The 115,343-nt window shown below is 43.4% G+C and carries 114 protein-coding genes, 2 other RNA genes, 1 pseudogene and 1 other annotated feature (2 of these 118 cut by a window edge); of the genes and pseudogenes, 37 read left to right on the top strand and 80 right to left on the bottom strand.

Features of this window, described 5'->3' with window-relative positions:
- The 9 genes from ACTHRG_RS03090 to ACTHRG_RS03050 all read right to left on the bottom strand — a co-directional run.
- Positions 1-635: the 5' portion of a GntR family transcriptional regulator gene (locus tag ACTHRG_RS03090; protein WP_440230568.1), read on the bottom strand. The gene continues 19 nt to the left of window position 1, outside the view; the window shows 635 of its 654 coding nt (coding positions 1-635); it begins with the start codon at positions 633-635; its stop codon lies beyond the left edge, outside the window.
- A 265-nt stretch (positions 636-900) separates the two neighbouring features.
- Positions 901-1,896, bottom strand: coding sequence for a tripartite tricarboxylate transporter substrate binding protein (locus ACTHRG_RS03085; RefSeq protein ID WP_440230567.1), 996 nt, complete (start codon positions 1,894-1,896; stop codon positions 901-903).
- A gap of 355 nt (positions 1,897-2,251) precedes the next feature.
- A complete protein-coding gene (locus ACTHRG_RS03080; RefSeq protein ID WP_440230566.1) occupies positions 2,252-3,586 on the bottom strand; it encodes a (Fe-S)-binding protein in 1,335 nt (444 codons plus the stop codon).
- Positions 3,587-3,604: 18 nt separating this feature from the next.
- Complete coding sequence (locus tag ACTHRG_RS03075; protein WP_440230565.1) at positions 3,605-5,041, bottom strand: FAD-binding oxidoreductase; 1,437 nt, start codon at positions 5,039-5,041, stop codon at positions 3,605-3,607.
- Between the two features lie 12 nt (positions 5,042-5,053).
- Positions 5,054-6,952 (bottom strand): sigma 54-interacting transcriptional regulator, encoded by a 1,899-nt coding sequence (locus ACTHRG_RS03070; RefSeq protein ID WP_440230564.1) that lies wholly within the window; start codon positions 6,950-6,952, stop codon positions 5,054-5,056.
- Between the two features lie 121 nt (positions 6,953-7,073).
- Positions 7,074-7,772, bottom strand: a complete 699-nt coding sequence (locus ACTHRG_RS03065) for a hypothetical protein (RefSeq protein ID WP_440230563.1) — start codon at positions 7,770-7,772, stop codon at positions 7,074-7,076.
- A gap of 29 nt (positions 7,773-7,801) precedes the next feature.
- Positions 7,802-8,968, bottom strand: coding sequence for a pyridoxal-phosphate-dependent aminotransferase family protein (locus tag ACTHRG_RS03060; protein WP_440230562.1), 1,167 nt, complete (start codon positions 8,966-8,968; stop codon positions 7,802-7,804).
- 338 nt (positions 8,969-9,306) lie between these two features.
- On the bottom strand, positions 9,307-9,498 hold the full coding sequence (locus tag ACTHRG_RS03055) for an IDEAL domain-containing protein (RefSeq protein ID WP_048011255.1): 192 nt from the start codon (positions 9,496-9,498) through the stop codon (positions 9,307-9,309).
- A gap of 138 nt (positions 9,499-9,636) precedes the next feature.
- Positions 9,637-10,677: a DmpA family aminopeptidase gene (locus ACTHRG_RS03050; RefSeq protein WP_440230561.1), complete on the bottom strand. Its 1,041-nt coding sequence runs from the start codon at positions 10,675-10,677 to the stop codon at positions 9,637-9,639.
- A 98-nt stretch (positions 10,678-10,775) separates the two neighbouring features.
- Between ACTHRG_RS03050 and ACTHRG_RS03045 the strand changes: the two genes are divergently transcribed.
- Positions 10,776-11,960 (top strand): MFS transporter, encoded by a 1,185-nt coding sequence (locus ACTHRG_RS03045; protein ID WP_440230560.1) that lies wholly within the window; start codon positions 10,776-10,778, stop codon positions 11,958-11,960.
- A gap of 413 nt (positions 11,961-12,373) precedes the next feature.
- On the opposite strand, the gene ACTHRG_RS03040 is transcribed toward ACTHRG_RS03045, so the two are convergent.
- From ACTHRG_RS03040 to ACTHRG_RS02990, 11 genes are all read right to left on the bottom strand, one after another.
- Entirely contained in the window at positions 12,374-13,159 is a 786-nt protein-coding gene (locus tag ACTHRG_RS03040) for an SDR family oxidoreductase (protein ID WP_440230559.1), read from the bottom strand.
- 12 nt (positions 13,160-13,171) lie between these two features.
- Positions 13,172-13,945 (bottom strand): class I SAM-dependent methyltransferase, encoded by a 774-nt coding sequence (locus ACTHRG_RS03035; protein ID WP_440230558.1) that lies wholly within the window; start codon positions 13,943-13,945, stop codon positions 13,172-13,174.
- A 117-nt stretch (positions 13,946-14,062) separates the two neighbouring features.
- Entirely contained in the window at positions 14,063-15,040 is a 978-nt protein-coding gene (locus tag ACTHRG_RS03030) for a quinone oxidoreductase family protein (RefSeq protein ID WP_440230557.1), read from the bottom strand.
- 25 nt (positions 15,041-15,065) lie between these two features.
- The gene (locus ACTHRG_RS03025) at positions 15,066-16,841 is read right to left on the bottom strand and encodes an acyl-CoA dehydrogenase family protein (protein ID WP_440230556.1); all 1,776 of its coding nucleotides are present in this window, start codon (positions 16,839-16,841) and stop codon (positions 15,066-15,068) included.
- Positions 16,842-16,874: 33 nt separating this feature from the next.
- Positions 16,875-17,948: a phosphotransferase family protein gene (locus ACTHRG_RS03020; protein WP_440230555.1), complete on the bottom strand. Its 1,074-nt coding sequence runs from the start codon at positions 17,946-17,948 to the stop codon at positions 16,875-16,877.
- 29 nt (positions 17,949-17,977) lie between these two features.
- Positions 17,978-18,379: an acyl-CoA thioesterase gene (locus ACTHRG_RS03015; protein ID WP_440230554.1), complete on the bottom strand. Its 402-nt coding sequence runs from the start codon at positions 18,377-18,379 to the stop codon at positions 17,978-17,980.
- Between the two features lie 11 nt (positions 18,380-18,390).
- Positions 18,391-19,278 (bottom strand): 3-hydroxyacyl-CoA dehydrogenase family protein, encoded by an 888-nt coding sequence (locus tag ACTHRG_RS03010; protein ID WP_440230553.1) that lies wholly within the window; start codon positions 19,276-19,278, stop codon positions 18,391-18,393.
- 65 nt (positions 19,279-19,343) lie between these two features.
- On the bottom strand, positions 19,344-19,907 hold the full coding sequence (locus ACTHRG_RS03005) for a TetR/AcrR family transcriptional regulator (RefSeq protein ID WP_440230552.1): 564 nt from the start codon (positions 19,905-19,907) through the stop codon (positions 19,344-19,346).
- 53 nt (positions 19,908-19,960) lie between these two features.
- Entirely contained in the window at positions 19,961-21,571 is a 1,611-nt protein-coding gene (locus ACTHRG_RS03000; RefSeq protein WP_440230551.1) for a long-chain-fatty-acid--CoA ligase, read from the bottom strand.
- Positions 21,572-21,600: 29 nt separating this feature from the next.
- Positions 21,601-22,374, bottom strand: coding sequence for an SDR family oxidoreductase (locus ACTHRG_RS02995; protein WP_440230550.1), 774 nt, complete (start codon positions 22,372-22,374; stop codon positions 21,601-21,603).
- A 13-nt stretch (positions 22,375-22,387) separates the two neighbouring features.
- Positions 22,388-23,596: an acyl-CoA dehydrogenase gene (locus tag ACTHRG_RS02990; RefSeq protein ID WP_440230549.1), complete on the bottom strand. Its 1,209-nt coding sequence runs from the start codon at positions 23,594-23,596 to the stop codon at positions 22,388-22,390.
- Between the two features lie 343 nt (positions 23,597-23,939).
- On the opposite strand from ACTHRG_RS02990, the gene ACTHRG_RS02985 reads away from it, so the two are divergent.
- Entirely contained in the window at positions 23,940-25,592 is a 1,653-nt protein-coding gene (locus ACTHRG_RS02985; protein ID WP_076257871.1) for a M14 family metallopeptidase, read from the top strand.
- A 37-nt stretch (positions 25,593-25,629) separates the two neighbouring features.
- On the opposite strand, the gene ACTHRG_RS02980 is transcribed toward ACTHRG_RS02985, so the two are convergent.
- The 4 genes from ACTHRG_RS02980 to ssrS (ACTHRG_RS02965) form a co-directional block, all read right to left on the bottom strand.
- On the bottom strand, positions 25,630-26,868 hold the full coding sequence (locus tag ACTHRG_RS02980) for an MFS transporter (protein ID WP_440230548.1): 1,239 nt from the start codon (positions 26,866-26,868) through the stop codon (positions 25,630-25,632).
- A 108-nt stretch (positions 26,869-26,976) separates the two neighbouring features.
- Positions 26,977-27,954 carry a ring-cleaving dioxygenase gene (locus ACTHRG_RS02975; protein ID WP_440230547.1) on the bottom strand — a complete coding sequence of 326 codons (978 nt, stop codon included), beginning with the start codon at positions 27,952-27,954 and terminating at the stop codon, positions 26,977-26,979.
- Positions 27,955-28,059: 105 nt separating this feature from the next.
- The gene (locus tag ACTHRG_RS02970; RefSeq protein ID WP_175609081.1) at positions 28,060-28,200 is read right to left on the bottom strand and encodes a hypothetical protein; all 141 of its coding nucleotides are present in this window, start codon (positions 28,198-28,200) and stop codon (positions 28,060-28,062) included.
- A 104-nt stretch (positions 28,201-28,304) separates the two neighbouring features.
- Positions 28,305-28,501: non-coding RNA, 6S RNA (gene ssrS / locus ACTHRG_RS02965), on the bottom strand.
- A gap of 215 nt (positions 28,502-28,716) precedes the next feature.
- Between ssrS (ACTHRG_RS02965) and fdhF the strand changes: the two genes are divergently transcribed.
- The 4 genes from fdhF to ACTHRG_RS02945 are packed head-to-tail and all read left to right on the top strand — an operon-like array spanning position 28,717 to position 32,551.
- Positions 28,717-31,707, top strand: a complete 2,991-nt coding sequence (gene fdhF / locus ACTHRG_RS02960; protein ID WP_440230546.1) for a formate dehydrogenase subunit alpha — start codon at positions 28,717-28,719, stop codon at positions 31,705-31,707.
- Positions 31,682-32,188 (top strand): DUF1641 domain-containing protein, encoded by a 507-nt coding sequence (locus tag ACTHRG_RS02955; protein WP_076257875.1) that lies wholly within the window; start codon positions 31,682-31,684, stop codon positions 32,186-32,188. The genes fdhF and ACTHRG_RS02955 overlap by 26 nt, the downstream gene beginning before the upstream one ends.
- 6 nt (positions 32,189-32,194) lie before the next feature.
- Complete coding sequence (locus ACTHRG_RS02950; protein ID WP_076257876.1) at positions 32,195-32,410, top strand: heavy-metal-associated domain-containing protein; 216 nt, start codon at positions 32,195-32,197, stop codon at positions 32,408-32,410.
- 12 nt (positions 32,411-32,422) lie between these two features.
- Entirely contained in the window at positions 32,423-32,551 is a 129-nt protein-coding gene (locus ACTHRG_RS02945) for a hypothetical protein (RefSeq protein WP_258750365.1), read from the top strand.
- A 200-nt stretch (positions 32,552-32,751) separates the two neighbouring features.
- On the opposite strand, the gene ACTHRG_RS02940 is transcribed toward ACTHRG_RS02945, so the two are convergent.
- From ACTHRG_RS02940 to ACTHRG_RS02925, 4 genes are all read right to left on the bottom strand, one after another.
- On the bottom strand, positions 32,752-34,017 hold the full coding sequence (locus ACTHRG_RS02940; RefSeq protein ID WP_440230545.1) for an L-lactate MFS transporter: 1,266 nt from the start codon (positions 34,015-34,017) through the stop codon (positions 32,752-32,754).
- A gap of 124 nt (positions 34,018-34,141) precedes the next feature.
- Positions 34,142-34,750 (bottom strand): TetR/AcrR family transcriptional regulator, encoded by a 609-nt coding sequence (locus ACTHRG_RS02935; RefSeq protein ID WP_440230544.1) that lies wholly within the window; start codon positions 34,748-34,750, stop codon positions 34,142-34,144.
- Positions 34,751-34,763: 13 nt separating this feature from the next.
- The gene (locus tag ACTHRG_RS02930) at positions 34,764-35,189 is read right to left on the bottom strand and encodes a DUF5392 family protein (RefSeq protein ID WP_335449551.1); all 426 of its coding nucleotides are present in this window, start codon (positions 35,187-35,189) and stop codon (positions 34,764-34,766) included.
- Between the two features lie 14 nt (positions 35,190-35,203).
- Positions 35,204-35,923: a GTP pyrophosphokinase gene (locus tag ACTHRG_RS02925; RefSeq protein WP_440230543.1), complete on the bottom strand. Its 720-nt coding sequence runs from the start codon at positions 35,921-35,923 to the stop codon at positions 35,204-35,206.
- Between the two features lie 396 nt (positions 35,924-36,319).
- Between ACTHRG_RS02925 and ACTHRG_RS02920 the strand changes: the two genes are divergently transcribed.
- Both ACTHRG_RS02920 and ACTHRG_RS02915 read left to right on the top strand, forming a co-directional pair.
- Positions 36,320-36,715, top strand: coding sequence for a MarR family winged helix-turn-helix transcriptional regulator (locus tag ACTHRG_RS02920; RefSeq protein ID WP_440230542.1), 396 nt, complete (start codon positions 36,320-36,322; stop codon positions 36,713-36,715).
- Position 36,716: 1 nt separating this feature from the next.
- A complete protein-coding gene (locus tag ACTHRG_RS02915) occupies positions 36,717-37,910 on the top strand; it encodes an MFS transporter (protein WP_440230541.1) in 1,194 nt (397 codons plus the stop codon).
- A 65-nt stretch (positions 37,911-37,975) separates the two neighbouring features.
- Here the strand turns inward: ACTHRG_RS02915 and ACTHRG_RS02910 are convergent, their stop codons facing one another.
- The 3 genes from ACTHRG_RS02910 to ACTHRG_RS02900 all read right to left on the bottom strand — a co-directional run bounded on the left by ACTHRG_RS02910 (position 37,976) and on the right by ACTHRG_RS02900 (position 42,984).
- Entirely contained in the window at positions 37,976-41,488 is a 3,513-nt protein-coding gene (locus tag ACTHRG_RS02910; RefSeq protein ID WP_440230540.1) for a S8 family serine peptidase, read from the bottom strand.
- A gap of 279 nt (positions 41,489-41,767) precedes the next feature.
- Positions 41,768-42,235: a hypothetical protein gene (locus ACTHRG_RS02905; protein ID WP_440230539.1), complete on the bottom strand. Its 468-nt coding sequence runs from the start codon at positions 42,233-42,235 to the stop codon at positions 41,768-41,770.
- A 41-nt stretch (positions 42,236-42,276) separates the two neighbouring features.
- Entirely contained in the window at positions 42,277-42,984 is a 708-nt protein-coding gene (locus ACTHRG_RS02900) for a sulfite exporter TauE/SafE family protein (protein WP_440230538.1), read from the bottom strand.
- Between the two features lie 111 nt (positions 42,985-43,095).
- On the opposite strand from ACTHRG_RS02900, the gene ACTHRG_RS02895 reads away from it, so the two are divergent.
- The 4 genes from ACTHRG_RS02895 to ACTHRG_RS02880 all read left to right on the top strand — a co-directional run bounded on the left by ACTHRG_RS02895 (position 43,096) and on the right by ACTHRG_RS02880 (position 47,579).
- Positions 43,096-43,791 (top strand): response regulator, encoded by a 696-nt coding sequence (locus tag ACTHRG_RS02895; RefSeq protein WP_440230537.1) that lies wholly within the window; start codon positions 43,096-43,098, stop codon positions 43,789-43,791.
- Complete coding sequence (locus tag ACTHRG_RS02890) at positions 43,784-44,788, top strand: sensor histidine kinase (protein WP_440230536.1); 1,005 nt, start codon at positions 43,784-43,786, stop codon at positions 44,786-44,788. Before ACTHRG_RS02895 ends, ACTHRG_RS02890 begins: the two co-directional genes overlap by 8 nt.
- A 99-nt stretch (positions 44,789-44,887) precedes the next feature.
- Complete coding sequence (locus ACTHRG_RS02885) at positions 44,888-45,649, top strand: ABC transporter ATP-binding protein (RefSeq protein WP_440230535.1); 762 nt, start codon at positions 44,888-44,890, stop codon at positions 45,647-45,649.
- Positions 45,639-47,579, top strand: coding sequence for an FtsX-like permease family protein (locus tag ACTHRG_RS02880; protein ID WP_440230534.1), 1,941 nt, complete (start codon positions 45,639-45,641; stop codon positions 47,577-47,579). The genes ACTHRG_RS02885 and ACTHRG_RS02880 overlap by 11 nt, the downstream gene beginning before the upstream one ends.
- A 285-nt stretch (positions 47,580-47,864) precedes the next feature.
- Here the strand turns inward: ACTHRG_RS02880 and ACTHRG_RS02875 are convergent, their stop codons facing one another.
- The 3 genes from ACTHRG_RS02875 to nagB are packed head-to-tail and all read right to left on the bottom strand — an operon-like array spanning position 47,865 to position 49,541.
- Positions 47,865-48,047, bottom strand: coding sequence for a Spo0E family sporulation regulatory protein-aspartic acid phosphatase (locus ACTHRG_RS02875; protein ID WP_440230533.1), 183 nt, complete (start codon positions 48,045-48,047; stop codon positions 47,865-47,867).
- 4 nt (positions 48,048-48,051) lie between these two features.
- Positions 48,052-48,789, bottom strand: coding sequence for an SIS domain-containing protein (locus ACTHRG_RS02870; RefSeq protein ID WP_335449529.1), 738 nt, complete (start codon positions 48,787-48,789; stop codon positions 48,052-48,054).
- Positions 48,790-48,803: 14 nt separating this feature from the next.
- Positions 48,804-49,541, bottom strand: coding sequence for a glucosamine-6-phosphate deaminase (gene nagB / locus ACTHRG_RS02865; RefSeq protein ID WP_440230532.1), 738 nt, complete (start codon positions 49,539-49,541; stop codon positions 48,804-48,806).
- A 275-nt stretch (positions 49,542-49,816) separates the two neighbouring features.
- Between nagB and nagE the strand changes: the two genes are divergently transcribed.
- Positions 49,817-51,193 carry an N-acetylglucosamine-specific PTS transporter subunit IIBC gene (gene nagE, locus ACTHRG_RS02860; RefSeq protein WP_440230531.1) on the top strand — a complete coding sequence of 459 codons (1,377 nt, stop codon included), beginning with the start codon at positions 49,817-49,819 and terminating at the stop codon, positions 51,191-51,193.
- A gap of 42 nt (positions 51,194-51,235) precedes the next feature.
- Here the strand turns inward: nagE and chbG are convergent, their stop codons facing one another.
- The 5 genes from chbG to ACTHRG_RS02835 form a co-directional block, all read right to left on the bottom strand.
- The gene (chbG, locus tag ACTHRG_RS02855) at positions 51,236-51,934 is read right to left on the bottom strand and encodes a chitin disaccharide deacetylase (protein ID WP_440230530.1); all 699 of its coding nucleotides are present in this window, start codon (positions 51,932-51,934) and stop codon (positions 51,236-51,238) included.
- A gap of 63 nt (positions 51,935-51,997) precedes the next feature.
- A complete protein-coding gene (locus tag ACTHRG_RS02850; protein WP_440230529.1) occupies positions 51,998-53,320 on the bottom strand; it encodes a 6-phospho-beta-glucosidase in 1,323 nt (440 codons plus the stop codon).
- 13 nt (positions 53,321-53,333) lie between these two features.
- On the bottom strand, positions 53,334-53,648 hold the full coding sequence (locus ACTHRG_RS02845; protein ID WP_440230528.1) for a PTS lactose/cellobiose transporter subunit IIA: 315 nt from the start codon (positions 53,646-53,648) through the stop codon (positions 53,334-53,336).
- Positions 53,649-53,659: 11 nt separating this feature from the next.
- Positions 53,660-54,994, bottom strand: a complete 1,335-nt coding sequence (locus ACTHRG_RS02840; RefSeq protein ID WP_440230527.1) for a PTS sugar transporter subunit IIC — start codon at positions 54,992-54,994, stop codon at positions 53,660-53,662.
- 2 nt (positions 54,995-54,996) lie between these two features.
- A complete protein-coding gene (locus ACTHRG_RS02835; protein WP_076257893.1) occupies positions 54,997-55,302 on the bottom strand; it encodes a PTS sugar transporter subunit IIB in 306 nt (101 codons plus the stop codon).
- A gap of 284 nt (positions 55,303-55,586) precedes the next feature.
- On the opposite strand from ACTHRG_RS02835, the gene ACTHRG_RS02830 reads away from it, so the two are divergent.
- Positions 55,587-56,318 (top strand): GntR family transcriptional regulator, encoded by a 732-nt coding sequence (locus ACTHRG_RS02830; protein WP_440230526.1) that lies wholly within the window; start codon positions 55,587-55,589, stop codon positions 56,316-56,318.
- A 434-nt stretch (positions 56,319-56,752) separates the two neighbouring features.
- Here the strand turns inward: ACTHRG_RS02830 and ACTHRG_RS02825 are convergent, their stop codons facing one another.
- Entirely contained in the window at positions 56,753-57,280 is a 528-nt protein-coding gene (locus tag ACTHRG_RS02825) for a GrpB family protein (protein ID WP_440230525.1), read from the bottom strand.
- Between the two features lie 15 nt (positions 57,281-57,295).
- Entirely contained in the window at positions 57,296-57,994 is a 699-nt protein-coding gene (locus tag ACTHRG_RS02820; RefSeq protein ID WP_440230524.1) for a methyltransferase domain-containing protein, read from the bottom strand.
- Between the two features lie 345 nt (positions 57,995-58,339).
- On the opposite strand from ACTHRG_RS02820, the gene ACTHRG_RS02815 reads away from it, so the two are divergent.
- Positions 58,340-58,615, top strand: coding sequence for a YqhV family protein (locus ACTHRG_RS02815; protein ID WP_197206774.1), 276 nt, complete (start codon positions 58,340-58,342; stop codon positions 58,613-58,615).
- Positions 58,616-58,631: 16 nt separating this feature from the next.
- Here the strand turns inward: ACTHRG_RS02815 and ACTHRG_RS02810 are convergent, their stop codons facing one another.
- The 4 genes from ACTHRG_RS02810 to ACTHRG_RS02795 form a co-directional block, all read right to left on the bottom strand.
- The gene (locus ACTHRG_RS02810; protein ID WP_440230523.1) at positions 58,632-59,342 is read right to left on the bottom strand and encodes a polysaccharide deacetylase family protein; all 711 of its coding nucleotides are present in this window, start codon (positions 59,340-59,342) and stop codon (positions 58,632-58,634) included.
- A gap of 91 nt (positions 59,343-59,433) precedes the next feature.
- Positions 59,434-59,629, bottom strand: a non-coding RNA gene (gene ssrS, locus ACTHRG_RS02805) — 6S RNA.
- Positions 59,630-59,689: 60 nt separating this feature from the next.
- A complete protein-coding gene (locus tag ACTHRG_RS02800) occupies positions 59,690-59,992 on the bottom strand; it encodes a spore coat protein (protein ID WP_440230522.1) in 303 nt (100 codons plus the stop codon).
- Positions 59,985-60,194: a hypothetical protein gene (locus ACTHRG_RS02795; protein ID WP_420485077.1), complete on the bottom strand. Its 210-nt coding sequence runs from the start codon at positions 60,192-60,194 to the stop codon at positions 59,985-59,987. Before ACTHRG_RS02795 ends, ACTHRG_RS02800 begins: the two co-directional genes overlap by 8 nt.
- A 147-nt stretch (positions 60,195-60,341) precedes the next feature.
- On the opposite strand from ACTHRG_RS02795, the gene ACTHRG_RS02790 reads away from it, so the two are divergent.
- Genes ACTHRG_RS02790 through ACTHRG_RS02775 form a run of 4 tightly spaced genes read left to right on the top strand, consistent with a single transcriptional unit; the run spans position 60,342 to position 62,614 of the window.
- The gene (locus tag ACTHRG_RS02790; RefSeq protein ID WP_197215568.1) at positions 60,342-60,551 is read left to right on the top strand and encodes a spore coat protein; all 210 of its coding nucleotides are present in this window, start codon (positions 60,342-60,344) and stop codon (positions 60,549-60,551) included.
- 14 nt (positions 60,552-60,565) lie between these two features.
- A complete protein-coding gene (locus tag ACTHRG_RS02785; protein WP_440230521.1) occupies positions 60,566-60,928 on the top strand; it encodes a spore coat protein in 363 nt (120 codons plus the stop codon).
- A gap of 19 nt (positions 60,929-60,947) precedes the next feature.
- Positions 60,948-62,084: a zinc-dependent alcohol dehydrogenase gene (locus tag ACTHRG_RS02780; protein ID WP_076257904.1), complete on the top strand. Its 1,137-nt coding sequence runs from the start codon at positions 60,948-60,950 to the stop codon at positions 62,082-62,084.
- Between the two features lie 32 nt (positions 62,085-62,116).
- Positions 62,117-62,614, top strand: a complete 498-nt coding sequence (locus tag ACTHRG_RS02775) for a CBO0543 family protein (protein ID WP_440230520.1) — start codon at positions 62,117-62,119, stop codon at positions 62,612-62,614.
- Between the two features lie 45 nt (positions 62,615-62,659).
- Here the strand turns inward: ACTHRG_RS02775 and ACTHRG_RS02770 are convergent, their stop codons facing one another.
- The 4 genes from ACTHRG_RS02770 to ACTHRG_RS02755 form a co-directional block, all read right to left on the bottom strand.
- Positions 62,660-63,538, bottom strand: coding sequence for a LysM peptidoglycan-binding domain-containing protein (locus tag ACTHRG_RS02770; protein ID WP_440230519.1), 879 nt, complete (start codon positions 63,536-63,538; stop codon positions 62,660-62,662).
- 150 nt (positions 63,539-63,688) lie between these two features.
- Positions 63,689-66,049, bottom strand: a complete 2,361-nt coding sequence (locus ACTHRG_RS02765; RefSeq protein WP_440230518.1) for an FdhF/YdeP family oxidoreductase — start codon at positions 66,047-66,049, stop codon at positions 63,689-63,691.
- A gap of 253 nt (positions 66,050-66,302) precedes the next feature.
- Positions 66,303-67,565 (bottom strand): L-lactate MFS transporter, encoded by a 1,263-nt coding sequence (locus ACTHRG_RS02760; RefSeq protein ID WP_076257908.1) that lies wholly within the window; start codon positions 67,563-67,565, stop codon positions 66,303-66,305.
- Positions 67,566-67,926: 361 nt separating this feature from the next.
- A complete protein-coding gene (locus ACTHRG_RS02755) occupies positions 67,927-68,778 on the bottom strand; it encodes a glycerophosphodiester phosphodiesterase (RefSeq protein ID WP_440230517.1) in 852 nt (283 codons plus the stop codon).
- Between the two features lie 253 nt (positions 68,779-69,031).
- Between ACTHRG_RS02755 and ACTHRG_RS02750 the strand changes: the two genes are divergently transcribed.
- The 3 genes from ACTHRG_RS02750 to ACTHRG_RS02740 all read left to right on the top strand — a co-directional run bounded on the left by ACTHRG_RS02750 (position 69,032) and on the right by ACTHRG_RS02740 (position 69,846).
- The gene (locus ACTHRG_RS02750; protein WP_076257910.1) at positions 69,032-69,205 is read left to right on the top strand and encodes an aspartyl-phosphate phosphatase Spo0E family protein; all 174 of its coding nucleotides are present in this window, start codon (positions 69,032-69,034) and stop codon (positions 69,203-69,205) included.
- A gap of 146 nt (positions 69,206-69,351) precedes the next feature.
- Entirely contained in the window at positions 69,352-69,510 is a 159-nt protein-coding gene (locus tag ACTHRG_RS02745; RefSeq protein ID WP_440230516.1) for a hypothetical protein, read from the top strand.
- A gap of 18 nt (positions 69,511-69,528) precedes the next feature.
- Positions 69,529-69,846, top strand: coding sequence for a redoxin domain-containing protein (locus tag ACTHRG_RS02740; RefSeq protein ID WP_335449755.1), 318 nt, complete (start codon positions 69,529-69,531; stop codon positions 69,844-69,846).
- A 23-nt stretch (positions 69,847-69,869) separates the two neighbouring features.
- Here the strand turns inward: ACTHRG_RS02740 and ACTHRG_RS02735 are convergent, their stop codons facing one another.
- The 5 genes from ACTHRG_RS02735 to proB form a co-directional block, all read right to left on the bottom strand.
- A complete protein-coding gene (locus ACTHRG_RS02735; RefSeq protein WP_226618119.1) occupies positions 69,870-69,962 on the bottom strand; it encodes a putative holin-like toxin in 93 nt (30 codons plus the stop codon).
- Positions 69,963-70,192: 230 nt separating this feature from the next.
- Entirely contained in the window at positions 70,193-71,263 is a 1,071-nt protein-coding gene (locus tag ACTHRG_RS02730) for a hypothetical protein (RefSeq protein ID WP_440230515.1), read from the bottom strand.
- A gap of 107 nt (positions 71,264-71,370) precedes the next feature.
- Positions 71,371-72,624: an ATP-binding protein gene (locus ACTHRG_RS02725; protein ID WP_440230514.1), complete on the bottom strand. Its 1,254-nt coding sequence runs from the start codon at positions 72,622-72,624 to the stop codon at positions 71,371-71,373.
- 125 nt (positions 72,625-72,749) lie between these two features.
- Positions 72,750-73,982, bottom strand: coding sequence for a glutamate-5-semialdehyde dehydrogenase (locus tag ACTHRG_RS02720; protein WP_440230513.1), 1,233 nt, complete (start codon positions 73,980-73,982; stop codon positions 72,750-72,752).
- Entirely contained in the window at positions 73,973-75,103 is a 1,131-nt protein-coding gene (gene proB, locus ACTHRG_RS02715) for a glutamate 5-kinase (protein WP_440230512.1), read from the bottom strand. Before proB ends, ACTHRG_RS02720 begins: the two co-directional genes overlap by 10 nt.
- A 77-nt stretch (positions 75,104-75,180) precedes the next feature.
- Positions 75,181-75,404 (bottom strand) — a binding site (T-box leader).
- Positions 75,405-75,572: 168 nt separating this feature from the next.
- Between proB and ACTHRG_RS02710 the strand changes: the two genes are divergently transcribed.
- Complete coding sequence (locus ACTHRG_RS02710) at positions 75,573-77,246, top strand: ribonuclease J (RefSeq protein WP_440230511.1); 1,674 nt, start codon at positions 75,573-75,575, stop codon at positions 77,244-77,246.
- Positions 77,247-77,352: 106 nt separating this feature from the next.
- On the opposite strand, the gene ACTHRG_RS02705 is transcribed toward ACTHRG_RS02710, so the two are convergent.
- From ACTHRG_RS02705 to ACTHRG_RS02685, 5 genes are all read right to left on the bottom strand, one after another.
- Positions 77,353-77,811: a S1 domain-containing RNA-binding protein gene (locus tag ACTHRG_RS02705; RefSeq protein ID WP_076257917.1), complete on the bottom strand. Its 459-nt coding sequence runs from the start codon at positions 77,809-77,811 to the stop codon at positions 77,353-77,355.
- 155 nt (positions 77,812-77,966) lie between these two features.
- Positions 77,967-79,589, bottom strand: coding sequence for an AarF/UbiB family protein (locus ACTHRG_RS02700; RefSeq protein ID WP_175609083.1), 1,623 nt, complete (start codon positions 79,587-79,589; stop codon positions 77,967-77,969).
- Positions 79,590-79,705: 116 nt separating this feature from the next.
- Complete coding sequence (locus tag ACTHRG_RS02695; RefSeq protein WP_440230510.1) at positions 79,706-80,470, bottom strand: alpha/beta hydrolase; 765 nt, start codon at positions 80,468-80,470, stop codon at positions 79,706-79,708.
- Between the two features lie 108 nt (positions 80,471-80,578).
- Positions 80,579-81,136, bottom strand: coding sequence for a hypothetical protein (locus tag ACTHRG_RS02690; protein ID WP_440230509.1), 558 nt, complete (start codon positions 81,134-81,136; stop codon positions 80,579-80,581).
- Between the two features lie 2 nt (positions 81,137-81,138).
- On the bottom strand, positions 81,139-81,450 hold the full coding sequence (locus ACTHRG_RS02685; protein WP_440230508.1) for a hypothetical protein: 312 nt from the start codon (positions 81,448-81,450) through the stop codon (positions 81,139-81,141).
- A 360-nt stretch (positions 81,451-81,810) separates the two neighbouring features.
- On the opposite strand from ACTHRG_RS02685, the gene ACTHRG_RS02680 reads away from it, so the two are divergent.
- The 4 genes from ACTHRG_RS02680 (at position 81,811) to ACTHRG_RS02665 (ending at position 85,323) form a co-directional block, all read left to right on the top strand.
- Positions 81,811-81,966: a hypothetical protein gene (locus tag ACTHRG_RS02680; protein WP_440230507.1), complete on the top strand. Its 156-nt coding sequence runs from the start codon at positions 81,811-81,813 to the stop codon at positions 81,964-81,966.
- A gap of 221 nt (positions 81,967-82,187) precedes the next feature.
- On the top strand, positions 82,188-82,751 hold the full coding sequence (locus ACTHRG_RS02675) for a biotin transporter BioY (RefSeq protein ID WP_076257922.1): 564 nt from the start codon (positions 82,188-82,190) through the stop codon (positions 82,749-82,751).
- A 33-nt stretch (positions 82,752-82,784) separates the two neighbouring features.
- A complete protein-coding gene (locus ACTHRG_RS02670; protein ID WP_076257923.1) occupies positions 82,785-84,236 on the top strand; it encodes an AMP-binding protein in 1,452 nt (483 codons plus the stop codon).
- Positions 84,232-85,323, top strand: a complete 1,092-nt coding sequence (locus tag ACTHRG_RS02665; RefSeq protein WP_076257924.1) for an acetyl-CoA C-acyltransferase — start codon at positions 84,232-84,234, stop codon at positions 85,321-85,323. Before ACTHRG_RS02670 ends, ACTHRG_RS02665 begins: the two co-directional genes overlap by 5 nt.
- A gap of 180 nt (positions 85,324-85,503) precedes the next feature.
- Here ACTHRG_RS02665 and ACTHRG_RS02660 read toward each other — a convergent pair whose 3' ends face one another.
- The 4 genes from ACTHRG_RS02660 to ACTHRG_RS02645 all read right to left on the bottom strand — a co-directional run bounded on the left by ACTHRG_RS02660 (position 85,504) and on the right by ACTHRG_RS02645 (position 87,991).
- Positions 85,504-86,079, bottom strand: coding sequence for a DUF6944 family repetitive protein (locus ACTHRG_RS02660; protein WP_076257925.1), 576 nt, complete (start codon positions 86,077-86,079; stop codon positions 85,504-85,506).
- A gap of 12 nt (positions 86,080-86,091) precedes the next feature.
- Positions 86,092-86,736: a DUF6944 family repetitive protein gene (locus tag ACTHRG_RS02655; protein WP_076257926.1), complete on the bottom strand. Its 645-nt coding sequence runs from the start codon at positions 86,734-86,736 to the stop codon at positions 86,092-86,094.
- A gap of 162 nt (positions 86,737-86,898) precedes the next feature.
- On the bottom strand, positions 86,899-87,489 hold the full coding sequence (locus ACTHRG_RS02650) for a GNAT family N-acetyltransferase (protein WP_076257927.1): 591 nt from the start codon (positions 87,487-87,489) through the stop codon (positions 86,899-86,901).
- Between the two features lie 76 nt (positions 87,490-87,565).
- Complete coding sequence (locus ACTHRG_RS02645; protein WP_076257928.1) at positions 87,566-87,991, bottom strand: VOC family protein; 426 nt, start codon at positions 87,989-87,991, stop codon at positions 87,566-87,568.
- Between the two features lie 183 nt (positions 87,992-88,174).
- Between ACTHRG_RS02645 and ACTHRG_RS02640 the strand changes: the two genes are divergently transcribed.
- A complete protein-coding gene (locus tag ACTHRG_RS02640) occupies positions 88,175-88,396 on the top strand; it encodes a hypothetical protein (protein ID WP_076257929.1) in 222 nt (73 codons plus the stop codon).
- A gap of 31 nt (positions 88,397-88,427) precedes the next feature.
- Here the strand turns inward: ACTHRG_RS02640 and ACTHRG_RS02635 are convergent, their stop codons facing one another.
- The gene (locus ACTHRG_RS02635) at positions 88,428-89,309 is read right to left on the bottom strand and encodes a LysM peptidoglycan-binding domain-containing protein (protein WP_440230605.1); all 882 of its coding nucleotides are present in this window, start codon (positions 89,307-89,309) and stop codon (positions 88,428-88,430) included.
- A 258-nt stretch (positions 89,310-89,567) separates the two neighbouring features.
- Between ACTHRG_RS02635 and ACTHRG_RS02630 the strand changes: the two genes are divergently transcribed.
- Positions 89,568-90,293, top strand: a complete 726-nt coding sequence (locus ACTHRG_RS02630) for a hypothetical protein (protein WP_175609084.1) — start codon at positions 89,568-89,570, stop codon at positions 90,291-90,293.
- A gap of 454 nt (positions 90,294-90,747) precedes the next feature.
- Here the strand turns inward: ACTHRG_RS02630 and ACTHRG_RS02625 are convergent, their stop codons facing one another.
- Both ACTHRG_RS02625 and ACTHRG_RS02620 read right to left on the bottom strand, forming a co-directional pair.
- Positions 90,748-91,749: an LLM class flavin-dependent oxidoreductase gene (locus ACTHRG_RS02625; RefSeq protein WP_076257930.1), complete on the bottom strand. Its 1,002-nt coding sequence runs from the start codon at positions 91,747-91,749 to the stop codon at positions 90,748-90,750.
- Between the two features lie 124 nt (positions 91,750-91,873).
- On the bottom strand, positions 91,874-92,827 hold the full coding sequence (locus tag ACTHRG_RS02620; RefSeq protein WP_076257931.1) for an EamA family transporter: 954 nt from the start codon (positions 92,825-92,827) through the stop codon (positions 91,874-91,876).
- A gap of 105 nt (positions 92,828-92,932) precedes the next feature.
- On the opposite strand from ACTHRG_RS02620, the gene ACTHRG_RS02615 reads away from it, so the two are divergent.
- On the top strand, positions 92,933-93,811 hold the full coding sequence (locus ACTHRG_RS02615) for an AraC family transcriptional regulator (protein ID WP_076257932.1): 879 nt from the start codon (positions 92,933-92,935) through the stop codon (positions 93,809-93,811).
- A 9-nt stretch (positions 93,812-93,820) separates the two neighbouring features.
- Here ACTHRG_RS02615 and ACTHRG_RS02610 read toward each other — a convergent pair whose 3' ends face one another.
- A complete protein-coding gene (locus tag ACTHRG_RS02610; RefSeq protein ID WP_440230506.1) occupies positions 93,821-94,027 on the bottom strand; it encodes a hypothetical protein in 207 nt (68 codons plus the stop codon).
- An 8-nt stretch (positions 94,028-94,035) separates the two neighbouring features.
- Positions 94,036-94,428 carry a hypothetical protein gene (locus ACTHRG_RS02605; protein WP_440230505.1) on the bottom strand — a complete coding sequence of 131 codons (393 nt, stop codon included), beginning with the start codon at positions 94,426-94,428 and terminating at the stop codon, positions 94,036-94,038.
- 216 nt (positions 94,429-94,644) lie between these two features.
- Between ACTHRG_RS02605 and ACTHRG_RS02600 the strand changes: the two genes are divergently transcribed.
- Positions 94,645-95,121, top strand: a complete 477-nt coding sequence (locus tag ACTHRG_RS02600; RefSeq protein ID WP_440230504.1) for a DinB family protein — start codon at positions 94,645-94,647, stop codon at positions 95,119-95,121.
- Positions 95,122-95,618: 497 nt separating this feature from the next.
- Positions 95,619-96,785, top strand: coding sequence for an IS256 family transposase (locus ACTHRG_RS02595; protein WP_440230503.1), 1,167 nt, complete (start codon positions 95,619-95,621; stop codon positions 96,783-96,785).
- A gap of 534 nt (positions 96,786-97,319) precedes the next feature.
- Here the strand turns inward: ACTHRG_RS02595 and ACTHRG_RS02590 are convergent.
- The 4 genes from ACTHRG_RS02590 to ACTHRG_RS02575 are packed head-to-tail and all read right to left on the bottom strand — an operon-like array spanning position 97,320 to position 101,648.
- A complete protein-coding gene (locus tag ACTHRG_RS02590) occupies positions 97,320-97,625 on the bottom strand; it encodes a hypothetical protein (protein WP_394578272.1) in 306 nt (101 codons plus the stop codon).
- Between the two features lie 17 nt (positions 97,626-97,642).
- Complete coding sequence (locus ACTHRG_RS02585) at positions 97,643-99,472, bottom strand: LTA synthase family protein (protein WP_440230502.1); 1,830 nt, start codon at positions 99,470-99,472, stop codon at positions 97,643-97,645.
- Entirely contained in the window at positions 99,459-101,069 is a 1,611-nt protein-coding gene (locus tag ACTHRG_RS02580) for an aminotransferase class V-fold PLP-dependent enzyme (RefSeq protein ID WP_440230501.1), read from the bottom strand. Before ACTHRG_RS02580 ends, ACTHRG_RS02585 begins: the two co-directional genes overlap by 14 nt.
- A gap of 3 nt (positions 101,070-101,072) precedes the next feature.
- Positions 101,073-101,648: a glycerol-3-phosphate acyltransferase gene (locus ACTHRG_RS02575; protein WP_440230500.1), complete on the bottom strand. Its 576-nt coding sequence runs from the start codon at positions 101,646-101,648 to the stop codon at positions 101,073-101,075.
- 331 nt (positions 101,649-101,979) lie between these two features.
- Here ACTHRG_RS02575 and ACTHRG_RS02570 point away from each other — a divergent pair, with 331 nt between their 5' ends.
- The 4 genes from ACTHRG_RS02570 to ACTHRG_RS02555 are packed head-to-tail and all read left to right on the top strand — an operon-like array spanning position 101,980 to position 104,945.
- Positions 101,980-102,726, top strand: coding sequence for a metal ABC transporter ATP-binding protein (locus ACTHRG_RS02570; RefSeq protein WP_076257941.1), 747 nt, complete (start codon positions 101,980-101,982; stop codon positions 102,724-102,726).
- Positions 102,726-103,583, top strand: coding sequence for a metal ABC transporter permease (locus ACTHRG_RS02565; protein ID WP_076257942.1), 858 nt, complete (start codon positions 102,726-102,728; stop codon positions 103,581-103,583). Before ACTHRG_RS02570 ends, ACTHRG_RS02565 begins: the two co-directional genes overlap by 1 nt.
- Positions 103,584-103,609: 26 nt before the next feature.
- Positions 103,610-104,548, top strand: coding sequence for a metal ABC transporter substrate-binding protein (locus ACTHRG_RS02560; protein ID WP_440230499.1), 939 nt, complete (start codon positions 103,610-103,612; stop codon positions 104,546-104,548).
- Positions 104,549-104,570: 22 nt separating this feature from the next.
- Positions 104,571-104,945, top strand: a complete 375-nt coding sequence (locus ACTHRG_RS02555) for a metal-dependent transcriptional regulator (RefSeq protein WP_440230498.1) — start codon at positions 104,571-104,573, stop codon at positions 104,943-104,945.
- Positions 104,946-105,010: 65 nt separating this feature from the next.
- Here the strand turns inward: ACTHRG_RS02555 and xylE are convergent, their stop codons facing one another.
- The 4 genes from xylE to xylA form a co-directional block, all read right to left on the bottom strand.
- Positions 105,011-106,411: a D-xylose transporter XylE gene (gene xylE, locus ACTHRG_RS02550; RefSeq protein WP_440230497.1), complete on the bottom strand. Its 1,401-nt coding sequence runs from the start codon at positions 106,409-106,411 to the stop codon at positions 105,011-105,013.
- An 87-nt stretch (positions 106,412-106,498) separates the two neighbouring features.
- Positions 106,499-107,533: an aldose epimerase family protein gene (locus ACTHRG_RS02545; protein WP_440230496.1), complete on the bottom strand. Its 1,035-nt coding sequence runs from the start codon at positions 107,531-107,533 to the stop codon at positions 106,499-106,501.
- A gap of 21 nt (positions 107,534-107,554) precedes the next feature.
- Positions 107,555-109,057, bottom strand: coding sequence for a xylulokinase (gene xylB, locus ACTHRG_RS02540; RefSeq protein WP_076257947.1), 1,503 nt, complete (start codon positions 109,055-109,057; stop codon positions 107,555-107,557).
- A gap of 98 nt (positions 109,058-109,155) precedes the next feature.
- Positions 109,156-110,487, bottom strand: a complete 1,332-nt coding sequence (gene xylA, locus ACTHRG_RS02535; protein WP_440230495.1) for a xylose isomerase — start codon at positions 110,485-110,487, stop codon at positions 109,156-109,158.
- A 179-nt stretch (positions 110,488-110,666) separates the two neighbouring features.
- Here xylA and ACTHRG_RS02530 point away from each other — a divergent pair, with 179 nt between their 5' ends.
- Positions 110,667-111,842 carry an ROK family transcriptional regulator gene (locus ACTHRG_RS02530; RefSeq protein ID WP_440230494.1) on the top strand — a complete coding sequence of 392 codons (1,176 nt, stop codon included), beginning with the start codon at positions 110,667-110,669 and terminating at the stop codon, positions 111,840-111,842.
- 69 nt (positions 111,843-111,911) lie between these two features.
- Here the strand turns inward: ACTHRG_RS02530 and ACTHRG_RS02525 are convergent, their stop codons facing one another.
- From ACTHRG_RS02525 to ACTHRG_RS02510, 4 genes and pseudogenes are all read right to left on the bottom strand, one after another.
- Entirely contained in the window at positions 111,912-112,313 is a 402-nt protein-coding gene (locus tag ACTHRG_RS02525) for a hypothetical protein (RefSeq protein WP_076257950.1), read from the bottom strand.
- Between the two features lie 101 nt (positions 112,314-112,414).
- A complete protein-coding gene (locus ACTHRG_RS02520) occupies positions 112,415-114,655 on the bottom strand; it encodes an ATP-binding cassette domain-containing protein (RefSeq protein WP_076257951.1) in 2,241 nt (746 codons plus the stop codon).
- A 144-nt stretch (positions 114,656-114,799) separates the two neighbouring features.
- A pseudogene (locus ACTHRG_RS02515) lies at positions 114,800-115,063 on the bottom strand (GNAT family N-acetyltransferase); the annotation flags it as partial.
- Between the two features lie 78 nt (positions 115,064-115,141).
- Positions 115,142-115,343 carry the 3' end of a Clp protease N-terminal domain-containing protein gene (locus ACTHRG_RS02510; protein WP_175609085.1) on the bottom strand. The gene runs 449 nt beyond the window's last position, so the window shows 202 of its 651 coding nt (coding positions 450-651); its start codon lies off the right edge, out of view — the gene reads right to left on this strand; its stop codon occupies positions 115,142-115,144.

The following is a 115,343-nucleotide window of genomic DNA, read 5'->3' as shown; positions in this document are numbered from 1 at the left end:
GTCCCTCGCTCCAGATCATTGCGCAGATGGTTTTCTGCAGATTGATAGACAGCTATGTCGTCCCGGGCTTTAAGAGCATGAAGGATTTGGCGATGTTCCTTTAGAATTTCTCTATTATGCTCGTTGTTTTTTAATATATTGGCCCGGTAAAGCAATAGAAATGAACGTACCTGCTGCAGCAAGTGTACTGCCCGCTTGTTTGGGCTTGCTTCCAAGAGCCGATCATGAAACTTTGCATTCAATTCAAGTAAATGAAGATGGTTTCCTACCGTAAAGGCATCTTCTGCTCTTTCAAGGATTTTTTCGATGACATCAAGCTTCTCATCTGTAATCGTTTTTAAAATAAGTCCCATTATTTGAGGCTCAAGCATGATGCGAGTTTCGTATAGATCTTTAAAATCGGCTTCATCCAGTCTTACAATAGTCAGCCCCAGCTGATTCTGAACCAGCAATCCTTCTATTTGCAGCTGGCGGAGAGCCTCCCGCAACGGGGTACGGCTGATATTGTATTTTTTCGCCAGGTGAGAAACATTGATTTTCTCACCCGGCATCAATTCACCAGACAAAATGGAACTTTTTATAATGTCATAGATTTGCTGATAAAGCGGCTGCGTAAATTTAAGTGCCTGCACCATTTTCGCCTATCCTCCTTCTTCATTTTTCAGAAGAGATGAATGTTCTCCTGTTGTACACTGTGTGCTGTATATTGGATACAGCTTATATGGCGATCATATCTGCCATTAAGAATGGCAGTCAATAACCTGTACAAAGGTTCTCATGTTTAGATAAAACCAGTTTTCCTTCGACAAAATCTTCAGCAGCCTATCGAGCAAATCTATTAAAATCCATCAATTAACCGGCAGAGAGGCAAAAGGCAGATATCCTGCCTTTTGGCTTATGTTATTTCATATCGGTTAATAGAGAACCGTAGGTGTCGATAAGCTTCTCAAATTCTGCATTATACTCTTTTGAGTTCAGCCACCCATCCCTAAGGTGCAGGTAATTGGCTTTTTCATACTCTTTATAGTCCGGACGATCCTTCGCTTCTTCAAGGGCTTTTTCAAGCGCTGAAATGATTTCCGGCGGTGTATCTGCGTGGACCATAAAGCCTCTGCCCTGGCCGTCTGTTACATCTATCCCCATTTCAGTTGAAATTGGCACGTCCTCGAAGCCTTCCATTTTCTCTTCAGTAAAAGCAATCAGCATTTTAATATCTCCGCTTTCCAGCTGGGCAATCGATGGGCCAGGCTCCTCTGCAATGACATCAATATGTCCCCCGAGCAGTGCTGCTGTCATCTCTCCGGAACCTTCAAATGAGATATAATTAAACTTTGTTCCTGTGGCTTTTTCAAACTGTTTGACTACCAGTTCATCAAACCCCGCTGAACCTGTACCGCCAATGGTGATCTCGCCGGGTTTTTCCTTAGCCTGTGCGATAAGATCATCAATATCTTTGAACTTGCCGTCGCTTTTTACTTGAAGGGTCATGGTATCATTTTGGACTCTTCCGACAGAGGTTAATTTGCTCAAATCATTTTTTTCCACACCTGCTGCAATATTTACGGGATGATTGGATGTTGCAGACCAGATAGTATAGCCGTCAGCTGGCTGCCTGGCCACATGGTCAGCGGAATTGATTCCCGCAGCACCAGGCATATTCACAACATTAATGTTTACACCAAGAATATCTTTCATTTCTTTTGCAATGGCCCTTGCAAAATTGTCACTTCCCCCGCCCGCACCAAAGCCGACAATAATTTCAATCTGCCGCTCGGGATAATTTCCGCTGCTTTTCTTTTCCTCTGAGCTTGCACCCTGAGGTGAAGAACTGCATGCCTGCAAAAAGAATACCAACGCAATGGCAAGAGATAAGAACGAAATCCTTTTAAATTTCATATTCATTTTCCCCCATATAAAGAAAATTTTTAAATTTCTGTAAATTAGATGCGTAATTATTCCCTTGAAAACAAATTAAATTACTTTCTCTGGTAAGAACTTATTCCTCGGTCAGTTTATTCACCTCCATGTTTATGTATTGCTTCATTAAACTTCAGTGCAATTTTTGTGCCAAAAGCAAAAATTTTGATTCATTTTTTTTGCAGTGAACCAAAATAGTAAGCGGTTTCAAATCTAATGGGACATTCGGACTTTTTCTGTATTTCATTTCTGAGTTCCTTCCAATACGACTTATTCATCATGCTCGTTCTCTTTTGAAACAAATTGCCCGCCATTCCGTTTCGATTTGAAACCTTTATTGTTTTCCGGCAGATTCTGCCCTTTCAATTGACTCCATAAGATAGTCGGCAACATGCTTTGTTTCTATCTGATCTTCCATTCCTTCACGATAAACCCCCAGTTTCATTTGGAGGAAGCATCCCGGATTGGCTGTAATCAGAACAGCAGATTCCGTTTCTTTAACCCGTGACATTTTCTTATCCAATATTTCATTCGCAAGCTTCGGCTGCAGCAAATTATAAATTCCTGCAGACCCGCAGCAATATTTCTTCTCAGGAAGATCCACATACTCTGAGTTTGGAATTTCCTTCACCAATTTAGCTGGAGCATCTTTCACTTTCATCACATATTGCAGGTGGCATGAAGGCTGATAGGTAACCCGTTCACCCCGGCCGGCAGCTGCAGGCATTTCGCCTTTCTCATAAATGATTTCACTGATATCCCTGATTTTGGCAGAGAATGCTTTTGCCCGTTCCAGCCAAAGGGGATCATCACGGAACAAGTCCGCATACTCCGCGAGTGCCGCACCGCACCCTCCTGCATTGGTAATGATATAATCCACATTTGCTTCTTCAAAAGCCTGTATATTCGCTTTGGCCAATTCAATGGCCTTGTCTTTTTTCCCGCTGTGGTGGTGCAGTGCTCCGCAGCATACCTGTGCTTTCGGTGTGACTACATCAAAGCCGGTTTTAGAGAGAAGTTTAATAGAATTATCATTTGTTTCTCTGAACATGACATCCATAATACACCCGTGGAAAAAGGCTGCCCTGCCCCTTGGTTCCTTTTCTTCATAAGCACTGGGTGTATACACAGGATGTTGTTTCCGCCTTGAAGGCGGCAAAATGGAAGGCGTAATTCTTTCCATCTGCCTCATCTGCTCCGGAAAGAATTTCAGGATGCCCAGTCCTCTGGTTACAGACTGAAGGCCGCTTTTTTGATAAAACCATAGAAGATTGCCAACAGTATTAAGTCTTTTTTGATTGGCAAGAACATGATCAAAAAAGTAGTCTTTAAATGTACGTGCCGGATAGGCAGGTTTTTTTATATCCGTTTGAACCGGAGCTTCAGCCGCTGCTGCAATTCTCTCCTTGGCGAGCATAACGATATCAGGAACCTGCACATCGATTGGGCAGGCATCCACACAGGCTGAGCACAGAAGGCACCGGTCGAGCTGATCTTTGATTTCCTGATTTACAGGAATATTGCCCTCAATCAGACTCCTGGCCATCAATACTCTGCCTCTGGGACCATCAGCTTCCCTGCCTGTAATGTTCAGAGTTGGGCATACATTGCGGCATGCACCGCAGCGTACACAGGTTTTCATAGATTCTTCTGCCGTCAGCAATTTCAATCCTCATTCACCTCCATCCTAATTAGGCAGTGCCATTTTGCCCGGATTTAAAATGTTATTCGGATCAAGAGTCTTCTTAATAGCCCGCATGACTTCCATGGCTGCTCCATGCTCCACATCCATATATTTGGCACGGACAATTCCCACTCCATGTTCAGCAGTAGTGGTTCCTTCCATCCTGATTGCGAGCTCATGAATATCATCGATCATTTTCTGCACATTTTCCATTTCAAGCTGATTGTTCATATTCACCACTGGACCTGTGTGCATATTCCCATCGCCAACATGGCCGTATATCCCGCAGATGATGCCATATCGGTCTGCGATATTATGAATCTCCCGCAGTGTTTCAGGAAGTTTTGAAATTGGCACGCAGATGTCTTCTCCGCCATACACCCGGAATCCGCCCGGCTTCAATAGTCCAACAGCTGCACCAACAAGCTTCCTGGCCTGCCAGAGCTTTTCACACTCTTCCGGCTCATCGCTGAATTTTATATAATTCGTAAATTTTTCAACCACAGCTTTGAGCCGGTTCACTTGCGAAGTAACTTCCTCCCTGGCTCCATCCACTTCAAAAACCAATATTGCTTCATTGTTCAGCGGAAGATTCAGCTCAGGCTTCATCATATTTACAGCCTTTGTACAATTGAAATCCATGATTTCGATGGCCGATGGCTGCAGGCCTGAAGAAAATACAGCGTTAACAGCCTCGCCTGCTTCTTCCAATCTCTCAAAAGAGCATAGGACGATTCCTCTTGTGACGGGGAGCGGCAATAGTTTGAGGCGCAGACGCGTCACAATTCCAAGCGTACCTTCCGAACCAATCATTAAGTGGGCAAGATCATACCCGGAGACTGATTTAAGTGCCTTCGATTTAGCGCCGCCTGTCACGATAATGTCACCAGTGGGCAGCACGACTTCCATTCCCAGCACATAATGGCGGGTGACACCATATTTAACTGCCCTCAGTCCGCTGGAATTGTTGGAAACCATGCCCCCCACTGTGCACATATTGGCGCTTCCCGGGTCTGGAGGAAACCTTAGCCCATAAGGCTTTAATGCCTCATTTAAATCGTTTTGGATGACTCCCGGTTCAATTACTGTCTGCATATTCCGGTGATCGATTTCCAGTATCCTGTTCATTTTCGATAAGTCCAGCATAATGCCGCCTTTAACCGGCACGGCTCCGCCTGTTTGCCCTGTGGCTGCGCCCCTCGGGTACACAGGAATGTTATATTCGTTGGCCAGTTTAACACATTCACTGACTTCTTCCGTTGAAAGCGCAATAACGGCCGCCTGGGGATTTTTTGGACGGAGCTGTGTTTCAAAGGATGCATCATAGGAGTAAGTCATCATGTCAGTGCTATTGGTTAAAAGCCGGTCTTCGCCGAAAATATTTCTTAATCTGGATATGACATTTTCATTCAGCGGAGGCGGTGCCATGGTTTCATTCATTTTTTCTCCTCCTCACAAACTATTTATTTTTCGCCAGAGGGTCGTCCTGCCGATTCCAAGAATCTTCGCTGCTTCTGTTTTATTCCCGTTTACCTGCTTCAGCACGTTCAGAATATACTCTTTCTCAAAGCTCTGAAGCTTCGTCTCTGAATCAAATTCTTCACTATTGCTATGTTGTTTCAGCTCATGCAATTTGGTAAAGTCTTTCCCGCCTGCTGCTAAAACTGTTTCTGCATCTATCATACTTTCAGGAGAAAGAATCATCGACCGTTCAACAATATTCCTTAGCTGGCGTATATTCCCCGGCCAATCATAGCTTTGCAGAATTCTCATAGCATCAGCAGTGAAACCCTTACTATTTCTCCGGATTCCCGGTTCCAATTCTTTCAAGAAGAAATCGCATAGTAAAGGAATATCAGGAATCCGTTCACGCAATGAAGGAATCGGGATATCAAGGATATTAAGGCGATAATACAAATCAGCCCTAAAGCTCCCTTCTTCTACCATTTTTTCAAAGTTCCGGTTCGAAGCAGCGACCACCCGAATATTAATGGGAATGACCCTTTCATCTCCCAGCCGCATCACTTCCCCTTCCTGCAGAACCCTGAGCAGCTGGGCCTGAAGGGATTCAGCAAGTTCGCCAATCTCATCAAGGAAAATGGTCCCCTGATGGGCCAATTCAAATAATCCTGTTTTTCCGCCTTTTTTTGCACCCGTAAAGGCTCCTTCGACATAGCCGAACAACTCGCTTTCGAGGAGGTTTTCGGGAATAGCCGCACAGTTCACTGCTACAAATGGCCCTTCCGACCGCTTGCTGAAGCTATGGATCAGATGGGCGAACACTTCTTTTCCCACGCCTGTTTCACCCGTCAGGAGAATAGTAGAATCCACCTGTGAATATTTCTTCACCTTTTGAATCGCTTTTTGATACATCTCACTTTCCCCGACTATATTATGAAGACTGTATTTCGTGACATGGCCGCGGTGAAGGAGCTTTTTGCGGATTTCCTGCTCCTGCTGCTGAAGCTTGTGGACCGCCTGAAACGTACAAACTGCCCCAAACACCTTTTGCTCGTGTTTAATGGGTATTCGATTGGCAACCACTTTCACACCATTGGCATCCTGGATGCGGTTCAGCTCTTCCTTCCCGCTCGAAAGAACCTTTTGCATTTGTGAATTTACAAGAATATCATCTATCTGCATACCGATAACCGATTCATAGGGAAGGTTCAAGATGCTGTAGACAGAAGGATTGCATACTGTAATAATCCCTTGTTCATCCACAGCAATAACACCATCCGCAATAAAATCAAGAATTGCCTGGAGTTCTTTGGTGCGTTTCAGTTCGGTGCGCCTCACATCTATCAGGCTTCTTGCTTCATGAATCGCCTGGATGACCGATTCCACTCCAGACGTTAATATCACCGTTTTAATCGAATCTTTTTTGACTTTGTTCGTAAAAATACTTTTGCCGATCAGTACATCTATTTCTTTTTTGCTGAGAGCCTCCACCGCTGCCTCGGCTTCTTCAGGTGCAGCAACGCTATGCTTTTCAATCGAAATGCCCAGCACAGATTCGATTGTTTCAATGCCCTGCAGAACATCCCGGGTGTCAGCTATTCCAATCCTCTGTCCCAATTTTTGTGCATCTTTGATCGTACGGAGCAGATCGTATCCGGTTATGGGGATCTGCACCACAGGTATGCTAAGGTCGGACTCAATGAGCTTTAATCCCATTGTTCCTCTGCTGATAATGACTTCTGTGCCGGATTTTTCAAATTCTTTGGCAGCTGCAATAGCATTTCGGAAGCTCACTTTTCTTACAGCGACATCTTCTCCGGTCTTTTTCGCAGCTTCCCTTGAGACTTGTATCAGTGCATCAAGCGGGGTCAGAATGGCAATTTCAGTCATGACTTCACCTCATTCTCCTTTTCTCTTGGACAAGATTTATTATTATATTAAATTAATCTTACCAGATGCCAAGGAAAATATCGGTAAGTTTTCTTAATAGTCAGTCTGTTATTTAGGCAGCTTACACCTTAATAGTGTCTGACTTTATTTTTATCACGCTTTCAACCTGTCCAAAGGGGCCTCCTGGTGAACAAATCCCTATTGCCGTGCCGGAAAGCTGAAAAAAATAGGACAGCTCCTTAAGATCGCCTGCTTTCAGCTGTTCTAGAACCTTTCCACCCAAAATCACTGCACTTCCTATTAAACTGTCATCAAAAATATCCACCAGATATTTGCAAAGCTTTTTACCATTTACTTTTCCGCTTAATGCTCCGCTTATCTCAATATAAACTGATTCAGGTATGAACATAGTTAATGACCCGGTTGCCAGGCAAGCCGCCATTGAATCCGGCGAGATGACGACGGGAATGGCCCCTCTTACACCCAAACATTTCATGTCCTCTTCTATCCCTGCAAAGACCATTCCATTCAGCGTCTTATTTTCTGCCCGAAAATGCTGAGGCAAATCACAATCTATTACTCTTATTCCTTTTTCTTTACAGAATTGACGGATTTCCTCATCTTCTGCCTTCCCATGAGAAAAGAGAATTCTGGCTGCATTTTTTACATTTTTGAAGCCCAGCCTGTTAAATGCTTTTATGACATTACGTGAACTTTGACCGCTGACGAATACACAATCTGGTGTCAAATGGATCTGATCCCCAGGAGTAACTGAAGGCAGGTTTGCCAGGTCGGCGAGTCGTTTTTCAAGGATGTTCACCGGGATCACATCTCCTTAGGATCAGGAATTTAACAATATGGATTTTCAAGCCAATGCCGCTGAGCTGCGGAAACTCCTGCACCCAACTCCACTTCGTGTCCGCTTTTCTTTAAAGCAAGCTCCATCGCAGCAAACATTTTCAGCATATCAGCAGCATCTGTGTAACCCATATGGCCCAGGCGCAGAATCTGATTCTTCACCTTACCAAGACCGCCTCCCAATGCGATATGAAATTCTTCCCGCATCATCCTTCTGAATTCATCGGCATTTTTTAATTTTACAGCTGTCAGGGTTGGGCTTGCTGCCGAATCATCCACCAGCAATTCAAGACCTAATGCCCGGACACCCGCTCTGGTCATATCCCGAAGTGCAGCATGCCTTTTGTATTCAGCTTCTATTCCTCCGCTTTTTTCTATCATATTGCAGGCTTCAAGAAGCCCGCATACAAGTGATATATTCGGCGTATATGGTGTGCCGGACCCTGATTCCAATCCTTTTTTATAGAGCTTGAGGTCAAAGTAAAAGGATGGGCACTGGTGCTTATTCACAGTGTTCCAGGCTTTTTCACTCAACGTGATTAATGCAAGGCCAGGCGGCAGCATTAACGCTTTCTGTCCTCCAGTTGCTACAATATCGATCCCCCACTCGTCCATATATAGAGGTGTGCCGACGATCGAACTGACTGCATCCACGAGGAAAATGGCATCCGTTTCTTTTACAACGGCCGCTATCTCTTTAATATTGTTTATGGCAGAAGTGGATGTTTCACAGTGCGTTGCAAAAACCGCCTTCGCTTCAGGGTTTTCCTTTAATGCTTTTCTCACATCATCGGGATCAACAATATTCCCCCATTCCGCATCAACACGGACGGTTTTGCAGCCAATATGGTCGGTAATCCCCTGTAGATATTCGCCAAAATAGCCGACTACGCAAAGGATGATCGTATCATTAGGGCCAACCGTGTTAATAATGGCTGTTTCAAGAGCGGAAGCTCCGCTCGAGGTAAGCGGGATCACCAGGTTTTCAGTCTGGAATATCATTTTAGACTTTTCAGTGGTTTCAAGGAGCACATCCTGGAAGGCCGGATTCCGGTAATCCATCATGGGATGATCGAAACTTCTCAGCATGGCACGCTGTATTTCTTTCGGAACCTGTACGGGCCCAGGCAATCTTAAATCTAATTTCTCTTCAAACATAGCTTCCTCCCCTTTGCGCTTCTTCTTTCATTTTTGCTTAGTGATTTATGGTGCAATTATTGTGCCAATGTGGAATGCCCTTTGTACCAGGGCTTGATGTGTTTGGGGATTGTTTCAGTGTTTCGTTTTGGAACGATATGGAACAGTTTGGTGAAACAGGAGGGGGTTGGGAACAGCGGCAGGATGGTTTTGTTTGTATAAAAAATAGTGCAGGTATGACGACCTTTTTCCTCGGTTGCTCCGGTTTTGAGATCATATTTTTAGGCTTTAAAACAACAAAAGACAGCCCCGTTCTTTCGAACAGGCTGCCTTTTTAACATTAGTATTATTTGCTTTGCTTAAGAGATTTTCTTTAATTCATCCGTAAGGCGCATAAATTCTTTTTGGTTTCGGCTAGTGAGAGCTTCATCAATTTTTTCGCGAAGCTTTTCTATTCGGTATTCCTTAAGAGCTTGATTTAGGACTTGTTCTGCTAACAATGACACGTTTTCCTCAGACTGTTGCGGCGAGTTAAGTAGACGTTTTTCCATTTGCAATCAACCCCTTGACCTTTTTTCTATTGTAACAGAAGTTTTCAGATTATTCAAATCATTATTTGCTGGAAAGTTTGTTAGCAGCTGCTAAGCTTGTTAAATACAATGTACCCGATTAAGAGATAATTTAAACAACTAATGGGAAAACATCCCCTCCACCACTCTTCTATTCCGCCCTTTTGCGGTCTTTGCCTGTGACAGCGAATTAAGAATCGCTTCCTCCGCAGCCTCTGCCGCACCTTGAAAAAGCTGATTCATGATGGGGTGATCATCTCTGATAAAATGGGCAGTTTCGATCATATTGCTGCTTCCATGAAGGGTTTTGTTAGCGGTGGAAAAAGCGATAACGATGTCGCCGCTGCCGTTGCTGAAATGGCTTCCTGCCCGTCCGAGGCCTATGCCGCATCTCTTCGCGAGCCTTTTCAGCTGTCTGTCGCTGACAGGTGCGTCTGTCGCCAGGATGATCATGATTGAGCCATCAGGCGTGTCCTTTGTTTTCGGCGGAATTTCTGACAGTCCGTATTTAATGAACGGAAATTCGCTGCTATTGCCGAAGTTCGTGACCACCAGACATCCGATTTTGTATTCATTTGTGCTTTGTTCCACGGTGATTACCCGTGAAGAAGCACCCACGCCCCCTTTATACCCAAAACACACCATGCCTGTACCAGCTCCGACCGCACCTTCTTCCACTTTTCCCGGCTTGGCATTTTGAATGGCTGCTATTGCATGTTCCGGTTTTACAGGGAGTGTTCGGATGGAATTCAAATATCCGTCATTGCATTCTCCTGTGATGATATTAACGGTTCCGGTTGTGTCTCCAATTTCCGGTGTGGTTTTTAGCAGGTATTCCAGCGTTCCCTGTGTGACTGACGGCACTCCGAATGTATTGGTCAGCATAATCGGAGATTCAATTACACCCAGTTCTTCCACCTGCACCAGCCCCGTCGTTTTACCAAAGCCATTGATGACATAGGAGGCTGCCGGGACTTTTTCACGAAAAAGATTTCCTCCATGCGGCAAAACGGCAGTTACGCCCGTACAGACATATTGTTCATCATCCAGAGGATAGTCCAGAGTGATGTGGCCTGCCATGACTCCATCTATATCTGTAATGCAATTCTTTTTTCCAGGTCTCAGTGTTCCAATTGTTACTCCTCTTTCTCTAATCTTCATCTGGCCGCTCCTTAAAATAGAATTTCCATTTGTTTTCCTTTATAATAGAAAAATATTTAGATTACCTAATCATTTTACAGCATTGTGGGAGGAATTATATGGCTGATACTTTATCAGGAGAAGCAAAAAAACAGATTGCAGGTTCCGAAAAGATATGGTCAAGGGATTTTGTTCTGATCTTGATGTCCAACTTTTTTATTTTTCTCGGATTTCAAATGACATTGCCCACTATCCCTCTTTTTGTGGAAAAATTGGGCGGGAATGACCAGCTGATCGGGATAGTGGTCGGTATCTTTACATTTTCGGCTCTGCTATTGCGTCCTTATGCAGGGCATACGCTGGAGACCAAAGGCAGGCGCTTTGTCTATTTAACAGGCCTGGCAATTTTCGTGCTCTCGGTTGGGTCATTTGGTTTCATTAATAGTTTAATCTTCTTATTTGTTTTAAGGATTATCCAGGGATTTGGCTGGGGTTTCTCCACTACAGCCTCGGGAACCATTGCCACGGATTTAATTCCTGCAAAGCGTCGGGGAGAAGGAATGGGATACTTCGGGCTTTCCGGGAACATTGCCCTGGCATTTGGCCCCACCCTGGGACTGGCGCTCGCCGGAGTCATCTCTTTCAAACTCTTATTCTTAATTTGTGCTCTGCTGGGTTTAGCCGCACTGGTGTTGTCATCGAGGATCAACTACAAGCAGGCTGAAAAACAAAGTGTGCCCCAGAAGCGCTGGGACATTTATGAAAAGAGTGCTTTAAGGCCTTCATTTCTTTTATTTTTCATCACCGTCACCTTCGGGGGCATCGCATCATTTCTTCCTATATACTCAGCCCAAAAAGGGATAGGCGGCATCCACTGGTACTTCCTGCTGTTTGCCATAGCCTTAATGATTTCCCGGACTTTTGCCGGCAGATTATATGATCAAAGAGGTCACCAGGCTGTATTCTTACCAGGAGCGGTGCTGATTTTGGCAGCCATGTTCCTGCTGGCATGGCTTCCGAGCAGCATGATTATGTATATAGCTGCGATTCTTTATGGTCTCGGATTTGGATCTGTCCAGCCCGCCCTTCAAGCCTGGTCTGTAAAAGAAGCGCCTGCCAATCGGCGCGGGATGGCCAATGCTACGTTCTTTTCCTTCTTCGACCTTGGAGTAGGGATTGGCGCCATCGTGTTTGGGCAGATCGCTTATTTGTTTGGGTACAGCACGATTTATTTGACAGCAGCCGGCTCGGTTGTGATTTCAATTCTTTTGTATATCTGGATTCTGATAACAAAAAGGGGTTAATGGGAAAGACGATTTTCCCAGGGCGATGGGGAAAATCGTCTTTTTATTTTGGGTGAGTTTTCAGGTGGTGCGGTGTGTTCGGACTTTGAGCTTGTGATTTTTGCACTCTGTGTCTGAAGTTGGATCGGGTTCTGACTCTGGCGCACCTTTTTCTGCTTTCTGTGTCTGAAGTTGAACCGGGTTCTGACTCTGGCGCGCCTCTTTCTGCTTTCTGTGTCTGAAGTTGGCCCGGGTTCTGACTCTGGCAGGCTTCTTTCTGCTTTTTGTGTCCGAAGTTGAACCAGGTTCTGACTCTGGCGCGCCTCTTTCTGCTTTCTGTGTCTGAAGTTGAACCGGGTTCTGACTCTGGCACGCTTCTTTCTGCTTGCAGTGTCCGAAGTTGGCCCAGGGTTCAGACTCTGACTTTCCCCGTTCTATAGAGCTTTCACCATTCCTCCATCGACTAAAATGGAGCTGCCAGTCACGTAGCTGCTGGCATCAGATGCAAGGAAGGTGACCATGTTCGCAAATTCTTCCGGGGTTCCGTATCTGCCCAGCGGAATTTTGCTTTTGGCTCTTTCTGCAACCTCTTCTTTGGTAATATTCTGACGGTCAGCGTTGTGCTGATCCAGATAATCAACCCGGTCAGTCGCAATTCTTCCCGGAGCTACGGTATTTATTAAGATATTATAATCTGCCAATTCCTCTGAGAGTGTTTTGGTCAGTCCGACAATTCCAAGGCGGAATGTATTGGATAAGAGCAGGCCTGGTATCGGCTGCTTAATGCTTGATGATGCTATATTAATGATCCTGCCGCCATTTTTCTTTAATTCAGGGAGTGCCTCACGGATCAGTCTGACATGGCTTAATAGATTTAGCTGAAACGCTTTTTCCCAGTCTTCATCTGTCAGGTTTTCGAACGTTCCCCCGGGAGGACCTCCGGCATTATTGATTAAAATATCAATTCCCCCAAGTGTTTCAGCTGTATGCTGAATCAAGTTTTTAATATCCTCAGGGTTTGTGACATCTGCACGGTAATACTCAACATCGGCATTGAATTGGTCACGGAATTCCTTTTGAACGCTCTTTAGTTTTGCTTCGTCCCTGCTTGTTATCATTACCCTGGTGCCTTCTTTTGCAAGCTGTGCCGCAATGGCTTTTCCGAGGCCCTGACTTGAAGCCACGACAAGCGCTTTTTTATTTTTCAGGTTTAAATCCATGATCGTTTCCTCCTATTGTTTTATGCAAAGTGCCATCCATTCATCCACTTTAAAGGATTGAACCTTGCCTTCTTGAAGTTCAATTTGAAAATAATCCGCAGCAGCCTGGTCAGCCTGCAGAATATACTCTTCGACTGCCTTAATCTGTTCATCGCTTTCAGCCGTCCGCCTCACCCAGGACGGGAATTCGAAGGTTTTCTTCCTGCTTTTCGTGTTCGTTTCATTTAGTCCTGAAGCAGCAAACAGCTTTCTCCATTCTGCCGTTGACAAACACCGGTAATGGCTGTCATCCCGCATTTTCTCAACATTGTTCATATAATCAGCCAGCTCTTTTTCATCCGGTGAAACATTATCAACTAACAGGAATCTCCCGCCTGGCTTTAAAACTCGGGCAGCTTCGGCAATGAATTTTTCAGGATGGGGAAAATGGTGGGGCGCAATCCGGCACGTGACAGCATCAAAGGTCTCATCCAAAAATGGCAGAGCTTCCGCATCTGCAACGAAATACCAGATATTTTTATAGCTTTCCAGATGGCGTGCCGTATTGGCGAGCATTTCTTTGGTCAAATCAGCTGCGAAGACCTGGGAAACAAAGGGTGCCAGACTCTTGGCCACATGCCCGCCGCCTGTTGCGACATCCAGCACCACCCAATCCTTCTGCGGATTCAGGGTTTGAACGAGCTGATTTAATTCAGCCGCATCTCCATGAATTTTGCTTGTCACATATTTTTCTGCGTTTTTACCGAATGTATTTTGTACCTTTTTCTTTATCTCTTCCTTTTCCATATGTAATCACCACCATTAAAAATTCTCCAATATTATTTATGTTCTATACAAATCCCTATATTCCTGTCAGTTTAATAGAAAAAGAGCCTGCCACTTGGTGAAATGGCAGGCTGCTGATTATCTGGCAGGCACAAGAATTAGCTTCCCTTTTGTTTGCCGCGACTGCATCCGCTCATGCACCTTGGCAGCGTCCTCAAGAGGGTGGACCTCACCTATAGTCAGCTTCAGCTTTCCTTGGGCTGTGTACGTTAATAATTCCTTCATGCTCGGCTGCAGCAGTCCCGGTTTCCTCATAATCTGCGGCAGGAAAAATCCGATGACCGATTGATTCCTCCCCATTAAAGAAGAAGGATAAAACCGGCTCTGCTCCCCGCTTGCCACACCATAAATAACTAGGCGGCCAAAGGTGGCAAGGCATTTCAAGGTTTTATTAAAAATTTCCCCGCCTGCCATTTCCAGTGCCACATTTACACCTTTTCCTCCTGTTGCTTCGAGAACTTCATTTTCCCAGCCGTCATTTGTATAATTGACCAGGACATCGGCCCCCATTTCTTTTGCAAGCTGCAGTTTTTCGTCTGTGCTGGCGGTAGCAATGACAGTCCCGGCCCCGAATAATTTTGCAAGCTGAACGGCAAGTGTTCCCACTCCTCCCGCGGCTGCATGGACAAGGACGCTTTCACCCGCTTCAAGCCGGCCCATTGTTTTCAAAATATGATAGGCACTCAGTCCTTGCAGGGGCAGTGCCGCAGCAAGATTGAAATCCAGTCCTTCCGGCAGCGGAATCAAACCCTTTTCATCGGCTGTTACATACTCCGAATAGCCGCCTGATTCGATTAGCGTCACCACTCTTGAGCCAACCGGAATACTCGCCTCTTCACCTGCGGCTGCGACAACACCTGCCACCTCGGCACCGGGAATGAACGGCAGAGGTGTCGGCACAACATATTGCCCTTCTCTTCTTGCGGTATCGGCATAGTTCACTCCGATCGCATGCACTTCGATTAATACTTCCCGTCCGGTCGGCTGCGGCCGATCCAGTTCGATTACGTTAAGGACTTGTGGTCCCCCATATTCTTTGAATTGAATGGCTTTCATTTTCAAACACTCCTTCTTTATATTTCTAGCAGCTATATTCGCCTTTTTCATAAACAAGCTCAGCTATTCTCCGGTTCCTCGCACTTTCTTTCCCAAAGGAGCTGAACCTGCTGCATTCCCGGATGACTAAACCGAACAGCGCATCCTTTTTCTCATCTGAAGCCAATTCGGACACTAATTGGCGGGATAGCCTTTCAGCTTCCCATATTGCACCTTCCAGAAAAGTCCTGGTCAGCTGAATCTTCAATTCTTCTTTTTCTTCCCCATTTTTCTGAATGGCTTTGTATGTCCGATAAATTGCTGATTCTGCTGCATACAGGGCAATGGCGAGATCTGCAAGCTTCATTAGGGCTTCTTGTTCATGAACAAGGGTATCGCCAAATGCTTCATATGAAAGTCCTGCATTCAGCAGGAATAGGTTTCTTATTGTATCAACCGCTGCTCTTTCTTTCTCAAAATTCGCCTGCCCGATTGGATCCGGTTTGCTCAAACGAACAATCGCTTCCTCCACTCTGGCGGCTAAATCGATTTCACCCTTCTGCGCTTTACGGAAAAGGTGTGTAGGAATTAGCAGTCTATTAATCTCATTTGTTCCCTCAAAAATACGGTTTATTCGGGAATCCCGATACATTTGTTCCACACCGTATTCCTTGATGAATCCCGCTCCTCCATGAAGCTGAAGTGCTTCATCTGCCGTATGATCCAGTGTTTCCGAGCCAAACACCTTGCAGATCGCACATTCCGTGGCATATTCGCTCATTCTTTTTCCAATAAGTTTTAAATCAGTTGATTCATATAAGTCTCCCATTGCTTCCTCCAGCAGGCTTGCGGTGCGGTATTGCAGTGATTCAGCGGCGTAAATTCTGGCTGCCATCTTCGCCGTTTTTTCCTTGGTAGCCGGAAAATCAGCGAGCGATTTCCCAAACTGCTTTCTTTCCCCTGTAAATTGGAGTGTTTTCTTCAAGCCGGTTTTTGCTGCCCCCATGCAGGCTGAACCTAAATTGAAACGGCCTAAATTCAAGACGTTCAAAGCAATGATATGGCCTTTGCCCACTTCCCCAAGCAGATTTTCTGCTGGCACAGGACATTCCTCAAAAATGACCGATCTGGTTGAAGATCCTTTGATGCCCATCTTATTTTCTTCCGGGCCAAGGAATAGCCCCGGTGTGTTCCGTTCAACGATAAATGCGGTAAAGTGCCGGCCGTCCACTTTGGCATAAACAATGAATGTATCGGAAAAGACAGCGTTCGTAATATAAATTTTGGTTCCATTTAAAATGTAATGGGTCCCACCCTCATTCAAAACGGCTGTAGTCTGAGAGGAAAGCGCATCAGATCCTGCGTTCGGCTCTGTCAGGCAGTAAGCGCCTATGTACTCCCCTGATGCGAGTTTCGGTAAATACTTTTCTTTTTGCTCATGAGTTCCGAAGTAGGTAATTGGCAGGGTTGCAATGCAGGTATGGTTCGAGTGGGCTACCCCGTAACCGCCTGATGAGGCAATGTTTTCTCCGACGATCCCCTTGCTGATTTTATCCAGGCCAAGACCGCCGTATTTTTCGGGGATGCTATGGGCAAGCAGGCCAAGTTCGCCCGCCTTCCTCAGTAAATCCGTTACCAGCTCGAATTCCTGGTTTTCGATCCGGTCCTTTTCAGGGTGAACCATTTTTTCAGTAAATTGTTTAGCGGTTCTTCCAATTAAGGTATGCTCATCTGTAAATTCCTCAGGTGTGAAAAGTGTTTCAGGATCAAGCTTTGTGAACAAAAAGCTTGCACCAGTATGGGCTGTATTTACTTTTTCCATTAACGGATTCACTCTCCTCAGCATCTCTTCATCTTAAATTTTTTCATCTGCCGCCTGTACAGCATGTTTCAGAAGTACTTTAACGAATCTATTGAATTGTGAAAAACGCGGATCTGCTGTTTGGCCTTTCTTGTAGCGGTAATAGATTTGCTGGCAAATGACGGCCAGTTTGAAGTAAGCAAATGTTAAATAAAAATTCATGCTGCCGAGATCACGTCCGGTCTTTTTGGCATAGGCCTCCATAAATTCTCTGCGGGAGTAAAAACCGCTAAGAACGGTTACCGGGGGTTTTCCTAAGCCAAACTTGAGCAGATCGGGATCGTCTCCCTGAATCCAATAGCTCATCGCGGCCCCAAGGTCTGCAAGCGGATCGCCTGCCGTGGCCATCTCCCAGTCGAAAAGGCCAGTCATTTCTGTTAAATCCTCATTGAACATTGCATTGTTCAGCTTGTAATCATAATGGATGACGGACGGCTCAGGACTTATCGGGATATGATGGGTCAGCCATTTTTTCAGCATATCCGCTTCAGAAACTTCATCTGTTTTTGCCCGATCATACCGGCCAATCCAGCCATGCACCTGCCTTTCCATAAATCCATCTGGATTGCTGATTTCTGTTAGACCTGTCCTTTTATAGTCAATGGAATGAAGCTCTGCCAGCTTATCAACCATAATTTCTGACAGTCTGCTGCAAACTCCCTCGTCCGGTTCCATTCCTTCAGGGAAGGAAGTATCTAAAACAATTCCATGCCGCCGTTCCATAATGAAAAATGGTGCTCCTGTGATTTCATTATTATTCGTAAACAGGAGCGGCTTCGGGGCTTCTTTGAAAAAGGGATGTATCTCAGAAATCACCCTGAATTCCCTCTCCATGTCATGAGCTTTCGGTGCGACAGGTCCAAGCGGAGGCCGGCGCAGCACGGCTTCCCACTCTCCCATTTTCAGCTGATAGGTAAGATTGGAGTGCCCAGCATGGAATTGAAGAATTTCAAGCGGTTGATTTGGAAGATTAGCAATCTCGCTCCGCAGGAATTTTTCCAATGGAGCGGTGTTCAATTGCTCTCCTTTTCTAACGGGAATGGTATCCTGGCTCATTTGCTTCGGCATGTGATCCTCCTTTTTATAGGAAAATTAATTTATGCTTCTCTTACATTTTGATTTAGACCTTCCCGAAGAAGATCAGGTATAACAGCACTTTCCTGTTTGGCGAAATCAAAATAGACGATTACGGCGTTCCCTCTCGCAATAGGAGTGCCTGTCTGGCTGCAGACAATTTCATGATCGAGCTGAAAGCTTTTGCTGCCAATCCTGGATACCCAGGTCTTTACGGTAAGGATTTGGTTAAAATATCCCTGGCTTAGAAAGTCGCATTTAGTGGAGGCAAGGATAAAACTCCATTTTTTCACATCCATGCTGTAGCCAAGTGTCTCGAAATATTTCACCCGTGCTTCTTCAAGGTAAATAAAATAACTTGTATTGTTGATATGGCCAAGAGCATCAGTCTCGCAAAACCTTACTGTTACCTGCATTTCATGCATGATGACACCCCTTAACTCTTCACCTTATTGGAAGAAGAATACTCATACCAGCCCTTGCCCGTCTTTCTCCCCAATTCTCCCTTTGACACTTTTTCGGCAACACAGTCAAATGGCTTATCTGCAGGATCTCCTGTCTCCCGATAGCGCTGATCCATTACATAATAGGCCACATCCAGTCCGGATAAATCCATGAGTTCAAATGGGCCGATAGGGTGATTCAAGGCTTTCCGGCAAATGATATCGATATCTTTATAGTCGGCTATCCCCTGTTCATACAGAGCCACTGCCTCTTTTTGGAGCGCACCAAGAATCCGGTTTGCGACGAATCCGGAAATTTCTTTTTTCAAAAGGACGGCTGTTCTATTAATCTTTTCACAGACTTCCATCGCTATTTGTGCGGTTTCTTCAGACGTCTGTTCACTCATGACTACTTCCACACAGTCCATCACAAGAGGCGGAAAGAAGAAATGCATATTTACGACTTTTTCAGGCCGTTCAGTTTCACCGGCTATTAAACTATTAACGATTGTAGAGCTATTGGTTGCAAAAATGGCATGAGGAGGGGCGTACTCTTCCAGTTTTCTGAATACCTCTTTTTTCACATCAAGCTTTTCCGTTACGGCTTCAATGATTAAGTCGGAGCTTTGGACACTTTGCTGAACGCTGCTGGAGAAACGAAGCCTCCCGAAAGCAGCGGCTTTCGCATCTTCAGCAAGCTTTCCCTTGGCAACCCATTTAGACATAATTATCTGCAGCTTAGTCTCGGCATCCTGCAATGCGGCTTCACTCAGATCCTGAATAATCGTCTCATAGCCTCCCAGTGCACAGAGCATCCCAATCTGGTGGCCCATTTGTCCGGCACCGATAACAGTAATTTGCTTAACATCATTTGCATTCATCTTTTATCCTCCTTATACTGACCAGTTGGTATGTTACTGGCTAGAGAGGGGCTTCCTCTCTTATTTTACATCTCTATCCCCTTTAATATCATTTCCGTAAAGATCTCTGCCACTTCCCGGTCGGATACGCTTCCCTCCGGATTGAACCACTGGTAGCTCCAGTTGGTGACGCCTAAGATGCCAAAGGCGATAATCGGAGAGTTGAGGTTTGCACGGAACTCTCCGTTCTGCTTGCCTTCTTCTATTAATTTTTCGATATTCAGCCTGAAATGATCCCTTTTTGGAATGATTTCCGATAAGCTTTCTTCACTAAGGTTGCGCATTTCCCTGAAAAAGACTTTTGCGCTGGCTCCCTGGGTTTTGATATTGCCCAGCAGCATTTGGACAATCGAAAGGAGTTTGTCTTTACAGGATTTTGACTCTTCCCCGAGGATTTCCTGCTGATTGGCCAGCATATCATCTATATAGCGAAGATGGATGTCCATCAGCAGTTGTTCTTTGCTCGAGAAATAGTAATAAAACGTGCCTTTCGTGACACCGAGGCTGTCGACGATATCCTGAATCGATGTCTCGCTGAAACCTTTCTGATCAAATAGCCGGATGCTCTTTTCAGTAATTTTTTCTTTCAATGTCAGTCCCCGCTTCTGTTAGAAAATATCGACAGCATTATATCACAAAAAGATTAACTCCGGACTTCATCCCTCAGAGCTCTTCGAAGAATTTTTCCGACATTGGTTTTTGGAAGCTCCTCTCGGAATTCTACGGCCGATGGAATTTTATAGGCAGCCAAGTTCTGCCTGCAGTATGAAATGATTTCTTCTTCAGTCGCCGTTTTACCGGCTTTCAGCACGACGAAAGCTTTAACTGTTTCACCCCGGTAAGGATCCGGGACACCAATGACGACAGCCTCCTGAACTGCAGGATGCTCATAAAGCACTTCCTCAATATCGCGCGGATAAATATTATATCCGCTGGCAATGATCAGATCTTTTTTGCGATCTACAATGTATAGAAAGCCATCTTCGTCCATTCTCGCAATATCACCGGTGTAGAGCCACCCATCCCTTAATGTAACGGCCGTCTCCTCAGGCATATTCCAATAGCCTTTCATAATCTGAGGGCCCTTGATAATGACCTCACCCAGTTCTCCATTCGGGACCTCTTCAGTACCTGCGGCCAGATCGACTACTTTATAATCAGTTGAAGGAAAGCCGATCCCAACGCTTCCAGGCTTTCTTTCTGAAAAAGGCGGATTGCAGTGTGTTACCGGGGAAGCTTCTGATAAACCATAGCCTTCGAGAATTTGTGCCCCCGTCTTTTTTTCAAAATCGCGCAGAAGTTCAACAGGCATTGGCGCGCTGCCGCTATTACAGGTTTCAATGCTGTCAATGCCAAATTCCTCTGCATGCGGATGATTGGTGATGGCCACATACATGGTTGGAACACCAGGAAATACAGATGGCTGTTCATTTTTAATTGTATTTAACACTTCCTCCACATCAAAGCGAGGCAATAAAATCGATTCATTGGCCGTATAAATGGCAAAGTTCATGCAGGCAGTCATGCCAAAAACATGGAAAAGCGGAATGACGGTTAGGAATTTTTCCCCGCCTATTTCCGTTCTTTCTTTAAAAAATTCATAGGACTGTACCACATTTGCGAGAACATTGGAATGTGTTAGCATGGCACCTTTTGACCGTCCTGTTGTTCCGCCCGTATATTGAAGAACGGCAATATCCTGCTGGGGATCAATGTTGACCGGGGTGTATTGTCCACTGCCTTCCTGTATAAAACCTTCGAATGTTTTGTCAGGTGAAAAATCTGCTTCTGTTGGCTGCAGACTGACAATGACTATATTTCTAACCTTCGTTCTGTCTTGAACACCCTTAACCCGGGGATACAGGGCATCAAACACGACAAGAGTTTCAGAACCAGAGTCATTCATGATATGCTCTATCTCGCGCTCAACCAGCATCGGGTTTACTTGAGTAACAATCGCGCCTGCTGCAAGTATTCCATAATAAGCAATCACATATTGCGGGCAATTTGGAAGCATAATGGCAACACGGTCGCCTTTTTGAACACCATTTTTCTGCAGAGATGCGGCAAATCCATAGACGGCTTTTTGAAGTTCCGCGTAATTCATCTTTTGTCCATAAAAAGATAGTGCCATATTCTGCGGATACATCGCTGTCACTTCCTGAAGCATCTCAGGCATCGACTTACTTGGAATGGTTACTTCAGCTGCAATGGATTCTGGATAGTGTGCATGCCAGGTTTTTTTATCGCTCATTTGAAATCCCTCCAACATAATTTGCCGTTTTACATTGCATGTGTGCCGCCATCGACGATTAAGACGTCTCCGGTCACATAATTTGAAGCATTAGAAGCAAGAAACAATGCGGCGCCTTTCAAATCATCATCAGAGCCGAAGCGCCTGAGCGGTGTTGCATCCAGAATGGGGTTACGTCCCTGCTCCATAATCGCCGATGACATTTTTGTAGGGAAAAAACCTGGAGCAATGGCATTCACATTGATGCCATACCTGCCCCATTTTACAGCCAGATCCTTTGTCATCGTGATGACAGCCCCTTTGCTGGTGTTATAGCCGATTGTATCCATCACCCTGGGGTCCGTGCCTCCAAGGCCGGCAACAGAGGCAATATTAATGATTCTTCCGGATCCCTGTCCGATCATGACCTTGCCTGCAGCCTGACTCATTAAAAACGTCCCTGTCACATTTACATTGATGACTTTTTGCCATGCTTCAAGCGGCATCTCCTCAGCGGGAGCTCCCCAGGTAGCACCGCTGTTGTTGACAAGAATATCGATAGTTCCAAATTCCTGAACAGTTTCTTCAACCACTTTCCGAACATCCTCCTGTTTGCTGATGTCACAGACAAGGGCTAATGTTTTCACACCAAGTGCTGCAAGGCGGTCAGCGGTTTCCTGACATGCCTCCACCTTTCTTGAACAAAGCACGACATTTGCACCTGCCTCGGCTAATCCTTCGGCAATCTGGGCACCCAGCCCTCGCCCTCCGCCGGTTATGAGTGCAGTCTTTCCGGTTAGGTCAAATAGCTCCATTACCTTCATGATTTTTCAGCTCCTATTGGTATTTTTTCAATTCAAGCTTAGCAATCTGTGCCCGGTGGACTTCATCAGGACCGTCTGCCAATCTCAGCGTTCTGGCATTTGCCCACAATGCGGCAAGCGGAACATCCTCACTCACTCCTGCTGCTCCAAACGCCTGGATTGCCCGATCAATCACCTTAAGGGCCATGGATGGCGCCACAACCTTGATCATAGCAATCTCGGTTTTTGCCACTTTGTTGCCGGCTGTATCCATCATATGTGCCGCTTTTAGCGTTAATAGTCTTGCCTGCTCAATTTCAATCCGGGAATCGGCTATCCATTCGCGGATGACTCCCTGGCTTGCGAGCGGTTTGCCAAAGGCAACGCGGTTTTGTACACGCTTACATAATTCTTCAAGAGCTCGCTCTGCAGCCCCGATCAGCCTCATGCAATGATGGATGCGCCCCGGACCAAGCCTTCCCTGTGCAATGGCAAACCCTTTCCCTTCACCCCAAATGATATTTTCAGCGGGAACTCTGACATTCTCGTATGTAATTTCAGCATGACCATGGGGAGCGTGATCATAGCCAAATACCGGCAGCATCCTCTCTATTTTTACTCCAGGGGTATCCATAGGAACGAGAATCATCGATTGCTGTTCATGACGGCTGGCGTCCGGATCGGTTTTCCCCATAACGATCGCTATCCGGCACCTCGGATCTCCTGCACCGGAAGACCACCACTTCCGTCCATTGATGACATACTTCGCACCCTGCTTTTCTATTCGTGCTTCAATATTAGTTGCATCAGAAGAGGCGACATCCGGCTCTGTCATCGAAAAGCAGGATCGCATTTCCCCTTCTAAAAGCGGCTTTAGCCACTCATTCTTCTGCTGAGCGGTGCCGTATCTTGCGAGCACTTCCATGTTGCCGGAATCAGGTGCATTGCAATTAAAGATTTCCGGTGCGATCATTGAACGCCCCATAATTTCGCAAAGCGGCGCATACTCAACGTTTGTAAGGCCTGCACCATAGTCGCTATCCGGTAAAAATAGATTCCACAATCCAGCTTCTTTTGCTTTGTTTTTCAGCTCTTCCATTATCGGCGGAATAGCACTCCATCGGTTTTCATGTTCATTCAATTGCTGTTCATATAAAGCTTCGTTCGGATAAACGTTTTCTTCCATAAACACATTTAATTTCCCTATGAGCTCCTGCACTTTTGGTGAGTATGAGAAATCCAAATTCATGTCCCTCCTCCATTAACTGACCGGTCGGTATGTTACAAGTTTAGTATAAACAATATCGAAAAATAATCAACTTGTTTTCAGAAAATTTATTTTTTTGCTATTCCATTGCCACATCCTAAGCACTGTTTTTATAGAGAAAGAAAATAGGGAATTTTTGCTAGTTACCTATTATTCTATTTCGCTCCCCGAATCATCTTAGAACTATGCACCTATAATTAATTCTTTTTAAAGAAATTCAACTTTAAACTCCTCAATTTTTACTATTCTAAATTTTTTGACACCTAAAACACTCTTACTCTATTATTGATTTGAAATTAGAAGAGGAGGAACTTAGCCTATGAAAAAATCAATAAAGAAACGAACCATTCCGGTGATTCTGTCTGTAGCCATGCTGGCTGCACCCGCCGTACAGGCTGAAACCCCCTACTACGGGAAATCATACAGCCAGCCTGAACAAATCAGACACCTTTTTCCAGCCATTGAGGTAAAGGACAATACTCCTGCCTTTTCAAGGGAAGGTGAAGCAGCATTTACTTCTCAAGAAGAAATGATGTCTTACATAAAACAGCTCGAAGCCAAAAGTCCTTACCTCACTGTGAAAACAATCGGAACTTCTCAGGAAGGCCGTGACATACCAGCCCTTTATTTCACAAAGGACAAGCAGATCAGATCAGGCTATTTATCAAAAAAGCCGATTGTATGGGTTCAGAGCCAGATCCATGGAAACGAACCTGCCAGCGGTGAATCCATCCTGGCCCTGGCTAATAGGCTTACAGGTGATTTAGGCAAAGAGCTGCTGGATGATATCAATATTATCGTGATTCCAAGGGTAAATCCTGATGGCTCCTTTGATTTTAAGCGACAGCTTGCCAACGGCCTTGACGGTAACCGCGATCACATCAAACTTGAATCACCTGAGGTCCAGGCCATTCATAAGGAATTCAATAAGTATTCACCTGAAGTTGTGATTGATGCTCATGAATATTCCGTTTACAGCAGCGCATTTAATCAAGTTGGAGAACAGGGTGCTTTGAAGTACCACGATATTCTGATCCAGTCAGGCCGAAACCTCAATATCCCGGAAAAAATCCGTCAGGCATCTGACAGTTTATTTGTCGGACCAACCATGGAAGAGCTTGAGAATAATGGCATATCCGCGGAAATTTACTATACTGCCGGCCTGGATGACCAGGGTGAAATTGAAATTATCGAGGGCTCCACTGAACCAAGAATTGGCCGGAATGCATTTGGACTTCAGCCTGCATTCTCCTTCCTTGTAGAAAGCAGAGGAATTGGCATTGGACGTGAGGATTTTAAGCGCAGAGTGAATGCCCAAATTGCCACACATGAGAGCATTCTTAAGCAAACAGCCAGTCATGCAAGACAAATTAAAAATCTGGTCGCATTTGAAAGACTAAACCTGATCAAAAAAGGCTTACTGCCAAATGACAACGACCCAATCATCATTGACAGCGAAAACAAAGAACTGGAGAATGAAACTCTTGAAATGGTAGACATCGCAACGGGCACTGTTCAGGATATTCCTGTTAAATACTTAAGTGCTACAGATGCTGAACCAACATTGGTAAGAGACAGACCAACTGCCTATTTGATTAAACCTGGTCATGAGGATGTTGCGGAAAAATTAAAAACTCAAGGTTTAAAAGGCTTTAAGCTTCCGAGAAATGTAAGCCTTCCAGCTGAAGCCTTTACAGTTACCTCTAAGGAAAATTCAGGTAGTTATGAAGGCAGGGACCTTGCAGAAGTTGAAACAGAGCTGACTAAGAAGGACATTACCTTCCCGAAAGGAACTTATGTATTTCTGACCGCTCAGCCTCAATCCAATCTGCTTTCCCTGTCGCTTGAGCCTGAATCTGTAGACAGTTATACCACCTTTGGCTATGTTCCTTCGGAAGTTGGGCAGGAATTGCCGATTTACCGTTTCACCATTGATCCTAAGAAATCAAATATGAAACCGTTTATGAAATAAAGAATAAGGAGGCTGACTCAAGGTGTCAGCCTCCTTATTAATTTGCAGCCCGTGCGCGTACTTTTTCCTTTATTAACCCTGCGCCCATCAATCCCATCAGTGAGAAGATGACCGGTATAATAAATCCGTACTGGTAGCCTGCTTCAAATGTATCCAAAACTTTTCCGAAGATAAATGGCAGAAGAACTGCGCTAAGGAAACCGCCGGTGTTGGCAAATCCTGAAACGACACCTACGTCCCGAATGTCAAATGATTTTCTGACAATCGCGAACGTCAGCGTACTTGCTCCATTTCCATAGCCCATAATCAGGAAAAGGACAATCAGGAGCGGATATGGAGGCTTACCCTGAAATAACAGAAAAGTTGCCCATCCAAGGACGGCGATGGAGTGGGCAAAAAGGTAAGGACGTTTGATGCTGCCCATCCTGCCTGATATAAAACTCATTAACGGAGCACCTATGATGGCACCAAACAATCCGATCATGACAAGCTGGCTGGAATCGGAACGGCTCAGATCATACATATCCATGCCATACGGAACAGCCCACGACCCAATGAAACCGACATAAGTGCCGACCAGGCCAAAATGACAGAAGAACGTGGCCCATGCCTGGCGGTCAGAAAAAATTCTTTTTAATATGCTTGCTGTTTTTTCTTTTGGCTCTTTTTTACCTTTCGTTTTTTTAGGCTCTATGCCCATGCGTGAAGGCTGCCAGATTAAAATGATATACAGCAATACGGCAAGAATGGTCAAAATAATGCCTACGGCCAGAAACGGGATGCGCCAGCCCCATATGGAAATCCAAATGGAAAATGGCACAGTCGCGAGTAAAAATCCAAAGCTTCCGGACATGCCTGCAAATCCAAGCAGCTTCACAAATTCATTTACCTTAAACCATCTGCCTAAAATGATGACAACATTTATCCAGATGGTTGCATCACCTATTCCAACCAGCATCCTTGCTGCGAAAAGAAGGTATTCATTCGCTGCAAAGCTGAATAATAACGTCCCTATCCCATTCAGAAGTGTTCCGGCGATTAAAAATACATTAGGGCCAAAACGGTCGGATAATATTCCAATCGGAACCTGCAGACTGGCATAGGCAAAAAATTGGATGCTTGTCAGAAGCCCAATTGCCGCAGCTGTCACGCCGAATTCCTTCATTAATTGATCTGTAATTAAACCAGGGGCTGTCCTTTGGCTCACTATCAAAAAGTATACAAATAAAACCGCGCCAAAGACGAGCCACCTGTATTTGCTGTTATGTTTCTCCACTGCTCTCTGCTCCTACATTTTTAATGAATACCCTCCATTATACCCTAAAAAAAGGCATCTGTCCTCCACAGCGTTAAAGCAATGGACTGACAGATGCCTTTGGCCTGGTTATTCTTTCACAAGATCCTTCGTGCTTCTTACTGTATCAATCGGACGGACATAGCTTTCGATTTGCTCCCTTTTCGGCTCAAGGAATGGAGGCAGTGACAGCTTTTCCCCAAGTGTTTCATAAGGCTCGTCACCCATGAAACCAGGTCCATCCGTTGCGAATTCAAATAAAATCTGCGGAGCAACACGGGAATATAAAGAACCGAAGAAGAAGCGGTCGACAAAACCTGAAGTCTGGAAACCAAATCCTCTCAAATGCTGATCCCATTCCTCTAAAACCGATTTATCTTCGACGCGGAATGCAGCATGATGAACGGTTCCGTAGCCCTGGCGAGCCTGCGGAAGAGATGGATTATATTCCACAACAACTTGTGCACCATTCCCTCCTTCACCTACTTCGAATAAGTGGAAATCTCCTTCTTGAGCGATTTCCTTAAAGTGAAGCACTTTTTCCATCATTTCTTTGAAGTATTCAAATTGAGCCACCCTTACAAAAAGCGGCCCCAGACCCGTGATCGCGTACTCCAGCGGGATTGGCCCTTTTTGCCATGGTGTTCCTGAAGGTACTCCTTTATTGGCTTCATCAGAGATCAATTGGTATTTTTGATCATCAAAATCTGTGAATGACAGAGTCTTCTTGCCGAACTGCTCCTGGATGCCGGAATGGGGAACCTCTAAGCGGTCAAATCGCTTTACCCAATATTCGAGCGCTTCATCTGCCGGAACCCGGAAGGACGTTTTCGAGATTTCATCTGTTCCGTGAGAGCCCTTCGGAATACCGGGAAAATCAAAAAATGTCATATCCGTTCCTGGACTTCCTGTGTCATCTGCAAAAAATAAGTGATAGGTTTGAATGTCATCCTGATTGACGGTCTTCTTTACTAAACGCATTCCTAATGTATATGTGAAAAACTCATAATTTTTTTCCGCACTGCTGGTGATGGCTGTAACATGGTGAATGCCTTTTAATTGATTCAAGTGTACTTCCTCCCCTTTGTTATCTATCTTAAAATAAAATATCTTTAATTCGAGATAATTTTACTTTATCACGGCATATTGCTGGTGTCAACATTACCCGGGGTCCTAGAAAAAGGATTTAATAATGTCTTCTTCATGATTGCATTCCTTGCAGATGTATTCAATTTCCAGTGCATCTTCCCTGGCGATGTGGACCGTTTCTTTTCCGCAGACTTCGCAATATCTCTTTTCCGTAACTTCCTTCATTATTCCATCTCCTGTTCATGTGTCGTTTATCTTGGTTTAACCATAATTTTAATTTCTAAACGCAAAAAAACCAGCTCCCATTGGGAACTGGTTTGATTACAGTATGTACAGCCGCCATTGCCGTAAATAATGATAAGAAAGTTTTAAACCACCACTCCTCAAAGTGGGTGTTCGCAGAAACCTTCCTGCATGTCCTCCTTGTCATATAGACGGAGGCCTGTCATTCCCGTTTCAATGTAAAACTCCCTGTTACAGCTTAAAGGTTAAAACTTTATTATGATTACGAACAATGCAGCTTGTATTTATATATTAACGGATTCTTGCGGATTTTTCAACGGGCATGCTCAGGCTTTTTTAAAGTACGAAAAATGGTTTACCAAGAAAATAAGCGCTCTTCATTAGCATCCATTTCTCTCCTCAGTTTTCCCCCCTGCCAATTCAGCCCATTTTGTAATACATTTCCCTCTTTTAACAAATACTTTTTAAATAGAACGAATGAATAGGCGGTGGTGTAGTATGGACGGTGGAAAATTCACTTTTTACTTGGATGAAAAAGAAATTCAAGCAAAGCCGGGACAGTCGATTTTTGAGGCGGCGCGGGATCATAACCACTTTCTCCCGGGGATTTGTTCTTCCCAGCCGGATTTAGGGGTTGGCGTCATACAGACGTGCGATACCTGCTACGTGGAGATTGATGGCGAACTGAAAAGGTCCTGTGCGACTAAAGCCGAGCCGGATCTAAAAGTAAGTTCGGTGTCCGTGCTGGCACAGGAAGCACAGCTTGAAGGAATGTCCCGCATATTAAAAAATCATGAGCTATACTGCACGGTTTGCGATAACAATAATGGAAACTGTGTGGTGCATAATACAGCGGAGCATTTTAAGATTGAGCATCAGAAGTATGAATTTAAGCCAAAGCCCTACCCTCAGGATAATTCAAACCCCTTTTACCGTTATGAACCGGATCAGTGTATCCTTTGCGGTCTTTGTGTGGAGGCGTGCCAGGATCTGCAGGTGAGCGAAGTGCTGAGTATCGCCTGGGACCGTGAGCAGCCGCGCGTGATTTGGGATAATGATGTGCCTATTAATGAATCCTCTTGTGTATCCTGCGGGCATTGTGTGACGGTGTGCCCATGCAATGCATTAATGGAGAAATCGATGCTCGGCAAAGCAGGCTATCTTACGAATATTCCAAAGCCGCTTCTTGAGCCGATGATTGATTTAACAAAAGAAGTTGAGCCAGGCTATAAAGAGATTTTTGCGATATCCAATGTAGAGGCGGCGATGCGGGAAGCGCGTATTAAGCGCACTAAAACGGTCTGTACGTATTGCGGAGTCGGCTGCAGCTTCGAGGTTTGGACGAAAGACCGGGAAATTCTCAAAATCCAGCCGTCACCTGAAGCCCCTGTTAATGGGATTTCAACTTGTGTAAAAGGAAAATTCGGCTGGAGCTTTGTAAACAGCAAACAGCGCCTCACCAAGCCCCTAATCAGAAAGGGCGAAAAATTTTATGAAGCGACATGGGATGAGGCCCTCTCTTTGATTGCCGAGAAATTCACTGGCATAAAAGAAGAAAATGGGCCGGATGCCCTCGGCTTTATTGCATCTTCCAAGTGTTCCAACGAAGAAAACTATCTGTTCCAGAAGCTGGCCAGGGCTATTTTTAAAACGAATAATATTGATAATTGTTCCAGATACTGTCAGACACCTGCCTCCATGGGTCTTATCCGCACAGTCGGCATTGGCGGGGACTCCGGTACGATGAAGGATATTGCAAGCTCTGAATTAATCATTGTTGTCGGTGCGAACCCGGCAGAATCACATCCTGTTCTCGCAACCCGAATTAAACGGGCACATAAATTGGCTGACCAGAAGCTGATTGTTGCCGACCTTCGGAAAAATGATCTGGCGGACCGGGCTGATTTGCATATCCATCCGAAACCGGGCACGGATCTTGTATGGCTTTCAGCTGTAACGAAATACTTTTTTGACCAGGGCTGGGAAGACCGTGAATTTCTTAACACGCGTGTGAATCAAGTGGATGAATACAAAAAGTCCCTTGAAAAATTCACGATGGATTATGCGGAAGAAACAACCGGGATCGCAAAAGAAACACTGATCAAAATGGCTGAAATGATTCATGATGCTAAAGGCACATGCATTTTATGGGCCATGGGTGTTACCCAGCACTTAGGCGGCACGGATACAAGCACCGCGATTTGCAACCTGCTTTTAGTTACAGGCAATTTTGGCAAGCCGGGTGCGGGCGCCTATCCTCTGCGCGGCCACAATAACGTGCAGGGTGCGAGTGATTTCGGGACAATGCCTACCTGGCTTCCGGGATATCAGCCAATAGAAAATGACCAAATACGCACCCGCTTTGAACAAGCCTGGGGCACAGAACTCCCTAAAAATCCTGGTCTAAACAATCATCAGATTGTAGAAGCCATCCAGGCTGGCAAAGTAAAGGCAATGTATCTTTTTGGCGAAGAAATGGGCCTTGTGGATTCGAATATCAATTATGTTCACGAAGCCTTTGAAAAACTGGATTTCTTTGTCGTGCAGGATATTTTCTTTTCCAAGACGGCCCAATTTGCGGATGTGATTCTGCCTGCAGCGCCAAGCCTTGAAAAAGACGGCACCTTCACGAATACTGAGCGGCGGATCCAGCGATTTAATAAAGTTTTCGAGCCGCTCGGGGACAGTAAACCGGATTGGCTCATCTTTCAGGAGCTTGCCAACAAGCTTGGGGCAAACTGGCATTATAACGATCCAGGTGAAATTATGGATGAAGCCGCTGAGCTTTCGCCTGTTTTTGCCGGTGTCAGCTACAAGCGGCTTGAAAACTGGGAAAGCCTTGTTTGGCCTGTTGCTCCGGATGGAACGGATACACCTTTACTCTACAAAGATCAATTTCATTTTCCGGATGGTAAAGCCCGCTTAATTACTGTGGATTGGACTCCTCCTTATGAAGCCGGAGAGGAATATGACCTTCATTTGAACAATGGAAGAATCCTGGAGCATTTCCATGAAGGCAATATGACCTATCAATCCGAAGGAATTTCCTATAAGGTGCCGGAGCTTTGGCTGGAGGTTTCTCCTGAACTGGCGGACGAGCGGAACATCAAAACCGGCAGTCTTGTGCGACTCACCTCCCCTTACGGCCATGTCAAAGTAAAAGTCTGGGTGACAGATCAGGTGAAGGGAAAAGAACTGTATTTGCCGATGCATACAACTGAAGGAATGGGAGCAGTCAACAAGCTGACCAGCAGCTATCATGACAAAATTACGCATACACCTAACTACAAGGAAATGCAGGTGAAAATGGAAGTGCTGGAACGGGACGGCGAATCACCGCTTCCTCATCATAACTTCCGGTTTGGCAGCCCGCAGCCGCATATTGGCGTCGAAACAGAGAAAAAGTGGAGCCGGGACGACTTCATCTCCATTCCGGAAATGCTGAAAAAGGAGGGTATCTACGATGGCGAAAGCGATCAAGCAAATTGAACTGGTTCAGCCTTCTGCCGAGGAAGAGCAGGCACAGGATATAGCAGGTCTTTTAACGCAGCTCAGCCAGAATCGTGAGGCCATCGCAAGTGCCATCGATATCATCGGTCAGCTGCAAAAATCTGGGATACTTGATATTATCCAGGGATTTCTGCATTCAAAAGAAAAAGTGGCTGCCATTGCGATTGACCAGGTTAACCAGCCGAACATGCACAATATCATCCGCAACGGTTTTAATACCGTCGATTTTCTGGGCTCCCTCGATCCCCAGCAGATGAATATCATGATGAGTGCTGTCACGAAAGGCCTTGATGAATCAGCAGAAGTGATGAAAAGAAATGAAAAGACCGGTGTGCTCGGGCTTATGAAAGCCCTGCGTGATCCTGACATTAATCTGGCCATGAATTCTATGCTTGGTTTTCTCAAAGGAATGGGCAGGGAAATGGGCAAAGAGCACAGTCATTATAAAACAGGAGAGTGATTTTTCATGATTACTCGAACAGTATCTATTGAAAACATGGATCAGACGGATGAAGAAAAACTAAGCAAAGCTCTGTATGATGTCTGGGGTGTACGGAAGATTAAGCTGAATTCCATGAGTGGTGAAGCAGTTATTTCATTTGATGAAGATGCTGCTTCCTTCATGGATTTTGAACAGGCTATTAAAGACTGCGGATATAGCATCCTGTCAAGTGATGAATAAGGGGGTTTTACTTTGGCAAAGGTCTGTGAAATCTGCGGGCACATAGAGGAAACGGAAGAAGAGGAATACAGTCTTGATATGCTGGTTATCTGCCCAGATTGCTCTAATGACCGCGTTCATCCATTTTCATTCGAAAAATAATAAAAGCGCAAGCGCCTTGCCCACCCCCGACAAGCACAAGACGAGCCTCCCGGAAAGGCGTTCTTTGCCTTTTTGGGAGGATTGGCTTGTGACCTCGAGGGGGTAGGCGCTGGAGCTAGACAGTTATCGAAGTTCAAAAATTATATACTTAGCTTCTAATAAAGAACTCCTGCCAGCTGACCCGGCAGGAGCTTTTCTCTTTATTCAGTCACAAGCTGGCCGCTTGTTCTTTTTTCTTTCTTAGCCGTTCTGATTTTCTTGATGTCGCGCTTCATCAGCAGGGAAACAATGAAACCGATGGCAAGCATGGTGCCAAATACATAGAAGGTAATCGTATAGCTTTGCGTATTTTCATATATGTTGGATACAAGCATAGGTCCGACCACACCGGCGATCGACCACGATGTTAGCAGATAGCCATGAATCGCGCCAAGCTGCTTGGTTCCAAACAGGTCTCCGATAAAGGCCGGAAGCGATGCAAATCCGCCCCCATAGCATGAAACAATGATATAAAGGAAAACAGAAAAGATAAACGAGTTTGTGATGAATGGAAGAATGAAGAATGCTGCCACCTGGATCAGGAAGAAGGTCATATATGTATTTCCTCTTCCAAGATAATCGGATGCAGATGCCCAGCCAATTCTTCCGCCTCCATTAAAGAGACCCATTATGCCAACGATGCTTGCTGCTGTGATGGCGCTGGCTCCAGTGATTTCCTGTGCCATTGGTGCGGCAACGGAGAGAATCATGATACCTGCAGAAATATTGATGAACATCATAATCCAAAGCAGCCAGAAACGCTTCGTCTTAATCGCTTCATTGGCAGTCATCTGTGCCAGGTCCGCTTTTACCGGCCGCTCTTCCCTGTTCTCTTCCATTCCTTCAGGTGCCCATCCTTCTGGCGGCTTAGCGATGTAAAGTGCTCCCAAAATCATCAGTACAAAATAACTGATTCCAAGGATGTAGAAGGTTGTCGGAATCGATGTGGCAATCATTAATCTGCTGGCAATCGGGCTTGTAATGAGAGCCCCTGCACCGAAGCCCATAACTGCCATCCCGGTGGCAAGTCCCCTTCTGTCAGGAAACCATTTTACCAGTGTGGAGACAGGTGCAATATAGCCAAAGCCAAGACCCAGCCCCCCAATGACACCGAAGAAAATCAGGAATAGGATATAGTTCTCCATTTGAATGGCAAAGCCGGATCCAATAATCCCAATTCCAAAGAAGACAGCGGCAATCATGGCTGACACTCTTGGCCCCCGCTTTTCTACAAACCGGCCAAAAAAGGCTGCCGCAATTCCAAGAATAAAAATGGCAATGGTAAATGCCAGTGAGACGTCGGTTTTTTCCCAGCCTAGCGTTTCTTTCAATGGATTTTGATAAACGCTGTATGCATAGACCGAACCAATTGATAAATGAATGGCGACGGCTGAAAGGGCAATCAGCCATCTGTTCTTGTTCGCCATAAATAACCCCCCTTTCCTGAATATTGTTTTATTTATTCCCCTTATAAGGAATATGCTCCATGCTATTTTTTACCTTCCCAAAAAAGCCTGTCTCTAATCCTTTTAGAGACAGGCTTTCTGAAAATCATTCTGATATGAACCCTTTTTTCAGTAAATAGATTTCTTTTTTGTAATTATGGACAGCTTCGTCGAATGGCAGATCCCCTGCAAATTTTTTAACGATATTATGAAACGTGACAGAAGAAATAATCTGCATCATATGGAAAAGCTCCTGCTCGTCCTGAATATTCAGCCGATCCTTTTTAATCAGATTGCTGATTTTCTTAAAATTTTCATTCAGGTCATTTTCCCCGAAGCTTCTTGCCATAACATTTTCGATCCGGTGCGTCATATTAAGAAACAAATTCCTCAAAAACTGCAGATTCTCTTTTTCTTCTGTAATGATGGCTGTATAAAAATCAATCATCGCATCAAAAATATCACCATTATTTTTTTGGAGCGTTTCAAGAAAGTACATTTTATAAGCAGACACATGGCTATTTAATAAGTAGAAAAAAGCATCTTCTTTGTCATCAAAATACTGATAAAAGCTGCCGCGCGGGATTTTGGCATCTTTTATGATATTGGATATGGATGCCTGGTAAAGCGGCACGCGGGCAAATTCCTTTTTGGCCGCATGGACTAAATTTTCCCGTTTGTCTTCAGGCAAATTGAAAAAAGTAATTTTCGGCAAATTTTGTTCCTCCTTATTGCCAGTCTCTTTTTTCCTCCTTTAAGAATTGGATAAAATAAGGGACAGCCTTTCTGGGATTCTCATTGATCAATGCTTGATATCTCGTTTTAATAGGATCAGAAGCAAATCGGCTTTTAGAAATCCGTTCTTTCATGTACTGTAAGCTCAGTTTTTGAATTTCCAGCTGCTGATGCTTCCCTTCTTTAGAAAGTGCGAAACCGAGCGCACCAATAATCGCGTAAATCAGAATGGCTGCCGGCGATGTTTTCTCATCCTGAACGGTGAAAAACAAAGTCATGAGATTGATTAGTGACAGAATAATCAAGGGTGTAGACCAAAAAATATATCTGGAAGCTTTTTTCATGATGGGAGATACTATTTCTTCAAGCTGTTCAAGCTCTCTTTTTACGAAATTCGGCATATCTGTCCACACTTGCATTTATTTCGTCTCCTTTAAGTTTTAATCCCTTTATGGCCCAGCAGAAATTGCAGGCTTTCGGGCGAAAAAGTCATGGCTTCATCATCATCCAGCTGTTTTAAAGCAATCATTTCATCATGGAGATTCTCCATTTTCCGATCGAGGCGTGAAGCTGTGTCAGCTGCCTCTTTCAGTTCTTTCACTATTCTTTGCGGAATTTCTTTATTGTACTTGTAGTAAATCTTGTGCTCGAGGCTCGCCCAGAAGTCCATCGCTATCGTCCGTATTTGAATCTCTACAGGAACCAGCTCTTCCCTGTCAGACATAAAAATGGGGATCTGAACAATCAGATGAAGGCTTTGGTAGCCATTTGGCTTTGGATTCTGAATATAATCCCTGCATTCGAGCACGGTTATATCTTTCTGGCTTTGAAGCATAGCCTGGATTTTATAAATATCGGATACAAAGGAGCATGTAATGCGGACGCCCGCAATATCCCTGATATTTTGCTCAATGGATTCTAAGGAAATCTCCAATTTTTTTCTTTGCAGCTTTTTAAATATACTTTCTGGAGATTTAATTCGTGATTTTACATGCTCAATCGGATTATAGTCATGCACATACTGAAATTCTTCTTTAAGGATATTTAATTTCGTGTTTATTTCTTCCAATGCGAACTTGTAGGACATCATAAAACGCACTAAATCTGTCCTTAGTTCCCTCAGTGAAATTTGCTCAGGCGTATTTGTGGCCATATGGACTCCTTTGAATTTTAGCCTTGTTTTTGGGTGGCTTAAGACTGGATGGCTTTTTGCAGATTGCTGCATTTACCCTCTGTTTTTGCAATTTAGAAATAAGCAAATGAATTTTGAACAATGCTTTCACCTCTATATGACACTGTGTCATTCTTACAATTGAATTGTATATGACATCGTGTCATACGTCAACTTAATATGACACAATGTCACAAATTTGCCTTCTTTTGATTCAATGGATAGCTGTTTTAGAAACACAGCTCTAGCCTATTTACATGTCATCACATTGAACTGTATAATTAATAAATAATTAGTTACTCTTGATAACTATTACTCAAGGTAACCAAATGGGAGGTTATTAAGATCGAAACATTCCAGCGATTTTTTCATCAGCTCGTGCTATTGTATCGCCCATTTGAAAATAGGCTGAATACTGAGTTAAGCAAGCATCAATTATACCGGGCTCAGTGGTCCATCATGTATTACATGTATAATGATGGTTCCGTTACATTGGTAGAGCTTTCCCATTACCTTGGCGTTGAAAAACCAACGGTCACAAGGACGATTGCAAAATTGGAGGAAATGGGCTATTTAGAACCGGTTCCGACTAAAGACAAACGGGAAAAAAGAATGCAGCTGACTGGTGCAGGCAGAAAGGTTTATCAGAAAGTCCGCGCCACAATCGATGAATTCGAACAGGAAATTTTACAAGGAATTTCAGAGGAGGAACAGATGGAAGGAATTCGTCTGATGAGCCTGATCCGCAAAAATTTAATTCAGGGAGAGTTATAAATTGAATTCGAAGCTTTGGACAAAGGATTTTATTATTGTTTCATCGGTTAATTTTTTCTTAACATTGATTTTCTATCTGCTGATGGTGACAATCGCTGTTTTTGCAGTGGATTACTATAGTGCCACAACCAGCCAGGCCGGGCTTGTGACAGGCATTTTTATCATTGGGACGCTCATTGGCAGGCTATATATCGGTCGGGCCATTGATAAAATTGGACGCAAGAAAACACTTTTTATCGGTTTGATCTTTTTTACGCTGACGACTCTCTTGTATTTCGTGAACATTGGCATCGCTTTCCTGCTGCTTACCAGGTTTATACATGGCATTGCTTTAGGGGTGGCAAGCACGGCGACCGGAACCATCGCGGCACAAATTATTCCGGCAGCACGCAAGGGGGAAGGAATTGGCTACTTCAGCATGAGCACAACACTGGCGACAGCTGTTGGGCCATTCATAGGCCTATTAATGATGCAAAAAGTTTCTTTCCAAGTGATTTTTGTCTTCTGTCTGGCCATCGGTATTATTGCCCTGATTACAACCTTCTTTTTATATGTTCCGGCCGTTGAAACCTCAGATGTGAAAAAGCCAGGCTTTCAGCTTTCCAGCTTTATCGAGCCAAATGCGGTTAAGATCGCATTTATTACCCTGGCGATTGCATTTGCTTATTCCGGTGTCCTCTCTTTTATCAACTTTTACGCGATAGAAGTCGATTTAGTAAAGGCTGCGAGCTTTTTCTTTCTCATCTACTCAGCTGCTGTCCTGGTTTCACGTCCATTTACCGGCCGGCTGATGGATTCTAAAGGAGCAAATTATGTTATGTACCCCGCTTTTATCCTATTTGCGGCAGGCATGTTTGTGCTCAGCACAGCAAACAGCAGTTTTACCCTTCTTTTGGCTGGAGCACTGATTGGTCTTGGCTTTGGAAACATGCAGTCCTGCACCCAGGCCGTGGCCGTCAAGCTGACACCGGCACATCGAATGGGATTGGCAACGTCAACGTTTTTCATTTTTCTTGATGCAGGCCTGGGATTTGGGCCCTATTTGCTTGGTTTCATTATTCCGGTTACAGGGTATGGCAAACTCTATGGCATGATGGCCGTGTTTGTATTATTGTCAGCGATTTTATATTATTTCCTTCATGGGAAGAAGGAATCTGCAGCCCTAAAAAAATTGAACACATCTGTTTCAGCTTGAACCTAACGCATTGAAAAAAATATCAAAAGCCATGGACCTCTAAATCGTCCATGGCTTTTGATGTTTCAGTTCTGAAATACAGTAACCGTTTTAGGACTCGTAGTCACTTTAAAGCCCTGTTTGTTTGATACATCCGCACTAATGGTGTAAGTCCCGTTCGGAAGATCTGCGTCTGGAGTCCATTTCAGATGAATTTCATGTTCGTTTTCCACATTGATTGTGTCAACGATTTTTCCTGCTTCATCTTTAATGTTCACTGTCCAGTTAACGCGGTTATTTGCAAATGCATTTATGCCGGCAGGTGTGTTTGCATTCACATTTTTATTAGGATAAACACTGAAGTAGCTCACCAGCATTCCTTCATTAATATAGGAAGGATCCCCCCATACGGCATAGCTTTGGTTAAATGCATGGTCGATGCCCAATACAACAACGCTCTTCGGTTCTTCTTTTACAAGGGCTGACGTTTTTCCAGGTTCCAGCGGCATATATTTCCCGTTATACCAGATGATTGCACCATTATAGCCGCTTCCCCCTTCGTTATCTTCTGACTTGAAGGAAATTTCATATTGCCCGTCTTTTGGCTGTACTTGAATATCCGAGACGATTGGTGCAACAGAATCTACGTGAACCGGAAGCCTTACTTCCTGAGGCTTGGCATCCTTGTAATCAAGTGTTGTTTTGATTACATACTGATAGGTTCCATCCTCAACGAATTGCCCATGTTGATTCTTAACATTCCATAAATATCCGTTAATCATATAGTCACGGAAAGCCATGATATTTTTGCGGAACTTCCAAGGCTTGCCTGTAAATTCACTGAAGTCGCCTAAATAGTTGACCATTTCCCCTTTATCATTCTCCACGTACATTTCTGTCTTTTGTAAATTGCGGAGAGCTGTAAAAGTTGGGAAAACACCTGGCAAAACAGCATTAGGAGAAATCACAATGCGGTTCATATCAAATGTTCCAGTATATGGGTCATATCCCATTGGGAATCGTGCGCCTTCATCGTTCCATAGGACTGTATATCCCAGGAAGGCATCTTTTTCCCATGCAGCCGGGTCGAGGTTTTGCAGCTCGTCCCATTGTCCAAAGTAGCCCATATATGGAATTGTCAGCGGCACAGCTGCATCACTGTTTTTACCTGTTGGCACTAGACGGACATATCCCTCTACAAATGTGCCCTTTTTTAGGCTATCCGGCAATTGAATCTGTACATCCAGACTCTTGTTTTGTCCTGGCTTAATTTTAAGCGTTATTCCTTTTTCATCGGTCACTTTTTCACCATTTACGATGGCAGAGGCACCTGAAATCCGCTTGCTGGTCATTGTTAAATATTCCTTGGCATCCAATTTACCGTCGTTGTCCAGGTCAAACTCTTTTGTTTCAGTTTCGTCTGTTAAAACATCAACGTACACTTCATATTCCAAATCTTTCACATCTGTATCCCGAAGTGCTTCGACATTCAATTTGAAATGTGCTTTCTCATTAATTTCCTTAAGTGCAACTGCTCCTGCCTGTTCCAAAGGAGCGTTTTTATTTGTAACAAGTACAGGTGTCTTGATGGCATTTTGGATTTGCATTAATCCTGACCCCTGAACGCGTGGGGAGTATGAGACTTGATTACTTGAACGCGGATCCTGAATGATTTTTGACGTATTCATTAAGGCGATTTTTGCATTTAATGCCGTTTCTTTGGATTGTGGCAATCCTTTTTCATATAAAGCCTGAAGCACCAAAGCTGATCCGCCTGCAACATGAGGCGCAGCCATGGACGTACCGCTCATGATTTCATATTCATTGCCGGGTACAGTAGAATAGATCCCTCCGCCTGGAGCTGAAAGTTCAGGCTTGAAGTCAAGTGTGTGCGGTGTGCCAAAAGATGAAAAGTCTGACATGTTATCTTTATCAGCATTATCCACCCAAATACCTTTGCTAATCTGCATTTTCACTGTTTGCCCCTTGGACAGCTGCGAAATTAAAGCATTCCCGTTCTCCTTGCTTGTTGTTGCTGCAGGGGTTAAGTACGGACTAAAATACAAGAAAGGATAATCAGCTTCATCATGAGGCGGTACAAGGATAACCGCCTTTGCACCATTCTTTCTGGCTTCAGATTGGACATATGAATATAAACCATATTTTTGATTTGGTTTTGCTACGACTATCTTGCCTGCAATATCTTTACCGGCAAAATCAGCTGTCCTCCCTTCCCCCACATATACCATTTCATAGCTTTCACCTGCTGTTAACACCTTTGAAAGCTTGAAGTTTACATGAGTCTGATCCTGGTATGGAAGCTGAAAACCATTTTCATCACTAAGTGCATTCATATGCAATTTAGTATTTTCATAGGATGCTACTGATAGCGCAAATGGACTGACAGAAGGTTCTCCGACTGTGCCGATATCCGGATTTTCTTCATAAGGCTTGGCAGAGGCCTCCATAATATTATTTTTTGTGCTGTAGGATGAATTGCCTCCAGCTGCTACCACGAGCGTGCCCCGTTCAGTTGCTTCCCGAATTGACTTTTGGATTGGATCATTTTCTTCTCCAACGAAACCGGCATCCGACCCAAGACTCATGTTAATGACATCAGCACCCATAGTGACAGCGTGTTCAATTCCGGCAATAATATCATCTTCATAAGCTCCCCCGCCGTTATCAGAAAAGACTTTTTCTGCCAGGAGCTGAACACCGGGAGCAATCCCCTTGACTCCATCATTTTCCTCATCTCCGTTAGCACCTACAGTACCAGCCACATGCATGCCATGCGGGCTTCCATATTGTCCGCGGGGAATGACATCCGTATCTTCATCGGCCCAGTCATAGCCTGACGGCACTTTGTCACTATACCAGACATCATTTATAGCCGTTTCGGCGAGTTTTCCCTGGATTCCTTCCTCTGACCATTTCTGCTTTTCTTTCCCGTCATCCGTCAATGTCATATCCTGGTGTGTATAATCCAATCCGGAATCAACTACTGCAACAAGCAGCCCTTCTCCTTCATAGCCATGGCGCTCCCAGACCTTTTGCGCCTGCACTAACTCCTTGCTGGCACCCATGGATGGCTGGAATGTTCTCGCAATATGTACGTTAATGACACCAGGAATATCCTGTATTTCTTTTACATTACGAAACTCGGTTTCCAGACTGAACCCATTAAACCCTTCAAAAAAGCGATGCTTCACTTTCTTGAAGGATTTTTTCTTGGAAAGCGCTGATATTACTTCGTCTTGCTTTGCCTTCATTTTACTTTTTTTGCTTTGCTTTGTTTTCTCTGTATCTGCCGGCTGTTCTACCTCAACAATAACACGCAGGATTTCATTTGGCTTATAAGGCTCCGCTAAGCCTTTCTCTTTCAGCTCTTTATAGCCAAGCTTGTCCACTGCCTGGGATCCAGCCTGATTTTGCTGATCCAAAAATATTTTCTGCCCCTGCTTAACAATCTCATCTACACTTGGAGCCTTGATCTGATCATCCTGATCTCCTTCTGCCGATACGGTTCCACCAAATAATAAGGCTGCTGCCAATGCAGAAGCCAGCACCTTATAAGGTACTCCCTTTTTCACTTTCATTTTTCTCCCGCCCTTCCCTAGTGAAAAATCTGTATTTTTTAACTTTTCACATAATTAATTGTAGGGCTGGGGCTGAGAGATGTAAATTGGGGGAATTATAAAGGAATCCTCTGAAAAATTTTATAGCTTTGTAACTAAAACATGGGATATTCTCGTGTACTAATAGTATAAAAGACTCGTTAAAATCTTTGAGACTATTACGCAGTGGTAAAAAGGGCTTTTTTAATTACCCCAAATTGAAAGCCTTATTCCACTGTGCCATAATCTGCTCTTAAAATATTAATATAGTTTTGAGCTCCTCATAGCTGAAAAAATGCCAAAAACCACTGCTATGATTTGCGATAAGAAAAAGGTATAAACATTAAAATAAAGACTATTAGTGTATTGATTAAACCAGCCAAAACGGTAAATTCTTGATTCCGGGTTATCCGGTTTTCCTCCAAGAGCCGAGATCAGTTCACTTGTGTAATGATAAATTCCGATCATCAGCAAAGCCATGACAGCAAGCGAAAACAGCAAAATTCCTATAGCCATTTTGTTATTTTTCAATAGTGTTGCTTTTGCCAGTTTGAAAGTATAAACCCAACTGGAAATAAAGACAGGTGTAAAAAGAAATATGATGAGGATGCCTAAATTTCCATTGCCAGAAGTCACATTGGGCTTTATCGTAAAAACATGTTCTATAAGGTAAAAACCAAAGAAGGAAAACAGGAAGCTTAAGCTCCAATAGACCTGTTTTTTACTCATCGCGTACACCCTTTTCGTGATTTTTAAAGGAATTCTTTCAGTCATTCAATCAGCAGGTAAACTCCAGTGAAAATCAATATAATATATGTAAAAATCTTAAAAAAACGCTGATTGATTTTAACAAATAAAATTTGTCCCAGGTATAGACCCAGCAGCACCAGCGGCAAAGCATACAAGCTTGAAAACCAAATCGTCTTATTGGTCCCAGCAAAGATAATCTGAAAAACAAGACTGGCCGAGTAGATAAACAAGTAAAAAGCCAAAGTGGTTCCCCTAAGCCGCTCTTTATCAGTATCCGTTCCTGAAAAGTACAACAGAAGCGGCGGGCCGGGCATGCCAATGCTGGTTGTCATGATTCCAGATAATCCACCCACTGAATAATCCCTGCCGCTTGTTTCTTTAACACGGAAATTCGCCATTAAAAGGAGCGTTAACAGCAAAATAATGAAACTTACAGCTAGCTTCAGCCGAGAAATGTCCAAAAATAAAAAAATGCCAATACCGACAGGCAGCCCTGCTGAACAGCCAATTGCGAACCTTTTCAGAACTTCAAAGTCTGTATCCTTCTTGATTTTTGAAAATAAGGCAGCAGAAATAATTAAAGATAAAATCAAATTGATTTGAATGGCTTCTCTAGGTTCAAAAAGAAGCAGCAAAAACGGTGTGGCCAGGATTGAGAAGCCAAATCCCGTGCTTGTCTGTAAAGTGGATGCAATTAAAATAATAAGGATAAAAAGAAAGATGTCCATAGTCAAAACCTACTTTTTACCTTATTTTAACACAGCCTGTAAACATTCTGGCAGACCTTGTCCTTTTCCTATACAATAATGGAAGGAAAATGCAAAAGTGTGGTGAGTTGATTGTTTAAAGTGCTTTTAATTGAGGATGATGCCTCCCTGTTTACTGAAATCAAAGACCGCCTCTCCCAATGGTCTTATGAAGTCTATGGAATTCAGGACTTCAGTGGGGTCATGAAGGAGTTTGCCGGCATTCAGCCGGATCTGGTCATTATCGATATCCAGCTTCCGAAGTTCGACGGGTTTCATTGGTGCCGGATGATCCGTTCACATTCGAATGTGCCAATTATTTTTCTGTCATCCCGGGATCACCCAACAGACCAGGTCATGTCCATGCAGCTTGGCGCTGACGATTTCGTCCAAAAGCCCTTCCACTTCGATGTGCTAATTGCAAAAATCCAGGCAATTCTGAGACGTGTCTATAACTATAGTGCCGTTCAGAATAACCTTAAGACCTGGTGCGGTGCGGCGGTTGATTTTGAAAAAAATACGGTTTCAAATGAGAGTGGTTCTATAGAATTAACGAAAAATGAAATCTACATATTAAAGCTTTTGATCGAAAGAAAAAATCAAATAGTCAGCAGGGATGAGATTATAAATAGCCTATGGGATGACAAGCGATTCATTAGTGACAATACTCTGACGGTCAATGTTAACAGACTAAGGAAAAAGCTTGATGAACTTGGGCTTGGCGCCAGGATCGAAACAAAGGTCGGCCAGGGTTATATGGCAATTGAAGAGGAAGCCCCGCATGTTTAGGAAATATATCAGGGAACGGTTAAGCTGGATCCTGCTGTTCGGGTTCCTTCAGGTGCTTGCCGCCTTTGTAGTATATATCGATTCAGCCCTATCCCTTAAACCCTTCCTTTATTACGTCTTTTTGTCTTTGATCATTTTTACTGGATTCTTTTTAATCCGTTATCAAAAAGAAACAAAGTTTTACAGAGAAATAACTGAGCGGGAAGATAATTTAGATCTGTCGAGCATACCAGAGTCTGAAAGTCCTTTTGAAAAAATAATAGAGTCAGGCCTAGTCAGCCAAACCGAGCGGTTTAAACAGGAGTACACCCAGAACTGGACACAGCTCGAGCAGGAAAAAGATGAATTGCTCTCCTGGATTCATGAAGTCAAAACTCCCTTGACTGCCATGCATCTCATGATTGACCGGATCGAGGATCAGAACCTTAAATCCGCCCTTACATACGAATGGCTGCGCATCCACCTTCTTCTGGATCAGCAGCTGCATCAAAAGCGGATTCCTTCTATGGAAAATGACCTGTATATTGAAATAGTTAATCTTGAAGATATCCTATTCAGTGAAATCAAATCTCTGCAGTCGTGGTGCATGCAAAAAGGCATTGGGTTTGAAATGGAATTGGAAGAAACAGAAGCTCTGAGCGACGCGAAATGGCTAAGCTTTATCATTCGCCAGCTTTTAACCAATGCTGTGAAGTATAGTGAGGAATCAGATATTATGATTTCAAGCTCCAGATCTGAGGGTAAAATATCCTTGAGGATTCAGGATTTTGGCAGAGGCATTGATCAGAGGGACTTGCCGCGGATCTTTGAGAAGGGGTTCACTTCCACTGCCAATCATCATGAAAACGCAGCAACAGGCATGGGGTTGTATTTAGCCAAAAAAGCCGCAGACCAGCTAAAAATAAAATTCCTTGTGGAGTCTGTTTTAGGCAAAGGCACCATCATGACCCTTGTCTTCCCTACCAGAAATGATTTCGTCAGCATAACAGGCATGTGACAAAAATGTCACATGCTTTTGCTGTTTGTTCGTTCAATCGAAGGAATTACTTAAACGTAACCTTCTATAATATAGCTATCAAAGAAAGGATGGTTACACATGACAGTACTTGAAGCCAAAAAAATCCATAAAAGCTACGGCAATAAATTTAATAGGCAGGAAGTATTAAAAGGAATTGATTTGAAGATTGAAACGGGTGAATTTGTAAGCATTATGGGCGCTTCCGGTTCAGGGAAGACCACACTTCTCAATGTGCTCTCGTCTATTGACAGTGCAAGCGGCGGAGAAATCAACATTGAAGGAAAGGAAATGACAAGGCTGAAGGAAAAACAGCTCGCTGATTTCCGCAAGAGGCATCTCGGATTTATTTTTCAGGAATATAATCTCCTGGATACATTGACAGTGAAGGAAAATATCCTTCTCCCCCTCTCCATCAGCAAAACACCAAAAAAAGAGGCAGATGAAAAGTTTGCAGCGGTGGCGGCTGAGCTTGGAATCTTAGAGTTAAAGGATAAATATCCGAATGAAATTTCTGGCGGGCAAAAGCAGCGGACTTCTGCAGCTCGTGCGTTTATTCATGAGCCAAGCATTATTTTCGCTGATGAGCCGACAGGTGCGCTGGATTCAAAGTCAGCCTCTGACTTGTTAAATAAGTTGAGTGATTTAAATCAGAAAAGGAAAGCAACGATTATCATGGTCACCCATGATCCTGTAGCAGCAAGCTTCTGCAGCCGGGTTATTTTCATCAAGGATGGCCAGATCTATACGCAACTTAATAAAGGTGATCAATCAAGACAGGCTTTTTTCAAGGATATTATGAAAACACAAGGCGTTTTGGGCGGTGTGCAGCATGAGCATTAATACCATCATCCTCCGCAATCTGAAAAAGAATCTGAAACATTATTATCTCTATGTATTCGCGCTTATTTTCAGTGTTGCCCTCTATTTTGCTTTTGTCACCCTGCAATATGATCCATCCATGTCTGAAGCAAAGGGTTCGATTAAAGGTGCGGCTGCCATTAAAACGGCCTCCATCCTGCTCGTTGCGATTGTTTCTATCTTTCTTCTGTACGCTAACACTATTTTTATTAAAAGGCGAAGCAAGGAAATCGGTCTGTTTCAGCTGATCGGAATGACAAAAAATGAGATTTTCAGATTGCTTAGCCTGGAAAATCTCATGCTGTATTTTGGGTCCTTGATCATTGGGATCTTTATTGGTTTTTCGGTTTCGAAGTTAATACTGATGATCCTTTTTAAATTGACAGGTGTTGAAGGAATTGCTTCCTTGCACTTTTCAAGTGAGGCACTATTGCAGACTATCATTGTCTTTACGGTTATTTATGTTTTCATCATGCTGATGAACTATGTTTTTATCAAGAGGCAAACCATTCTATCTTTATTCAGAGTGGTTTCGATTGCCGAGGGAAAAGTGAAAAAGCTGTCCATTTGGGAAATGATCCTTGGGGTGCTTGGTTTAGCCTTGATCATTGCCGGCTATTACATCTCTTCCCTATTATTTGGCGGGGATTTCACATCCATGAACGAGCTGTTCTTCGCGATGGTCGTCATTCTTGCTTCCGTTATCATTGGAACCTATCTTTTCTACAAAGGATCAGTAAGCTTTATCGCCAGCCTGATTCGCAAAAGGAAAGATGGATACCTGAATGTTAATGAAGTTCTTTCATTATCTTCCATCATGTTCCGAATGAAGTCGAGTGCCCTGCTCTTAACGATTATTACAACAGTGTCCGCCCTTGCGATCGGGCTGCTGTCATTAAGCTATATTTCCTACTACTCAGCGGAAAAATCAGCCGAGGACAGTCTCCCCTCCCACTTTTCGTTCACGGACGCGGAAGATGCAAAGAAGTTTACAGGGCGCCTTTATAAAGAGGGATTGGAGTATAAGGAACAAAGCATTGAGGTATTGCAGGTGAATGCTGATATGGAGGACATTCTGGATGTCAATCTGGAAGAAATGAATTTTGATTCGCCAACCATGCTTTTGCCGGTTGTAAGCGAAAAGTCCATACCTGGCATGGAACTTTCCCCTAAAGAAACCGTGCTTACTGGATATAATGATGCACTCCAGAAGTTCATGACGCTGAAGGACTCAGGAATGCTTGAGTTCAAGGGAAAAACAAATACTATTAAACAAAATTATATAGGGCTAAATAAAGACTTTGTCATCCCGTTTTATTTTACAGCAGGCGGGCTGCCGGTGGCCATTGTGGATAAGAAGGTATATGAAGAGCTGAAAGCTGACCTTAATCCTGAAATCCAGCTGGAGGATTCGCTTTTCATCGGAGTAGATATGAAAAGTGACAGCGATATTGAAAAAGCAAATACACTCTTCAGCGAAATGGAGTTCAGCGGAAGATCCGATTCCCAGCAAGAAATGAGCACAAGGCAAAAAATGAACATGGGACTGATCATGTTTATTGTCGGTTTTCTCGGCTTAACCTTCCTCGTCACTTCAGGCTGCATACTATATTTCAAACAAATGGATCAGAGTGAGGATGAAAAACCAAACTATACAATCCTGCGAAAACTTGGCTTTACACAGGGAGACCTGCTGCGCGGAATTCAATCCAAAATGGCTTTCAACTTTGGAATTCCGCTGGTGGTCGGCCTTCTGCACAGCTACTTTGCCGTAAAATCAGGCTGGTTTTTCTTCGGAAGCGAGCTTTGGATGCCGATGATCCTGGTTATGGTGCTTTACACGGTGCTTTATTCGATTTTCGGAATTCTGTCTGTGATCTATTCGAAAAAAGTGATAAAAGATGCACTTTAGGACGGAAAAACCGCTCAGGTATGATGGCCTGAGCGGTTTTTATATGGCGGAATTTAGCTTCGTTATCTATTTGCAGAGGTTATTTGCGGGTTTTCTGCGTCTATTTGCAAGTTTTCTGAGTTTATTTGCAAATTACAGGATTTAGTTGCAAAATGGTCTATGCTTGTTTTTAGAATTTCTTTTTATTTGCAGTCTTCTCATTCTATTTGCAAGTTTTCCATTTTTATTTGCAGGTTTGTCCAGGCTATTTGCAAATTATCTTTTTTATTTGCAATTTCTTCATATCTATTTGCAAATAACCTCATAAGGGCCCAATTTTTTAGCATCTCGTTTCAATCGCTGTGATTCAACAATTAACTTATCCAGTTCCTGGCTTAATTTCAAGGTATCAATATCTGTTAGTCCCTTAGAATAAATGCTTTGAATCATTGCCTGCCTGGTCTGTTCAATTGCCTTTGTTAAATTCATTCCGTTATCCTTCCAGCAAGGGAATTCGGAATTTATATCTTTTCACCAGCTCTCTGTTATGCTGGTCTGCTCCATCTACATTTCCACTTTTAAAAATAGGCGGTTCGAACCCGTTTTCAATCATCACTTCTACTGCTTCCACCATCAGGCTGTTTACAATCGCAAAGCCAATAATAGATGAGGCGGAGCCGAATCTAGTCCCCATTGCTGAATGCTGCATCAATGCGTCCCCTGGCTCGATATGGTTGTCAATCGCCAGGTCCACTGATGAAAACAGATACTTTCCGTGTTTATGGCGGGAGGACTGAGTTTCAGCATATCGCGGGGAAGTAATTCCTATCACGAATGCTCCACCGGCTTTTGAAATTTCAGCTACATCCACCGGTACTGGATTCCGGCCTGAAGTGGAGGCCACAATCACAACATCACTCGGCTGGATATCAGCATTCTCCATAAATCCACCGGCAAAATTGTTTTCCTTTTCCAAGGAAGAAGAACGGACTGCACCCTTATGCAGCATTAAGTCCTCAACAAATATGGGTTTAATGGGGGCTAGCCCCCCTGCACGGTAAAACAGCTCTTCGGCGAGCATATGTGAATGCCCGCAGCCAAACACATGTATAATTCCGTTGTTTTGGATACACTCAGCCACTGCACGGGCTGCTTTCTTCAATTTTTGTCCCTCTTCTTTTTCCACGAGTGACAATAATTCTTTTACACCATTCAGATATTTCTCCAGCATTCTTCCTACCCCATTTATACCCTGACTTTGGATGCGCTTAGTGCTGCTTTATCTGCAATCACTTTTACATTCGGATGATTTCTTAATACTGATGCAGGAAACTGCTCATTAACTCCATTTCCAAGAAGCTGCCCAATGGCATCAGCTTTTGCTTCACCTGAAGCAAGAAGGAGAATCTCCCTGCTCTGCATGATCGTAGCGATTCCCATAGTAATGGCTTGGGTCGGCACCTCTTCGATCGTATTAAAAAACCTGGCATTGGCTTTAATAGTGGAATCTGCTAAATCGACAATATGAGTTTTAGATAAAAAAGACGTGCCAGGCTCATTAAAGCCAATGTGCCCATTATTGCCGATCCCCAAAATCTGCAGATCAATGCCGCCATGGTTTTTAAGCTTACTCTCATAATTTCGGCATTCTCCTGCCAAATCCTCGGCCGAACCGCTTGGGACAAAAGTATTTTCCTTACGAATATCGAGATGGTTAAATAATTGAGAATCCATAAAATATCGGTAGCTTTGCGGGTTTTCTCCGGAAAGGCCGATATACTCATCCAAATTAAAGGTTGCCACCTTTTTATATGATGTTCCATTTTCCCGATGATCTTCAATTAATCGTTTATATGTTCCCACAGGCGTGCTCCCGGTTGCCAATCCGAATGTCGCTTCAGGGAATTGGCGTACCTTCCGGATGATGTACTCCGCTGCTGTTTTACTCATTTCTTCATAGTTGTTAACTTTAATGATCTCCATCATGAGTTCCTCCCTGCAAAAAGCTGAATAAGTATATATTTGCACTATTGAAGGCAAAATATCGGAAATAAATAAACCCATTTATACTTCCTATCGTACCACCACAAAGTATAGTTGTCTATACCAATTTAAGCACTAAGTAAAACCTTGTTTTAAAATGTAATAACATTTTCTTTTAAAAATGGTATAGACAACTATATTTATATTTTGGTATGATTACGACAGTTTAGTAAAACGCTTTCTTATTCATTATTTTTTATTAAGGAGAGATCAATATGTTAGGATTCTTACAACGAATTGGTAAGGCATTAATGCTTCCGATTGCTGTCCTGCCTGCCGCTGGTCTTTTGCTCCGCTTTGGACAAGATGATTTATTGGGTATTCCGTTCATCGCCAATGCCGGCAATGCCATTTTCGCGAACCTGGCACTTATATTTGCCATTGGGGTTGCGATGGGATTTGCGAAGGATAATAATGGGGCTGCTGCCCTTTCCGGTGCCATCGGTTTTCTGGTGCTGACCGAGGGTGCAATTGCCATCGATGAAAATATCAATATGGGAGTACTCGGCGGTATTATTGCCGGTATTATAGCCGGATTATTGTATAACCGCTTCCATGATATCAAGCTTCCGGATTGGCTTGGATTCTTTAGCGGACGCCGCTTCGTTCCGATTATCACTTCCGTCACCATGATTCTTCTGGCTGCCATCGCCGGTTTTGCCTGGCCGCCAATCCAGGGTGCGATCGATGCACTGGGCAACTGGATAATTGGTCTTGGCGCTTTAGGTTCAGGACTATTCGGCTTTATGAACCGTCTTTTAATACCTTTGGGTCTACACCATGTATTGAACAGTTTATTCTGGTTCCAGTTCGGCGAATTTGAAGGAGTTAATGGAGATATTGCCCGCTTCTTTGCAGGAGATCCCTCAGCAGGAGCTTACATGACTGGATTCTTCCCTGTGATGATGTTCGGTCTGCCGGCTGCAGCTTTTGCGATCATTGCAACTGCCAAGCCTGAAAAAAGAAAAGCGGTATCCGGAATGTTCATCGGCCTTGCGTTGACTTCATTCCTAACTGGTATTACAGAGCCTATCGAGTTCTCCTTTATGTTCATCGCACCTCTTTTATATGGAGTGCATGCCATCTTAACTGGGGTTTCCATGTGGGTAACATCCTTACTGGGCATACGAGATGGTTTCACATTCTCAGCAGGCGCACTCGATTTTGCACTGAACTTTAATATCGCTGAAAAGCCGCTGCTGCTGTTGGGAATTGGCGTCATCTACGCTATTCTGTACTTCGTTATCTTCTATGCACTAATTAAAGCATTAGACCTGAAAACGCCAGGCCGTGAAGAGGACGAAGATATCGTGGAAGATGAAGATGAACCAGTCTCAACGGGCAACAGCAAGTATGAAGTTATGGCAAGCCATTTTATTAAAGATATTGGCGGTGCTGACAACATTACTTCTATTGATAACTGTGCGACACGCCTGCGCTTAAACATTGCGAATATGGAAAAAGTGAAGGAAAGCGCACTGAAGGCACATGGTGCTAAAGGAATCATGAAATTAAGCAAAACGAACCTGCAGATCATTGTTGGAACAGACGTTGAGTTTGTTGCAGATGAGATGAAGAAAATAAAGAAGTAATTGACTAAAAAACAGTGTCCCGAGACGGACACTGTTTTTTTACTATATCAGCTTTATATTAGGCGGAAGTTTTGCAGAGCATAGTATTCTGAGTTCCTGTAAGCGCATTAAATTATAAGAAGACCCCTCCATAAGCAATTGATCTGCAAATGCCGGATGGCACATGACTTCCACTGTTTCCCCGTCTTCAGCCTTTTCTGCCAGCGTGCTGAAATAGTCTTCCTGAATGCCATCTCCGTAAAAATCGAATAAGCACCTGTCCGTATGGCTTTTGACCCCTTCAAGCGCAAAATTGCCATTTACTCTGAAAGGGAGACCGTACTTTTTGGACAGGTATTGTACTACCGGGAGAAACTCATCCCGTGTATGAACATGGTGGTGACTATCCAGGTGGGAAGGGGTAAGACCTGCCCCGATAAACCGGTCAATTTGTGCAGACCACTCCCGCTCCAGTTCTTCAAGCGAGATTCCCGCTAAATCCCCCTGAGATCTGAAGTATCCATCTTTTTTAGTTAAGGTTATGCTATCTGATAATAACGGCTTCCCGCATGTGAGGACTAAATGAACGCCAGTTCGTAACCCCGGGTATTGTTTCGCCATAGCTAGGGCCTGCCCGGTTCCGGCCATGTTCATCATCATGGTGGCGGAATTGACAATTCCATATAAATAGCTGTGCAAAATTCCATAATTCACGCCGGGACTATATCCAAAATCATCTGCATTGACGATGAGGTTTATCATATTTAGAGGCCTCCGGTTAAATAGATGCAAGGCAGCCTGAAAATAATGCTGCCCTGCAAAATTCTATTGAAATTGCGGCAAATAGGAACGATGGGCTTCGAGCATTTCATCAAGTATTTTTTTAGCTATCTTGTCGGAGCTCACCAGCGGATTGATTGTCAGCGCCAGTAGAGCAGTATTGTAATCACCAGTTAAGGCCGCTTCTATGGTCACCCTTTCAAAGGATTTAATAGCTTGAACCAGCCCTCTGACTGCTATTGGAAGTTCCCCGACCGCTATCGGCTTCGGTCCGTCTTTCGTTATAATGCAGCTGACCTCCACGGCTGAATCTGACGGAAGGCCTGCAATAGCACCATTATTCAGGGTGTTAACCGGCTGTATATCCCTTTTATCTGTATATATCGAATGAATGAGTCTGCATGCTGCATCACTGTAATAAGCGCCTCCCCTTTTTTCAAGCTGGGGAGGCTTTTCAGCAAGGTCTGGATTCTGATATAACTGGAATAGCTCTTCCTCCAGCTTTTTAACCACTTCGGCCCGGGTTCCGCCTTCTGATGCGGCCTTGATTTCTTCTTCCACCATTTCGCGCGTCTTATAGTAATAATTATGGTAAGGACATGGAAGCACATTTAATGCCTGCAGAAATTCAGGTTCCCAACCCATCGCATGGATGTTTTTCATCGTTATCGAATGTTTTTCGTCCGTAAGCTTGTTCAGCAGCTCTTCCTTGACAGTCACTCCATCGACATAAACATTAAGCCCGTAGACAAGGTGGTTAAGTCCGGCAAAGTCAATCCTGACTCTGCTGTGGTCCACATTCATTAACTGAGCTGCCCCCATCTCCATTCCAATCGGCACATTGCATAAACCAACCACTTTTTTGATGCTGCTGTATCGCAGGATTGCTTCTGTAATGATTCCTGCCGGATTGGTAAAATTAATAAGCCATGCATTGGGGCATAATTCTTCCATTTCACGGCAGATCTCCATTATGACCGGAATCGTTCTGAGTGCCTTAAAGAATCCTCCCGGGCCATTGGTTTCCTGGCCCAGGACTCCATATTTCAGTGGAATTCTCTCGTCTTTTGCTCTTGCATCCAAAAGCCCGACACGGAATTGAGTTGTAACAAAATCGGCATTCTTAAGCGCTTTTTTCCTATCTAAAGTAAGATGAATCTGTATGGGAACCCCGGCTTTTTCAACCATCCGTTTCGCTAATTGGCCAACTATCTCGAGCTTATTTCTTCCTTCCTCCACATCCACAAGCCAAATTTCCCTGACAGACAATTCCTGATGTCTTTTAATAAAGCCTTCAATTAATTCAGGTGTATAGCTTGAACCTCCGCCGATCACGGCGATTTTAATACGATCTGGTTGCTGTGCCATTCTGTTACCTCTCTTAATCCAGTTTCTTGTATAAGTCGATAAATTCCTGTGCCATGTCTTTGACAGTGAGTGCATTCATCAAATGATCCTGTGCATGGACAAGAATGATGGGCAGATCGAATTGAGCCCCGGAAGCCTCTCCCTGAATTAACTCCGTTTGATGTCTGTGTGCCAGCACAAATTCCTCCTCGGCTTCCCGGATTTTAGCTTCCGCATCTTCGAACTTGCCTGCCTTTGCTTCCCGGATTGATTCCATGGCAAAACTTCTGGCATTCCCGCTGTGCAGAATAAGCTGAAATGAGATTTGATAGAGCTTTTCTTTATCCATTTTTAACCCGCCTAACCTTGAATTGTTGGTGACTGTTCCGGCTGCATCTGCTTCTGCTTCTTTTCATCCATTTTTCCTGTTATATAGACAAATGGAAGATAAATGACAATAGAAATCGTTAAATTCACAAGTGCCAGCACTGCACCGGAGATATGTCCTCCAGTCGCAAGGTAGCCTCCAATTCCTGCCGGTGTTACCCAAGGGATGCTTGCCACTACGACCGGATAAACCAGGCCCCATTTTATGGCCAGATACGCCACAACCGTCATGATGACTGGTGCTGAAATAAACGGAATCAGCCAGATGGGATTTAACACAATTGGAAGCCCGAATAATAATGGTTCATTGATTTGAAAAATTCCAGGCGGCGTTCCCAATGCCAGCAATTGCTTGTGCCTCTTTCGTCCTGCAATAAACATGGCAATGATAAGGCCCAGCGTTGCCCCGGAGCCGCCAAGATATACGAAGGCATCCAGGAAAGGACCTGCCATAATGGCATACTTATCAAGATCTGTCACTCCCTGAGCATATAAATCGGTGTTTTTGGTTCCGAGAGATGTAAATAATGGCGTTGTAACACCCCCAAGAATGTTAGGCCCATGAAGGCCAACCGACCAAAAACCATGGACAAGAAAGACAATAAGGATCGCAAATGGCAGTGAATCGGCAGCATTTGTCAATGGTGCTACAAGTGTTGTATTCAGCCAGTCATTCAAAAATTCCCCATCTGTCATTTTTCTGAACAGAAGACCAGCCACTCCGAATACGAATATCGTCAGCATGCCCGGCACCAATTTGGCAAAAGCCCCTGAAACGGCAGGAGGAACTCCATCCGGAAGTTTGATAATAAAGGCTTTCACCTTTGTAAGACGGATAAATAATTCAGTTGCAAGAAGAGCTACTACAATCCCGGTAAATAGAGCTGTAGCGTTAAAATATCCATAGCCAATGAACCCCCAGACACCTTCTGTTTCCGGCACCTGGCCTACTTGAGGAACTAAGAGGAAGAAACAGGCTGCGGCAACCAGCATTGCCTCAAAACCATCGTCCCCATAGGATTTGGCAAGCCTGTGGGAAATGCCAAACACAGCGAAAATGGTTAAGAAGGCAAAGGTGCCCCACCAGATATCTCCGCCCAGTATTTTCCAGGATTCGCCGAAAATACTTTCCATTAGCCTGCCGTACGGCTTAATGATTTCCCCAAGATTATTAAACAGAACAGCAAACGATCCCACCATTGTGATGGCAATCATCCCGATCAAGGCATCCCGGATAGCAAGCAAATGTCTGTTATTGCCGAATTTCATAGCGTAAGGCATGATATATTTCTCAATAAACGTCATCATCACTATTCACCCTTTATCAATGAGATAGCCTGCTTTAATACTTCCTCTCCATTGCATAAGCCATAATGCATCGGGTTTATGGGTGCTACAGGAATTCTGCCTCCTGCCTCCTTCTTGAGCTGCTCGGTCATAAAGCGAATCTGCGGTCCAAGCAGCAGGACATCTGCCGAATCAATATGATTTCTAACCTCCCCGTTGCCAACAGCCCAAATTTTACAGTCGATCCCCTGGCTTTCAGCACTTGCCTGCATTTTTGTCACTAGAAGACTAGTAGACATTCCAGCCGAACAGCATAACAAAATATTCATGATTGACCCCCTTTTCTCTGTAAGCGATTTCAAATTAATAGAATGATTGCTTATCCTAATAGTACCATCAATAAAACAGATTATTCAGTCAATTTAAATCAAAGATATTCCTTTTTTGAAGTCATCACCTCCTTTCAATACCTTATGCTTGAAATTAATTGTAATTACAAATATTTTATTTTTCAATACATTTTTAAAATTTGTTATTACAAATAATTTTATAATTGATATGACAATATGTTCTATGGAATAATAGATAGAAGAACAGAGTAGGAGGAACGGTTATGAATTACGGTTTCACCGAGGAAAGTGCCCTGCACTTAAAGGTTAAAGATAGCATTCTTGAGCTTATCAGAAACGGAGAATACAAACCGGATACCAAATTGCCGACAGAAGCGGAGTTTTGTGAAAAATACGGAGTCAGCCGGACAACTATTAGAACAGCACTCCAGCAGCTGAGCATAGAAGGCCATATTTACCGCCAGCAAGGCAGAGGCACATTTGTATCAAGCAATAAAGTAAAGCAGCGCCTGACTTCTACAGTCGAAAACTTTTCAACACAAATGGCGATGCAGGGAAAGAACCCGCTCATAAAAGTCATAAACCTGGAAGTCATCCCTGCCGACTCCTTCTTAGCAGATGTCTTTGACCTGTCAGAAGGTGATCCGGTTAATGTTCTCGAACGGATCAGGTATGCTGATGAAGAGCCCCTTCAATACGAAAAAGCCTTTCTGCCATGGAAAAAGACCCCCAGCTTGAACCGGCAGGCCTGTGAAAATTCCTTATACCATTTGCTGCAGACACAATACAACTTAAAAATCAAAAAGACAGTGGAACACTTAGAAATCGGGTTCCCCGAAAAGGAAATTAGTGAACTGCTAAAAATCAAACCTGAAACACCCTGTTTCTCTCTTGAGACTTATGCTTATATCGATGACGGAAGCTTAATCGAGTATTCCAAAACCGTGTTCCGAGGGGATTATGCTCATTTTATTATTGAGCGGAATTATGATTAAAGAATCGCAGATTTATGCGGGTATTTTTCTTGTTGGCAGAGGAAGGCAGAGCTGGCTGTGACACCGTGGACCGCGGTTTGGTTCTTCTGTGATTGGAGGTGAACAAGGTTTGGACTCTATGTGGGCGTTTTCTCACTTCTGTGTCCGAAGTTGCTCCGGGTTCGGACTCTGCGAGCGCGGTTTCCGTTTTCTAAGTCCGAAGCTGTCCCGGGTTTGGACTCTGACAACGACTTTTCTCACTTCTGAGTCCGAAGCTGTCACGGGTTCCGACTCTGCCTCCGCGGTTTCCGCTTTCTGAGTCCGAAGTTGTCCCGGGTTCCGACTCTGCCGACTCGGTTTCCGCTTCCTCTGTCCGAAGTCGCCCCGCCGCCTGACTCTATTAAACTGACTTCCCCAGTTTCAGTCCTAAGACGGCATAAGCGGAATAAAACTGACTAGAATGATTGCCCCTTTTTGTACCACATCATCGCCTTCATCTCAGTTTCCTGCACAAGTGCTTCCTTCCCTTTTATATAAGCATCAATGTCAAAGGGAAACTGTTTCGCTAACTCCATTTTTAAGGTTCCATATTGTTTTGCGTCTTCTCCGTTTTCCCTTAGGTAATCACGAAAAGCAAGATGGCGCGTGATTTCATGACTCCCTTTTTCATAGATATGGACATGATGTGTCCGCTGATTTCCACCTTTTTGAAAATACCGCCGGCCAGGGAGTCCATTTTCTCCACGGGGCTCATAACCCAGTGAAATCATTTCCGTATTAAAGCGGTCAACCCTCTCAATATCTTTTACGACAGGCATTATATCAATGACGGGCTTTGCTGCCAGACCAGGAACCGAAGTGCTCCCAAAATGGTGAATGGCCCAAATTTCTTCTTGAAAGATGGTCTTGATTAACTCTGACTCACTTTGAAATTTAAATTTCCAATCAGGATTATAGCGGGTAACAGTCACTGTCCTTGTCATGTTCTCCTCCTGAATTTATTTTAAGCTCATCAAACACGCCCATAAAAAATCTTCGCCAAATAGATCACTGGGCTGCTGCATTTTTTTCATCGTTCTAAGCTCCAGAAAATGAAAGTCATCTTGAAAGATCTCTTTCAATCGTTCCTCCGTATAGCCGATGCCTCCCTTTAGGCTGCCAATGCGATACACCTCCCAGTCCGGCGTGGGAAGTGCTCCATCCGGATTAAAGCATACCAGACCAAATTTTCCTCCAGGCTTGAGTGCAGCCTTGATTATTTCCAGGTATGTAACCCTTCTATGCGGCGGAAGGTGATGAAACATGCCGCTGTCATAAATAAAATCATAGCTGTGAGGTTCAAAGTGAAAGTCGAATAGAGATACACATTCAAAATTAATTTTCACCTGTGCTTCATTTGCTCTTTCACCTGCCCATTTGATCGCCTTTTCAGAAAAATCAATGGCATCCACTTGTGCCCCATTCTTCGCCAGATAAGTAGCATTCCTTCCTGGTCCGCATCCAATTTCCAGTACCTTCCCCGCCTGCAGTCCATTTTGAACATACTCAGACAGGTTTTCATCCGGCCCTTTTACTTTGAAAAATGGAATCTCTTTTTCCCGGTCTTCGTAGAAGTTTTCCCAGAATAATTTTGGTTCTCTTAACAATCCATCCAGCATTTCCAATAAGTCTTTATGATGTAAAATAGCTTTTGCCATAGCCATCTTCCCCCTTTCTTTTATTTTACTTAATCCCTTATTGGAAAGGATTACAGCTGCGTTAAGAATAGATTATTTAAGTAAAAACGGTCAGCTGATTTTGCATTATTCTTCCATCTAAAAAACCTGCAAGGGGGTATTTTAAAGTTTTATAGTCTGAGAAATACTTAAGTCTTTAAGCTAAGAAAAAATACTTCCTGCCCCATCCTAAGGACTCTAGAAAAACATCCAGTCATCGCTTTTTGTAATATTTGTAACACTTATGAAACAATTTCTTTTGAAAACTTGTCCTTCATTTCGGTCAGCTTTCATATAATGACGACAAGAAGGTTTAGGAGGTACGTGATGTTTCTGTTTCTTGATAAAGCGATTCTCGGTATGGCCATTTTGAGGCTTATTTCCGGGAGCATTGAAATTTTTGTTGCCCTATTAATCTTAAAAATGAATGATATCGAAAAAGCATTGATTGTGAATAGTTCACTGGCCCTTATTGGACCGCCTGTGCTTCTCTTGACGACTGTCATAGGATTGACCGGAATGGCTGATAAAGTTTCATTAAGTAAGATCTTATGGGTGCTTTGCGGGGTTGGCTGCATTCTGTATGGGGTTAAAGGGAGATAGAGCTGTATAGACAGCTCTATTTCTGATGTTTCAGCAATTCTGAAACGGTGGTCATATCGTATCCTTGCTCTTTTAATGACGCAATTATTTTACTAACAGATTTCAGAGACTCTTCCCGGCTTTCATACATGACATGAAGAAGAATGATGGAGCCTGGTTCTATATTCTCCGCCACATACTCCGTGATTTTATCAGCATCTCCTTCTATTTCCGGAAAACTTTCAGGCTCGATATTCCATAAAACGGTCTTTCGCTCCTGTTTGGATAAATAGTAAGGCAGGAGAAATAATTTTTTCCCGTAAGGAGGCCGAAAATAAATTTCTCCCTTATAGCCTGTCTGCCTGATTAAAGCATCTGTTTTCTCAATTTCTTTTTTGATGAAAGAGGGAGATTTTAAGACCATTCGTGAATGGGAATATGAATGATTGCCGATTTCATGCCCTTCTCCCGCAATCTTTTTCGCATGGTCCATATGTTGTTCGATCTCTTTTCCTGTTAAATAGAAAGTAGCTTTAATCTCCTCTTCCCGTAAAATAGTTAAGATTTCATCCGTATTGACACCAGGCCCATCATCAAAAGTCAAGGCGACGACTTTATCCTCAGTTTCAGCTTTATTTACAAGGCCGCCGAAAAACTGAAAGTTCCTGGACTTCGATACTTCAAAGAGCAAAAAGGCTATTCCTAATAGCAAGATGATCCATAAACTGATTTTTAGCAGTATTTTCATAATTCCTCCTAATGCTCTAGTTACAGAGTAATTATAATTTAAATATGTAAAAAAACCAGCCCCCGATTGGGAACTGGTTTGATAACATAAGTATGTAGCCGCTTTTGCCGTAACTGGTATAAGAAAGTTTTAAACCACCACTCCTCAAAGTGGGTGTTCGCAGAAACATTCCTGCCTGTCCTCCTTGTCATATAGACGGAGGCTTGTCATTCCTGTTCCGATGTTAAACTCCCTATTTCAGCTTAAAGGTTAAAACTTTAGTATGATTACGTACAATGCAGCTTGTTTTATTATAATAATATAATTTACTTGGTGTTTCAATAGAAGTTTTTTCCTGTCCGGATCTATTAACTCTTTTCACTGAGCTTTAATGCGGTTTCAGTAATTTTCATATCCGTTTCCAGCTGCTTTTCCAAATCATGCGGATAATAGGCTCCCCTGCTGATCATGTAATTTGTTATTTTTTCATGAGTTTCCACCGCAATTCTTAACTGGTCCCTTAGAAGTTCCCTTACTTCAGGAGAGCCGCTCTCAGTAAGGGCAAATGCAATATTCCGGATGCCCGCTTTCGCGGAGTTTAAAAAATCCGTTGCAATGACCTGATCAGACATTCCGCCCATTCCCATTAAATTCTTCAAAAAATTATTCATGTATTCCGTGCCTCCTTTTCAGAATGCTTTGCATCTCCTGTATGAATTTCACATCCCCCGCCTCACTATCCTGCAATATCGTTTTTAAAGTCGGATCCTGAACAAGCCCGCCCATAGCCACCGATTTTGTGAGACACAGGTTTTTAAAAACCAGAAGCTCGTGAAGCTCCAATGTTTCATGCAATCCCATTTCATTCATCATAAAAAATCCCCCCATTCAGTTATATACTCATTTTGCTCATTTCTCACTTTAGAAACCTATGGTATTTATTTCATCTGCCAGTCGCTGTGAATAACGCATAAAGGTGTTGAAACAAGAAACATTAACAGTTAAAAGGAGGACGTAATTATGGACGAGTTAGGCCTTGGCTACCATGAAACGATGGAAACACATGAAATGCTGAACTTTAAAACAGATTGCCTGCTGAAGTCTAAAATGGTTATGGGCATCTGCTTTGATAACGATTTAAAGAAATTGCTTGAAAAAGATGTGGAACAGTCAATTCAAGCGATTCAGGAACTTAAGGAACTTTACAAGAAAGCGAAAACTCTCTCATAAGGCGGTGAACAGAAATGAATCAGGATTATCTCGATCCGAAGTATGCGGAAGGAATGCCTAAAATGGCTGATAACACCTTTGCATTGGAATTTTTATTGCGAATTAAAACAGGAATTCGCTACTATGCCGTTTCATTGACCGAAACAGCGAGTCCCGAGTTACGGAAAGCTTTTTACAGACAAATGGAACAAGCCATCGATCTGCATGGCGAAGTAACAGAACTGATGTTAAAAAAAGGCTGGATTTATCCGCGTGATATCGGAAAACAAATAGAGCTTGATATAAAATCCGCTGATATGGCCATCGCCATTGGAAATATGGAATTGTTCCCTGCAGATACTGACCGGCTTGGCACCTTTGCCACACCGGATAAATAATGATAGGAGGAAATCCGGCATGAAGGCTGTTACATATCAGGGCATTAAGGATGTGGCCGTTAAAGAAGTTGAGGCCCCCAAGATTGAAAAAGCTGATGATATTATCATAAAGGTAACCACTACGGCGATTTGCGGATCTGACTTACATTTAATCCACGGTATGATCCCGAATACTTATGAAAACTATATTATCGGGCATGAACCAATGGGAATCGTCGAAGAAGCAGGACCTGAAGTGAAGAATCTAAAAAAAGGCGATCGTGTAATTATCCCTTTTAATGTCAGCTGCGGTGAATGCATTTATTGTAAAACAGACTTAACGAGCCAATGTGACAATTCGAATCCGCACGGAGAAATGGGCGGCTTCTTCGGATATTCTGAAACGACTGGCGGATACCCTGGAGGCCAGGCGGAATATATGCGGGTGCCTTATGGAAACTTCACCCCTTTTAAAATCCCTGAAAACTCGGAAGTGGAAGATGAGAAATTAGTGCTGATTGCGGATGTTGTTCCTACAGCCTATTGGTCTGTAGACAATGCCGGGGTTAAAGATGGCGACACCGTTGTGGTCCTTGGCTGCGGCCCTGTTGGCCTTTTGGTGCAGAAATTTGCCTGGATGAAGGGTGCAAAGAGGGTCATTGCTGTTGATTATATAGATTATCGGCTGCAGCATGCAAAACGGACCAATAAAGTGGAAATCATCAATTTTGAACAGACCAAAAATGCGGGTGAATATATTAAAGAAATAACCAAAGGCGGGGCCGATGTTGTAATCGATTGTGTCGGCATGGATGGGAAAATGACTCCGATGGAATTCCTGGCAACAGGATTAAAGCTGCAGGGCGGATCGATGGGCGCAGTCGTCATGGCGACCCAGGCTGTGCGCAAAGGAGGCACCATCCAAATAACAGGCGTGTATGGCATGCGCTACAACGCTTTTCCTTTAGGCGACATTTTTGAGCGCAATGTCAATATACGTTCGGGGCAGGCGCCGGTCATTCCTTATATGCCTTATTTGTATAAGATGATTGCTGAAGGCAAATTCGATCCAAGCGACATCGTCACCCATGTTTTGCCGCTGGATGAGGCGAAGCATGGCTACGAAGCATTTGATACAAAAACCGAGGACTGCATAAAAGTTTTACTAAAGCCTTAATCCGATTCTTTAGTACAAAGGAGAAATTGCAATTGGGAAGAAAGTTTGAATTAAACCTGCTGCGCAGCCTCTTTATTTTGGGAATCGGAGCTTTCTTCCATTTGGTCAGAAAGCCCCCTATAAAAGACTGGCTTATCGTGTTCTTTTTGAAAAGCTATATTGCCACCTTCTTAGACAATCTCTTAGTGCGAAAAGGATATCTCAAGTACCCGGTTAATCTATTTAAAACGTTTGATGTCAGTGTACTATTCAGCTATCTCATTTTTCCGATTACGTGTGTTTATTTTAATCAGCAGACCCGGAATAGCGGCCTAAAGGATATCCTGCTGAAGTCCATGATTTTTAGTGTTCCATCGGCAATTGCCGAACATTTTCTTGAAAAACACACACAGTTAATCAGATATAAGAAATCATGGAATTCCTATTATAGCTTCATATCTATAATGGCGACCTTCCTGGTGACGCGCGGAATAATGAGTGTGATTAGTAAATCTTCAGAAAAGCAAAGAACCCCAGCTCCAAAACACTAATTGGAGCTGAGGGTTTTTCCTTTATTCCTTCTGAAAGCCACCGCGTCACTTAAAACGATAAGTTATTTCCAGAAACTGAACAGTGGTTTTATCCCTGTCAATCCGGACTTTGAGTTCGAAATCATCAAGCTCGTAGGTTAACTCTTCACACTTGGCTGATTCGTAACAAGTTACCGTTTTTATCTTGTTTGCATCTCCATACATTTTAACTGCTTCGGCCTTCGTAAAGGGAAGAGCAGGTAACATACGCGGGCTTAAATATTCCGGATATACAGCAAGGCTGCCAATGGTGCCATCCTTCATATTCAATGCTGCCCTTACACCGGCACCATCACCCTGGTAGTAAAGGCTTTTACTATTGAGCTGGGTCTCAGTCTTTTTTGGCTTTCCCATTCTCGATATGATGTCATCATAGGCATCTCCAAGCTTTAAGCCAAAAATATGAAGCTCGCCTCTGGAAAGAATGAAGGCATCATTAATTCCTGCCTTTTTGACTGCCTCCAGCTGATTCACAGCATTCTTTTTGTCTTTAAAAGCACCTGCCTGCACACGGTAATATGTTATGCCATCAATGACAGCCGTGCTGATTGCGGTACGGATTTCTATTCTCTTCAGCATTGCTGCCCGCTTTTCCGCATTTTCCTTTTTACTGAAAGAACCGGCAATTACCTTATGGTATCCAGCTTCCTCCCCGGATAAAATGAGACGCTCCCCCGGATAGATGGTCGTACCTGTTAGATCATTCAGCTCCTTCATCTGCGTTACACTCAGATGATGCTTCTTAGCCAGGGAATAGAGTGTATCCCCTTTTTTCACCACAGCTATTTCTTTATCTCCAGTGTGGTCTGCTAAAACAGATCCCCCTGAAAAAATAACTGCCAGTGATATGACGCCTGCTGCAATTGCCTGTTTAATTTTCTTCATTATTTTCACCTCACTGAATATGACGAAGGGAAATAATGGATGTTGCAGGAGGACGAGCCTATTTTGAAAATTGGGCAGCAGCAGTTGTTATAGTTTTTTCAAGTCCATTTCCAAACAAAAGAGAGATGGCCAAAAGCCATCTCCCTCCTTTTACGCTGGTGCATCAATTTCATCTTCAGCGATGTGTTTTTCGTTATATTCCACGTCTTTGCGTGCATTGTAGCGGTCCGCTTTTTCGAGGGTAACCGTGATGTTGTAGTCAGGAATACCCGCAAATTTTTCGTAGCGGCCTCTTGGCAATAGGAAGTTTCCTTCAGGGAAGTGGACTTCGACGTTGCCGCGGGCGATATCGACGAATTTAGCTCTTCCCTGGAAGACACCGAACCCGTTGTAAAGGACGATGCCTTCACCTTCTGCAATGCTTAAGTCTTTTCCATCTTCTGCGTTCATTAATACATCGTATCGTCCGGCACCATTCAGCGGGTCCACTTCTTTGTAGACCATGGAATTGAACTGCTTGCCGCGGCGGGATGTGACGATGAACTGGCCTTCTTTTTGGCCAAGGTCAGGTATATCAACGGTAATAAGTGTGCCTTTTCCATCCGGAGTCGGGCAAATGCCGTCCTCGCAAAGCCATGCTCCGCCCCATTGGAAGACATCCCCTGCTTTTTTCAGATGCTGGATGCCATCATAATTAGGATTCGCTACAGCAATTTCATCCCGGATTTCCTGTGCATCTTTAAAATCAACAAGGTGGGCCGTTTCAGGCTTTACGCGTTTCGCCAGATCGATATAAATTTTCCACTCTTCGCGCGCCTCTTCTATTTTATTTTTATTACCTTCAATTTCGGGACTGAAATACACCATTCTCTCCGTTGAAGTGGAGGTACCGCCGCCCTCCTGCTCGTACCTTGTTTTTGCAGGCAGCACAATGACCGCTTCTTTTGCATCAACCAGGGTAGACGTATTTAAAATTATATCCTGGTGAACGCGGATATCCAGTTCAGAAAGAGCTTTCTCAATAAAATCAGGATCCGGCATGGTCTCAAGGAAGTTGCCGCCTGATAGATAGTAAAGCTTGATTTTACGTTCATGGTCTTCAGGAAGCAGGATATTTTCCAGTGTCACCCCGACAATATCTCCCTGCCATTTCTCAAGCTCGAATCCCCAAAGATTTTCTATGCGTGTGAAATTGTCTCCGTAAAAGTCTCCGCCAGGCAATACGAATGGATCGGCACCCATTTCACCGCTTCCCTGTACAGATGAATGGCCGCGGAATGGCATCAAGCCATTGTGCTTACGTCCCAGATGGCCGCGAAGAAGCGCAAGATTTGCTACCTGTGAGATATTATCTGTCGCAAACGAATGCATCGTCAGGCCAAGAGCCCAGGCATAGACAGCGTTTTTGCTGTTCGCAAGCAGTTCAGCAAGCTCGATGATACGCTCTTTCGTTACACCGGAAGATTTAATAATATCTTCCCATGACTGCTCTTTCACTTTCTTTTTCAAATCCTCGTAGCCATTCACATGCTCGTTCACAAAGTTATGATTGATGGCAGAACCGCGCTCCGCTTTCTCCATGTCGAACCAATGCTTCATGATGCCGTGCATAAAGGCAATGTCTCCGCCGATGTTGACCTGATAAAAGTCATCAGCGATTTTTGTGCCGAATAAAGCTGATTCAGGGTTTGATGGAATCCAGTATTTGTCCATCGCCGGCTCTTTATATGGATTAACGACGATAATTTTTGTGCCGTTCTTTTTCGCTTCAAGCATATATTTGGATGATACAGGCGAGCTGTTTGAAGCCACGCTTCCCCAGAATAAAAGGACATCCGTTCCGATCCAGTCAAGGTAGTTGGCTGTGGAAGCACCTACTCCAATGGAACGCTTCAACGCGGTTTTAGAAGGAGAATGGCAAATGCGGCTCGCATTATCGATATGATTCGTTCCCAGGAAGCGGGCAACTTTAGCTGCCACATAATACGATTCATTCGTAATTCCGCGGCTAGTCAGGTAGAACGCATACTGCTTAGGGTCGAGCACCTTCATTTTTTCAGCAATCATGTTCATCGCATCATCCCAAGTGATCCGGGAGAATTTGCGCTCCCCTTTTCTGCGGATCATCGGATATGGGATGCGGCCGAGCTTGCGAAGCTCGGTGCTGTCATATTTGCGCAGCTCATCAATATCAGCATGCAAAATGTCCGGTTTAATCGCACCTGCAGTATTTAATCGAAGAACATTTAATCGTGTTGTACAAACATGCGGTCCTTTAAGCGTCTGGTCATAAAGACCGGAAACGCCAAGAGCACAGCCATCGCAGACACCTTTTGTCAGTATATTTGTGGCATAGCCGATATTATCTTTGTTTTCCCATAGGATTTTTGCTGTATCCCTCATATGCTTTGGCTTGATTTTGCCAAGCCCGAACGGAATCGGACTCACCCAATGCTTTGGATCCGGCATGGCCTTTTTATTCTGAGGTCCTGGATGTTTTGTTTTTCCCATAAGAAACACTCCTTTATCTTTTTCTATTTAATAGAGATCCTGAATCTCTTAATTCTCAATGGTTAAGTTGCATTTATTATTGTATATGGATAAATGGATTAATTTTTCCCTTTTTTCATAAAAAACCGCCGCAAAAAGCCTCTAAATACTAGATGCTGATTTCTGCGGCGGTTAGTCTTTAGCAGGATCGCTGCCAAGTGCCATACCAATAGAAAAGACTGAATGCTTTTCCATGCTGTTTTTTTTATTAAATTTAACTTGCTATACGCTCATTAGCTTCATTTTGCCTGCGCAATTTTTTCATATCAAAACGGATTAGGATTGACACAATGAGTGCCACCACAAAAAGTCCGGCAAAGCTTGTCAGACTTGAAGCATAGCTTCCTGTTGAATCCTTCATCCATGCTGCAAACATCGGGCCTGCAAGACCAGCTGCTGCCCATGCTGTAAGGATGTAGCCGTGAATGGCGCCTAGCTGCTTTGTTCCAAAAACATCGCCGATAAATGCCGGGATGGATGAGAATCCTCCGCCATACATGGTGTACACAACAGCAAGCATAATCTGGAAAAGAATCGCTTCTTTTGTGATCGGAAGCAAAAGGAATAGGGCGATCTGTGATACGAAGAAAATCGTATACGTGTTCGGGCGGCCAATATAGTCGGAAATGGATGCCCATGCCAGACGGCCCAGTCCATTAAAGATGCCAAGCACTCCGACAAGCGTGGCTGCTTCTGCCGTTGTCAGGCCTATGCTTTCCTGTGCCAGCGGCTTTGCAGCTGACAAAATCGCAATTCCGCACGTTACATTAATGAACAGCATGAACCATAAATAATAGAATCGGGTTGTCTTTACTGCTTCATTCGCCGTTAACTGTGCCAAATCCTGTTTAATTTTGATTTTTCCGGCTGCAGCTTTTTCCTTCATGCCTTCAGGTGCCCAGCCTTCAGGCGGTTTTTCCAGATATAAAGATGATAATGTCATAATAATCAAGTAGGCTGCACCTAAAATAAAGAACGTGTTAGCAGTACCAACAGATTTTATCAGTCCATCCATGACAGGACTCGCTACAGCTGCAGCAAAGCCAAATCCCATGATGGCAAGGCCTGTTGCAAATCCGCGGCGGTCAGGGAACCATTTTACCAGTGTGGATACCGGCGCAATATAGCCGACTCCCAAACCAATTCCCCCAAGTACCCCGTAGGTTATGTACAAAAATGGCAATGAACCCATATTTACTGCCAATCCGGCTCCCAGCATGCCAGCCCCGAAGAATCCTGCTGCCAGAAGACCAGCTTTTTTTGGTCCGTGCTTTTCAACAAAGTGGCCAAGAAAGGCTGCTGACAATCCCAGAAATAGAATCGCCAAACTGAAGGTCAGCTGTACTTCCTTAGATGACCAGCCAAACTGCTCAATCAATGGATTGGTAAAGTTGCTCCAGGCGTAAACCGAACCGATGGAGATATGAATCCCTACGGCCGAGGCGGCAATCAGCCACCGATTTTTTGTCTTTTTCACTCTTTTTCCCCCTTATAATGCTCGTACCTTTGTAAAGCGGTTTCAGGATAGTTTCCTGAAACAAAAAAAACCGCCAATCTCTCCCGCATTCCCGAATTTGGGTATGCTGAAGAAGGATTGACGGTTAGTATCAAGCAGGATGCGCTGCTTAAAGGACCAACTGTTAATCTAATAGAATCTGATGGCATTTTAACCGACGACAGGATCGCTATCTCAAATCAAAATGTGACAGATTTTTGAACTATTAAAAATCATATCACTTTAAAAAAGCTTGTTCAAGCCCTTTTTAGCATTTTTTCACTATGGAGGTGTTGGTTTATATACAAAAAAACTCCGAAAATGATTCCCGGAGTTCTTCTATTTATCTCCCTTTTGTCACATCATGAAGCAAATCCGGATGGTTTGTGAACATGCCGGTTACTCCCCAATTAATCAGCTGCTTCATTCTTTCCTTGTCGTTGACAGTATACGGATGCAGTTCAAGACCGCTGTTCACAACCTTTTGAACATATTCCTCATTTAAATACGTATGATTAGGACCAATGCCCATCGCGTACTGCTTTATTTCCATAATTTCTGCATCAGTTATTTCTGCGTTCACTTTATATGAGATTAATTGTACAAGTTTAATAGATGGGTCCAATTCATTCATCACTTTTAGGCTTTGAGGGCTGAATGACTGGACGAGCAGTTTATTTTTATTAATCTTATACTTATCAACCAGACGAAGCAGTTCCTTTTCCATGCCAGGGTAAACATCCGGTGATTTTGTTTCAATGTAATAGCTGCTGTTTTTTCCAAACTTCTTGAAAACCTCTTCAAGTGTCGGCACCTTTAAGCCTTCGTATTCCGCTTTTGAAGCATACGGGTACTTCTCATTAAACCAGCTGCCTGCATCAAGCTGCTTTATTTCGTTTAAAGTATAATCCTTTACGGATCCTGTTCCATCTGTCGTCCGGTCCAGCGTCACATCGTGCATCGCAATGAGATACCCATCCTTTGTCATCTGCAAATCCACTTCAATATAATCCCCATGCATTTTCTCGCCCATGTCATATGCAGCGATTGTATGCTCAGGTGCATACGCAGAAGCCCCGCGATGTGACACATTTACAATGTCCTTATCCATATCTTTTGCCAGTGCTGCACCTCCTCCAAACGCATTTAACCCAATAACTGCCGCACCAATAACCGAAATCATTTTCTTCTTCAATGTCTCCGTCCCCTATCTATAATGGTTTACACATTAAGAATAGTGACGAAATATTAACCCTGTTCTAATATTATGTAAAACCTGGGAGAATAATAGATTACAGGAATATTAATACAAGCCTTTCTGAATGGGTCTCATTCACCATTGTAGAAACTTGTAATCTTTTTATAAGTTTTGTCGAATCTGTTTATTTGCCGGTTAATTTGTCGATAATAGAATATAATATTTCATCCCCGGATTAGGAGCCGAATCAATGACCACACCTTCGACTGCTATAAAAAAACTTCACAACGACATCGATGTCCTGCGCAAAAAGATGATTTCTGTTGGAAAAAACAAGGGATTGTCACACCCTGAAACGCTTATGTACTCAGAGGAGCTCGATAAGCTCATCTATAAAGTGCAGCGAAGCAAGCTCATCCATTAGAACAACCCTCCATAATTCAAAAACGCACACTCTTGTAAAAAGGAGTGTGCTTGTTTTGATTAACCGCTAATCGTGCATTTTTATTGAGAAAAACGAAAAATACCGCCATAATGAAAAAATAATAACTTTAAGGAAATGGAGATCATATGAAGAAAAAGTTGATGTTTCTATTAGCAATCGTTTTTCTTGTTCTGACAGCATGCGGCAAAGATCAAACGATTGCATTAAAGGATCAAAGCGGCAATGAAGTTGCCTTCCCGCAGGACAAGCCATCTGTCTTCTTCTTTATCACAACATACACCTGAGGACTCTGTCAGCAGCAGCTGGTCGAGCTGCATCAAAATATGGATAAATTAGAAGATTTGGATGCCAATATGTACATCGTCAGCAATGATCAGCCTGAGCAGCAGCTTGAGCTTTATCAGGCACTGGAAGAAAAGATGGGACAAAGCCTCCCATTTATTTCTGATCCTGAAATGAAGCTCATTGAACAGGCTGGCATGAAAAATGGCGACACTGCCTACAGGGGCTATGCAATAATGGATACAAAAGGCAAAATTGTGTTAAATAAGGTCAATGACCATTGGGGAGAAGAAATCGATACAACTGCAGAAGACATAAAAAAAGAGCTTTCTAATTAAAAAAAACACGCTCGCGAGCGTGTTCAAGAATTCCTGTCTCTATCTGTGAACTGGAGCATGGCGATAACAAACATACCGAAACTGATCATCAAAGACAACACTTCAAAGGTACCCATTTATACATCGCCTCCTTACCTTCAGCCTTCCCGGAAGCAAACTTGTCCTATACGCAGGATAAGTGCCTTATTAAAAATCCGTTCAAAAGGCCTAAAAAAAGCCAGCACATGTCAAAATTGCATGTGACTGGCTCTTTTTTTATCTTTTCATGAAATTACGGTGAGAAATGCCGCGCTTTTATTCCGGATCAATTTATGTGCGGATGAAGAAATGTATGTGCGTTCATCACTTAGACCGAAGTTTCCTTTCCGAATGCGGCCGGAACCTGGACATGTTTCCTTCTTAATGAATCAGCACTTAAATAAATTTCAATGACCAATAGCAATAAAATGATCCAGACGCCTGAATTCAGGATGAATGCCTGCAAAGGGCTTTCAATAAAAAAGGTAAACGTAAAGAACATCGCAAATGTAAAGATTCGGCTCCACTGTGTCACATCGTAGGTGAAAATGCCCTCTTTTAAGCCAAACATTCGAATGCGCCACACGAGCCTTATAATTTCAATAGCCTCAACGATCATGAAGACCAGGAAAACAGCCAGCCAAAACCACATGGCGATCATACCTGCAGCGATACCCGATTTGAACATGGCAAGCCCGCTGATCGATAAAGCACCGTGAAAAATGCAATTGGTATTATTCCAGTCCTTCGCTAAATTCCATCCGCGAACAGCATAACGCTTCAGGATAAACCAGGCACTGATAAAATAAAAGAGCAATCCAGTAAAAATAAGAGCGGCATTCAAAAAGACAGGCACCTCTTTAAAAACAGTATTAAAAAGGAGCACAAGTGACTGTGTGCTGACAGTGGTCAGCAGCAGAACACCATGTGTCTGCCGGCCAAAAGGTGCAGCTCCAAGCTCCTTGAAACCTCTTATGCTGATCCAAATATAAACTGCCCATAAGCCCGCATTCAGGATCGCGAGCGCCTGGGCTTCCGCACCGGCACCAAATTGCCTGAAGAACATAATGCCGCAAATCGAAGTGCCGGCCACCCAGGTTCCGATGCCAAAGCGATTAATGGGATTAGCGTAATGCAGCCTCTTGAACTCTCCTTTAAAAATGGTCATTCCAATGGATACGAGGAATGCCAGCCATAACGCTAAATCAGCTATACTGAGAATCTTGCCGAAGCTTCCCAAAAAGAAGGTCATCCCGAAGAAATTGAGCAAAACGCCCTGTGTCACAATGCCAAATGCCATCACAGCCGCCATTGCAGCCGTATTAATATTAATTTTTTTAAGTATGATAAATAAAACAGCCCCAATAAAAAGAAAGCCGAGCAAAAGAAAATATAACACTATAATCACCGTAATTTATTTATTTACTATAATTATAACATTCTATGCAAGTGGCACTTTTGCTGCCGATAAAAAAGGCAGTGCATGTTGTATGCACTGCCAGCACTCTAGATCAAAACGGTGTTTCTGTTTTCATTTCCTTCTAAATTAACCCCTTCAAATGGAAGTTCAATCTCCATTTTCGTGCCTTCTCCCACTTTGCTTTCGATGGTTAAGCGGCCATTATGGTTTTCGATAATTTTATAGCAAATCATCAGACCCAGCCCGGTTCCCTTTTCCTTTGTTGTATAAAAGGGTTCCCCAAGGCTTGGAATCCGGTCTTCAGAAATACCAACCCCTTGATCAATGAATTGAACGGAAATGGTATTGCCGGTCTTTTTCATGACTTTAATCGTTAATGGGCCGCCGTCTGGCATTGCTTCAATCGCATTCTTTATGATATTCAGGAATACCTGTTTCAATTGGTTTTTTTCACAATGAACCATAGGGGCATGAAGATTATTTTCTACTTTTATTTCCACGTTATTTAAAATAGACTGGGTATTGCTAAGGAGAATCACTTCGCTGATTAATTTTGTCAGGTCCTGCTTTTCAAAAATGTCTGCAGTGGGCTTGGCCAGCACCAAAAATTCACCGACGATTCCATTTATGCGATCCAATTCCGAAAGCACAATATCAAAATACTCTTCTTTTTGGCTATTCGACTTGAAAAGCTGAACAAACCCTTTGATCGATGTAAGCGGGTTCCGGATTTCGTGTGCGATGCCGGCTGCCATCTGCCCCAGAAGTGCAAGCTTCTCCGATTTTTGCAGAAGCTGTTCCTGTTCCGCTTTTTTATCAGAAATATCCGTTCCAATCGAGAGTATGGCCTCTTTTCCTTCAAATTCAACATAAAGTGATGAAACTTCAAAATAACTTCTGGTTCCATCAATACGTTTAATCATATATTCAGTATTGTTGAGAAGCTCCTTCTCTGTACTTATGTGCTGATAGCGTTCATGTAAGCGGCCCTGATAGTCAGGCTCAACTATATCGAGAAGCGATTGGCCTATTAATGAATCAGTATTTAATCTCGACATGGCACTGACAGCTGCGGAGTTTGCATATAAAATTTCACAGTTCTTATGTATGAGCACGGAAACCGGGAGTGATTCCAGAAGCTTTTTATAGCTTTCCTCGCTGGCCCGCGCTTTTTCTGCATAGTACCGGCTTTTGTCAAACTGCCAGCCTACAAACCAGGCGATACCTGTAAATAGAAAAAAATCAAAAGAAAGAAACTTTTCATGCGAAAAAATAGATTGATAAGAGGTAAATAAAACCGAAATAAGCACAAGTGAAATTTGACCAGTATGTTTATTCATATATTCCTCTTTTTTTGTGTTTTTTTCTATTATTTTAGCATCAGTTGTGAAGAAAGCGATATCATTTTTTTCAGAACAAGGGCATCCTGCAGCAATCATGTGCAGATGATACCCACAATTTCATCTTACTTCTTCACCTGTCCATTCCCTTTCACAATATATTTCGTCGATGTCAGTGCCGGCAGCCCCATCGGACCCCGGGCATGGAGTTTTTGGGTGCTGATGCCGATTTCAGCGCCAAACCCAAACTCGAAGCCATCTGTAAAACGGGTGGATGCATTATGGTAAACTGCCGCTGCATCAACTTCATTCAGGAATTTTTCCACATTTTCCGGGTTTGATGAAATAATCGCTTCAGAATGTTTTGTGCCAAAGCGGTTTATATGAGCAATGGCCTCTTCCACGCTTTCCGTCACTTTCAATGCAACTTCCAAGCCTAAATATTCAGCGGCCCAATCCTCTTCCGCGGCCGGAATGATTTCTTCCCCGCTGACACCTTCACCGCCATGAATCACAACTCCTTTTTCCTTTAGAGCATTCACAAGGTCGTTAAGCCCCTCCCACTCTCTGTGAACAAGGATCGTTTCGCAGGCATTGCAAACCGACGGACGCTGTGTTTTGGCATTAACCGCTATGCTAATCGCCATTTCCTTATCGGCACTTTCATCAATATAGATATGACAATTACCTGCACCAGTCTCAAGCACCGGGACTGTGGATTGTTCCACAACTGTCTGAATCAGCTTTGCCCCTCCCCGCGGAATCAGAACATCCAGGTATTCGTTCAGCTTGAACATAGCAGAAGCAGTTTCCCGGCTTGTATCCTCAATCAGCTGTACTGCTTCTACCGGCAGGTCACTCTTTTCCAAAGCATGATGAATCACTTGCACAATCGCTTTATTGGAATGAATGGCAGTTGAACTTCCGCGCAGCATAACAGCATTGCCTGTCTTTAAGCATAAGCTGGATGCATCGACCGTTACATTGGGACGCGCTTCATAGATCATGCCGACAACACCAATCGGAACCCGAACCTGTGTTATCTCAAGCCCATTCGGTCGTTCCCACTCGGAAATAATCTCCCCAACTGGATCTTCCAGCCGGGTGAGCTGGATGAGTGCGTCCGCCATATCCTCAAGGCGGGCTTCATTTAACCGCAGACGGTCCAATAAAGCATCGCTCATCCCCTTTTCCTTACCTGCGTTCAGGTCCTTTTCATTTTCTGTTAAAATAAAATCCTTCTCCTGCATCAGCTGCTCAGAGATCAGTTCAAGTGCACGATTTTTTTGCTGTGTCGACTTTTTTGCCAGCTCTGCCGCTGCCTTTTTCGCTTTTTGGCCTTTATGAATTAACTCCATGAACTTTTCTCCTTTCTTTTTTGGGTTACCCAGTGATCCCGGTGAATGACAACCCGGCGGTCGCTCCCGGCCATCTGCATGGCTTCCGCACTGGATAGCCCTTTAATGGCCCGAAGTTCATCGGATGAGAAATTAACCTGCCCCTTGCCGATCAAATCCCCTTTTGGGCCAATCACTTCCACCACATCCTGAATATGAAAATGGCCTGTTATGCTGGTCACACCTGCAGGCAGAAGGCTTTTTCCCTGCGTTAATATGGCCTGTGCAGCACCGTGATCCACTTCAATTTTCCCATTCGGAACAGAATGCAGCGCAAGCCACTGCTTGGAGGTTTTGACACTCGGCTGTGACCTCGTGCCGATATAAGTCCCATCCCCTTTGCCTTCAAGGATCTCAACCAGCTTTTCCGCACCATGCCCCACACCTATAAAAACCTGCACACCCAGTGCCAGTGCTGTCCTTGCCGCCGCAAGCTTTGTCACCATTCCGCCGGTTCCCACCTTTGAGCCTGACCCTGCGGCAGCATTCATCAATTCCTCCGTTATTTCTGTTAAAAAATTGAACTTTTTGGCATCACGATTTGTGCGGGGATTGGAATCATAAATTCCATTCACATCTGTCAGGATGATCAGGCGGTGTGCCTGTACCAGTCCGCAGACAAGAGCTGACAGCATATCGTTATCTCCAAAGGCCAGCTCCTCAATCGATACAGAATCATTTTCGTTAATGATCGGAAGAACATTCCGCTTCAATAGTTCAGACAATGTGGCATGTGCATTTTGGTATTGCTCCTTATGCAGGAAGTTTTGCCTTGTCAGCAGCAACTGCGCTGCAACGATGCCATGTTTTTTGAATTCTTCCGTATACCCCCGCATTAATAACCCCTGGCCCACTGCGGCGGCCGCCTGTTTTCCGGCAATGGTCACCGGGCGCGAAGGATAGCCAAGATCCGCAAACCCTGCAGCAACGGCTCCTGATGAAATTAATATAACCTCATGCCCCTTCTCCTTCAGCCGTGAAAGGGCAGCTGCATGCTCCTCCAGCTTTTCCATGCATAATCCGCCATTGTTATTAGTCAGCGAACTGCTTCCAATTTTCACAACAATCCGTTCCTTCTTCACATCAGACACCACCCTTATGTTAAAAAGCGTTCGTCCGCTCCATAAAGCGGAATAAAAAAAAGCCCTCCCATCCCTAAAAAAAGGACGGAAGAGCTTTGTCTTTCGCGGTACCACCTTCATTGGCACTGCACACTGCAAGTGCCCGCTTAAAAATCCTTTAACGACGGAATTTCGGCCAGGTTTGCCTGGCAGCTCAAGGGCTAGGTTCAATAGCTTTGCAGGCCGCAGGATCTTTCAGCCGGTGAATCCCGCTCTCTTCTTGCCTGATTTCTATTTACTGATTCCCTGTCAATGCTGTTGGTATTTTCATAAGATTAGAATTATTATGCATGCTTCTGTATTTTATGTCAATGATTAATTTGCTGATTTAAAGGGGTAAAATTCTCATTTTCACGGTAAGGTGCATTCCCATGATAATGCACGCCGAATCGGGAATGCTAAGAAAAAAGACTAACGGGAGGATGTACATATGGAGTCAAATGGAAAGCAGTTATCCATCTTTTCTCTTGGCGGCATCAATGAAATTGGGAAAAATATGTATGTGATTCAATATGATGACGATATTATCGTGATAGATGCCGGGGGGAAATTCCCCGATGAGACATTATTGGGGATCGATTTGATCATCCCGGATATCACTTACCTTGAAGAAAACAGGGAAAAAATACGAGGCCTGATTGTCACTCATGGACATGAGGATCATATCGGCGGGGTTGCCTATCTCCTGAAAAAAATGAATATGCCGATTTATGCTACGCGATTTACACTGGGGCTTATTGAATTAAAGCTAACGGAGCATCGCCTGCTTGGTGACTCCGAGCTGATCACCATTGATTCTGATACTTGCCTTGAATTTGGTGAGATAGGCGTAAGCTTTTTCAAAGTGAATCACAGCATCCCGGACTGTCTGGGAATTGTTTTTAAAACACCGGAGGGAAATGTCGTCCATACAGGCGATTTTAAATTTGATTTGACTCCTGTAAATCAGGAGCATGCTGATATCCACAGGATGGCGGAAATCGGGCGGGAAGGAGTCCTCGCACTTCTTTCAGAAAGCACAAACGCTGAGCGGTCCGGCTTTTCTCCAACTGAGCATATTGTCGGGGAGAACATTGAGGAAGCATTCATGAAAGCCCCCCGCAAAATCATCATCTCCACATTCGCTTCCAATGTGAGCCGTGTACAGCAGGTGGTGGCTGCGGCCATGAAAGCAAACCGGAAGCTTGTCCTTCTTGGCCGAAGCATGGTGAATGTGGTGAATGTGGCCATTGAACGCGGGTATCTGACAGTACCGGAGGGAATGATCATCAACCCAAAAGAGGCAATGAATCTCGCTCCTGAAAAGGTATGCATACTTTGTACCGGCAGCCAGGGTGAGCCGATGGCTGCCCTCTCACGCCTTTCTTCCGGAAATTACCGTGACGCTGAAATTCATCCTGAAGATACCGTGATTCTGGCTGCCTCCCCAATCCCGGGCAACGAGCGTGATGTTTCTAAAATCATTGATAACCTCTTTAAACTGGGTGCCAGAGTAATTTACGGATCAGGCAGCTCAACGGGAATGCATGTGTCCGGCCACGGCTACCAGGAGGATTTAAAGCTTATGCTCACATTGATGAAGCCGAAATATTTTATTCCCATTCACGGTGAATACAGAATGCTTCATCATCATAAATTGCTTGCTGAATCGATCGGTGTTGAAAAAGGGAACACTTTTATCATTAAAAATGGGGATGTCGTTGATATAGAAAACGGAAAAGCACGCCAGACAAGGCGGGTGCCTGCAGGAGATACGTATGTGGATGGAGTGGGTGTCGGTGACATTGGCAGCATCGTGCTCCGCGACAGGAAGCAGCTATCAGAGGATGGCATGCTTGTGATCGTACTGACCATGAGCAAGAGTGAACGCAAAATGATATCAAGGCCGGATACTATATCCCGGGGCTTTATTTACGCAAGGGAATCCGAAGATCTGCTGAGAGACATAAATCGGATAGCAGAAAAAACCGTCAACGATCTTCCTGAGCAGGATAAAGGCCAGTGGAATGTCATCAAGCAGAGCATCAAGAAATCACTTGGGCAGTTTTTATTCGAAAAAACAAAGCGCAAACCAATGATCCTGCCGATCATTATTGAAATATAAACGAAAAGAGGCAAGCCTATTATGGCTTGCCTTTATCACAGGATAACGAACAATCAGTCAGGAAACTTCCCTCCTGATTGGAGTTTCCCATTATCTAAAGGGCTGCTTATCCGCGGCGTCCGCCTCGGCCGCCCCGCTTTCCTTCAGTATTGCGCTTCAATGAAGAAATATTTTCTTCGCTCGATTTTAAGAATTTTGCCATTTTGTCTTCAAAGCTTTCCTTTGGCTTAAAGTTTCCTTTTGAACGGAAATCTCTGGAACCACCACCGCCGCGGCGATCATCTCTTCCCTGGCGCGGTGGGCGCGGTGAATAAGAAGATTGGCCTTCCGGTCTGTCCACTGCTTTTTTGATGGATAAGGCAATTTTGCCTTCCTTCTCACTTAGCACTTTAACAGTTACTTCATCGCCAACTTTTAAATGATCATTTACATCTTTAACATAGCTGTCAGCTACCTCACTGATGTGAACTAGACCAGTCGTGCCGCCTGGCAGCTCGACAAAAGCTCCGAAATTTGTAATACCTGTTACTTTTCCTTGTACCTTGCTTCCAATTTCGATTGACAAAAAAACTTCCCCCTCGGTAGTGTTAACAACGTCTTATTATAACTTTTTTTTAAGATAATTTCAATGCCGGCGATATCCCCCGATATTCTACCCCGAATGAAGGGGGTTCAATCCTATTTTCGGGTAAAATTTATGCATATAATCGGCTCTTTTGGTTATTTCCGTTTTTCCGGCATATATTTCAGCCACTTTCCCAGTCTCCAGCTGTTCACTCCATACACTAAAAGGGCAATGCCTGCTATGCCTGCGGATAACTGCAGGATCAGCATTTCATCAGCATAAACGCCAAAGCCTGACCCGGTTAAACCTAGCATGAATAACTGAAAAAACTGCTTTTTCCGATTTTCATAGATCGTAAATTGAAACTCTCTTCTTTGTCCGGCCTCTTTCATTTTTTCCAATTTACGCGGTGTTTCCAGGAACACCGCTGCTGAATGAAAAATTTTAAAGAACGGCTGGGATTGGATAATGTTCCAAATAAAGGACCATTTATTCCCCTGTGAGCTTAACCATTCTGTAAAAACAGGTTTACCAAGCTCAAGAAGATCATCTTCCGGTGCCAGATGGCGAACAATCCCTTCGATTGTCATAAAGGACCTGCCCAGAAAAACAAAGCGTGTTGGCACCTGAATTGGAAGAGCAGCAATCAGATCGTTTAGTTCAAGCTTAAGAGCCACTAAATCCATGTCCTTTACCTGAGAGAGGTCAAATGCCATCCATTCTGACAGCAGCTTCTCCATTGTTACTGCATTAGCTTCCGGCAGCAAAAATCCCAGCTGTGACAGACATTCGACTGCTTTACTGTAGTTTTTAGCGAGAATGGATTCAATTAAATTCTGAAAAGAAACTGCATCTTTTTTTGAAATTTCACCGGCCATGCCGAAATCGAGAAGAATGATCCTCCCTTCTCTCGTAAACTGCACATTTCCCGGATGAGGATCTGCATGAAACATCCCAGGTTCCAGCCATTGCGGCAGGAAGAGCTTCATCAATTGGCGGGCCAATTCCTGACGGGACATCTCTAGTTTTTCAACCGCTTCTGAATCATTGAGCCTTTTTCCCTCCACCCATTCCATTACAAGCACTTTCGAGGTGCAAAGCTCCTGATGCACATCAGGAATTTTCACCATCTCACTGTCTTTAAAGCGCTTCTTAAAATAAAGCAGTGTATCCTTTTCCTTTGTAAAGTCAAGCTCCCGCTCAATAACCTGCTTAAGTTCCTGAAAAAGGACTTTTAAATTAATGAATCCCTTTGGAATAGGGACAAACCGATCTGCGAACCAGACAAGAATACTAAGGGTCCGGAAGTCGGTATGTACGATAGATTGAATATCTGGACGCTGCACTTTAATGGCAACAATTGAGCCGTCCTGCAGAGCGCCTTTATATACCTCTCCAATCGAAGCGGATGCTATGGCTTCTTTTTCAATCGCTACCACCTTTTTAGAGAGCTCGCTTCCCCACTCTTCATTTAAAATTACTTGGATTTCACTCCATTCGGACGGAGGCACCTTATCGGTCAGGTCTTGAAGTTCCTGGATGAAAGATTTTGGAAGCAAATCAGAACGAATGCTGATAAACTGACCAATCTTTATCAGCAGCCCTTCTAATTCAAAAAGTGTTGTCCGGAATCTTTTCCCGATGGCAGACCATAATTTTTCCCACTCAGCTTCTGATTTGCGGGTCCATTTATACCAGTAAATCTGTATTATAATGAGAAGTGCCAAAGAAAACACTTTATACATGCGGAGCCATTTACTTCTCGCCTTCATTTCCATCATCTTCTTCCTATGTAAGATGTACTGTATTATTCTGTAATACTGGCTAAATACCCTTTTCTTTTATACGGCAGCATGTTTAAAAAGTTTCATAACGTAAAAAAAACAGCCCGTCCTTACACAAAGGACAAGCTGTTTGCCTGAGTCTCCTGGATATACTGATGAGTTATGTTAACAATCTCTTCTTTATCATGGTCCATGGATGCCACATGATAGGAGTTATAGAGCGATATAGCTTTCTTCTTCGCGGAGCCGATCTTCTCCAGAATAAAATCAGTACACTCTGCAGGCACCACATGATCTTCTACCGACTTAAAACCTAATACAGGTGTTTTAATGTCAGGCAATAAGTCAGGTGTTCTTTCCATGACCTTCTGCAATTCGAAGATAGATGGGACCGGTACTTTACCGTACGTAATCTCCTCTACATCCTCTTTTTTAATATCAGGTGCGCCTTCATCTATATACCTGGGGTTTGTTTTCCCTTTTAGATTTTCATAACATGGAACCCGAAGAGCGGCATTTATTAACACAATACCTGCAATTTCCGGATATTTATTAGCCAGCCAAAGTGTCAAGGCCCCACCCATCGATTGACCTGCAGCATAGACAAATGTGCATCTGTCTTTTAGAAATTGATAACCCTTTTCTGCTTCAGCAAACCAATCCTCATGAGAGGTATTTTCCATATCTTTATAATGTGTGCCATGACCTTTAAGCCTTGGAGCAAAGACGGTATAGCCAAGCTTGGCAAATGACTCACCCAAAAACCGGACACTCTGGGGAGTACCAAGAAAACCATGTGTGATCAGGATGCCGATCTCATTGCCTTCATAGTAGAATGATTCTGCACCGTCCAAAACAGGATAACGTTCATTCATAATCTATTCCTCCCTCAGAATTAATTATTCACATTATATAACCAACTATTCCGACCTGTCAACTTGTATTTAAAAAATGAAATGACCGTCCCGAAATGAAAGAAACGGCTAAACTAAAAATATAACCACAAATACAAGAAGACCGATACTTAATCCAATAATAATAGCCCTCGCATTAGAGTTCCATGTGTAATCTGTGAAGTCTGCAGGTGATTGAGCACCATCCACCTTTCTGCTGTGAATGACCATGCTGATATTGGTCATGGCCAGAATCGCGATAGTCAGAAAAAATAAAAACATCGGTTCAATGGTTAGAAGAATATTGGATCTAAAATGAAGATAAGCATTTAAAAAACATATACCACTCACCAGCAGACTCGAGATACTCCCCACAGTCCGCTGCTTTCTCCATTCATTGCCCATCTTTTCTCTTTCGTATTTGGCTATTTGATCTAAAGCGGGGATAATGGAGGATGCAGAATCTCGCCTGATAAATCCGGCAAGAGACTGAACGAACAGAAGAACTCCAAGAAACAAAAACATATGAAACATCGTTAATTCCATGAATGTTATCACAGCGAAAGATATGCCTAACGCTACAATGATTGCGCCATTCATCCATAAGATTTGTCTGACCCTTAACTTCCCAATTTCCGAAGAGCCCACTCTTATCCCTCCTTTTTTCTTATAAAAAAGATAACCGGGCTGGCAAGACTTAAGAAAGCAATTCCCAGGAAAAGCAAAGTGGCAGTTCCGTCCCCGCCCAGACCAAGCTCATCAGCGATAATGGCATCAAAAAATAAAACCTGGCCAGAGATGATAATTAAAATAAGTGATATAAACACAACCACTATCCCGCTAATGGCTTTTGAAGTTAAAGCAAAAATGAGCAATATAACGGCTGCCAGTAAAGAGCTATAAAAGACTGGCTGTAATAATGTAAATGTCCCCTCTGTTACAAATGATTCGTAAGTGTACATATTTCCTCCTAAAAAAAACCTTTTATACTGTTATTTTACATTTTTAAAATATGAAACTCCATTTTTATTGAACATAACCCTATAAGAATATATTTGCGGCACCATCTTAATAATAGACATTGACTTATTTATGTGAGTATTTGTATAAAGATATTATGATTCTTAATTAGAAACGGGGAGATTAAAATTCAAGCGCGATCCTACTTTAAGTTTAGTGTGACAGCTGCTTTGATGCTGCTGGGCTACGGAATTTATTATATTGTATCAGTTGTTTTGTTCTTCTTTGCGATAGGTGCACTTCTGCTACCTATTGGGGTATTCGGCTTTCCAATCTTAATTTATATAGTTTGGAAAAGGATATTGAAACATGCAGAAAATAAGACTTTAAAGATAGTATTCTTGCTTGGCGCCTATATGGTTTTTATTTTTATTACATATATATTAGATAGTATCAGCTGGAATGAAGGCGGCAATTTGGCCATTTATCTTTCCTGGCTTGGCATTGAGGTTAAATGAAATCACAGTTTCTTGTAAAGCTGCCTCCGTTTCCTTTTCGGGGGTTTTTTTCCCCTGATTTCTTAATCTGGCTGGAAAAAGTCCATGACTCTTTTGCTGACAAGCAAGGCCTTTACATTCTTGATTTTATTGTAAACTATATTTTCTATCACGTTGACAAACTTCTGTGTTAACCATAAAATAAAAACAGTTAACCTATTAATCTGAATTGGAGAGGTATTATGAAAGTCAAAGAAATGACATACGTGGCTTTATTTGCAGCAGTAATGGGAGCACTCGGTCTTGTTCCACCAATCATGCTATCTTTTACACCCGTTCCGATTACCTTACAGACACTCGGTGTCCTTTTAGCAGGGGGTATTTTAGGAGCCAGACTGGGCGGAATCAGCATGGCCGTGTTTTTGCTGCTGGTTGCTGCCGGAGCTCCATTATTATCGGGCGGACGCGGCGGTATTGGTGTTTTCTTCGGTCCCAGCGCCGGCTATTTAATTTCCTACCCGGTAACAGCATTTTTTATCGGCTATTTACTTTCACACTTCAAAACTTTAAAATTAATGAATATCCTTCTCATAAATCTGACTGTCGGAATATTCCTAATCTATCTGTTTGGCATTCCGGTACAGGCCTTTATGATGAATATTCCTCTGGCCGAAGCTATAAAATTAAGCCTGGTTTATATCCCGGGAGATGTGTTGAAAGCTACCCTTGCCTCATTCCTGGTATACAGACTGCTTAAGCATCCGATTATTAATAAGCAATTTTCTAAATCTCTGGAGACACTTTAAGGTGTCTCCTTTTCCATAAGGAGAGGAACACCCTTGACGAATATTACAGCAAATATAGAGAAGTTCGCCGAAGGTTCGCCGAATAAAGCAGCAATTATTACGACAGACGAGTCTTTAACCTATAAAGACTGGAACACTCTCGTATGTAAAACCGCCAATTGGCTAAAGTCTTTTTCTTTTGAAAATAAGACAGCGGGATTTCTTCTGCCAAATGGGATCCCATTTTTGCAATTATTCACCGGGGCCACCATGGCTGGATGGACAGCTGTTCCTTGCGATCTTAAATGGAAGGCAGAGGAACTTAGTGAGCGGATCAGGATTTCCAGCCCTTCTATTATAATCACAGTTAAAGAATACTATGACCAGGTTTCCAGCATGCACCCTTTCGTCCTCGTCTGGGAAGATGCATTTATGGAGATTGGCGGACAAAATAATTCGTTTCACATCGATTCTGAAAGCAACAAACCATTTTATATGGGTTTTACTTCAGGTACGACCGGCAGTCCAAAGGCATTTATCCGCTCCCATAAATCCTGGGCTGCCAGCTTCAAGGTTAATGAGCATGATTTTAAAATGAATGAAAAGGAACATGTCCTGATTCCAGGGGCACTCATCCACTCTCATTTTTTGTATGGCGCGGTTAGTACCCTGTGTACAGGCGGAACAGTTTACCTGCTTGATAAATTCAATGCAGCCAAGGCCCTATTGTGTATTGAGGAGCAGCCAATCACCGCACTTTATACAGTTCCGACAATGGTGTCAGCTATTTTAAAAGAAAAAAGAATCATAGAGAAGCCTTTTAAAATTATTTCTTCAGGAGCAAAATGGGACGAAACATCAAAAGAAGAAATCAGCAAAATGTTTCCTAAGCTTTCGATGATTGAGTTTTATGGGGCCAGTGAGTTAAGTTATATCACCTTTCATGGGAATGAGCAGAAGGCAGAATCAGTCGGTAAGCCTTGCCATGGAGTTGAAATCGAAATCAGAGGTCCAAAGGGTGAAAAGCTCGTTCCCTATGAAATCGGAAAAATATATGTCAAGAGCGATCTTATTTTCGATGGTTACCTATTAAATGGCGCAATACATACGATACAGGATCAAGATGGCTGGGCAACTGTTGATGATATGGGCTATGTTGATGAAGAAGGAAATTTATATATCAGCGGGCGGGAGAAGAACATGATTTTATATGGTGCCATTAATATCTTCCCGGAAGAAATTGAAAAAGTGATCAGCCAGCACCCTGCTGTTGAGGAGGCTGCTGTGATTGGAATGGAGGATCCATATTGGGGCCAAATAGCAGTAGCGATTATTCAAGGCAATACAGATGCTCTGGAGTTAAAACGCTTATGCAAAAATCATCTGGCCTCCTACAAAATTCCGCGCAAATGGATCTTCACTGAAGAAATGCCTTACACAGCCGGCGGAAAAATTGCCCGCGCCCAGCTGAGGGAAACCTTCGAAAGGAAGGTGATCAGCCATTAAGAGAGCCGTTATTGTACAAGCAAAAAGAACACCTATCGGAAAAGTTAATGGGATGCTTAAAGACTATGAGCCGCATGAACTTGCTGCCCCGCTGCTTAAATATCTGTCGGCAGGCCTGGAAGAAAAAATTGATGATGTCATTTTAGGCAATGTCGTGGGACCTGGCGGCAATATTGCCCGTTTGTCTACATTGGAAGCAGGACTCCCGCTGTCCGTTCCGGGTTTTACCCTGGACAGGCAATGCAGTGCGGGTTTGGAGGCCATACGGCTGGCATGCTATCTTATCCAGGGAGGCGCCGGCACCTGTTATATAGCGGGTGGTACGGAAAGTGCCAGCACCTCTCCCTTTTCGAAAAGGGCCCGCTTCTCCCCAGACAAAATCGGAGACCCGGATATGGGTGCTGCAGCGGAACATGTTGCCGAAAAGTACAGCATTTCAAGAGAAGCTCAGGATACATATGCACAAATAAGCTATGAACGGAGCTGGAAAGCTTTTGAAAATAGAGTCCTCGCAGACGAGCTGATTCCCATTGGAAGCCATTCACATGATGAAGAGTTTTTCAAAAAGAGAAAAATGCATACTCTTTTAAAACGAGCCAAACCAATATTTAAAAAGGATGGAACTGTAACAGCAGCCAACAGCTGCGGCATCCATGACGGGGCAGCTGCTGTTTTGGTGATGGAGGAAGAAACAGCAATTAAAAATGGCTACAAACCCATTCTGCGTTTTGCTGATAGTGCCGTTGCTGGTGTACACCCCAACTACCCGGGATTTGCGCCTGTTCCAGCCATACAAGAGATTCTGGAAAGAAATTATTTAACCATTGACGATATTGATTTAATCGAAATTAATGAAGCTTTCTCTTCCAAAATTGCAGCATGTGCCAATGAGCTTTCCATTCCACATGAAAAGCTGAACGTTAATGGAGGGGCTTTAACAATTGGGCACCCTTATGGAGCGTCAGGTGCAGTGATCGTTACAAAATTATTTTATGATGTGCAAAGGAGAAATTCTTGCAAATACGTATTAGCTGCTATTGGGAGCGGAGGCGGCGTCGGTGTGGCGATTTTGTTTGAGGCAGTTTAATGAAAGCTTGGAGGATAGCCTGGAGAAGTGGATTTCCAGGTTATTTTTCTGCTTGAAATTTGGCAGAATCCGACGTAATAGCACAATTTTAGCAACTGCTAGCATTTTGCTATTCGACAAATATCAACTGATATCACACTGGTATCCATCTATTTTCTCTTTTTTTGCAAAACATGCGGCTTATTCAGCTGCCTGAAGGATCGCATAAGCGCCAAGAATCGCACCAATGAATTCCAGCCAGCCCCCTGCAGCCAGCAGGACTCTTTTTTGGATGCTCGTTTCATCTTCTATAAGAATTCCTAAAGCGTCCAGGATCGCCGAAACGGAAATTAAAGAGTACCCCAGAGTTTCGAGATTGCTAAGCATATTGTCTTCTTCATTTTCAACTCCCGAAGCTTCCAATGCGGCACCCATGGATTGAATGGCACTGCCCAGCGAATTGAAGCCTGAAACAGAAACTGAGGGATTCTGAATTTCAATATTGTTTGCAGCCGAGTTAATGGAGTTCCCGCCTGCCTGCGTAAAGCTCCCAATAATTCCATATAAATTAGCTGTTTCACTTCCTTCAGCCAAGCTTATCCTGCCAAACCCCTGCAGGCTATTGCCAACTGCCTGGACACCGTTACCGTCCCGTATTAATTTTTTGTTCACATTGTTTTCGCCTGGCTTCATGGTTTCACCAATTGCTGAAATAAATGTGCCCGTAACCAAAAAATAAGCTCCGATCGTTAATAAGTCATCTCCCTCCAGATACATGATTACCCCTCTCTAAAACAGTTCTTCATTTAACCACACAGAAGATTTTGAGTCAGGTACATCGTTTGCATCACTGCTTTCAGAAGAGATCTCCTGATTCTCCCCCTGAATCGTACCAATTAGGGATAAGACAGAACCGACTGCCTGAATCCAGCTTCCCACGGCAATAATATGATTTGCGCTATCTCCAGGTGCTCCCCTCTCTTTTTCCCTGAGATTTTTTGTACCGCCGATTGCCTGAAGGGAGTTTCCAATCGATTGAAGCAGATTGCCATTTATATTAAGTATTTGACCGGGTGCAGTGGGATCTTCTAATTCATCTCCAAGTGCTGTCGCTCCGCCAAGAGCCTGAATCCAGTTTCCTGCGATAACTAATTTATCTTCATTTTCATCCTCTAAGTCCAGTGTTAATCCGGCAATGACCGTGCTGTTTCCGATTGCCTGTATCTCATTGCCGACCTTTTCAAGAGATGGCCCGCTCTCCCCATCCGCCTGGAGAGCGTTTCCTGTTCCTTGGAGGCTATTTCCCACTATATCGAGGCCATCAAAAAGACTTTCCATTCTTTTTGACTTGGCGGGTATGGTTGAGACAGCTGAAATGATCGTTCCGATTGCAGCTAAAGCGGCTCCGACGACCTCTTTTAGTTGATTGTCCATAACATACTCCTTAGCTGACGTATGTTATATTATATTCAAATTTTTTTCATGGGTACGAAGTTAATGAAGAGTGGCGGTTTCGGTGTCCGGATACTCTAATCTTGATTTGTATCAAAACAGCAAACCATATTGTTTCAAGGGACTTCGCCGTGATTTAGGCATTTACTCCTTCATATGTCCCCTTCTTGCTTTATGTGAGCAACAATTAATATCTGTAATCCTTCCCATTGTGATGGTGCTATAATAGTTCCCATCCGACAGCAGCTTATCCATTTTTAATACCCCTTCAATTTCAAAGCCATACTGCTCGTATAGCTTAATCGCTTTCTCATTTGTTTCAAGAACATTTAAGGTAATCTTCTTAATATGATTAGCTTCAGCCCATTGAATAGACTGAGCTAAAAGGTTTTTTCCAATAGCAAAGCCCCAGAATTCCTTCAGCACACATACTCCAAACTCCACTTTATGACGGCTTCTTTTCAGTTTGCTGCCTTCACATCTGGAAAAGCCTGCAATTCTTCCATTTATCTCCGCAACCAAAAATATATTACGTTCACTAATGGAATCTTTATTAACTAATTCTCTGAAACCTGTTTCATCTATGTATCCTTCACCTGCTTCCCGATCCATGTTCTCCGTTTCTCCATCAATCTGCACTCTTACTTCTGACAGTTTTTTAGCATCTTCCTCGACAGCAGATCTTATCGTATAGCACAAATTTTTAACTATATATTGTTTTGGTTTTAAAATCACAACAATCGCCTTCTTCTCTAATGAAATAATTCAAAAAGAGCCAATTCTTCCCTAAAAAGAATGGCTCATCAGTTAATTAATGCTCACCCTCTGTATAGATTTGAAAATTCACTCCGAATTTGTCGATTACGCTGCCATATGCAGGGCTGAAAAAAGTTTCCTGAAGAGGCATAGTGACTTGGCCGCCCTGCTGCAGAGCTTCAAAAAATTTCTTCGATTTTTCAGGATCTGATGCTGAAAGGCAAATGGTCACTTGATTGCCCGTTTGATGATTCTGACCAGGGAATGTATCGCTAAACATAAGTTCGTTCTCCCCAACCTTTACAGTTGCATGCATAATGCGGTTCTTTGCTTCTTCAGGCAGCGGATATTCAGGATTATCGGGACCTTCCCCAAATGTTTGCTTATACAGAACTTCCGCTTCCAGCGCTTCTCTGTAAAACTCAATTGCTTCATTCGCATTTCCGTCCATCACCAAATAAGGAATCACTCTTACTGTCATTTTCATCAGCTCCCTAATATTTTCATTTTTCTCAATATTTATTACAAGGTTGATTTTACTACGAGGAACAAATGTTCGCAACTATTTTTTAAAAAAACCGGTCTATTTTTATCACTTGTTCTATATTTTATAGAAATGGTGCAGGAACTTGTACCACATTCCATAGACAAAGGTGAGATGAGAATGTTTACGGTGTATTATCTTGATGGGAAAAATGTTTTATTAAATCAGCTTCGCAAAAGTGTTCCAAATGAAGGAGAAGAGATCAGAATCAAAGGACGCAAAGGAAAAGTAACCAGTGTAACATCAGTAGAGGAAAGGAAAATTCACGTACAGGTAGAGCTTGAAAGTGTAAATAAAGCGAAGCTGGCAGCAGAAGTTGATAAAAAGAAGAAAAAAAGATGAGAAAACCCGCATTGTCTGCGGGTTTTCCTGATTAATGCAGGGTTGCTCTGATCTCCTGCATTTTTTTCCTGACCAGAGGATAAAAATTCTTCTTAGCACTTGCAGTCGAATTCCCTCCAAAAAATTCAGTGCCCGGACATGTTTTTACTGCATGCCCATGGCTGTTATCCAGCACCCTCTCACCTGAGTTAATATCCCACCAATGGTGATAGGTGATGCTGTCGATGGATGGCGCCAGGCCATATTTCAGCATCAGGAGAGCTGTTACGGTCACGATCGTTTCTTTTTGTTCAGCAGTCATTTGATTGGAGTCAAAATCACCGAGATTTTCGATTGCTATCGCTTCTGCTTCGATCTTGTGCATCGCTTCTTTATTCTGAAGTCCGAATGATCCTTCCGGTGCTATATCGAACGGTCTCCCCACTGCCACCTTTCCATCCGGGAAAGTGGTCAGCTGCTGGCTGATCATGCTCCACTTCATCCCGCCTACATGATACTCCTCCATCCCCTTCAGGAGCGCAAAATGATTTGTGCCATTGAACTGTTTATATGATGGCTGATAGGTGTGATGCTGCTGAACCTTGGCCACTTTCCTCGTAAATTTCTGATTGAAAATCCAATCCCGGAACTCCTCTCTTGTCATGAGGACAAACTTACCATCCATGGCTAATTTCTTTGGAATAATTTTTAGTTTCTGCCCGGCATTTATAGCATTTGAGGATAGTCCATTTGCTGTCTTAATAATCGGGACACTTGAATCATATTTTTCCGCCAGCCTCCAGAGTGTATCTCCGGGAGCCACTTTATACATAATCGGAACACGCAGCTTTTGCCCGATTAAAAGTCTGTCTGACTGCAGGCCGTTAAATAGTTTTAAGTCCCCTGCAGTTGATCCGTATTTTTTTGCAATCAATGTCAGGGTATCCCCCTGCTTTACATCATAAATATTGCGGGGATTGTTTTCAGCATGTGCAGCGCTCCAATTCAATTGCCAGAACACTGCGAGACTGAGGAAAAGAAATATGCATTTTTTCATACTCAATGTCCTTTCCATTCGATTTATATTATTTTTGTATAACTAAAGAAAATTATCCTCTTTTTTTGGCATGATAAAGGAATCTGCAGGGTATTTTCTATAGCAGAATAAAAGAAATGTAAGGTGTGAGTCAGCATGAAAAACCAATACTTCTCAGAAATCTGTGTACCGATTCAAACTCCATATGGATTTAAACCAGCAGAAAAAGAACAATTTGATTTTACGTTCGACCGAAAAGACCGTTTTAATGATTACCGGATTGAAATTGATGAGCAGGATTATGATATCAGCCTGGATGACAATGGCCAGTGGTATTTTTTCACTTCATTTGTATGCGATTCATTTGATGAGCTTAAGCTTTCCAGACAGATTTTCAGGCCGCCCTATTTAAAAAATGTGGAATTGCGTTTAGTGGATTTAATGGAGAATGCCGATATCCGGCCACTTTATGAAGGTCATGACAAAGCATACGGACATGCACTTGCTCTTACTGATAACCTGGCATCTGTCCCGGCATTCCGGCAGGCCAGGCTTGCTAATTTTGATGGTTCTGATGATCCCACAATTATAAAAAGGATTCATTACATTCAAAATGAATACAAAGGAGAAATCACCCGGTTTATTTCCGGATTTGAAACCCGTTCTTTTGCAACCTATACAGAAAATGAATACTACGCAAGGGAAATTCACCTGCCGAAAAATGCAAGAACTTATTTGAAGCTGTTTGTTTACTTTTCCAGATATGGCACTCTTCCGTCACAGCAGATGATGCCGCGGTTCCTGGCGAATCTATGGGCGTCTGCACAGAGCTTAAATACGAAAGCCAATCCTGCACTCTACAAACAGGAAACCATAGATTAAAGAAGAGAGTTTCATTTTTCGGCAATAAAAGCCATGATACGACCTCCGCCCGCAAGAATAGTCTAATCCTGCGCTTTCCCGAGAAATATGAAAAGCGGAAGCGCCTTGCCCACGAAGGAACGCAGACTAAGAACGCCACGTCCTGTGGCAACGTCTGCATGACCCCCATCCTGGGGGCCTCAAGCACAAGCCGAGCCTCACAGGAAGGCGTTCTTTGCCTTCTTGGGAGGATTGCCCGAAATGTGGAGGCGACTGCCCAGGGACGACAGGCATAAGACGGTTCCTGTAAGAAGGCGTTTTTCCTTCTGAAAGGAAACGGCTTATAACCCCGAGTCCCTAGGAGCCGCAACAAGACAAGCTTGTGACCTCGAGGGGGTAGGCGCTGGAGCTAGACAGTTATCGAAGTTTAAACCTTTAACAAAATACAAAGGAAAAGCGGGGAATATTTCCCCGCTCATTTGCCGTCTGTAATTTCTTTCAATATTTCATAGGAACGTTTTTGTTTTTCTTCGTCATAAATATAGGAAACCGCCATGATTTCGTCCACATTGTACATGCTCTGGAACTGCTCCAGCTGTCCTTTGACAGTTTCTTTGCTGCCCATAAGGGTGACGCTTGACATCCCTTCTGCGGCTTCCTTCTCCATTGGGTTCCAGATGGAGTCCAGATCCTCGACCGGAGGGCTCAATTTCATGGAAGTCCCTCTGACAACATTCAGGAAAAACTGTTTCATCGTGGTGGACAGGAATTCCGCTTCCTCATCCGTTTCTGCTGCTATGACATTTAAGCAGATCATCATATATGGTTTATCCAGATACTGCGAAGGCTTAAAGTTGGCACGGTAGATCCGGATGGCGTCCTCCATCCACCTTGGAGCAAAGTGTGATGCAAACACATATGGGAGCCCCAGTTCAGCAGCCAAATACGCTGAATCTGTCGAAGAACCAAGAATATAAATGGGAATGTTCGTTTCAACACCCGGGTGTGCTTTTACATAGCTCTGCTCCTCTAAAGGACCAAAGTATGTCAGCAGCTGCTTCACATCCTCAGGGAATGTATATACAGAATCATTTTTTGAACGGCGAAGCGCACTAGCCGTCATCATATCCGTGCCAGGTGCCCTGCCAAGGCCCAAATCGACCCGGTCCGGATAAATGGTGGCCATCGTTCCGAATTGCTCGGCAACCACTAATGGCGCATGGTTCGGCAGCATTATACCGCCGGAGCCAACGCGAATGGTTTTAGTATGCTCCAATGCATGTTTTATTAAAATAGCCGTGGCAGAACTGACCAGTGTCGGTGTATTATGATGCTCCGCTATCCAATAGCGTTTGTAGCCCATCTCCTCTGTTGCCTGAGCCAGATCAACAAGATCTTCGATAGCCTGCCTGCTGTCTTTCCCCTCCCGTATTGGGGCAAGGTTTAAAACAGAAACAGGTATTTGTATATTGGTCATTTTATAATCTCCTTCATGAAGAATTGACTTTATTTTAACAACCGAAATAAATTTAGGAAAATATAATGCTTAGTGTGAGCAGATTTATTAAGAAAAAACCAGCTCCCGCGAAAGGAGCTGGCTCTCAGCTTACTCTTAATGGTTCTTCATTTTCAGCAGAAACACTGGTTTTTACCGGTTTTTTCTTACTCAAAGCCAGCAGCAGAATCATGCCAAAGATACATGCAGTACCCGCCCATTGAAACAGGCCGAATGGTTCGTTCAGCCAGATAACCGTCGTAAATACTGCGGCAAGCGGTTCGAGGCTGCTTAAAAGACTGGTTTCGGTTGGAGACAGCGTTTGGAGACTTTCAATGTAGAACCAGAACGCAAGCATCGTTCCAAAAATAATAACGAAAACCAAATACAGGAATGCTTCAGCCGTTAAGCTGCCGAAATCCATTTCCCATGGGGGATGGATGAAACTCAATGCAAATCCGCCAATCACCATCGCCCAGCCAACCACGACAAGGGAATCATACTTCTTCAGCAGCGGGACGGCATACAACGTATAAAACGCCAGTGCCACACCGGATAGAACTCCCCATACAATCGCAGGTGACGGTACGGACAGCTGAGAAACAGAACCATTGGTCAATAGAAGAAAGCACCCCGCTAAAGCAAGGGACACGGTCACCAAATCCTGTCTTGTAAACACCGATTGCTTACGCAGGACCAGATAAATGATAATCATAGCTGGTGCCAAATATTGAAGCAGCGTGGCAACAGCCGCATTGCCATGGTGAATGGAAGCCATATAGGTATACTGTACGGCCAGCATTCCCGCCAGGCCAAAAATCAAAAGCATGATAGCTGCTTTTTTATTCTTCCACACTCCAAACACCTGTGAGCGATCCTTCAGCAAAAATTGTACGGCTAAGAGTAGCACACCAGCGATCAGAAGCCGGGCTGTGACAAGCCAATCAACTGAGATGCCGAATTCCTGAAAAAGCTTTTGGGCAACAGTTCCGCCAACACCCCAGAATGAAGCTCCAAAAATAACGAGCAATAAACCCGTACTCCTTGAACGTCCTTTCATGTTCGACTCCACCTTAAATATAATAATAGTGTTATAATATATCAAATTCCCTAATAAAAATAGCTGGATATCATAAAAAAGTATAACAATATTGAGGTGGCTTTTTTGCAGATTAAAGATTTTAAAGTGGATGAAAGCCTGAAGGAATTGACGAGCCACAGGACAGTGGTGATGCCTGTCGCGTGCTACGAGACGAAGATCGCAGATCATATTCAAGGCAAAGTTCCTTTGCATTGGCATGAGGAAATTCAATTTATCCTGACCCTTAAAGGCGAAGCCATGGTTCAAGTCAATGAAGAGAAATTTGCGGTTAAAGAAGGAGACTGCCTGTTCATCAATAGCGGGTGCCTTCATTCAGCCGAGGATATTAGCGGAGATTGCGTGTACATTTGTTTAAATGTCTCCCCTCATTTCCTGCTTCCCCAGGAATTGTTCAGCAGCTATATTTCTCCGTATATTTCAGCAACAAATCTTCCAGGCCTAATTTTGAAGGGTAATGAGGAATGGGAAAACAATATTATAGACAGCATCCTGGAAATCAAGAAATTAATTCATGAGAATTCACCATTTTATGAGATTGATACAGCCAGTCTGCTCACATTCATTTGGCAGCAGTTAATCAGGAACGGATTCCAGCTGGAATACAGCCAGACTGAGTTTGAAAAACACAGGCGGATGAAAGAAATGCTGAATTGGATCCATGAACATTATGCTGAGAAAGTCACCCTGGAGTGTATTGCCAAAGCCGGCAGACTGAGCAATTCTGAATGCTGCAGATACTTTAAAAAGATTCTAAGAACCACACCCATTAAATACCTGATTCAGCACCGCCTGCAAAAAAGCCTCCCCCTGCTTCAGGAGCCGGGCTCGAATGTAACTGAGGTTGCGTATAAAGTAGGCTTTAACAGCAGCAGTTATTTTATTGAAAAATTCCGTAATGCGATGAATATGACACCTTTGGCTTATAAAAAGAAGCGGCATTGAGTGCAGCCATTAGGAAATGGCCAGCGATTGTCCGAACTTTTCCTGGCCATTCGTTGAAATGCAGGTGTTTTTTTCTATCGCCCGGCATTCAATAGTAAGAAAATACTCTTTCAGGCTTCCCTGAAAAACAACAATGAAATCTTCATTTTCCATCAAATCGTGCGGCATAACAAGGGCAGGCGGTTTATTAAATTTGACAATTTCACATCTCTGCAAGACAGTTGCTACAAATTGAGAGCAGAAAAAAGTATTTTTTCTTGAGAGTTGTTTATTAAACATGATGGCAAAAAGGCCCAGCAGATTATAACTGTAATCGTTTTTTCAGATTCTATCTTATTTATAAGTGCTTTAAGCTTGTTTAGCTGTGCATCTGTAACAGAACAGCTGATGACAGTACACTTTGAGTCAGTAAAAAATTTCCCTCTTAAATTTTCTTTAACAAAACCGCCTATAAATGGATTTTTCGCCGTTTTCCTGCCAAAGCTGTACACATTTTTTAATTCAGGGTCAATTGAAATAGAAGCATGGTTATAAGGCTTTTTTGTGTAAAGCTTAATAAGCCGCGTAAATAACGTTCCGGTATCCGTAAGGAGTATATAGATTTTTTGATTAGACATAGCGTATCTCCTTATTAAAAATATGATTATATTCTTATAATATGGAGATGCGTCTCTTAGGTTAAGAAGCCTGCGCTGTATTTGGTTATAGGACTTGAGACTTAAGGTTATTAATTATACATAGCTCTTCTGGACAAAAATATATAAAGACGTAGGAAAATGGTGTGAAGCCCTAGAACTTTAATGCAATGAGCTTTAATATGGAGGGTGAATTTATTGGAACAGACAATTTTTGATCATATGGAAAAAGTGCGTGGCATTACAGAAAAATCAATCAGACGGATTCCAGAAGAAATGGCTGATATCATACCAGAAGGATTTAACAATAGTATCCGCTGGAACTTCGGGCATATTGCATTTGTCCAGGAAAAGCTTGTCTTTGGAATATCAGGTGAAAAAATGAACGTCCCAGTGAACTATGAACGGTTATTTGGTGCTGGAACTAAGCCTGCCGATTGGATCGAAGAACCGCCTTCCTTCAGGGAAATTGCGTCCGTCTTAACCGAACAAAAACCCAGGATAAAGACATTTCTTCATGGGCGTATGGATCAAAAACTGCCAAGTCCCTTTACAAACCGCGGCGGCATTACCTTTTACACAACCGGAGAAGCTTTTTTATTCGGCTTTTACCATGAAGCCATTCATATGGAGACTATTAAACAGATTTATCGTTCAATTATAAATAAAGGCTGAATTGTTTTAAAAAAGTACAGCCTTCTTACTCCTGTCTGGTGTTAGAAGATGCTCGGAGTTCGGTCTCCGACTGCCTCTCTTTAGAGATTTCTGTGTCCGAAGCTGCACAGAGTTTTGACTCTGATTCACGGTTCCGGCTTTCCGTGTCCGAAGCTGACCCGGGTTCCGACTCAATTCCATGGTTTCCGCCTTTCTGTGTCCGAAGTTGACCCGGGTTCCGACTCTCACATCCTCTTTTCTGCTTTCTGTGTCCGAAGTTGCACCAAGTTCTGACTCTACCGGCCTCTTTTCTCCTTTTTGTGTCAGAACTTGCACCAAGTTCTGACTCTACCGGTCTCTTTTCTCCTTTTTGTGTCAGAACTTGCACCAGGTTCTGACTCTACCGGACTCTTTTCTGATTAAGTCCATATAATTGTGTAAAAAGAAAAGGAGTCAAATTAATTCCTAATGGTCACAATGGTTATCAACGACGAAAAATCATTGTGGAGGAATTAATTTTGACTCAATATCAGTTTAACCTAAATCTTGACTATTTAAAAGAATCGGTAATGAATTCAGACCTTGACGCTGTTATTAAGGCTTCTGTTGTTCTTGTTTTGAATTCTGTCATGGAAAAAGAGCGTGATGACTACTTGCAGGTTGGAGCTTATGAACGTTCTTCTGATCGATTTGATTCTCGAAACGGCTACTATGAACGCGACTTCGTTCTGAGTATTGGCAGGGTAACTTTGAAGGTTCCCCGTACACGCAAGGGGGAATTTTCACCTTCTTTGTTTGAGAAATATGCCCGCTGTGATCAGGCGTTTGTTCTTTCTATGCTTGAAATGGTTGTCAATGGCGTGTCTACTAGGAAAGTGAAAAATATTGTACAACAGCTTTGCGGGGAAAGTGTTTCTAAGTCATTTGTTTCTTCTCTCACGGAAAGGCTGGACCCAGTTGTACATGCATGGGCCAATCGTCCACTGAACACAACCTACTATCCTTACATTTTTGCTGATGCGATGTATATCAAGGTGCGTGAACACAATCGGGTTGTATCAAAGGCTGTTTATATTGCCACTGCTATTACAGAAGAAAACCGCCGGGAAGTTCTGGGGATAAGAGTGGATCACGCAGAAAGCTATGAGGCATGGAAATTATTTTTACTTCACCTGCAATCACGCGGCATTCAATCACCAAAGCTGTTTATTACGGATGCACATGCCGGCTTGAAAAAAGCGCTTAAAGAGGTCTTTGTAGGAACAGTTTGGCAACGATGTACGGTCCATCTAAAGCGAAATATCTTTAATGCACTGCCTAAAAAAGGAATTGTGGATGAGAAACTAGGATTAAAGAGAATCTTTGAAGCTGTTAGTGCAGAAGATGCACGGCTTTTTAAAGAGGAGTTTCTCGAACGTTTTGGGGACAATCATAAGTTAGGGAAAGCCATCCAAATATTAGAGGACGGCTTCGAAGATGCCATTCAATATCTAAATGAACCAGTTAAGTTTCAACAGTATATCCGCAGCACAAATTCACTGGAACGCTTAAATCAAGAGGTAAGAAGAAGAGAACAAGTCATTCGGATCTTTCCGAATACCCAATCGGCATTCAGAATGATTGGAGCTGTGCTTATGCAGGTAAATGAGGAACAGGCAATGAAAAAAATGGTGAGACATCAATAAGAAAAGTAAATACTGTAACACTATACAGAGGTAGTGGAAATGCCTAATTTTGAATTGACATTGAGCCTCCGGCGGGCATGAGGAAAAGCCAGGAAGCCAAGAGTTATACAACTCCTGGCTTGCCCTCCAGGCTATCATGCCCGCCCCTCAATGTAAATTCAAAATAATATTAGCCCACTATACAAAATTCTAAGAAGCTAAAAACCATTGTTGACACTTTTACACAAAAATAAGGACTTGACTTCTTTTCTCCTTTCTGTGTCTAAAGTTGACTCTGGTTCGGACTCAATTCCATAGTTCCCGCCTTTCTGTGTCCGAAGTTGAACCAGGTTCCGACTCAAATCCCCCGTTTCCGCCTTTCTGTGTCCCAAGCTGACCCGGGTTCCGACTCAAATCCATGGTTTCCGCCTTTCTGTGTCCGAAGCTGACCCGGGTTCCGACTCTCACATCCTCTTTTATGCTTTCTGTGTGGCCAATGACCAAATTTCTACAAGAAACAAATAAGAGGCATGCCACATAGGACATACCTCAATCTCATTCCGGCATATTCAATCGCGGAAAAAAGTTATAAACCATAAAAACACCGAATAAACCAAAGAATAATGCACCGAAGATTGAACCCTCCACCAGGGCAGCAATTCCAAATGCGATGGCAATCAAACCAACCCATGCGGCAAATGACGAAATGGTGTAATGATAAATACCGCCGATAAATGTCAGCGTCCTGCCCAGGAATTGTCCTTCGCTTCCTGCTCTCTTAACTTCGATAAGCGTTAAAATAAAGCTCCAAAGCAGCAGCAAAGGTATCCCCCATAAAAAGATAAACCCGAATACTTCCATGCTTCTCCTCCAAAAATTTACTCCATAAACCTCATTAAATCCCCATGCACAATATCATCAGAAAAGCCGAGCTCTTTCCTGGAGATATCCATAAAAGGTTCACAGCCTGTAATATCCGCTTCTTCTTCCGATTTACTATCGAAGCATTTACCGGATTTGTACAAATAGTCTTTCGCTATGAAACTTCCATCCCGGAAGGTAACGGGATGATCGGGATCCCTTGTAAACAGGTTCTGCCCGAAGCTGAAATTATCATCAGCACCTATGCCGAGCAGATGAAGAATCGTTGCCCTGATATCAATTTCACCGCCAAGGTTCGAGAATGTTTTGCCCTCCACACCCGGCACATGGATAATCAGCGGCACACTCTGCAGCTGCATGCGGTTCACAATCGTATCTTCCTGCCCCAGCAGTTCAAGCACACCATGCTCATATTTGTCAGAGATGCCATAATGATCGCCATACAATACGAACATCGTATTTTCATAAAGTCCCTTCTTTTTTAAGTCCTGGAAGAAGGTTTTAATGGCTTCATCCTGGTATCTGACGGTTGTGACATAGCGATTGACCACCATTTCACTCGTGCTGGCCTCAGGGATAAACTGATCTTCCTCCTCCAGCAAAAACGGGAAATGGTTTGTTAATGTGATAAACCTTGCGTAGAAAGGCTTTTGCAGGTTATCCAGATGCCGAATGGATTGCTGGAAAAATGGGATATCCTTAATCCCGTAGTTCACAGAGTTCTCATCCGTCACCACATAATCAGCTTTTGAAAAATACCGATTATACCCTAAAGAATCATACATAGCTTCCCGATTCCAGAACGAAGCGTCATTCCCATGGAAAACGGCTGCGTAATAATCCTTTTCAGCTAATATATGCGGCAGGCTCCGATAAGCGTTTTCCGTTTTCCGGACAAATGCCGAGCCGCTAGACAACGGATAAAGGCCCGTATCAACCATGAATTCCGAGTCCGATGTTTTGCCCTGTGCTGTCTGATCATAGACTCGGCTGAAATAAAAGCTGTCTTCAATCAGTGAATTAAGGAAAGGCGTTATTTCCTGCCCGTTCACCTTCTGGTTGATCACAAAATTCTGTGTGGACTCCATGCTGATCAGAACGACATTCATTCCTTTTGCGGCACCAAAGTAATCCGATGGCTTATCTTCATGTGATTGCACATACTCAGCAGAAGCCTCAGCATCCGTTGCACTGGCCAAAGCGCGGTTGAGCGGGTTGGCTGCAGCGATGCCGATATCATAAAGATGATATTGATACAAGCCGATATGCTTAACAAGCTGCTGGCGATTATAGGATTCCGAAAATAAATGAGGCACTTTCACCAAGCCGAGAGTGATGGTTATTAGCACAAACATCAGACTGACAGCGCTATAAAGCCTTTTTGATTTATTTGTAAGCTGCTCACCTGCTGATTTCTTTTTTAAATAGCAAAGCCAAAAAACAGCCAGGTCAGCCAATAACAGAAGATCCCACGGGCTGATCAATTCAAAAGTACTCGGTCCTATCCCTCCGACATTTTTAAACTGAAAAAGGATCGGAACGGTTACAAAATCAGTATAAAAGCGATAATATAGAAGGTCCCCAAAAAGAATGCCGGTCAGAACTGCCATCGCTGCAAAAACAGCTCCCGGTCTGACCCTTCGCTTAAAATAATAAGGGACTCCAAGAATGACCATAATGGCCCCGATCGGGCTTAATAGCATAAATAAAATATCTGTCCAGTTTTCCGGGTGCAAATTGAATCCGATAAAGGATACAGCAGCCGTCTTGATCCAGATTAAGATAACGGCAGCCCAAATGGGAGGAAGCTTTTTAAATAACTTCATAATCATACCGCTTTTCATAGTGTTCTTCGAAAATACCCGCCATCATTTCAATAGAAGCCATGACCTTCTCTTCTTCCTGCGCCCCCATCAGAGCTACCTGAACCAAGTTTCTTTCAAGCAGGTACCCGCTTTCATAGCTTAGAAGAGTTCCTTTCTGTTTGCATAAGTCGCCAAATTCCCTGCTGGAAATGCCCTCCGGCAAATGGACAGTAAGGATGCCGGGTGAATAATCGTCCCCGCCCAGAACGGAAAAACCCTTGTCTGCAAGTCTTTCCCTTACTTTTAAAGACAATCTTTTTATCTTCTCGTAATCTATCAGCTTTATACTCTCTTTTAAGGCGTAGACCAGATTGGAAGAATGGGTATATGGAATGCTTTCATTGTCCTCATACATCTTTAAATCCAGGTATCTGGGAACACTGCTGTTCCCTTTTATTCTGTCTCTATGGAATACAATCGCAAGTCCCGGGTACGAGCCAAATCCTTTTCCGCTGACGGAGGATGCCAAAAGAATATTCTTAAGATTAAGCGGAACAATTCCGGCAGTACTGCATGCATCCACGCAAAGCTCGGCACCATACTTCGCACATATCTCCTGAATTTCACTGATATCGAACAAATACCCGGTTGAGGTTTCACAATGGACAGTCCAGACCCATTTTATAGAAGGATTTTCTGTCAGCATGTATGCAATTTCCTCATGCAGGATCGGTTCATTCCACTCTTTTTCAATCGTTTGAAAAGATAGCTGAAACCTTCTGGCATGATCAATTAGACGATAGCCAAATTCACCATTGGCCAGGATCAGTCCATTCCCCTCCATGTTTTTCAGCTGGGCAGCCACAAGGTCGTTGGAAAGGGTTCCTGTCCCGACAATAACTTCAGCAAAAGCGGCACCTGTCATCCTGCATAATTGAGAACGCAGCTCCACCAAGCCCTTGATAAAGTCACGATTACGATGTGATACGGCTTCTTTAGCAAAAGCGTTTTTCACGTTCTCATGAATAGGGACTGGGCCCGGCAAAAGCGAGTGCTGACCGGACTCCTCTGAGCTTCTGGCCATTAAGCGTTTAAAGGCTTTTGTGGAACGTTCGAAATTCTCTTTTGTTAAGTACATGGGCTGAAATTGGGCGCCCTCCTCTCCTGTCAGAGGACCAAAAGGCAAAAAGCCAATCCGCTTATACAATTTCAGCTGCCTGACCGTTCCAGAGATCAGCGCCATCGTATAATTTTTTTCAAGGCAAAGCTCCACTAGCTTTTCACAAAGCTGATAAAAAACTCGGGTGCTGCGGTATTCTTTTTTGACTGACAGCAGGCGGACTTCGCAATATTCACCTTTCACAGGCAAGTATTCTTCGAGATTAGGAAGCTTATAATCAAGCGAAAATGGCCTTTTCGCGCGAATCGCAATCATTCCTGCCACTTCCTCGCCAGCCTTGGCAATCACATATGTATTTTCTTCATGAAATTTATCAATTAAATGCTGATGTTCATTTTGCTTATGCTGTGGAATTTCTTCCACAAATGTTTGATAGTTCAGCTGATGGATTTGTTCGAATTCATCAGGTTCGGCTGCGATTTTGCAGATAATATTCATATTTTACCTCCTATGCTTAGGCATGATGAAATTTGTATGGGAAATTACGACAATGATAAGCATCAGCAGCAGTCCTGCCGCAATAATGAATGAATCACCAATCACCCAGGCTGTTATGGGAATAGAAGCCATCGAGATAAAACCCGATAATGTATACTTCCGAAGAGCTGCGAACATGATTCCCATTGTGATGGCCATGAATGCGATCGTTAGAGGCTCCAGATACAAGGCAGAAGCCAGATACACAACCACTCCTTTTCCGCCATGTAACCCCAGCTGAATTGGGAAAAGATGGCCCAACAGCACGCAAACAGCGCTCAGAATGAGTACACCTTCCCCCTCAAACAGGAGTCCAGCTGCATATAAAGCTCCCCATGTCTTTCCCGCATCAACGGCTATAGTCAGCAAAAACCCGGTTTTCCCGTATGCTCTTCCTGCATTGGTAGCTCCTGCATTCCCGCTCCCTATATACCTTATATCCTCTTTTGCTAAATATTTAACCACATAATAAGCCCCTGTTATGCACCCCAATGCGTAAGAAAAGATCATAACAATCAGAGCAGACCATCCATCGATCATAAACACCTATCCCGCCTTCTACTAATTAAACGATCAAAAAGGGTAAAAAGTTTCATATAATCACAAATTTACTATCTATTATTGATATACTCACCTAATTTTACCATTAAACAAGCTGAATGCCAGAGCCTTAAATCATAATTCACCGATTTTAATGCAATCAAATAACTTTCAGTAAATTTTGTGTTGACATTGTTAGTCATTCGCATATAATTTGCATTAAGGCAAAACTTTTATATAAATCCATAAATCTTGTCCAAATGAAGTTAAATTGAACAAAAACAATTAATTTGAGTCCATTTAAATTTGAATAATAAAGGAGGACAAAATAATGAAGGATCCAGCTATATCCATACAAGATTTGCATGTCTCTTATTTTGGAAATGAAGCGGTAACAGGGGTCAGCTTATCGGTGAATACCGGCAATCTGGTGGGCATTATCGGACCGAATGGTGCAGGCAAATCAACCTTTCTAAAAGCCATGCTGAATCTCATACCAAAGGATAAAGGCGCAGTTCAAGTACTGGGAAAACCCATCAATGAAGTGCGCAAAAGCATCGCCTATGTCCCCCAGCGGAATGACATAGACTGGGACTTCCCCATCACGGTGCTTGATGCCGTCCTGATTGGGACCTACCCCCATTTAAAATTGTTCCGCCGTCCAAAAAAGAAGGATAAAGAATGGGCCATGGAATGCCTTCAGCGAGTCGGCATGCAGGAATTCAGCAAAAGACAGATTGGTGAATTGTCAGGCGGACAGCAGCAGAGAGTCTTTCTGGCGAGAGCCCTTGCCCAGAAAGCGGATCTGTTTTTCCTGGATGAGCCGTTTGTCGGTGTTGATGTATCGAGCGAGGAAACGATTGTGAACATTTTGAAGGAGCTGTGCAGGCAGGGAAAAACAGTGATTGTCGTACACCACGACTTAAGTAAGGCGAACGATTATTTCAATCAGTTAATTCTGCTGAATAAGGAATTAATCAGCTTCGGGACTGTTGAAGAAGTGTTTAAACCGGAAGTAATTGCAAAAGCCTATCAGGGGCAATTTGCTTTTATGAATGAGATTGGGGTGTCATTATAATGGCTTTTATCGAAGCGGTTATGCAATATGGTTTTCTGCAAAAAGCGCTATTAACCTCGGTGATGGTAGGAATTATCTGCGGAGTCATCGGCTGTTTTATCATTCTGAGAGGAATGGCTCTCATGGGAGACGCCATTTCACATGCCGTACTTCCCGGTGTCGCTATTTCGTATATGCTGGGTGTTAACTTCTTCTTCGGGGCCGTAATCAGCGGTGTGATCACAGCCATCGCTATCGGTTTCGTCTCCCAAAACAGCCGGATTAAGCATGATACCTCAATTGGCATTATGTTTACAGCCGCATTTGCTTCAGGAATCATTATTATTACGATGCTAAAAAGCAGTACAGATCTGTATCATATTTTATTCGGAAATGTTCTGGCAGTAAGATCATCCGATATGTGGATCACATTGGGCATCAGCCTGATTGTATTGGGGGCTGTTTACCTGTTTTACAAAGAGCTATTGGTGACATCATTTGATCCGACAATGGGCGCAGCTTACGGACTGCCCGTGCGTTTCATTCATTATTTCCTGATGACACTATTGACAATGGTCACTGTTGCATCCCTTCAGACAGTTGGTATCGTCCTGGTTGTTGCCATGCTGATCACTCCTGCGGCTGCCGCTTATCTGTTAACTGAACGGCTATGGATGATGATCTTCCTTGCGTCCGGCATAGGGGTGATTTCATCCATCACAGGGCTTTACTTCAGCTTCACCTACAATTTAGCTTCAGGAGCGACGATTGTCATATCATCTACTGCTATCTTCATTCTCGTTTTCTTATTCTCCCCTAAGCATGGGCTGATATGGAAAACACTGAAAGTAAAGAAAAAGAGAGCTTCATTAGTGTAATTAAAAAAATGTCAGGAGGTTTTCAAATGTTTAAAAAAGGCTTTCTTTTACTGGCTTCATCCCTTCTTTCCCTGTTATTTTTGTCGGCCTGCAGCAGCGGTAAGAGTACATCTGCCGAAAATGATGGCAAAATCCAGGTTGTCACTACCTATTCGATTGTGTATGACATTGTGAAAAATGTAGGCGGGGATTTGGTTGAGATTCATAGCCTGGCACCAATCGGCTCTAACCCCCACGAATATGACCCGCTTCCTGAGGATGTGCAAAAAACAACCGATGCAGATGCTGTATTTTACAACGGCCTAAATCTCGAAGCCGGCAATTCATGGTTCAGCAAGCTGATGGAAACGGCCGGAAAAGACGGTGAAGATGCACCTGTCTTCCTGATGAGCAAAGGCGTTGAGGCTATGCACTTAACCACGAAAGGCAAAGAAAGCGAAGAAGATCCCCATGCATGGATGGACATCCGAAATGGGATCAAATACGCGGAAAATGCCAGAGATGGGCTGATTAAGGCAGATCCAGACCATAAAGAGGTTTACGAAAAAAACGCGCAAGAATATATTGCAAAGCTTCAAAAGCTGCATGATGAAGCTGTAACACAATTTAACGAAATCCCGGAATCTGAACGGGTTCTCGTAACGAGTGAAGGTGCTTTTAAATATTTCAGCGAAGCCTACGGATTCCAGGGTGAATACATTTGGGAAATCAATCAGGAAAACCAGGGAACACCAGAACAAATTACAAGAATTGTAGATATTATCAATGAAAAAGGCATCACAGGACTATTCCTCGAAACAAGCATTGACGCCCGAAGCATGGAAGCCGTATCCGATGAAACCAATGTTCCAATCATGGGTAAAGTGTTTACAGACTCTCTGGCAAAGCCTGGTGAAGAAGGCGATACGTATATCTCGATGATGGAATGGAATATAAAAACCATTAAAGAAGGCTTGACGAAGTAATTCCAGCAAGCAGGTGAAACATGTGATTCCCATTCGTACAAAGAGATATATTCTGAAAATTTATATCTTACAGGAAGCACATGGCCATGCAACCATTTCCGGTATCGCCAAGAGTTTGAAGGTCACCGCCTCGGCAGCGTCTAAAATGGCCGGAAAGCTTAAAGAAGATGGTTACATTTACTTTCAGCCCTACGGAACCATTACTCTGACAAAACAGGGATCAGAAATGGGCAAAAAGCTATTCCAGGATCATCAGGTCTTAATGGAGTTCTATCAAATAATTGGGGTTGAAGACAAACTGATCCGGCAGAAAGTCAGAGAAGTGGAAATGCATCTGGGATCGGAACTTATTTTTAAAATTAAGGGTTTTTTAGAAGAACATAAGAAAAACGCTTGAGATGTTCAAGAACATTCAAGCGTTTTTTTCTGATTTAATCCGGTTTGTCATGACCATTCAAAAAATCATGCAGTTTTTTTCCAAATACACTCCATGTTCTCAAGGGTCTTCCCTTTCGTTTCAGGTACGAACTTCCATACAAAAACGGCTGAAAGAACACTCATCACTCCATAGAAACCGTATGTTATGCCGCCGCTGAATTCCATCATCATCGGATAAGTCGATGAAATGAAATAGTTTGCGGCCCATTGTGCAGCCACAGCTACCGCCACGGCCTGTCCGCGGATTTTGTTCGGAAAAATTTCCGAGATCAATACCCAGCAGATCGGCCCCCACGACATCATGAAAGAAGCTGTGTAAACGATAATAAAAATTAACGTTCCCATGCCGATTATATTGGAAAAGGCCATTCCGGCGACACCAAACATCCCGATTGCCATGCCAATGGAACCTGTGATTAATAATGGCTTGCGCCCCCATTTATCTACAGTTAAAATGGCCACCACTGTAAAGATGACATTTATGACTCCCATCACAATCGTCTGCAGCATCGAGGCATCCTTAGCTGCTCCCATGCTTTCAAAGATACGCGGTGCATAGTAGAGCGCCACATTAATTCCGACAAACTGCTGGAATACAGACAGCAGGATTCCTATAACAATCACTAATTTTCCATATGCAAACAGCTTTTCTGCCGGAACATTTGCTGAGGCGGTTACCGATTTTTTAATTTCACCCAGGATCGTTTTTGCCTCGCTTGCACCATTAATTTTTGTAAGGACTGCTAGAGCCTTATCATCATGATTTTTAATGGCCAGGTAACGGGGTGTCTCCGGAACCAGGAGCAGCAGCAGACCAAAAGCAAGTGCCGGAATAGCTTCTGATGCAAACATGTACCTCCAGCCAACATCATTGATCCATTCCAATGGACGGCCGCTGGCAATGCCCCAGTTGACAAAGTACACGACAAGCATCCCGAAAATGATCATAAATTGATTGAATGAAACCAGGCGTCCGCGGATATCGGCAGGTGCAATTTCACCGATATACATCGGAACAATGGCTGACGCCAAGCCTACCCCAATACCGCCAATAATGCGATAAAGATTAAAAGTCAGCAATAACGAGATGGTCGGTTCCCCTTTAGTGAAAAATAAAAATTCAGGAAAAGCCGAGCCTAAAGCAGATAAGAAGAAAAGAACAGCTGCAGCAATAAGCGAGTTTTTGCGCCCAAACTTCGACGCAAAATAACCGGATATTAAACCGCCAAATATACAGCCAATTAAGGCACTGGAGGTTGTCGCCCCATGAGCCAGCGACCCTAATCCCAAACTCTCGATCAAATAAATTTCCAGTGACTTTTCAGCTCCTGAAATAACTGCTGTATCATATCCGAAAAGCAAACCGCCAATCGCAGCAACCAATGTAAGTGAACCAATATAAAGAGAGTTCCGATTCTGTTTCATAGTTTTTAAAGACAGATTTGAACCAGGATAGAGCGCTTACAATTCCCTATATTCAAATCTATCTTTACTCCTTTCTATTCGAAATGATTAAACAACGAGAAACTTGAAACTTGTTTTTGTTTTATAGACTTCATTTTTCTCCATGACAATAGAAGGAAAATGTTCATGGTGAACAGCATCAGGCGGACATTGAGTTTCGAGACAAAGCCCCAAATGCCTTTTTGAATGAACACCCCTGATTTGAAAATCATTTCCAAGCATATTCGCAGTATATAAAACAACACTCGGCCTGTCCGTTTCCACTGCCAGTTTTCGTCCGCTTGCAGAATCCACTACAGTCATTTCACCTGAATTCAATAGAAATGGATGATCATAGCCTCCGCCCGCAAGCATGTTCTGCGGATGTCCGGATTTTACGCCTTCTTTGATTTTCTTACCAGCCCTGAAATCAAACGGGGTATTTTCAACATGTATGAATTCCCCGGTAGGAATCAATGTTTCATCAAGCTTCAGAAAGTGATCACTTTTTATTGTCACCTCGTGCTCAAGAATGTCCCGCTTTAAATCCCCGCTCAGGTTAAAATAAGTATGGTTTGTCAGATTGATGATCGTTTTTTTATCAGATATCGCTTCATAACTTATGGCCAGTTCATTATCATTATTCAGTGTATAGTTTACCGTTACCTCAAGTGTCCCGGGATACCCTTCTTCTCCATCCGGACTTATATAGGAGAACCTGATATTTGCCTCATTCAAGCCCTTTTCGGCGGACGAGTCCCAAAGCACCTGGTGAAAACCTGCTCCTCCATGAAGATGGTGTTCCCCATCATTTTTAGGCAGACTGTACACAGATCCATCAAGAGTGAAGCTTGAGCCTGCTATCCTTCCGGCCACCCTTCCGATTATTGCGCCGAAGAATGGTGAATGATTTACATACTCTTCAAGAGTGTCAAAACCCAGGACCACATTCTCTATATTCCCTTCACGATCAGGGACAGATATCCCGGTAATGATTCCCCCGTAGTCGATACACGATACGCTCATTCCATGATCATTGCTGATTGTATAAGATTTAACACTGTGTCCATTCAACTCGCCATAGATACTTTCTGTTATGTTCATGACCTTCTCCCCCAAGGCAGCTTACTTTTTCCTGAAACCGGCCAATCCCTCATTCAGTTTCCTGGTTTGTACATAAACCTCTTTATATAATTGGAAAAGCTCCTGATATTTCTTAACGTTTTCAGATATCGGGACATACGTTTTTTCGTATGTTATGAAATCATCCGCACAGGCTTCCAGAGATTCATACCATTGGCATCCGTATGCCGCGAGCATTGCCGCACCAACAGCAGGGCCTTGCTCACTTGAAAGCTTTACAATGGTGCTGTTGAAGATATCTGCCTGTATTTGCAGCCAGGCATCACTTTTGGCTCCTCCGCCGATTGAAATGATGGTATCGATCAGCTTGCCGCTTTCCCGGAATATTTCAATCGATTCATGTAATGAAAAGGTAATTCCTTCAATGACCGATCGGACAAAGTCGTTCCGGTTATGTGAAGAGTCCATGCCGATAAAGCTTCCCCTAATTTGTGAATCTGCATATGGCGTTCGCTCGCCGGCTAGATATGGGGTAAACAAAAGACCATTCGATCCAATCGGAACCTCGCTTATTTCAGCCAGCAGGGAGTCAAATGATTCCATTTCAGCAAACGTATTTTTAAACCAGCTCAAACTATGTCCCGCTGCCAGGGTTACTCCCATTGTGTAGTAGGCATTTTCTTCACCATGATTAAAATAATGCACCTTTCCCTGAAAATCCTTGTCATTTTGTTCTTCATAGGATAAAACGACCCCTGATGTGCCAATGCTGCATAATGTTTTGCCTTCTGACAGAATTCCTGAACCGATCGCACCGCAGGCATTGTCAGCACCTCCGGCAAATACCTTCGTGAAAGGAGATAATCCCGTCTCGTCCGCAATCTCAGGTATTAACGTCCCTACGCATTCATGGGATTCAACTAAAGGCGGGCACATATTCACATCAATCCCGGTTAGCTTGCACATCTCTTCACTCCACATTTTCCGGCCAACATCCAGGAGCAATGTGCCCGCAGCATCACTGTATTCACTATGAATCTTTCCAGTCAGTTTAAAGCGCAGATAATCTTTAGGGAGCATAAATACAGCCGCTTTTTCAAATACATCCGGCTCATGCTGCTTTACCCAAAGCAATTTAGGCAGTGTGAAACCTTCCAGGGCCGGATTCTTGGTGATTTCCAGCAAACGCTTCTCACCAGCCAAGTCATAGATCTGCTTACATTGTTCTGTCGTGCGGGTATCATTCCATAGGATCGCATTGCGCAGAACCTTATTCTCTTCATCCAGAAGGACCAGGCCGTGCATTTGTCCTGAAAAACTGATTCCCTGTATGTCTTCCGCATGTCCTTCGAACTGTTCTGTAAGTTCTTTAAGAGCATCGACTGTTTTATCAATCCATTCAGCCGGGTCCTGTTCACTATAACCCGACTTTTCATGAATGAGCGGATAAGACCTGGAAACTTCGCTGCACACTTCTCCCTTTTGATTCATTAGTAACACTTTTACCGAGCTCGTGCCAAGGTCAATCCCGATTACATATTTCATGATTGATCATCCTTTAGAAAATGAAATGTATGCTGCTTTTTAAAAATGTACTGGGACACTTTCGTATTCCCAGTACATTTAGTCTTTCTATTAATCTTTTAAGCTTTTACACTCGCATAAGCTTCAAGAATGTATTTATTTAAGATCGCTTTTAGCTGTTCCTGTCTTCCGGATTTGTTTTCAATTCTATCAAGCTGAAGGGCATGCTTCTCAAGCTTATGGAAGTCTGTCTTTCCTTCAACGATTTCAAGGCCGATGCCTTCTGTATAGCTGCTGTATCTGTCAGCAATGAAGTTGTCTAATACTTTATCTTCGATTAAACGCTGTGCAACTTTTGCTCCCACCGCAAATGTGTCCATTCCTGCAATATGAGCATAGAACAGATCTTCAGGATCGAATGAACCTCTTCGCACCTTCGCATCAAAGTTTAAGCCGCCTGTTCCAAGATCGCCATTTTTAATAATTTCAACCATGGCGAGTGATGTGGAATAGATGTCTGTCGGGAATTCGTCCGTATCCCATCCGAGCAGGGTATCTCCCTGATTAGCATCCACTGAACCAAGCATGCCATTTATGCGGGCTGTGTGCAGTTCATGCTCAAATGTATGGCCGGCAAGGGTCGCGTGGTTTGCTTCAATATTGAATTTGAAGTAATCTTTTAAGCCGTAAGATTGCAGGAATGATAAACTGGTTGCCACATCAAAATCATATTGATGTTTGGTTGGCTCCTTCGGCTTTGGTTCGATTAGAAATTGGGCGTCAAAACCGATTTCCTTTGCATAATCGATTGCCATATGGAAGAAGCGCGCAAGATTGTCCTGTTCAAGCTTCATGTTCGTATTCAGCAGTGTTTCGTACCCTTCACGGCCGCCCCAGAAAACATAGTTCTCAGCACCAAGCTCCTTTCCGATTTCAAGTCCTTTTTTTACCTTTGCAGCAGCATAAGCGAATACATCTGCATTAGGCGCAGTCGCCGCACCGTGCAGCCAGCGCGGATGTGAAAACATATTAGCGGTATTCCATAATAGCTTTGTTTTGCTGGATTTCATGTATTCCTTAATCATGCTCGTAATCTCATCTAAGTTCTTAAACGTTTCTCTTAATGAATCTCCTTCAGGTGCAATATCCGCATCATGGAAACAGAAGAATGGAACATTCAGTTTTTCATAGAATTCAAAGGATGCTTCTACACGTGCCTTGGCCAAATCCATTCCGGAAAATCTGTCATATGAGCGAATCATCGTGCCCTTTCCGAAAGGATCTGTGCCTTCCGCAGTAAACGTATGCCAGTAAGACACTGCAAAACGGAGAAAATCCTCCATTTTTTTGCCGTTAATCATTTCTTCAGGATTATAATATTTAAACGCCAATGGATTATTTGAATCGGGACCTTCATATTTTACTCCACTTACATTTTTGAAATAGTTCATTTTCATTCCTCCAGTTTTAAGAGATTTTTCTCTGTGTTATCGCTTTCATTTGTTTACAAGTTGATTTTAACACCATAAACTTAGTTTGTCTATTGAATGAACTAAGTTTTATTTTTATTTTTAATTATGGTATAAATGGAATATGATTGTAATAGACAAAGAATTTGAGGAGAAAAATAATGACTTGGAATCAGCAGCTGGTAAAAATGAAAAATAAATCACGTGTTCTGCAGACGATCATCGACCAATCCCCCATCTCGCGGGCTGATATCGCACAGTATTTGGGGCTGACTAAAGGGACAGTTTCCTCCTTGGTCAACGAACTGATAGAAGAAAAAATCTGTTCCGAAACAGGTCCAGGCAAATCGAGCGGCGGACGCCGTCCTGTGATGCTGCTCTTTAATGAAAAAGCAGGATATGCGATTGGAATTGATTTAGGGGTCAACTATATTTTAGGTGTCATGACTGATTTATCCGGTAATATTGTGAGCGAACATTTGAAGCATATGAATAGCATGAGGTACGATGAAACCATTCTTGTTATAAAAGAAATCATCCAATCCCTCTTGGAATCTACCCCTGAAAGCCCCTATGGTGTGATCGGAATCGGTATTGGCGTACCGGGAATCGTTAGTAAAGAAGGAAGCAACATCCTGCTGGCACCTAACCTGGGCTGGTCAGACATCAATTTAAAGGCAGAAATTGAGACAGAGTTTCACCTTCCCGTTATCATCGACAACGAGGCGAACGCAGGAGCATACGGGGAAAAGCGTTTCGGAGCTGGGAAAAACTTTGAAAATCTCATCTATGTAAGCGCTGGAATCGGCATCGGCGTCGGCTTTATTTTACAAAACAGCCTTTACCGGGGAGCTGAAGGATTTTCCGGTGAAATGGGCCATATGGTGATCGATATCGATGGAAAAGAATGCAGGTGCGGCAGCAAAGGCTGCTGGGAATTGTATGCTTCTGAACAGGCATTGCTCAACCAGGCAAAGAATATCCATATAAAACTGGATGAATTGAACCTGGAGTCATTAGTTGAAATGGCGGAAGAAGATGAGGAAGTAAAGGATTTGTTCTGTCAAATCGGCCGGAACCTCGGCATTGGCATAAACAATATCATCAATACATTTAACCCAGAGCAAATCATCATAGGAAATCGCTTAGCCATTGCCAAAGATTTATTACACGAATCGATTATGGAAGTTGTCGAGAAACGTTCCTTAAGATTTAACCAGCAAAACTTAAAGATTACATTTGCAGATTTATCGATCTACTCCACCGCACTTGGGGCATCAGCTTATGCCACTGAAAACTTTCTGAACTCGGATCTGCGGGGGAATTTGAGTAAATAACTGCCTGATTGGCCAATAAGCAGAATGTCCCGGATTTGTTGGGACATTCTTTCTTTGTAAGGCCCTTCCTTATGGCCTGTACCCATAAGCAAACGAAAATAAAAAAAGGAAAAACATAAACAGAAAAGAAGCTGGAATCAAACTAATAAGAATAAGAATTTTAGCCTTTCTGCTATGGATTTTGCTAAACCACTTAAAATAGATGAAAATCAAAATGGCAGCAAAAGGCAAAAACAGGTAATTCGCGATGGTGTCAACCCATCCTGAATTCTGGTCCCAATACGCATCAGGCACTGGGGATATCCCTTCATATTCCTTATCAATCCTGTTTTTTACGGTAATAAAATAATAAGAAACGGCTATATAGTAAGCCACAATGACGCATTTTACCCACCAGACAATATATTTGCTGAAAACGACAATGATAAACATAAGCAGCAATATAATAAAAAAGCCAGTGTATTGTTCCATTTGAAAGCCTCCTAAAAAGGATCTGCATCATCTCAGATACCCGATAAAGAAAATGGCCATTGAAAAAATTCCATGGCCATTTTCTCTATTATGCTTATTCTTTACAGATGCTGTGCCGTAACCGAACGCTCACATTCCAAAATTCCTGCCGGCGGACCTTCATACAGGATTTCACCGCCCCCTGCACCTCCATCCGGACCTAGATCCACGATCCAATCACTTTTCCGGATAACGTCCAGATTATGTTCAATGACGATAACGGTATTGCCCTTTTCCACCAATTTATGAATGATTTCCAGAATATTGGCGACATCGGACATATGCAATCCTGTCGTTGGTTCGTCGAGAATATAAATACTCCCTTTTGTATTCAGTTCCTTTGCAAGCTTTAGCCTTTGGCATTCGCCGCCTGACAGGGTGTTCAGCGGCTGTCCCAGTGACAAGTAGCCAAGACCGACCGTCTCCAGGGCTTTGAGTTTTCTCTGAATGTCTTTTGCCTCAAAGAACTCCACAGCATTTGCTATAGACATCTCCATGATTTCAACAATATTTTTGCCCTTATATAGGTACTGGAGCACATCCTGCCTAAAACGGCTTCCATGACATTCGCTGCATTCGACTTCCATTGCATCCATAAAAGATAAATTGATCTCAACCGTTCCGGTGCCTCCGCATGTTGGACATCCTCCGGTCGAATTGTAGCTGAATAATCCGCTCTCCACACCATTCGCGTCTGAAAAAGACTTTCGGATCGAATTCATTATGCCGGTAAAGGTTGCCGGATTGGACCGTATGTTGGCATGGACCGGGCTTTGGTCAATACGGATAGCGTCCGGGAAATCTTTTGCAAACACCTCATTCACAATAGTGCTTTTCCCTGAACCTGCTACCCCTGTTATAACTGTAAAAACCCCTTTTGGAACGGAGAGACTCACATTCTTTAAATTATGGAGGCTGCTTTTCCTGCTTTCCATAAACTCGGAAACCGGTCGCGGATTTGTGTTGATCTCTGCACTGCGGTTTAAATAATTGGCCGTTAATGTATCAGAAGAAAAGAAGTCCTGATAACTGCCGGTATACATGATTTCTCCTCCGTTTGTTCCCGCATGAGGCCCCACATCAACGATATGATCCGCTATTTTGATTACGTCCGGATCATGCTCGACGACTAAAACGGTATTGCCCCTGTCCCGCAGCCGAATCAGCAATTCATTTAACCGGTAAACATCCCGCGGATGCAGGCCGGTGCTTGGTTCATCAAATATGTACATTAAGCCCGTTAAGTTACTGGATAAATATTTTACCATTTTCACCCTTTGGGATTCACCGCCCGAAAGTGTTGGCGTTTCCCTTGTCAGATCCATATAGCCGAGCCCAATCTCACAAAGGTTTTCCAATCGTTCCATGATTCCGTCAAGAATTGGCTTTGCTTCAGGTGAAGTAATTTGTGGAAGAGTTTTAATCAGCTGATCCAATTGCATGGACGTCAGGTCATAGATGGTATAGCCTTTGATTGTGGAAGAAAGCACCTTTTCGCTGTAGCGTTTTCCACCGCATGAAGGGCAGCCAGTCATGGTGCTGAAGTTTTTCAGGAGCTTCTCTCCCGTCTTTGAAGTTTCCTTGTCCCTCTTCACATGCTGCCGCATAAATTTGACTGCGAGGCCCTCATAAGTTGCATTCATGTCATTATTCATATAACTGACTGTTACTTTTTGCGGCTCTGCATGGACAAGCTTATTAAATTCTTCTTCCGGATAATCCTTAATTTTCTTATCAATATCGAAGAATCCGGATTCCGCATATGCCTTCCATTGCCATGTTCCAGGTCCAAAACCCGGAAGCAGAATAGCACCTTCATTTAAGCTTTTTTCCTTATCAAGAGCAGCATCAAGGTTGAGTGTAATAATTCTCCCAATCCCTTCACACTTCGGGCACATGCCGCTGGGATCATTGAAAGAATAGGCGTTGCTGTACCCTATATGAGGTTCGGCAAACCGGGAGAATAACAGGCGAAGAAGAGGATTAATATCTGTAGCGGTTCCAAGTGTGGATCGGGCATTTCCCCCGAGCCGTTTTTGATCAACAACAACGGCAGTAGAAAGATTGTTGATTTCATCTGCTTCCGGTCGGCTATACCTCGGAAGAAAAAGCCGCTGAAAACTGCTGTACGTCTCATTCAACTGCCGGCCTGCCTCCTGGGCAATCGTATCAAAGACAATGGATGATTTGCCTGAACCGGAGACACCTGTAAAAATTGTAATCTTCCCTTTTGGAATCTGCAGATTAATATTCTTCAGGTTGTTTACTCTGGCATTGAAAATTTCGATGAATTCCTGCTTCACACAATCAGCTCCTTTTGATTTTTTTACGTATGTATGCAATTTGCGCGGAGAATTATCATATCAATAGTTGGAAACAAATTGCAATAATATTCTTTAATTTTTATTAAGTTTTCTTCAAAAACTACTCTTCCGGTGATTGATAGATTATATAGAAGGAATGACAACAGCTCTGCAAGCTTTCTCATAAAACTCAATTGGTCCTGCTCCTCCAATAATGGCATATTCATATCCTATTTCTTTCATATCTCTTAAACAGTGATGAAGCAATGCATTTCCTATACCTTTAACCCTGCTGGCTCTTATTACCCCCATGGGACCGAAATATCCCTTTTTGTTCAGGTAGACATCAAATGCGGCAAAGCCAATAATCCTTCCGCCCTCATCACCTGCGATATAAAGTGAAACTTCAATCAGTGGGGGTTTTCCTTATCCCCCACTGATTGTTAGTTGAACCAATCGGGCCTTTACGGGCAGTTTGACCCCCGCTTATCTTCCTTTGATTCCTCTGAGTCTTGAAGTGGGGGTCTTACTGCCCGTTAGACTGCGATAAATTGACGGCTTTACCTTCTGAAATCCCCACCGAATGGTATGTGCCCATTCCTTAGAAAAATTTTTCTCTGTAAAGTCTGCAAGCTGCTTTTCATCACCATGATGAACTTTCCTGACAAAAGAAGTGTTCATTTGAGGA

Origin of the sequence: Cytobacillus sp. SAFR-174, assembly GCF_051964675.1 — a bacterium.
GTDB lineage: Bacteria > Bacillota > Bacilli > Bacillales > Cytobacillaceae > Cytobacillus.
This window is presented reverse-complemented; position numbering and strand designations above follow the sequence as displayed.

Bases quoted from the DNA above. Each gene is read 5' to 3' on its own strand.
- ACTHRG_RS03085 (WP_440230567.1), bottom strand. From the start codon at position 1,896: ATGAAATTTAAAAGGATTTCGTTCTTATCTCTTGCCATTGCGTTGGTA.
- ACTHRG_RS03075 (WP_440230565.1), bottom strand. From the start codon at position 5,041: ATGAATGAAACCATGGCACCGCCTCCGCTGAATGAAAATGTCATATCC.
- ACTHRG_RS03070 (WP_440230564.1), bottom strand. From the start codon at position 6,952: ATGACTGAAATTGCCATTCTGACCCCGCTTGATGCACTGATACAAGTC.
- ACTHRG_RS03060 (WP_440230562.1), bottom strand. From the start codon at position 8,968: ATGTTTGAAGAGAAATTAGATTTAAGATTGCCTGGGCCCGTACAGGTT.
- ACTHRG_RS03055 (WP_048011255.1), bottom strand. From the start codon at position 9,498: ATGGAAAAACGTCTACTTAACTCGCCGCAACAGTCTGAGGAAAACGTG.
- ACTHRG_RS03050 (WP_440230561.1), bottom strand. From the start codon at position 10,677: ATGAAGATTAGAGAAAGAGGAGTAACAATTGGAACACTGAGACCTGGA.
- ACTHRG_RS03045 (WP_440230560.1), top strand. From the start codon at position 10,776: ATGGCTGATACTTTATCAGGAGAAGCAAAAAAACAGATTGCAGGTTCC.
- ACTHRG_RS03040 (WP_440230559.1), bottom strand. From the start codon at position 13,159: ATGGATTTAAACCTGAAAAATAAAAAAGCGCTTGTCGTGGCTTCAAGT.
- ACTHRG_RS03035 (WP_440230558.1), bottom strand. From the start codon at position 13,945: ATGGAAAAGGAAGAGATAAAGAAAAAGGTACAAAATACATTCGGTAAA.
- ACTHRG_RS03030 (WP_440230557.1), bottom strand. From the start codon at position 15,040: ATGAAAGCCATTCAATTCAAAGAATATGGGGGACCACAAGTCCTTAAC.
- ACTHRG_RS03025 (WP_440230556.1), bottom strand. From the start codon at position 16,841: ATGGAAAAAGTAAATACAGCCCATACTGGTGCAAGCTTTTTGTTCACA.
- ACTHRG_RS03020 (WP_440230555.1), bottom strand. From the start codon at position 17,948: ATGCCGAAGCAAATGAGCCAGGATACCATTCCCGTTAGAAAAGGAGAG.
- ACTHRG_RS03015 (WP_440230554.1), bottom strand. From the start codon at position 18,379: ATGCATGAAATGCAGGTAACAGTAAGGTTTTGCGAGACTGATGCTCTT.
- ACTHRG_RS03010 (WP_440230553.1), bottom strand. From the start codon at position 19,278: ATGAATGCAAATGATGTTAAGCAAATTACTGTTATCGGTGCCGGACAA.
- ACTHRG_RS03000 (WP_440230551.1), bottom strand. From the start codon at position 21,571: ATGAGCGATAAAAAAACCTGGCATGCACACTATCCAGAATCCATTGCA.
- ACTHRG_RS02995 (WP_440230550.1), bottom strand. From the start codon at position 22,374: ATGAAGGTAATGGAGCTATTTGACCTAACCGGAAAGACTGCACTCATA.
- ACTHRG_RS02985 (WP_076257871.1), top strand. From the start codon at position 23,940: ATGAAAAAATCAATAAAGAAACGAACCATTCCGGTGATTCTGTCTGTA.
- ACTHRG_RS02970 (WP_175609081.1), bottom strand. From the start codon at position 28,200: ATGAAGGAAGTTACGGAAAAGAGATATTGCGAAGTCTGCGGAAAAGAA.
- fdhF (WP_440230546.1), top strand. From the start codon at position 28,717: ATGGACGGTGGAAAATTCACTTTTTACTTGGATGAAAAAGAAATTCAA.
- ACTHRG_RS02955 (WP_076257875.1), top strand. From the start codon at position 31,682: ATGGCGAAAGCGATCAAGCAAATTGAACTGGTTCAGCCTTCTGCCGAG.
- ACTHRG_RS02950 (WP_076257876.1), top strand. From the start codon at position 32,195: ATGATTACTCGAACAGTATCTATTGAAAACATGGATCAGACGGATGAA.
- ACTHRG_RS02940 (WP_440230545.1), bottom strand. From the start codon at position 34,017: ATGGCGAACAAGAACAGATGGCTGATTGCCCTTTCAGCCGTCGCCATT.
- ACTHRG_RS02930 (WP_335449551.1), bottom strand. From the start codon at position 35,189: ATGCAAGTGTGGACAGATATGCCGAATTTCGTAAAAAGAGAGCTTGAA.
- ACTHRG_RS02925 (WP_440230543.1), bottom strand. From the start codon at position 35,923: ATGGCCACAAATACGCCTGAGCAAATTTCACTGAGGGAACTAAGGACA.
- ACTHRG_RS02910 (WP_440230540.1), bottom strand. From the start codon at position 41,488: ATGAAAGTGAAAAAGGGAGTACCTTATAAGGTGCTGGCTTCTGCATTG.
- ACTHRG_RS02905 (WP_440230539.1), bottom strand. From the start codon at position 42,235: ATGAGTAAAAAACAGGTCTATTGGAGCTTAAGCTTCCTGTTTTCCTTC.
- ACTHRG_RS02900 (WP_440230538.1), bottom strand. From the start codon at position 42,984: ATGGACATCTTTCTTTTTATCCTTATTATTTTAATTGCATCCACTTTA.
- ACTHRG_RS02890 (WP_440230536.1), top strand. From the start codon at position 43,784: ATGTTTAGGAAATATATCAGGGAACGGTTAAGCTGGATCCTGCTGTTC.
- ACTHRG_RS02885 (WP_440230535.1), top strand. From the start codon at position 44,888: ATGACAGTACTTGAAGCCAAAAAAATCCATAAAAGCTACGGCAATAAA.
- ACTHRG_RS02880 (WP_440230534.1), top strand. From the start codon at position 45,639: ATGAGCATTAATACCATCATCCTCCGCAATCTGAAAAAGAATCTGAAA.
- ACTHRG_RS02875 (WP_440230533.1), bottom strand. From the start codon at position 48,047: ATGAATTTAACAAAGGCAATTGAACAGACCAGGCAGGCAATGATTCAA.
- ACTHRG_RS02870 (WP_335449529.1), bottom strand. From the start codon at position 48,789: ATGCTGGAGAAATATCTGAATGGTGTAAAAGAATTATTGTCACTCGTG.
- nagB (WP_440230532.1), bottom strand. From the start codon at position 49,541: ATGGAGATCATTAAAGTTAACAACTATGAAGAAATGAGTAAAACAGCA.
- nagE (WP_440230531.1), top strand. From the start codon at position 49,817: ATGTTAGGATTCTTACAACGAATTGGTAAGGCATTAATGCTTCCGATT.
- chbG (WP_440230530.1), bottom strand. From the start codon at position 51,934: ATGATAAACCTCATCGTCAATGCAGATGATTTTGGATATAGTCCCGGC.
- ACTHRG_RS02850 (WP_440230529.1), bottom strand. From the start codon at position 53,320: ATGGCACAGCAACCAGATCGTATTAAAATCGCCGTGATCGGCGGAGGT.
- ACTHRG_RS02845 (WP_440230528.1), bottom strand. From the start codon at position 53,648: ATGGATAAAGAAAAGCTCTATCAAATCTCATTTCAGCTTATTCTGCAC.
- ACTHRG_RS02840 (WP_440230527.1), bottom strand. From the start codon at position 54,994: ATGATGACGTTTATTGAGAAATATATCATGCCTTACGCTATGAAATTC.
- ACTHRG_RS02835 (WP_076257893.1), bottom strand. From the start codon at position 55,302: ATGAATATTTTGTTATGCTGTTCGGCTGGAATGTCTACTAGTCTTCTA.
- ACTHRG_RS02830 (WP_440230526.1), top strand. From the start codon at position 55,587: ATGAATTACGGTTTCACCGAGGAAAGTGCCCTGCACTTAAAGGTTAAA.
- ACTHRG_RS02825 (WP_440230525.1), bottom strand. From the start codon at position 57,280: ATGACAAGGACAGTGACTGTTACCCGCTATAATCCTGATTGGAAATTT.
- ACTHRG_RS02820 (WP_440230524.1), bottom strand. From the start codon at position 57,994: ATGGCAAAAGCTATTTTACATCATAAAGACTTATTGGAAATGCTGGAT.
- ACTHRG_RS02815 (WP_197206774.1), top strand. From the start codon at position 58,340: ATGTTTCTGTTTCTTGATAAAGCGATTCTCGGTATGGCCATTTTGAGG.
- ACTHRG_RS02810 (WP_440230523.1), bottom strand. From the start codon at position 59,342: ATGAAAATACTGCTAAAAATCAGTTTATGGATCATCTTGCTATTAGGA.
- ACTHRG_RS02800 (WP_440230522.1), bottom strand. From the start codon at position 59,992: ATGAATAATTTTTTGAAGAATTTAATGGGAATGGGCGGAATGTCTGAT.
- ACTHRG_RS02795 (WP_420485077.1), bottom strand. From the start codon at position 60,194: ATGATGAATGAAATGGGATTGCATGAAACATTGGAGCTTCACGAGCTT.
- ACTHRG_RS02790 (WP_197215568.1), top strand. From the start codon at position 60,342: ATGGACGAGTTAGGCCTTGGCTACCATGAAACGATGGAAACACATGAA.
- ACTHRG_RS02785 (WP_440230521.1), top strand. From the start codon at position 60,566: ATGAATCAGGATTATCTCGATCCGAAGTATGCGGAAGGAATGCCTAAA.
- ACTHRG_RS02780 (WP_076257904.1), top strand. From the start codon at position 60,948: ATGAAGGCTGTTACATATCAGGGCATTAAGGATGTGGCCGTTAAAGAA.
- ACTHRG_RS02770 (WP_440230519.1), bottom strand. From the start codon at position 63,538: ATGAAGAAAATTAAACAGGCAATTGCAGCAGGCGTCATATCACTGGCA.
- ACTHRG_RS02765 (WP_440230518.1), bottom strand. From the start codon at position 66,049: ATGGGAAAAACAAAACATCCAGGACCTCAGAATAAAAAGGCCATGCCG.
- ACTHRG_RS02750 (WP_076257910.1), top strand. From the start codon at position 69,032: ATGACCACACCTTCGACTGCTATAAAAAAACTTCACAACGACATCGAT.
- ACTHRG_RS02745 (WP_440230516.1), top strand. From the start codon at position 69,352: ATGAAGAAAAAGTTGATGTTTCTATTAGCAATCGTTTTTCTTGTTCTG.
- ACTHRG_RS02735 (WP_226618119.1), bottom strand. From the start codon at position 69,962: ATGGGTACCTTTGAAGTGTTGTCTTTGATGATCAGTTTCGGTATGTTT.
- ACTHRG_RS02725 (WP_440230514.1), bottom strand. From the start codon at position 72,624: ATGAATAAACATACTGGTCAAATTTCACTTGTGCTTATTTCGGTTTTA.
- ACTHRG_RS02720 (WP_440230513.1), bottom strand. From the start codon at position 73,982: ATGGAGTTAATTCATAAAGGCCAAAAAGCGAAAAAGGCAGCGGCAGAG.
- ACTHRG_RS02710 (WP_440230511.1), top strand. From the start codon at position 75,573: ATGGAGTCAAATGGAAAGCAGTTATCCATCTTTTCTCTTGGCGGCATC.
- ACTHRG_RS02700 (WP_175609083.1), bottom strand. From the start codon at position 79,589: ATGGAAATGAAGGCGAGAAGTAAATGGCTCCGCATGTATAAAGTGTTT.
- ACTHRG_RS02695 (WP_440230510.1), bottom strand. From the start codon at position 80,470: ATGAATGAACGTTATCCTGTTTTGGACGGTGCAGAATCATTCTACTAT.
- ACTHRG_RS02685 (WP_440230508.1), bottom strand. From the start codon at position 81,450: ATGTACACTTACGAATCATTTGTAACAGAGGGGACATTTACATTATTA.
- ACTHRG_RS02675 (WP_076257922.1), top strand. From the start codon at position 82,188: ATGAAAGTCAAAGAAATGACATACGTGGCTTTATTTGCAGCAGTAATG.
- ACTHRG_RS02660 (WP_076257925.1), bottom strand. From the start codon at position 86,079: ATGTATCTGGAGGGAGATGACTTATTAACGATCGGAGCTTATTTTTTG.
- ACTHRG_RS02655 (WP_076257926.1), bottom strand. From the start codon at position 86,736: ATGGACAATCAACTAAAAGAGGTCGTCGGAGCCGCTTTAGCTGCAATC.
- ACTHRG_RS02645 (WP_076257928.1), bottom strand. From the start codon at position 87,991: ATGACAGTAAGAGTGATTCCTTATTTGGTGATGGACGGAAATGCGAAT.
- ACTHRG_RS02640 (WP_076257929.1), top strand. From the start codon at position 88,175: ATGTTTACGGTGTATTATCTTGATGGGAAAAATGTTTTATTAAATCAG.
- ACTHRG_RS02630 (WP_175609084.1), top strand. From the start codon at position 89,568: ATGAAAAACCAATACTTCTCAGAAATCTGTGTACCGATTCAAACTCCA.
- ACTHRG_RS02625 (WP_076257930.1), bottom strand. From the start codon at position 91,749: ATGACCAATATACAAATACCTGTTTCTGTTTTAAACCTTGCCCCAATA.
- ACTHRG_RS02620 (WP_076257931.1), bottom strand. From the start codon at position 92,827: ATGAAAGGACGTTCAAGGAGTACGGGTTTATTGCTCGTTATTTTTGGA.
- ACTHRG_RS02605 (WP_440230505.1), bottom strand. From the start codon at position 94,428: ATGTCTAATCAAAAAATCTATATACTCCTTACGGATACCGGAACGTTA.
- ACTHRG_RS02590 (WP_394578272.1), bottom strand. From the start codon at position 97,625: ATGGAAGTATTCGGGTTTATCTTTTTATGGGGGATACCTTTGCTGCTG.
- ACTHRG_RS02585 (WP_440230502.1), bottom strand. From the start codon at position 99,472: ATGAAGTTATTTAAAAAGCTTCCTCCCATTTGGGCTGCCGTTATCTTA.
- ACTHRG_RS02580 (WP_440230501.1), bottom strand. From the start codon at position 101,069: ATGAATATTATCTGCAAAATCGCAGCCGAACCTGATGAATTCGAACAA.
- ACTHRG_RS02575 (WP_440230500.1), bottom strand. From the start codon at position 101,648: ATGATCGATGGATGGTCTGCTCTGATTGTTATGATCTTTTCTTACGCA.
- ACTHRG_RS02570 (WP_076257941.1), top strand. From the start codon at position 101,980: ATGAAGGATCCAGCTATATCCATACAAGATTTGCATGTCTCTTATTTT.
- ACTHRG_RS02565 (WP_076257942.1), top strand. From the start codon at position 102,726: ATGGCTTTTATCGAAGCGGTTATGCAATATGGTTTTCTGCAAAAAGCG.
- ACTHRG_RS02560 (WP_440230499.1), top strand. From the start codon at position 103,610: ATGTTTAAAAAAGGCTTTCTTTTACTGGCTTCATCCCTTCTTTCCCTG.
- xylE (WP_440230497.1), bottom strand. From the start codon at position 106,411: ATGAAACAGAATCGGAACTCTCTTTATATTGGTTCACTTACATTGGTT.
- ACTHRG_RS02545 (WP_440230496.1), bottom strand. From the start codon at position 107,533: ATGAACATAACAGAAAGTATCTATGGCGAGTTGAATGGACACAGTGTT.
- xylB (WP_076257947.1), bottom strand. From the start codon at position 109,057: ATGAAATATGTAATCGGGATTGACCTTGGCACGAGCTCGGTAAAAGTG.
- xylA (WP_440230495.1), bottom strand. From the start codon at position 110,487: ATGAACTATTTCAAAAATGTAAGTGGAGTAAAATATGAAGGTCCCGAT.
- ACTHRG_RS02530 (WP_440230494.1), top strand. From the start codon at position 110,667: ATGACTTGGAATCAGCAGCTGGTAAAAATGAAAAATAAATCACGTGTT.
- ACTHRG_RS02525 (WP_076257950.1), bottom strand. From the start codon at position 112,313: ATGGAACAATACACTGGCTTTTTTATTATATTGCTGCTTATGTTTATC.